This window comes from Sporolactobacillus kofuensis, assembly GCF_024125425.1.
GTDB lineage: Bacteria > Bacillota > Bacilli > Bacillales > Sporolactobacillaceae > Sporolactobacillus > Sporolactobacillus kofuensis.
Window position 1 is genome coordinate 1 of sequence record NZ_JAMXWN010000011.1, and the last position, 108,840, is coordinate 108,840.

Annotated in this window: 93 protein-coding genes, 1 tRNA gene, 1 other RNA gene and 1 riboswitch; of the genes, 75 read left to right on the forward strand and 20 right to left on the reverse strand. The window is 41.2% G+C overall.

Translation table 11 applies throughout. From position 1 onward, the window contains the following. Nucleotides 1–94 precede the first annotated feature (94 nt). Nucleotides 95–1,150 carry a ribosome small subunit-dependent GTPase A gene (rsgA, locus tag NIE32_RS09825; RefSeq protein ID WP_253076719.1) on the reverse strand — a complete coding sequence of 352 codons (1,056 nt, stop codon included), beginning with the start codon at nt 1,148–1,150 and terminating at the stop codon, nt 95–97. A gap of 580 nt (nt 1,151–1,730) precedes the next feature. On the opposite strand from rsgA, the gene NIE32_RS09830 reads away from it, so the two are divergent. The 4 genes from NIE32_RS09830 to NIE32_RS09845 all read left to right on the forward strand — a co-directional run bounded on the left by NIE32_RS09830 (nt 1,731) and on the right by NIE32_RS09845 (nt 6,876). After that, nucleotides 1,731–2,762: a YkvI family membrane protein gene (locus NIE32_RS09830; protein ID WP_253076720.1), complete on the forward strand. Its 1,032-nt coding sequence runs from the start codon at nt 1,731–1,733 to the stop codon at nt 2,760–2,762. Between the two features lie 223 nt (nt 2,763–2,985). After that, nucleotides 2,986–4,269: an Nramp family divalent metal transporter gene (locus NIE32_RS09835; protein WP_253076805.1), complete on the forward strand. Its 1,284-nt coding sequence runs from the start codon at nt 2,986–2,988 to the stop codon at nt 4,267–4,269. 210 nt (nt 4,270–4,479) lie between these two features. Beyond that, a complete protein-coding gene (locus NIE32_RS09840; RefSeq protein ID WP_253076721.1) occupies nt 4,480–5,487 on the forward strand; it encodes a tagatose 1,6-diphosphate aldolase in 1,008 nt (335 codons plus the stop codon). A 477-nt stretch (nt 5,488–5,964) separates the two neighbouring features. Continuing rightward, nucleotides 5,965–6,876, forward strand: a complete 912-nt coding sequence (locus NIE32_RS09845; RefSeq protein WP_253076722.1) for an LCP family glycopolymer transferase — start codon at nt 5,965–5,967, stop codon at nt 6,874–6,876. Nucleotides 6,877–7,005: 129 nt separating this feature from the next. On the opposite strand, the gene NIE32_RS09850 is transcribed toward NIE32_RS09845, so the two are convergent. Next, nucleotides 7,006–8,730, reverse strand: coding sequence for an HD-GYP domain-containing protein (locus NIE32_RS09850; RefSeq protein ID WP_253076723.1), 1,725 nt, complete (start codon nt 8,728–8,730; stop codon nt 7,006–7,008). Nucleotides 8,731–9,127: 397 nt separating this feature from the next. Between NIE32_RS09850 and NIE32_RS09855 the strand changes: the two genes are divergently transcribed. The 3 genes from NIE32_RS09855 to NIE32_RS09865 all read left to right on the forward strand — a co-directional run bounded on the left by NIE32_RS09855 (nt 9,128) and on the right by NIE32_RS09865 (nt 11,650). Next, a complete protein-coding gene (locus NIE32_RS09855) occupies nt 9,128–9,964 on the forward strand; it encodes a flagellar motor protein (protein WP_253076724.1) in 837 nt (278 codons plus the stop codon). Next, entirely contained in the window at nt 9,961–10,746 is a 786-nt protein-coding gene (locus NIE32_RS09860) for an OmpA/MotB family protein (RefSeq protein ID WP_253076725.1), read from the forward strand. Before NIE32_RS09855 ends, NIE32_RS09860 begins: the two co-directional genes overlap by 4 nt. A gap of 121 nt (nt 10,747–10,867) precedes the next feature. Then, entirely contained in the window at nt 10,868–11,650 is a 783-nt protein-coding gene (locus NIE32_RS09865; RefSeq protein WP_253076726.1) for a hypothetical protein, read from the forward strand. Between the two features lie 169 nt (nt 11,651–11,819). Here the strand turns inward: NIE32_RS09865 and NIE32_RS09870 are convergent, their stop codons facing one another. The 3 genes from NIE32_RS09870 to NIE32_RS09880 form a co-directional block, all read right to left on the reverse strand. Then, the gene (locus NIE32_RS09870; protein WP_253076727.1) at nt 11,820–12,971 is read right to left on the reverse strand and encodes a glycerate kinase; all 1,152 of its coding nucleotides are present in this window, start codon (nt 12,969–12,971) and stop codon (nt 11,820–11,822) included. Nucleotides 12,972–13,161: 190 nt separating this feature from the next. Then, nucleotides 13,162–14,424, reverse strand: a complete 1,263-nt coding sequence (locus NIE32_RS09875; protein WP_253076728.1) for an aminopeptidase P family protein — start codon at nt 14,422–14,424, stop codon at nt 13,162–13,164. A 120-nt stretch (nt 14,425–14,544) separates the two neighbouring features. Next, nucleotides 14,545–15,291 carry a WecB/TagA/CpsF family glycosyltransferase gene (locus NIE32_RS09880; protein ID WP_253076729.1) on the reverse strand — a complete coding sequence of 249 codons (747 nt, stop codon included), beginning with the start codon at nt 15,289–15,291 and terminating at the stop codon, nt 14,545–14,547. Between the two features lie 303 nt (nt 15,292–15,594). On the opposite strand from NIE32_RS09880, the gene NIE32_RS09885 reads away from it, so the two are divergent. Beyond that, nucleotides 15,595–16,650, forward strand: coding sequence for a glycosyltransferase family 4 protein (locus NIE32_RS09885; RefSeq protein WP_253076730.1), 1,056 nt, complete (start codon nt 15,595–15,597; stop codon nt 16,648–16,650). Between the two features lie 580 nt (nt 16,651–17,230). On the opposite strand, the gene NIE32_RS09890 is transcribed toward NIE32_RS09885, so the two are convergent. After that, a complete protein-coding gene (locus NIE32_RS09890; protein ID WP_253076731.1) occupies nt 17,231–18,364 on the reverse strand; it encodes an LCP family protein in 1,134 nt (377 codons plus the stop codon). A 253-nt stretch (nt 18,365–18,617) separates the two neighbouring features. Continuing rightward, nucleotides 18,618–19,274, reverse strand: a complete 657-nt coding sequence (locus NIE32_RS09895; RefSeq protein WP_253076732.1) for a YigZ family protein — start codon at nt 19,272–19,274, stop codon at nt 18,618–18,620. A gap of 531 nt (nt 19,275–19,805) precedes the next feature. On the opposite strand from NIE32_RS09895, the gene NIE32_RS09900 reads away from it, so the two are divergent. From NIE32_RS09900 to NIE32_RS09915, 4 genes are all read left to right on the forward strand, one after another. Next, nucleotides 19,806–20,981, forward strand: a complete 1,176-nt coding sequence (locus NIE32_RS09900; protein ID WP_253076733.1) for a sensor histidine kinase — start codon at nt 19,806–19,808, stop codon at nt 20,979–20,981. A gap of 174 nt (nt 20,982–21,155) precedes the next feature. Further along, nucleotides 21,156–21,860 carry a response regulator gene (locus tag NIE32_RS09905; protein WP_253076734.1) on the forward strand — a complete coding sequence of 235 codons (705 nt, stop codon included), beginning with the start codon at nt 21,156–21,158 and terminating at the stop codon, nt 21,858–21,860. Between the two features lie 444 nt (nt 21,861–22,304). Further along, a complete protein-coding gene (locus NIE32_RS09910; RefSeq protein ID WP_435594235.1) occupies nt 22,305–23,741 on the forward strand; it encodes an ATP-dependent helicase ComFA in 1,437 nt (478 codons plus the stop codon). Continuing rightward, entirely contained in the window at nt 23,738–24,508 is a 771-nt protein-coding gene (locus NIE32_RS09915) for a ComFC family protein (protein ID WP_253076736.1), read from the forward strand. Before NIE32_RS09910 ends, NIE32_RS09915 begins: the two co-directional genes overlap by 4 nt. A 78-nt stretch (nt 24,509–24,586) precedes the next feature. On the opposite strand, the gene NIE32_RS09920 is transcribed toward NIE32_RS09915, so the two are convergent. Further along, nucleotides 24,587–25,372 carry a C39 family peptidase gene (locus NIE32_RS09920; RefSeq protein WP_253076737.1) on the reverse strand — a complete coding sequence of 262 codons (786 nt, stop codon included), beginning with the start codon at nt 25,370–25,372 and terminating at the stop codon, nt 24,587–24,589. Between the two features lie 348 nt (nt 25,373–25,720). On the opposite strand from NIE32_RS09920, the gene NIE32_RS09925 reads away from it, so the two are divergent. From NIE32_RS09925 to NIE32_RS09975, 11 genes are all read left to right on the forward strand, one after another. Further along, nucleotides 25,721–26,113, forward strand: a complete 393-nt coding sequence (locus NIE32_RS09925; protein ID WP_253076738.1) for a TIGR03826 family flagellar region protein — start codon at nt 25,721–25,723, stop codon at nt 26,111–26,113. A 115-nt stretch (nt 26,114–26,228) separates the two neighbouring features. After that, entirely contained in the window at nt 26,229–26,495 is a 267-nt protein-coding gene (gene flgM / locus NIE32_RS09930; protein ID WP_253076739.1) for a flagellar biosynthesis anti-sigma factor FlgM, read from the forward strand. A gap of 28 nt (nt 26,496–26,523) precedes the next feature. Next, complete coding sequence (locus NIE32_RS09935; RefSeq protein WP_253076740.1) at nt 26,524–27,018, forward strand: flagellar protein FlgN; 495 nt, start codon at nt 26,524–26,526, stop codon at nt 27,016–27,018. 20 nt (nt 27,019–27,038) lie between these two features. Next, entirely contained in the window at nt 27,039–28,559 is a 1,521-nt protein-coding gene (gene flgK / locus NIE32_RS09940) for a flagellar hook-associated protein FlgK (RefSeq protein ID WP_253076741.1), read from the forward strand. A 6-nt stretch (nt 28,560–28,565) separates the two neighbouring features. Next, nucleotides 28,566–29,462, forward strand: coding sequence for a flagellar hook-associated protein FlgL (gene flgL, locus NIE32_RS09945; RefSeq protein ID WP_253076742.1), 897 nt, complete (start codon nt 28,566–28,568; stop codon nt 29,460–29,462). A gap of 52 nt (nt 29,463–29,514) precedes the next feature. Then, the gene (locus NIE32_RS09950) at nt 29,515–30,108 is read left to right on the forward strand and encodes a DUF6470 family protein (protein WP_253076743.1); all 594 of its coding nucleotides are present in this window, start codon (nt 29,515–29,517) and stop codon (nt 30,106–30,108) included. Between the two features lie 7 nt (nt 30,109–30,115). Continuing rightward, a complete protein-coding gene (gene fliW, locus NIE32_RS09955; RefSeq protein WP_253076744.1) occupies nt 30,116–30,553 on the forward strand; it encodes a flagellar assembly protein FliW in 438 nt (145 codons plus the stop codon). Between the two features lie 4 nt (nt 30,554–30,557). Then, on the forward strand, nt 30,558–30,797 hold the full coding sequence (gene csrA, locus NIE32_RS09960; protein ID WP_253076745.1) for a carbon storage regulator CsrA: 240 nt from the start codon (nt 30,558–30,560) through the stop codon (nt 30,795–30,797). A 374-nt stretch (nt 30,798–31,171) separates the two neighbouring features. Next, nucleotides 31,172–31,254, forward strand: a riboswitch (cyclic di-GMP riboswitch). A 210-nt stretch (nt 31,255–31,464) separates the two neighbouring features. Then, on the forward strand, nt 31,465–31,929 hold the full coding sequence (locus tag NIE32_RS09965) for a PilZ domain-containing protein (RefSeq protein WP_253076746.1): 465 nt from the start codon (nt 31,465–31,467) through the stop codon (nt 31,927–31,929). 282 nt (nt 31,930–32,211) lie between these two features. Continuing rightward, complete coding sequence (locus tag NIE32_RS09970) at nt 32,212–32,367, forward strand: hypothetical protein (RefSeq protein WP_253076747.1); 156 nt, start codon at nt 32,212–32,214, stop codon at nt 32,365–32,367. Between the two features lie 122 nt (nt 32,368–32,489). Further along, nucleotides 32,490–32,828 carry a hypothetical protein gene (locus tag NIE32_RS09975; RefSeq protein ID WP_253076748.1) on the forward strand — a complete coding sequence of 113 codons (339 nt, stop codon included), beginning with the start codon at nt 32,490–32,492 and terminating at the stop codon, nt 32,826–32,828. Nucleotides 32,829–32,886: 58 nt separating this feature from the next. Here the strand turns inward: NIE32_RS09975 and NIE32_RS09980 are convergent, their stop codons facing one another. After that, on the reverse strand, nt 32,887–33,753 hold the full coding sequence (locus NIE32_RS09980) for an aldose epimerase family protein (protein WP_253076749.1): 867 nt from the start codon (nt 33,751–33,753) through the stop codon (nt 32,887–32,889). A gap of 176 nt (nt 33,754–33,929) precedes the next feature. On the opposite strand from NIE32_RS09980, the gene NIE32_RS09985 reads away from it, so the two are divergent. Next, complete coding sequence (locus tag NIE32_RS09985) at nt 33,930–35,519, forward strand: hypothetical protein (RefSeq protein WP_253076750.1); 1,590 nt, start codon at nt 33,930–33,932, stop codon at nt 35,517–35,519. Between the two features lie 470 nt (nt 35,520–35,989). Here NIE32_RS09985 and NIE32_RS09990 read toward each other — a convergent pair whose 3' ends face one another. Then, a complete protein-coding gene (locus tag NIE32_RS09990; RefSeq protein WP_253076751.1) occupies nt 35,990–36,973 on the reverse strand; it encodes a hypothetical protein in 984 nt (327 codons plus the stop codon). 382 nt (nt 36,974–37,355) lie between these two features. On the opposite strand from NIE32_RS09990, the gene NIE32_RS09995 reads away from it, so the two are divergent. The 7 genes from NIE32_RS09995 (at nt 37,356) to fliT (ending at nt 45,526) form a co-directional block, all read left to right on the forward strand. Continuing rightward, the gene (locus NIE32_RS09995; protein WP_253076752.1) at nt 37,356–38,183 is read left to right on the forward strand and encodes a flagellin N-terminal helical domain-containing protein; all 828 of its coding nucleotides are present in this window, start codon (nt 37,356–37,358) and stop codon (nt 38,181–38,183) included. 96 nt (nt 38,184–38,279) lie between these two features. Beyond that, complete coding sequence (locus tag NIE32_RS10000) at nt 38,280–41,294, forward strand: CDP-glycerol glycerophosphotransferase family protein (RefSeq protein ID WP_253076753.1); 3,015 nt, start codon at nt 38,280–38,282, stop codon at nt 41,292–41,294. A 43-nt stretch (nt 41,295–41,337) separates the two neighbouring features. Continuing rightward, nucleotides 41,338–42,411, forward strand: coding sequence for a glycosyltransferase (locus NIE32_RS10005; protein ID WP_253076754.1), 1,074 nt, complete (start codon nt 41,338–41,340; stop codon nt 42,409–42,411). A 105-nt stretch (nt 42,412–42,516) separates the two neighbouring features. Further along, nucleotides 42,517–42,870 (forward strand): flagellar protein FlaG, encoded by a 354-nt coding sequence (locus NIE32_RS10010; RefSeq protein WP_253076755.1) that lies wholly within the window; start codon nt 42,517–42,519, stop codon nt 42,868–42,870. A 15-nt stretch (nt 42,871–42,885) separates the two neighbouring features. Further along, nucleotides 42,886–44,748 carry a flagellar filament capping protein FliD gene (fliD, locus tag NIE32_RS10015; RefSeq protein WP_253076756.1) on the forward strand — a complete coding sequence of 621 codons (1,863 nt, stop codon included), beginning with the start codon at nt 42,886–42,888 and terminating at the stop codon, nt 44,746–44,748. A 23-nt stretch (nt 44,749–44,771) separates the two neighbouring features. After that, entirely contained in the window at nt 44,772–45,179 is a 408-nt protein-coding gene (gene fliS / locus NIE32_RS10020) for a flagellar export chaperone FliS (RefSeq protein WP_253076757.1), read from the forward strand. After that, nucleotides 45,179–45,526: a flagellar protein FliT gene (fliT, locus tag NIE32_RS10025; RefSeq protein ID WP_253076758.1), complete on the forward strand. Its 348-nt coding sequence runs from the start codon at nt 45,179–45,181 to the stop codon at nt 45,524–45,526. The genes fliS and fliT overlap by 1 nt, the downstream gene beginning before the upstream one ends. Nucleotides 45,527–45,680: 154 nt before the next feature. On the opposite strand, the gene NIE32_RS10030 is transcribed toward fliT, so the two are convergent. After that, on the reverse strand, nt 45,681–45,818 hold the full coding sequence (locus NIE32_RS10030) for a hypothetical protein (protein WP_253076759.1): 138 nt from the start codon (nt 45,816–45,818) through the stop codon (nt 45,681–45,683). A 408-nt stretch (nt 45,819–46,226) separates the two neighbouring features. On the opposite strand from NIE32_RS10030, the gene hpf reads away from it, so the two are divergent. The 22 genes from hpf (at nt 46,227) to NIE32_RS10140 (ending at nt 73,774) form a co-directional block, all read left to right on the forward strand. After that, a complete protein-coding gene (gene hpf, locus NIE32_RS10035) occupies nt 46,227–46,769 on the forward strand; it encodes a ribosome hibernation-promoting factor, HPF/YfiA family (protein WP_253076760.1) in 543 nt (180 codons plus the stop codon). A gap of 513 nt (nt 46,770–47,282) precedes the next feature. Next, complete coding sequence (secA, locus tag NIE32_RS10040; RefSeq protein WP_253076761.1) at nt 47,283–49,802, forward strand: preprotein translocase subunit SecA; 2,520 nt, start codon at nt 47,283–47,285, stop codon at nt 49,800–49,802. 29 nt (nt 49,803–49,831) lie between these two features. Further along, nucleotides 49,832–50,930, forward strand: a protein-coding gene (prfB, locus tag NIE32_RS10045; RefSeq protein ID WP_253076762.1) for a peptide chain release factor 2 whose coding sequence is annotated in 2 segments (ribosomal slippage) — nt 49,832–49,894 and nt 49,896–50,930 — 1,098 coding nt in all. Because the reading frame shifts where the segments join, the coding sequence is not laid out codon by codon here. A 347-nt stretch (nt 50,931–51,277) separates the two neighbouring features. After that, nucleotides 51,278–52,174, forward strand: a complete 897-nt coding sequence (locus tag NIE32_RS10050; protein WP_253076763.1) for a YitT family protein — start codon at nt 51,278–51,280, stop codon at nt 52,172–52,174. A gap of 516 nt (nt 52,175–52,690) precedes the next feature. Further along, on the forward strand, nt 52,691–53,386 hold the full coding sequence (gene ftsE / locus NIE32_RS10055) for a cell division ATP-binding protein FtsE (protein WP_253076764.1): 696 nt from the start codon (nt 52,691–52,693) through the stop codon (nt 53,384–53,386). Then, nucleotides 53,376–54,269, forward strand: coding sequence for a permease-like cell division protein FtsX (gene ftsX / locus NIE32_RS10060; protein WP_253076765.1), 894 nt, complete (start codon nt 53,376–53,378; stop codon nt 54,267–54,269). The genes ftsE and ftsX overlap by 11 nt, the downstream gene beginning before the upstream one ends. A 513-nt stretch (nt 54,270–54,782) precedes the next feature. Then, nucleotides 54,783–56,240, forward strand: a complete 1,458-nt coding sequence (locus tag NIE32_RS10065) for a S41 family peptidase (RefSeq protein ID WP_253076806.1) — start codon at nt 54,783–54,785, stop codon at nt 56,238–56,240. Nucleotides 56,241–56,576: 336 nt separating this feature from the next. Continuing rightward, entirely contained in the window at nt 56,577–57,776 is a 1,200-nt protein-coding gene (locus tag NIE32_RS10070; protein WP_253076766.1) for a cell division protein, read from the forward strand. Nucleotides 57,777–58,141: 365 nt separating this feature from the next. Further along, nucleotides 58,142–58,432 (forward strand): AbrB/MazE/SpoVT family DNA-binding domain-containing protein, encoded by a 291-nt coding sequence (locus NIE32_RS10075; protein ID WP_253076767.1) that lies wholly within the window; start codon nt 58,142–58,144, stop codon nt 58,430–58,432. A gap of 636 nt (nt 58,433–59,068) precedes the next feature. Beyond that, the gene (gene uvrB / locus NIE32_RS10080) at nt 59,069–61,036 is read left to right on the forward strand and encodes an excinuclease ABC subunit UvrB (protein ID WP_253076768.1); all 1,968 of its coding nucleotides are present in this window, start codon (nt 59,069–59,071) and stop codon (nt 61,034–61,036) included. A 6-nt stretch (nt 61,037–61,042) separates the two neighbouring features. Then, nucleotides 61,043–63,922 carry an excinuclease ABC subunit UvrA gene (uvrA, locus tag NIE32_RS10085; RefSeq protein WP_253076769.1) on the forward strand — a complete coding sequence of 960 codons (2,880 nt, stop codon included), beginning with the start codon at nt 61,043–61,045 and terminating at the stop codon, nt 63,920–63,922. Between the two features lie 111 nt (nt 63,923–64,033). Beyond that, complete coding sequence (locus tag NIE32_RS10090) at nt 64,034–64,228, forward strand: PspC domain-containing protein (protein WP_253076770.1); 195 nt, start codon at nt 64,034–64,036, stop codon at nt 64,226–64,228. A 5-nt stretch (nt 64,229–64,233) separates the two neighbouring features. Continuing rightward, nucleotides 64,234–64,611, forward strand: a complete 378-nt coding sequence (locus NIE32_RS10095; protein ID WP_290443571.1) for a phage holin family protein — start codon at nt 64,234–64,236, stop codon at nt 64,609–64,611. Nucleotides 64,612–64,969: 358 nt separating this feature from the next. Further along, nucleotides 64,970–65,890, forward strand: a complete 921-nt coding sequence (gene hprK / locus NIE32_RS10100) for an HPr(Ser) kinase/phosphatase (protein ID WP_253076808.1) — start codon at nt 64,970–64,972, stop codon at nt 65,888–65,890. Nucleotides 65,891–65,925: 35 nt separating this feature from the next. After that, on the forward strand, nt 65,926–66,735 hold the full coding sequence (gene lgt / locus NIE32_RS10105) for a prolipoprotein diacylglyceryl transferase (RefSeq protein WP_253076771.1): 810 nt from the start codon (nt 65,926–65,928) through the stop codon (nt 66,733–66,735). Between the two features lie 98 nt (nt 66,736–66,833). Then, nucleotides 66,834–67,487: a pyrophosphatase PpaX gene (ppaX, locus tag NIE32_RS10110; RefSeq protein ID WP_253076809.1), complete on the forward strand. Its 654-nt coding sequence runs from the start codon at nt 66,834–66,836 to the stop codon at nt 67,485–67,487. Between the two features lie 241 nt (nt 67,488–67,728). Next, complete coding sequence (locus tag NIE32_RS10115) at nt 67,729–69,234, forward strand: tetratricopeptide repeat protein (protein ID WP_253076772.1); 1,506 nt, start codon at nt 67,729–67,731, stop codon at nt 69,232–69,234. 133 nt (nt 69,235–69,367) lie between these two features. After that, entirely contained in the window at nt 69,368–70,318 is a 951-nt protein-coding gene (gene trxB / locus NIE32_RS10120) for a thioredoxin-disulfide reductase (RefSeq protein WP_354327313.1), read from the forward strand. Between the two features lie 384 nt (nt 70,319–70,702). Continuing rightward, nucleotides 70,703–71,569, forward strand: coding sequence for an RNase adapter RapZ (gene rapZ / locus NIE32_RS10125; RefSeq protein WP_253076811.1), 867 nt, complete (start codon nt 70,703–70,705; stop codon nt 71,567–71,569). 4 nt (nt 71,570–71,573) lie between these two features. Further along, complete coding sequence (locus tag NIE32_RS10130) at nt 71,574–72,536, forward strand: gluconeogenesis factor YvcK family protein (RefSeq protein ID WP_253076773.1); 963 nt, start codon at nt 71,574–71,576, stop codon at nt 72,534–72,536. A gap of 17 nt (nt 72,537–72,553) precedes the next feature. Continuing rightward, on the forward strand, nt 72,554–73,486 hold the full coding sequence (gene whiA / locus NIE32_RS10135; protein ID WP_253076774.1) for a DNA-binding protein WhiA: 933 nt from the start codon (nt 72,554–72,556) through the stop codon (nt 73,484–73,486). Between the two features lie 30 nt (nt 73,487–73,516). Next, entirely contained in the window at nt 73,517–73,774 is a 258-nt protein-coding gene (locus tag NIE32_RS10140; protein WP_253076775.1) for an HPr family phosphocarrier protein, read from the forward strand. Between the two features lie 80 nt (nt 73,775–73,854). Here NIE32_RS10140 and clpP read toward each other — a convergent pair whose 3' ends face one another. Beyond that, nucleotides 73,855–74,439 carry an ATP-dependent Clp endopeptidase proteolytic subunit ClpP gene (clpP, locus tag NIE32_RS10145; RefSeq protein WP_253076776.1) on the reverse strand — a complete coding sequence of 195 codons (585 nt, stop codon included), beginning with the start codon at nt 74,437–74,439 and terminating at the stop codon, nt 73,855–73,857. A gap of 246 nt (nt 74,440–74,685) precedes the next feature. Beyond that, nucleotides 74,686–74,758 (reverse strand) — tRNA-Arg (locus NIE32_RS10150). A 304-nt stretch (nt 74,759–75,062) separates the two neighbouring features. Here NIE32_RS10150 and NIE32_RS10155 point away from each other — a divergent pair. The 19 genes from NIE32_RS10155 to ssrA all read left to right on the forward strand — a co-directional run bounded on the left by NIE32_RS10155 (nt 75,063) and on the right by ssrA (nt 96,796). Beyond that, nucleotides 75,063–75,659, forward strand: coding sequence for a CotD family spore coat protein (locus tag NIE32_RS10155; protein ID WP_253076777.1), 597 nt, complete (start codon nt 75,063–75,065; stop codon nt 75,657–75,659). Nucleotides 75,660–76,052: 393 nt separating this feature from the next. Next, nucleotides 76,053–76,994: a magnesium transporter CorA family protein gene (locus NIE32_RS10160; protein ID WP_253076778.1), complete on the forward strand. Its 942-nt coding sequence runs from the start codon at nt 76,053–76,055 to the stop codon at nt 76,992–76,994. Nucleotides 76,995–77,397: 403 nt separating this feature from the next. Further along, entirely contained in the window at nt 77,398–78,705 is a 1,308-nt protein-coding gene (rpoN, locus tag NIE32_RS10165; protein WP_253076779.1) for an RNA polymerase factor sigma-54, read from the forward strand. 383 nt (nt 78,706–79,088) lie between these two features. After that, entirely contained in the window at nt 79,089–80,123 is a 1,035-nt protein-coding gene (locus NIE32_RS10170) for a sugar-binding transcriptional regulator (RefSeq protein WP_253076780.1), read from the forward strand. A gap of 15 nt (nt 80,124–80,138) precedes the next feature. After that, complete coding sequence (gap, locus tag NIE32_RS10175; protein ID WP_253076781.1) at nt 80,139–81,146, forward strand: type I glyceraldehyde-3-phosphate dehydrogenase; 1,008 nt, start codon at nt 80,139–80,141, stop codon at nt 81,144–81,146. A 147-nt stretch (nt 81,147–81,293) separates the two neighbouring features. After that, nucleotides 81,294–82,481 carry a phosphoglycerate kinase gene (locus tag NIE32_RS10180; protein WP_253076782.1) on the forward strand — a complete coding sequence of 396 codons (1,188 nt, stop codon included), beginning with the start codon at nt 81,294–81,296 and terminating at the stop codon, nt 82,479–82,481. 51 nt (nt 82,482–82,532) lie between these two features. Further along, the gene (gene tpiA, locus NIE32_RS10185; RefSeq protein ID WP_253076783.1) at nt 82,533–83,294 is read left to right on the forward strand and encodes a triose-phosphate isomerase; all 762 of its coding nucleotides are present in this window, start codon (nt 82,533–82,535) and stop codon (nt 83,292–83,294) included. Nucleotides 83,295–83,413: 119 nt separating this feature from the next. Then, entirely contained in the window at nt 83,414–84,697 is a 1,284-nt protein-coding gene (eno, locus tag NIE32_RS10190; protein WP_253076784.1) for a phosphopyruvate hydratase, read from the forward strand. A gap of 261 nt (nt 84,698–84,958) precedes the next feature. After that, on the forward strand, nt 84,959–86,377 hold the full coding sequence (bcaP, locus tag NIE32_RS10195) for a branched-chain amino acid transporter BcaP (RefSeq protein ID WP_253076785.1): 1,419 nt from the start codon (nt 84,959–84,961) through the stop codon (nt 86,375–86,377). 143 nt (nt 86,378–86,520) lie between these two features. Beyond that, on the forward strand, nt 86,521–86,754 hold the full coding sequence (gene secG / locus NIE32_RS10200; protein WP_253076786.1) for a preprotein translocase subunit SecG: 234 nt from the start codon (nt 86,521–86,523) through the stop codon (nt 86,752–86,754). Nucleotides 86,755–87,036: 282 nt separating this feature from the next. Then, nucleotides 87,037–87,786, forward strand: a complete 750-nt coding sequence (locus tag NIE32_RS10205) for an alpha/beta hydrolase (RefSeq protein WP_253076787.1) — start codon at nt 87,037–87,039, stop codon at nt 87,784–87,786. A 19-nt stretch (nt 87,787–87,805) separates the two neighbouring features. Further along, complete coding sequence (gene rnr, locus NIE32_RS10210; RefSeq protein WP_253076788.1) at nt 87,806–90,133, forward strand: ribonuclease R; 2,328 nt, start codon at nt 87,806–87,808, stop codon at nt 90,131–90,133. A gap of 481 nt (nt 90,134–90,614) precedes the next feature. Beyond that, nucleotides 90,615–92,039, forward strand: coding sequence for a PTS system trehalose-specific EIIBC component (gene treP / locus NIE32_RS10215; protein WP_253076789.1), 1,425 nt, complete (start codon nt 90,615–90,617; stop codon nt 92,037–92,039). A gap of 53 nt (nt 92,040–92,092) precedes the next feature. Beyond that, nucleotides 92,093–93,802 (forward strand): alpha,alpha-phosphotrehalase, encoded by a 1,710-nt coding sequence (gene treC / locus NIE32_RS10220; RefSeq protein ID WP_253076790.1) that lies wholly within the window; start codon nt 92,093–92,095, stop codon nt 93,800–93,802. Nucleotides 93,803–93,999: 197 nt separating this feature from the next. Then, complete coding sequence (treR, locus tag NIE32_RS10225) at nt 94,000–94,719, forward strand: trehalose operon repressor (RefSeq protein ID WP_253076791.1); 720 nt, start codon at nt 94,000–94,002, stop codon at nt 94,717–94,719. Between the two features lie 16 nt (nt 94,720–94,735). Then, nucleotides 94,736–95,596, forward strand: coding sequence for a Cof-type HAD-IIB family hydrolase (locus tag NIE32_RS10230; protein WP_253076792.1), 861 nt, complete (start codon nt 94,736–94,738; stop codon nt 95,594–95,596). Next, complete coding sequence (locus tag NIE32_RS10235) at nt 95,580–95,783, forward strand: hypothetical protein (protein ID WP_253076793.1); 204 nt, start codon at nt 95,580–95,582, stop codon at nt 95,781–95,783. The genes NIE32_RS10230 and NIE32_RS10235 overlap by 17 nt, the downstream gene beginning before the upstream one ends. Nucleotides 95,784–95,873: 90 nt before the next feature. Further along, on the forward strand, nt 95,874–96,341 hold the full coding sequence (gene smpB, locus NIE32_RS10240) for an SsrA-binding protein SmpB (RefSeq protein WP_253076794.1): 468 nt from the start codon (nt 95,874–95,876) through the stop codon (nt 96,339–96,341). 97 nt (nt 96,342–96,438) lie between these two features. Continuing rightward, nucleotides 96,439–96,796, forward strand: a transfer-messenger RNA (tmRNA) gene (gene ssrA / locus NIE32_RS10245). Between the two features lie 134 nt (nt 96,797–96,930). Here ssrA and NIE32_RS10250 read toward each other — a convergent pair. The 6 genes from NIE32_RS10250 to NIE32_RS10275 all read right to left on the reverse strand — a co-directional run bounded on the left by NIE32_RS10250 (nt 96,931) and on the right by NIE32_RS10275 (nt 101,845). After that, nucleotides 96,931–98,097 carry a site-specific integrase gene (locus tag NIE32_RS10250; RefSeq protein WP_253076795.1) on the reverse strand — a complete coding sequence of 389 codons (1,167 nt, stop codon included), beginning with the start codon at nt 98,095–98,097 and terminating at the stop codon, nt 96,931–96,933. Nucleotides 98,098–98,202: 105 nt separating this feature from the next. Then, complete coding sequence (locus NIE32_RS10255) at nt 98,203–98,463, reverse strand: helix-turn-helix domain-containing protein (RefSeq protein WP_253076796.1); 261 nt, start codon at nt 98,461–98,463, stop codon at nt 98,203–98,205. 33 nt (nt 98,464–98,496) lie between these two features. Next, the gene (locus NIE32_RS10260) at nt 98,497–99,726 is read right to left on the reverse strand and encodes a Rep family protein (protein WP_253076797.1); all 1,230 of its coding nucleotides are present in this window, start codon (nt 99,724–99,726) and stop codon (nt 98,497–98,499) included. A gap of 168 nt (nt 99,727–99,894) precedes the next feature. Beyond that, on the reverse strand, nt 99,895–100,422 hold the full coding sequence (locus NIE32_RS10265; protein ID WP_253076798.1) for a hypothetical protein: 528 nt from the start codon (nt 100,420–100,422) through the stop codon (nt 99,895–99,897). A gap of 1 nt (nt 100,423) precedes the next feature. Further along, entirely contained in the window at nt 100,424–101,491 is a 1,068-nt protein-coding gene (locus tag NIE32_RS10270; RefSeq protein ID WP_253076799.1) for a P-loop NTPase family protein, read from the reverse strand. Nucleotides 101,492–101,527: 36 nt separating this feature from the next. Next, nucleotides 101,528–101,845, reverse strand: a complete 318-nt coding sequence (locus NIE32_RS10275) for a hypothetical protein (RefSeq protein WP_253076800.1) — start codon at nt 101,843–101,845, stop codon at nt 101,528–101,530. A 281-nt stretch (nt 101,846–102,126) separates the two neighbouring features. Between NIE32_RS10275 and NIE32_RS10280 the strand changes: the two genes are divergently transcribed. The 3 genes from NIE32_RS10280 to NIE32_RS10290 all read left to right on the forward strand — a co-directional run bounded on the left by NIE32_RS10280 (nt 102,127) and on the right by NIE32_RS10290 (nt 107,850). Then, nucleotides 102,127–102,879, forward strand: a complete 753-nt coding sequence (locus tag NIE32_RS10280) for a hypothetical protein (protein WP_253076801.1) — start codon at nt 102,127–102,129, stop codon at nt 102,877–102,879. 394 nt (nt 102,880–103,273) lie between these two features. Continuing rightward, entirely contained in the window at nt 103,274–105,262 is a 1,989-nt protein-coding gene (locus NIE32_RS10285) for a site-specific DNA-methyltransferase (RefSeq protein ID WP_253076802.1), read from the forward strand. Continuing rightward, nucleotides 105,244–107,850, forward strand: coding sequence for a DEAD/DEAH box helicase family protein (locus NIE32_RS10290; RefSeq protein ID WP_253076803.1), 2,607 nt, complete (start codon nt 105,244–105,246; stop codon nt 107,848–107,850). The genes NIE32_RS10285 and NIE32_RS10290 overlap by 19 nt, the downstream gene beginning before the upstream one ends. Before the next feature lie 260 nt (nt 107,851–108,110). Here the strand turns inward: NIE32_RS10290 and NIE32_RS10295 are convergent. After that, nucleotides 108,111–108,840: tyrosine-type recombinase/integrase (locus tag NIE32_RS10295; RefSeq protein ID WP_253076804.1), on the reverse strand; the 730-nt coding region annotated here is incomplete at its 5' end.

A 108,840-nucleotide genomic window follows, 5' to 3' on the forward strand; every position in this document is an offset into this window, starting at 1 on the left:
GAGAGTACAAGTAAAGTGAAGATGTTCCATGAAACAAAACCCTTTCGATACGATCAATCGAAAGGGTTTTGTTATGTTCACGTTAAAAAAGTATTCAGTGCTTGCGTCGCATTGCCGTATGGATTTTTTTCCAGCGTGCTTTTTCTTTGAGCCGTTCTTGGACATCTGTTTTTCGCCTAATGAACGCGAGCTCACGTTGCAGTTTGAGATAACTGTTATAGCGCTCCTGTGTCAAATGGCCATCAGTCAAGGCATGCTGTACAGCGCAACCCGGTTCATTTTGATGAGTGCAATCATGAAATCGACAGTGTGCTGCCAATTGCTCAATATCGGAAAAACTGTGGTCAAGCGACTGATCTGAAGCGGTCCAAAGTTGCAATTCCCTCATGCCAGGAGTGTCGATAATTACACCACCGTCAGGAACGACAATCAACTCGCGATTGGTGGTTGTGTGTCGGCCACGATCATCATCTTCACGAACTGTATTCACTTTTTGGACAACTTTGTCGCAAAGCCAGTTGGTTAATGTCGATTTTCCGGCACCTGAAGACCCGAGGAAGACAGCCGTTTGGCCGGTACCTAAATAAGTCTTTAGTTGCTCTTTTCCGAAATCTTTGACTGCGCTAACCGGAAGAATTGGGACGCCAAAAGCAACGTCCTCAACTTCAGCCATTTTCACGTGAAGATCAGAGCATAGATCAGCTTTGCTAAGTACGATGACTGGATTTGCACCACTTTCCCATGCCATCGTTAAATAGCGTTCCAGTCTGCGACTATTAAAATCATGGTTGAGTGCCATAACGAGAAATACGGTATCCATGTTGGCGGCAACGATTTGCTCAACGGTTGTTACGCCTGCTGATTTTCTTGAAAATTTGCTGAACCGAGGGAGGATGCGGTGGATCGTCGCTCGGTTCTCATCGGGACGCGCACTGATGACAACCCAGTCACCAACCGCAGGAAAATCCTGGCGATCGATTGCTTGATGACGCATCTTCCCCGATATTTCAGCTAAGTATTGATCATGATCAGTAACCAGTTTGTACTGCCCTTTGTATTCTGAGCTGATCCGACCAACGGTTTGGTTCGGATCGAGATGAAGCGGTTCATTTTCTTGATGCTGATTCCAGCCATATTTTGTTAAGTTCAAATGGTCTTCCTCCAAATGTAATGAGATTGAGAATAAAAAGGTCTGTCTCAAAAGGGTGTCGAACTTAACCCTTGCTCGGGTTGCTCGCATCAGCTAGGACAGCCGCGGGCGATCCGGGAGCCCTTCTCGTAGAACTTTTAAAGACAGCGGGGGTCTCCTCTGGCTCTTTCTCCCGCAGGAGTCTCGCACCAGCGCACTTAATTCTCCATAGTCAACAGACTTTTGAGCCACAAAAAAAGACCATGCACACGGCATGGTCTTTCGATCACGAGATGAAAAGACGCCTTGTGTCAGGCCTCCGGTCCCTTATCTTCATTTCATTGGATTCAGATGCTTCGATGAAGAGGGGACCGGTGGCAATAAGCAATGAGATTGGTTAAATCGTTCTGCATGTGATTAGCCATAATACAAGTCCCCTTCCTCTAAAAATCATATTTACGCATTCATTATATACGGTCGTCAGTGCATTGTAAAGCATACACAAGTCATGGGGGGGACGGGCTTCGCATAGAATAATTTAGAATAACCAAATGATCATCATGCCTACGTAAAGGTGACTGTTGAGGAAGGATCGATCCCGATGAGAAAAAAACTGATTGGTATCTTACAAGTAGCAGCAACATTTATTGGAACGGTCATCGGTGCCGGTTTCGCTTCAGGACGGGAAATCCTTCAGTTTTTTACACAATATCAAGCATTCGGTACCATTGGTTCACTGCTAAGCGGTGCGCTTATCGCTTGGATCGGTACCAAAATGATGCTCTATGCAAGGCGGATCGATGCTTATTCGTTTAATGACTTAACATCAGCATTATTTGGTGATCGGATTGGCGCTTTGATCCAGTCCTTACTGTTTTTTATTATATTTGGAATTACAGGTGTTATGCTTGCCGGAAGCGGTGCTGTCTTTCAAGAACAATTGGGTTGGGAGCGCCAGATCGGTATCCTCGTGGCTGTTTTGATTAGCTTTATGTTTTTACTAAAAGGCGTCCGTGGCCTATTGTTTGTTAATTCTCTTGTTGTCCCACTGATGATCGGCTTCGTGCTGATGACCTTCTGGGCAAATCGAGCAGGAGTACCCTATTTTACAAAAAGTGGGCCGGTTAGTTGGTTTATTCCTGCCATAAATTATGCTGCGTTTAATCTGTCAACCGCGCTCGTTGTGCTTGTTCCATTGGCTAAGGAATTCAAGGACGAACAAGTGCTGAAATATGGTGGCTGGCTCGGCGGCGCAGGTTTGGGGCTGCTCTTGTTCCTTTCACATCTTATGATGGTGGGCAAGTCGGATCTCTTTTTCTATGAATTACCAATGGCGGAATTGGTACGTCCGCTTGGTGAAACGATGCGTCTTGCTTTTATCGCAGTCATATTTGGGGAAATTCTTACCACCTTTGTCGGCAATATCTTCGGTCTGTCCAGACAACTGCACAGTGTTGTTCCAAAGATACTTACCGTTCGCAAGTCTATGATTCTGTTAACCATCGGTGCGTTCATGATCGCCCAAATTGGCTATGGTGCTTTAGTTGCCACGCTTTACCCACTCTATGGCGCACTTTGTGCATTTATTTTTATCTATATGTGCTGGGTGCGTCTACCTCAAAAAAACGCATAGAGATTCAAGATTTTTTCCTCCTTTATTCATTATTCATGAAATAAATGTCGAATCTGAAACGGATAGAAAGAAAAAACAGTTGCATTCTAATAGAGATTATCGTAGGTTTATGTTAGGTATCGATGTTTCACTAAAGAAACATATATTCGTTGAGTGAAAAAGGAGGAGAGACATGTCCGATCTAGATCCGCAGGCGACCGGACTGAATCTATCAGAGGAAAAGATGATGAATAAAAGCACATCTTCAGTACGGAATGGTTCTGAACCGCAAACTAAGTCTTTTGATGAGGCAATTGGACAAAAAAAAGGATGGCGTCAGATGTTGCCATTCATCGGACCAGCGTTTATCGCAGCAGTTGCCTATATTGATCCCGGAAATTACGCGACAAATATACAGGCAGGCTCTCAATATGGCTATTTGCTTCTATGGGTAGTAGTGATCTCTAACTTAATGGCAATAGTGATCCAAACGTTATCTGCGAAAATCGGTATTGCGACGGAGCATAATTTGCCGGAAATCATACGGAATCAGTGGCCAAAAGGTGTATCTGTTTTTTATTGGATTCAAGGCGAAATCATGATTATGGCAACTGATCTTGCTGAATTTATTGGTGCAGCCCTCGGATTTCATCTTGTCTTTGGCATGCCAATGATTCCGGCAGCCATTTTGACAGCAATTTGTGCGCTGCTGATTCTTACTTTTCAGGTGCGTGGTTATCGATCACTGGAAATGGTGATTGCGATGATGGTATTTATCGTTGTTCTTGCGTTCAGCTTTGAAATTTTCTTCTCTTTACCACAATTTAAACCATTCGTTCATGGATTTGTCCCGCAATTTCAAGGTACGGAGAGTGTGCTGCTTGCAGCAGGAATTCTTGGCGCAACTGTGATGCCTCATGCCATCTATATGCATTCAGGTCTCACTTGCCGCAGGGTGATCGGAAGGAATGCAAGCGAAAAAAAGAAAATTTTTCGCTTTGAGTTGGTTGATATCTTGATCGCAATGATCATCGCCGGTGTGATTAATGCTATTATGCTTGCCGTAGCTGGTTCCACTTTCTTTGGAAAAGAAGTCATCGATGATCTATCCGTAGCATTTCACGGGTTCAGTACCTATCTTGCCCCTGCCGCCGGCATTCTGTTCGGCATTGGTCTACTTTCTGCCGGCCTGTCTAGTTCTTCAGTGGGTACATTGGCAGGAGACATCATGATGCAAGGCTTTATTCATAAACGGATTCCGGTCTTTATTCGCCGAATCTGCTCCATGCTCCCACCGCTTATTTTGATCATTTCAGGGGCAAATGCAACAAAAGCATTGGTCATGAGTCAAGTTGTACTGTCATTCGGGATTGCATTAGCAATCATTCCGCTGATCATCTTTACAAGCAAAAAAACGATTATGGGCCCACTTGTCAATCGCAAAGGGACAACTTTAACCGCATGGGGCATCGCAATGATTGTTATCTGCTTGAATGTCTTCCTTCTTTATCAAACATTTTTTGTTTAATTTAATGTTCGACTGAAAATATGGGCACAATCAAAATATTGTTCACAGGATTATTGAATTTGTGAAATTGACTTTATGGCAGAAAATGACGTAAAATGAAGCTTGTGAGATAAAAACGATTGTCCGCTTAATTGATAGCGTGACGGGTATTTTTCGTTTACTTATAGTAAGGGACATTAATTGTCCAATAATATCCTGGAGGTATAGATAATGGTTAAAATGTCTAAAGGCAAGTTCGAATTTCTTGAACAACTGTCTGACAAGAATGGTGTTATCGCTGCATTGGCAATCGACCAACGTGGTTCTTTGAAGAGAATGATCGGTGCTGCTAAGGGCTCTGACGCATCTATTCAAGAACTTTCAGATTTCAAAACGCTCGTATCAAGAGAACTGACTCCATACGCAAGCGCCATTCTGCTTGACCCTGAATATGGTATTCCTGCCGGCAAAGCACGCGCAGCATCTTGCGGTTTGCTGACTTCTTATGAAAAAACAGGTTATGATGCTACAGAACCTGGCCGTATTCCTGACCTTCTTCCAAACTGGTCAGTAAAACGCATTAAAGAAAACGGCGGTACTGCTGTTAAACTGCTCGTTTACTTTGATCCGGATGAACCAGATGAAATCAATGATGTGAAGAAAGCATTCGTAGAACGTATCGGTTCTGAATGTAAAGCAGAAGATATTCCGCTGTTCTTCGAAATCGTTACTTACGATGAAAAAATTACGGACAAAGAAGAATATGCTAAAGTTAAACCTCAAAAGGTTCTTGATTCTATCAAGATCTTCACACAGGAACGCTATGGCATTGACGTCCTCAAACTTGAAGTTCCAGTTGACATGAGCCGTGTAGAAGGCGTTGGCGAAAACGCTCCTGTTTACACAGCTGAAGAAGCTAAGAACTACTTCCTCGAAGTTGACAAACTGACAACAATTCCTTACATCTGGCTGAGTGCAGGTGTTTCCACTGAATTGTTCCAGAAGACACTTGTGTTTGCACATGATGCAGGCGCTAAATATAATGGCGTTCTTTGTGGCCGTGCAACATGGCGTGACGGCGTTGAAGCTTACGGCAAGGGCGGAGAAAAAGGCGCTGTTGAATGGCTTCAATCACAAGGTAGAAAGAACGTTGAAGAACTTAACGCAATTCTTGCTGAAAATGCAACTCCTTGGTATGAAAAATTCGGCGGCAAAGATAAGATCGAAGTCGTTGACTAATTTGCTAAGAGCAAATGAACAAATGGAAGGCGCAACAGATTTATTCTGTTGCGCCTTTTTCATTTTGAGAAAAGAACGTATAAGTCTATGCTTTTAAAGCAAGAGGTTATGAACAAGATGCGTAGGTGCGATATTCCTGCGGGACCGTTGACGAGAGCCAAGTGAAACCCCACAGATTACTGGTTGTTAGAGGAGGGTTACGGATCACCCTCGGCTGTCCTAGTTGATACGAGCAAGCGGAGCGTCAACAAAATTGGGCATTGCATAAGGACCAAGCATACCCGGTTTTCTTAGAACCTTTGAAATTATTTTTAGACGAACCCCTTATATATGATTAATGAAGCGAAAATTATTTTTCAGAAGTTGACTAGTGTTTCCATTAATTGGAAACTATTCACAACTTATGATGGACATGATATGATCTCTTAAGTAATGTCCATAAATTAATGATGACTATATAGGAAAAGGGAAGAGACTATGAAAAAAAAGATTTTACTGACGATCGGAAGCATCATTGTCGTCCTTGTTGCGGCAGGTACTGGCTACTTTTGGTGGATGTACCATTCGGTCGCTTCAACTGCTGGTAATATGTACGAGACTTCCGGTGGCAAAGGAAACCACGATGCCGTTTCTCAGAAGAAGCCAATCAGTTTGCTGTTACTTGGTGTGGATGAAAGAAAAGGAGATCGCGGACGTTCGGATACCATCATCGCGACGACTTTGAACCCGAAGACGAAAACGATGCAAATGATTTCGATTCCTCGTGATACACGAACAGAGATTATCGGTCATGGAACCGTCGACAAAATCAATGCAGCCTATGCGTTTGGCGGTACTCAGATGGCAGAAAATACCGTGAAAAATTTTGTTGGTGACATTCCATTTGATTTTTACGTTAAAATCAACATGGAAGGCATGCGTGATCTTGTTGACGCAGTCGGCGGTGTAACTGTAAATAATAAACTCGACTGGTATGATGAAGGCTATTATAAGAAGGGCTATCACTATGCACGCGGAGAGATCAATTTGGATACCGGTGCAAAAGCAATGGGCTATGTACGGATGCGCCACTTGGATCCGCAAGGAGATTTTGGACGTAACCAAAGACAACGTGACGTCATTATGGCAATCATCAATAAAATGGCGAACATATCCTCAGTTTCCCGCTACACACAAATTCTTAATGCGCTCGGGAGCAATGTGAAGACGAACCTGACCTTTGATGATATGAAAAATTTGGCATTTAATTATCGAGATGCTCGCAAACACACGATCAACTATGAAGTTAAGGGACAAGGCCAGAATATCAATGGCCTGTACTATCTTGTGGTCGGTGCTGCTGAGAAGCAAAGAGTGCATGACATGATCGAGCAACAATTAAACAATTAAGTATAATATAAGTGGATCAATTAAAACGGGCACCTGATGGCAATCAGGTGCCCGTTTGTTACAATAATCAAATGTATGACTTGTAAAAACTAAAGAAATCTTTATCTGATTCTTTTAAATAGAATCGAATTATACACGTACTTCGCCGGCAAAGAACTGTTTCATATTTTTAATCAATTCACTTAGATTTGTGCTGACAAATAACTTTTTTATCACTGATTTCTTCACAAGATCGGCTTGACATCCGTGAACAAAAACAGTCAAATTAGGAAAATCGCGGGCTAAATTTGTCAGTAAGTTGGAAACTGCGGAAGCAGATGTACGTTTTGAAAATGAAACGGCTAAGTAATTGGCTTTTTTCCGCAATAGAAGTTCTCGAACGACACTCAGCTCACCGGTTTCAGCCAAGAAGTTGGTTTTCCACCCACTAATGGTGAATAAGTCGTCTACCAACTTTGTTCGTGTCAAACCGTTGAAAGAATCAAGATTGGCGATGACAACTTCACCAAGATCAAAATGAGAAAGCTGGTGGGATAGGCTTAACATCTTCCAACTCAAGAGTCTTAAAATGGTCATTGTCGCAATCAGGTAATCGGCAGTGATGAAGCGTTCCATCGTCAGACCTTCTTGAATCTCATCCAATGAGCGTTCAAATAATTTGATAAAGACATCTTCGATACGCATGCCGTCTGAGAGTGCATCAAGACAATCAACAGCCTTTACACTATTTCCGTCAATTAGATAATTGATGTAGTCTGTCCAGGTTTGCCTTGCTTGCTTCACCATATCGCTGCTGTCCCAGCTCGTAATCGTCTCTACGGTCAGTGAAAGGTCACTAGGTAGTTGAATGACGTTGCTATTTGTTAATTTTACTCGAGGCAGAATGTCAGATCCTGCAGGATTGGTAAGAATAACCCCTTCTTCTCCTGTCGTTAATCGCACATGCGTAGCTGGCGGAAAGATATGAATAAAGTTAATGAATGAATAGCAAGTTTGTAAATCAAACAAATAATTGCGAACGCTGTCATTTAGAATAATTTGCATCGCTTTAGTCGCATACATTGGTTTCCGATAAGAACGATTTAAAGTCAGTGCAGAGTAGACATCGACAATCATCATGAGTTTAAGATGTTGATCATCCTTTTCTACATAGAGATGATCAGGATAACCACTACCATTCATCCGTTCATGATGTGCACGAACCACTCTACATGTTTCATTTGGAAAATGCATGTTTTTGAGAAGTTGGTATCCGTCCACAGTATGACGTGTGATCTTGCAGTATTCCCGCTGGCTGAGTTTTCCTTTTTTTAATAAGATATCCGTTGGTGTGTATAACTTGCCAATATCATGAAGCAAACAGCCAAGTATAAAATCATCATTTGTTTTCCAGTGGTTATGCCGAAAAAATAGGCTAGTCAATACAAATACATCAAGTGAATGAATATAGCAGACTGGATCCCATTGCTTTAGACTATCAAGAAGCAAGCGAACGGTTGCGTTCGAATAATAACGGAGATAGAGCGATTGCAGCCATTTATAGGAAGATTCTGAGTGAAGAATGCGCCCATAACGAAGTTCATTGGCGATTTGTGCCATTTCAGTCTGGAATCGGGAGGTTAATTCTTTTCGCTCGTGGGCAGTCATTCGCGAAACAGGCGTATATGTATTTTGAAAAGGGGCGACCGGTGCATCATAAATGGTAACAGAAGTAACCCCTATGTTTTTCAATGTTGTGACTAATTCAGCTGTGATCAGCATGCCGGATCGATAGAGCACAGAAGAATTAATATAGATGTCTTTTGCAAGAATGGTTCCGTCCTTCAAGTTTTCAACTGTTATAACTTTTGGCATTAGAGCCATTCACTCCCGTTCGATAGTTTCCAAGTAGAAATGGAAAGCATTCGTGCTCAGCATTTAATAACAAGATGGGATACGAAATCCCAAAACAAATAGGAATAAATGATCAACAGTACGTACAATAATCTGACATATTATTACAAGTTTCATTGTATCAAGTGTTTTCCAAAAACAAAAGTGAAATTTATCATTTAAATGATAGATTTTCTAACATTAACATTAAGTTAATGAAACATTTTCGAGAATTAAGAAATTGTAAATAGGAGAATAGACCTTACTTTATGAGGCGAATTGTGGGACAATTGATGGATTCTCGATATTCGCTTTATTTTTTCGTAAAAAAGCCGATAAAAAGAATAGAAAAGTACTAGAGCTGAAAGGGTTGACGTACATGGATGTTGCAACAGTCATCGGCTTGTTAGTCGGATTACTTTCCTTAGTGGTCGGATTCTTGTTGGAAGGCGGCGAACTTGTCGCTCTATTAAAGATTACTGCTTTTTTAATTGTGTTCGGGGGAACAATTGGCGCTGTTATTGTCAGTTTTCCGGGAAAGACATTGGCAAAGATTCCTTTTATTTTAAAATATGCCTTTGTTAAGCCAAAAGAACGTCCGATCGATACGATTGTCCACCTAATCGATCTCGCCAATATTTCACGACGAGAAGGGCTGCTTGCTTTGGAAGGTGAGCAGCAGAATTTTAAAGAGGATTCATTTATGTCCAATGGAATTCAAATGATTGTCGACGGCGTCGATTCGGATGTTATTGATGATATATTGAATCGTGATATCGAACTCTATGAGCAGAAAATTCTTTCGATTGGCCGGATTTTTGAATCTGCCGGTGGCTATGCTCCGACGATGGGCATCATCGGGACTGTCATGGGGCTGGTTCACGTTCTTGGTAGCTTGGAGAATACCGCGGCTCTTGGTCCGGCAATTGCCGTTGCCTTTATCGCTACTTTATATGGTGTCGGAAGTGCCAACGTCATCTATCTGCCCATCTATACAAAGATACGGAATAATCTTGCTAGCGATGTAATGATTCGTCAGTTGAAAACCGAAGGCATTTTGTCGATTCAATACGGTGAAAGCACGATGATTCTAAAGAAGAAGCTCTATGCTTTTTTAACGAATGAAGAATCGCAAAGAGTAGAGGAACGGCTTGCGAATAATCACGGCGGTGAAACAAACGCTGGTAATGTATACCAAGAAGTTGGCCAATCATGAGTAGACCACGTAAGAAACGCTATTCAAGACCGGAGGAATCAAGTCATAATTCTGAGAGATGGCTTGTTACATATTCCGACTTAATCACGCTTTTACTTGTTTTTTTTATCGTCATGTATTCGATGAGTTCAATTGAAAATCAGAAATTTAATGCCTTAGTGTCTTCGTTAAAATCCTCGTTTCAAGGGGATTCGATCCTTCAGGGGATGGGGTATCCAAGTACCGATAAAGGACAGACAAAACCGACAATACCTGTTGTGAAAAAATCAGATCCGGTAAGTAATCAAGAAAAAAAGAAAGATGCCAAGAAATTGGATGCATTGTATGTCCAGTTGGATAAATACATAAAAGAAAACCATCTTAACCCGGACGTTTCGCTTGTTGAAACAACAAGAGGGGTTCAGTTGACCTTTCGTGAAAAAATCCTTTTTGACATCGGTAAAGCAAACCTAAAAGGGAATGCAAAATCTATTCTTGGAAGAATCGGAACTATTTTGAACAGCGTTCCAAATGATGTAAGCGTTGAGGGACATACAGATAACACTCCATATCTTGACAAACATTCAAAAATTCATTCGAACTGGGAACTGTCGGGACTCAGAGCACAGAATGTCATGGATTACTTGATAAAAAAAGATGGTCTGTCACCAAAGCGCATGCACTTTGTTGGTTATGGCGAGTATCATCCGATTGTTAAGAATGATTCACCTGAAAATAAGGCGAAGAACCGGCGCGTGAATATTGTTGTATTGAGAGAGAACAAAACAGCCGATTCTAATTGAATTGTGGTTGAATGAGTAGATTCTGCATTGACGATGATTGCATCAGGTTCCTCAAACAGATATATTAAGTGAAAGAGAAAGAAAAATATTTCATGATGATATAAAGTTAAGGGTGAGCGGAGTGAAAAAATTCTGGCTGATTATGGTCATACTGCTTTGTCTGTTGAGTGTGATCGGAGGTAAACTGTACTGGAATCACCGGTTGAATCAGGTGAGAGCATCTTCAGCAATTCAATCGCAAGATGAACTGTCCGGCTTGAACGCCGAAAGCAGTGATTCTTCCGATTCTTTGGTGATGAAGAAGATAAAGAAGCTGCCTAGCGGTTTGCAGAAAGCTGCGATCAATGCCTATAAGAAAAACGGACAGGTCCAAATTAGCTTAATTGGTAGTGAGAATACTCAAGGACTGGCAATGCTATTGCAGCAGCAATTTGATAAAGTTTATGGGGCATCCTTCTTTAAAGTAACGGTTCAGGATTTATCGAAGAGTAATTCTTTAGCATTGAATCAAGCAAAAATACAGGATTTGATGAAGAACGTCAATGGACAGCCGGACGCCATCATCTTTACACCACTACTTTATAACGATGACCGTAATGTAAGCACCGAGGATACCGAAACCGTCACCTCACTACTCGAGGAGAAGGCCAAGATTAAATATCCGAAAGCTGCATTCTTTGTATCGTTACCAAATTATTCGTCGAACCAATCGTATATGAATCGTCGCATTGATCAATTGAAAACCTACATACAAAAGCAAAAGATTGATGAAATCAATTATCTATCGAAATGGCCGAAAGGTGCCAAACGCGTAGATGTGGTTGGTTCGGATGGACATACGATGAACAAATCCGGCCAAAAAATTTGGATTGACTATGTCAGCGACAAATGGGGTCTCAAATAATTCATTAGCACAATAAGAAACCGGCTAGCGAGAAGCTAGCCGGTTTTTTAAAGGATCGCCCGCGGAAAGGGAGCAACTTCACTGAAGCACATGTTTGGTTAGTAAAGTCGCAAAAGAGTGACAGCCAAGAACCGTGCTTAGCCTCGTTTTTTAACATGGGCTGAACCATTTACTTTTGATGCATGCCTAGATTCCACACACGCGCAATATTGGCTGCCGTTCTTACGATGTTCGGTTTAGCATCTTTCAAAGCATCTTCGAGAGAAACAGCACCGGGTACAACTGAAAAAAGTGCATCAATGCCATGGGACAACACGGCGTTACACCCCTCAGAGAGCGATCCGGCAAGAGCAATAACAGGAATGCCTTGTTGCTTCGCACAACTCGCGACGCCAATCGGTGTCTTTCCATAGATTGTTTGACCATCAATTTTTCCTTCTCCGGTAATCACCAGTGAAGCGCCAATGACTTTTTGTGCGAGTTTTGATTCTTTAATGACTAAATCAATGCCAGGGCTGAGTTTGCCCTGTAGAAAGAAGAGGGTTCCCGCACCCAAACCACCTGCAGCACCTGCTCCTGGAATTTGTTCAATATTCACACCAAATTGATCATGAACAACAGTCGCAAAGTTGTGCAGTGCATGATCCAATTGGCTGACTTCTTCTTCCGAAGCACCTTTTTGTGGCCCGTAGATAGCGGATGCTCCTTTTTGCCCGGTGAGTGGATTGGTTACATCGGTAGCCGCTTCAACATGTAATTCATGAAGGCGCGGATCGATTGCAGACAGATCAATGGAGTCAAGTTGAGCAAGCGCTGCGCCTCCAAAAGGTAATTCTTGCCCTTGTTTGTTCAGCAAACGTGCACCCAGTGCTTGGGCCATACCACAACCGCCATCATTTGTGGCACTGCCGCCGAGTCCAAGAATGAGGTGTCTCGCCCCATGATCCATTGCAGAACGAATTAATTCGCCGACACCATAAGTGGTTGTAATTAAGGGATTCCGTTCTGTCGGAGTGAGATGTTCTATTCCGGATGCGGCTGCCATTTCAATGACTGCGGTTGAACCGTTGTTGATCAGCCCGAAGAAAGCAGAGATGGGTTTGCCGAGCGGACCGGTAACTTTTTGAGTAATTAGTTCACCTTCTCCGGCATCAACAAGCGAACGAACAGTGCCTTCACCGCCGTCTGCCATCGGTACAAGTACATAGTCAGCATCTGGCCAAACGTGCTGCATGCCTTCCTTTATGGCTTGGGCAGCTTCAAGAGCAGTCAGACATTCTTTAAAAGAATCAGGTGCAATAACAATTTTAAACGTATTCATGAATGAACTCATCCTTTGAATGACATTCTTGTTCTTATTTTAACAGAATTCAGTGTCACATTAAGTCATGTCGTGCTATTTCCCAGGAAATGATTCATGAAGACACAGATCGAAAGTCAAAATTGATAATTTTTCCTTCTATAATAAAAGGATCCTGTATCATTGTCAGGATCCTTTTAAGGGGACAAATTTATTTTAGATTGCTGTTGTTTTCTGCCATGTAGCTTTCAATTTCATCTGTCGTACGTGGCAAGCCGGTTGTGAGTACTTCAGCACCGGTTTCAGTTACGAGAAGATCATCCTCAATACGGATGCCAATACTTTCTTCAGGAATATAGAGGCCGGGTTCATTGGTAATCACTTCACCCGGGACAAGTTCCATTTCACGATAGGGACCAACATCATGTGTATCAAGGCCGAGCGAATGACTGACCCCATGAAAATAATAGTTTGTTAATTCTTCTGGGCGTTTAATCAAGCCAATGTTCATTAATTCTTCGGTATAGAAGTCAATAGTGAATTTATTGAGATCCTTGAATGCGATGCCTGGCTTGGTCATCTTGGTTACGGCTTGGTTGCAACGCAAGACTAAATCGTAAATTGTTTTTTGCCTAGACGTGAATGTGCCGTTAACTGGGAAGGTATAACTAATGTCGCCATTGTAGAGTTTGTGTTGTGCACCAAGATCGAGAAGAACAAGATCTCCATTTTCAGCAGTTCCCATGTTGGCGGAGTAATGGAGCACAGTTCCGTTAAATCCACTGGCAAGAATGGTTGGAAATGCGAATTCAGTACATCCTCGACTTTTCAATGTAAAATTAAAGTAGGCCTCTAATTCATATTCTTTCATGCCCGGCTTTGCATTTGCCAGCACATGCTTAATGCCATCCGCAGTAATTTTTCCCGCTTCGCGAATTAAGTCAATTTCTTCAGCTGATTTAACAACACGGAATTTGCAAATGACAGGATACACATTGTGTATAGTAAGATACGGATAAGTGACGGCTGCTTCTGCAGCAAATTTATTTGATGGCTTTGCAGAGAATTCCCATGATTTCGCCTCAAGATCAGCATATAAGTGTTTGTAGACGCGATTATCCAACTGAGAGTGAATGTAACTGTCAAATTTATCGATCAACTCGATATTCTGAACCCCGGAGGCATCCTGTGCTTCGTTCGGGGTAATCGTTTCCCCAACCCATCGTGCCATCCAAGGATCGGCGCGTTGAATGAATAACGTTTCCTCAACCTGTCCACCAAATTTGGCGGCAACAAAGATAACTTTTGCCTCCGTAATTCCGGTCATATAATAAAAGTTGCGGTTCGGGTAGAACGGATAGCTCTCATCTGCTGATTGATGCGCAGCTTCGCCGGCAAATAGGACTGTCAGCGATTGGTCTTCTAATGTCTCATAGAGTTTCTTACGGTTCCGAATAAAAAAAGTCTTGTCCATGCAAATCCTTCTTTCTGCTATAGATTCTTCCACTTTCATTCTATCACGGTCCTGCAATTCATTCGCATGATAAAACGAAACCCTTTTGCAGATGCGAGAAGGCTTTCGTGATCCGCTGCATCATTGTTTTCTAGAGACTTTTCTTTTTAACCAGATGATCTTTGTGAAAAACTGTGCGTGACCAACGACATTGCGCTTCCACATTCTGCGCGGTTCGAGTGCCATACGGAACAACCACTCGAGATTTAATAGTCGCATCAATTTCGGCGCACGTGGTTTCGTGCCCGAGGCAAAATCTATAAATCCGCCAACGGCTACGCGTGCCATGGGTTCCAATACGCTAGAATTTCGATCAATAAACTTTTCTTGAAGTGGCATACCCATCCCAACGAGTAAAACATCGGCATTGGAATAATTAATGGTTTCCACAACTTCCTGATCAGAAGTAAAATATCCGTTATGAGCACCGACGACTTTCAGATTAGGAAATTGGGTTTGAAGGTTACGTGCAGCAGTTTGAACAATTGTGTCTGATGAGCCGAGCAAATATACGGACCATTGATGTTCCACACATTTATGTAAAAGTAGAGGGATTAGATCCGTACCGTTTAAATTTTCGTCGAGTGTCACACCCCAAATTTTTGCCCCTAATTTAATCCCAATCCCATCATTGAGCAGGTAGTCGGCACGATTAAGAACAGCGTTGTAGTCAGGATCTTTTTGTGCAATGTTGTACCCATGATCATTCAGAAAATAGAGGTTCATGGTTTGATGCGACATCAGCTTGTTGGTAAACAGATCAACGAATGACTGCTTCGTGCGAAAATCGTTCATATATAAAGTGCCCACTTGTTTCTTTTCAACCATTCATGATCCCGTCCTTATGTTATGAATATACTCTCATCAGCATCTCTAAATTAAGGCCATTTTATCCGTTTATCATTGGTAATGATTGCTTGCAATCATCAAAAAAATACCGCATTTTAGTGCCCAAGACTCTTAATATTGTAAACTAATTTTAACGGATTGTGGATATCATTGAGAGATTGTAAAGAAAGCAGTGGCATTGTATTTACAATGTGTTATAATTCCGTATATGAGAAGTTTTCGAGAATGTTAACGTGAAAATGACTTCAATCCGAATTTATTGATAAGGGCGGGACTGACACGATGGTCTATGTGACGTTCATTATTTGTTTTCTTGCTGCGGTAGCTCTAACACCACTAGTCAGGAAATTGGCGATTCGCATCGGCGCGACTGATCTTCCAAACGCCCGCAAAGTGCACAAGACAATTATGCCGCGAATGGGCGGATTAGCGATTTATCTAGCATTTATCATTGGGATGCTGATTATGTGGCCGGACAGCAGTTTCACGTTGCCACTGATTATTGGAAGTTTCATTATTATTCTCACGGGTGTTCTCGATGATCTGTATTCATTGTCACCGAGAGTGAAAATTATTGCACACTTCTTTGCAGCGCTTGTTATTGTTCAGAGCGGAATCAGTGTTTCATTTATTAATTTACCTTTTAATGGCGTACTCCATCTGTACTGGCTGAGTATTCCTTTAACCTTGCTCTGGATCATGGGAATAACCAATGCAATTAATTTGATTGACGGACTGGACGGACTAGCTGTCGGTGTATCGAGTATTGTGTTACTGACGATAGCTGGTCTTTCCTTGACCGAAGGTAACTGGTTTGTATTCACTGTAAGTACATTGTTACTCGGAAGTACACTAGGATTCTTGCCTTATAACTTTCATCCGGCAAAGATCTTCATGGGGGATACAGGAAGCTATTTTCTTGGCTATATCATTTCCGTGCTTGCTTTGCTCGGATTCAAGAATGTGACGTTGTTCTCACTGGTTGTGCCGATCATCATATTGGCTGTGCCGATTTCCGACACATTGTTTGCGATCATTCGTCGATTCGTAAATCACAAACCACTAACAGCACCTGATAAATCGCACTTGCATCACTGTTTGCTGCGTTTCGGATTCACGCAAAGCCAGACTGTAGTGCTAATCTATGGTATGAGCGCGCTATTCGCATTGGCTGCGATCCTGTTCTCAACATCAACATTGCTCGGTTCAATGATTATTATCATCGGGGTTATGTTGATCATTGAGCTTGTGGTCGAAGGTGTGGGATTGATCAGCACCAACTATAAGCCACTCCTGAATACGTACAAACGATTGCTTCATTTAGCAAAGGTAAAATAAGAGCTATTTAGATAGACTATATAGAAAGAGCATTGAGTGGTCTCATGGCCGTCCAATGCTCTTTTTTTTAAGATATAAATTGAAAAGTATAAAGTTTTTAAACCAGCGAAGAGCGGGAAGCCTGTGGGGTCGTTCTTGTTGGTCTAAGCCAGGGGCGAACTTGCAGATTTTTGATTTATTCGAGGAGGCTTACGGATTATACGTAGTCATTCTAGCTGATGCCAGCAATCGACGCACATTTAAAGCAAGATAAATTCTAAACGGTTTTTGCTCATCTTTTTTTTGGAGGATATTCCAATGATTGATGTACGAGAAAAGCGGAGAGTGCAAAATGTTGGCGAGCGCGAGAGAACAGATTAAACGAGCAAAAGTCCGAACGATCGATGCATAAGAATCGATCATTCAATGCATGGTGCTTGAACCTGCTGGCTAATAGAATAACTTCAAGGAAATCATTTAAAGGAAATCATTTATATGAACAGGTACGCACACCAATTGTGATTCATCAATTCGAGTGCGAAAAGAAATAAGCCTATGCGTATGAACAATCTACGCACAGGCTTATTATATAGCGCAAGTATTATTGATTGCTGGCTGAACCGGATGAATCAGTAGCAAGTCCTGAATCGCTTGTGGTGCTCGAGGAAGATGATGATGTTCCGTTCATACTGCTGTTCTCCTGTGAACTGTCGCTCCCTGCGACCGTTTGATAATTGAGCTGCTCTCTAAGTTGGGTACGGACTTTATTGAGATAATTATCATCTAAGGCATAGTAGTAAATACCCGTGCTCATGTCGTCTGTACCTTTCAACTGTAAGGTTTTTATTCCTGATAGTGAGCCTGCGTATTGGCGCAGACTAAGCAGTTGTCCAAATGTTAGGTTTGTCTCGAAGTTCTGATCGAGAGAATCGATTACTTTACTGTATTTGGTCACAGAAGACAGCTTAGAACTTTTCTTCACAATTGCTTCAATCATTGCCATCTGTCTTCTGCCACGTCCAAAGTCGCCGCCTGCACCTGGGGATTTACGATTACGTACCAATGCAAGTGCCTGCTCACCGTTGAGTAGTTGCTTACCTGGTTTAAGAACGATGGCATTTTTGCCCTTCTTGTCCTTACTATTTTGAGTAACCAGTTTGACGGGCACATCCATCTCCACGCCACCAAGCGCATTGATAATCTTCATGAATGCATCAAAGTCTACTTGAACATAATAATCAACAGGAACCTTAAACAAATTCTCAACGGTTGCAATGGTATAGTCAGCACCCTGTCCATTATTGGCATCACCATAGGCATGGGCATGGGTAATTTTAGATATGCCATAATCACGCGTGTGGGTCGGATCAATAATTTGAACTTTTGAATCACGAGGAATGCTGACCATGTGTACTTTGTTTGTTGCGTGATTGAATGTTGCAAGAATCAGTGCATCCGAACGACTCGGTTCATTCTTGCGCTTGTCGATACCGATGAACAAAATGGAGAAGTCGTCCTTAACCGGATCAACTTTTTCAGCACGCAAATCTGATTTGTTTCCGCGGGCTAGTTTTTTTTGTGCATTTCCTGTTACGGTTTCGAGTTTCTTCGTTAAATAATAGCCGTAACTCACGCCGCTCCCTGCCAGAACAAGAAGTACAGCCAATACGATGATTAAAATTTTCTTACGCTTACCATGCTTTTTCTTTTGGTTTTCTATTCTGCTTAATGTCATTATCGACGGATTCTCCTTCAAGTTCTGATTCATTCACAGATCAGCGTAGGTCAATAAAAAAATTAAATACTCAATAGTTCATTAGTCACAGCTTATTAACAATAGCTTTATTTTACCTAAGTCGATCATTTCCATCAATGTAAAATTAGTGCTTTTTCAGCAAAATTCGTAAAATGAAAAAATAATGTCGATTAAGGAGTAGGCAGCTTCATTATCGAGACGGTCCATCTGCCCGCCACTAGACGCGGGGAAATTATTTAATTTCGCCAGGATTCGGCACTTTTTTCTGTAAATAGAGTTCGCATCGTTTTTCAATTTGTGCCTGACCGTTTGTCAAATCGGTGATCCAGTCAATAAATAGGTGTTCTTCCTCCTGGTCGGTATAGAGATCAAAAGTGACTTTGTCTAGATAACGGATTTCTTTTACCGCATAATGAGATTCACGGAGTTTGTTATCTAAAGTTCCGCTCAAATGATAGTCAACGGTCACAGCCCACTGGAAAGAAGGAATCTGTTCGATAACATCTGCTTCATTCAATCCGCTACTCGTTGAATGTGCATAAGCGCGAATTAAGCCACCTGCGCCGAGTTTGATCCCTCCGAAATATCGGGTAACAATTACCAGAGCATTACATACATGGCGACGTTTCAGGACATCGAGAATCGGGACTCCAGCGGTGCCACTTGGTTCACCATCGTCGCTTGCCTTTTGGATTTCTTGTTTCTTTCCTATGATATAGGCAAAACAATTATGATTTGCCTTCCAATGTTCCTTACGAACAGTCTGAATCAGTTGCTCAGCCTCGTTTTCAGTCTCTACCGGATAGACGGATGCGATAAAGCGTGAACGCTTAATTTCCGTTTCAACACTGCTCGACGATTGAATGGTTCTATACTTTTCTAAAGACATGAATAGCTCCTTTCATTAATCTCTAAAGTTAAAATTTTTTCTTGAATTTATTAAAGCACTATGTGCGTGTGAGCCGTAGATGAATTCTGAATGAATGTTTACAAAAATGAATTTCATCGATACGATAAAAAGAACAATAGTTCGTCGAACAAATAAGTATGGCATTCAAACTTATAATAAAATAGTTTTATTCATATTATCTTCGACGACAATCGATAATGTTTCGACCGTTGAAGGAAAAATAGTTTTAAAAAGTGATATGATGAATATAAATCATTTCATTGCTTGGTAGAATTTACCCTTGTCAATTGTTTATCTCTAAGAAACAATGGGTATAGACAGAGTTATGACAAATTTTTATTAAGAAAATTGTTTGTCTCAGAATACAAAAATAACGATACACGAACAAAGTGCCGAAGAACAGAGCAGTTGATCCGGCAATCAAATAGTTCTTAATACCTATACATAGATAGGCATAATGTGGCTAGCATGCATGCATGTGTTTCGCTACATTTGTTATGGAGGGAAATTATGTCAACCAGCAAACCAATAAATGCGGCACAAGATGTCAAGCATCTTGACAAAATTATCAACAATATGATTGATAATGTGAGCGACAGCAAGTCTCAGATCTTTGAGATTGGTGAACAATCACGTAAAGAGCATGACGCGCTGGTAAAAGAACTTCAACTTGTTCGACAAGAACTGGAAGGAATCATCGAACGAAGTGACACGCTCGAATTAGCAGCAAGACGGTCGAGAGGACGCTTGGCGGAGATCAGCAGAGCTTTTAATCAATACGGAGAAGCTGATGTACGTCATGCCTATGAAACCGCAAATACTATTCAGAACGATTTGTCGATTGTGCGCGAAATGGAAAGGCAGATGAAGAGACGCCGGAATGAATTGGAACGCCGACTTGTTCAGCTGCAAACGACCATTCAAAAAGCAGAGAATCTGATCGGACAAGTCACAGTCGTTCTGAATTACCTGACCGGTGATCTGAAACAGGTTGGCGAGGTCATTGCAAGCGCCAGGGAGCAGCGTGCGTTTGGCCTGAAAATTATTGAATCACTTGAGGAAGAGAGAAAGAGACTTTCGCGAGAGATCCATGATGGACCTGCACAGACATTGGCACAGGTATTACTCGGCCTTGACGTGGTTGAGCGTGTCGGGCAGAAAGAAGGAATGGAAGCGTCGCATAAAGAATTACAAAAATACAGGGTGATGGTACAGGGTGCACTTGGTGAAGTCAGGCGAATCATCTATGATCTCAGACCAATGAGCCTTGATGATTTAGGGTTAGTACCCACATTGAAGAAGTATTTTCACCGTGTGAACAGCGACTTTCCCTCCATTCGAATGAACTTTGAAAGTACTGGGCGTGAAAAACGGCTGCAATCGCGAATTGAGGCAGCGTTATTTCGACTAATTCAAGAGGCGATGCAAAACGCCTGCATTCATGCCAATCCAACGCAAATTAATGTTCGATTGGAATACAGAGAGGATAAAGTCCTAATACTAGTGATCGATGATGGAAAGGGATTCGACCAATCGGTAACAAAGGAAGGGAGTTACGGATTGATCGGTATGAAAGAACGAGCTGAACTCTTGGAAGGCGAATTGATCATTCGTTCAGAAGTAAATTCCGGAACGAAAATATTAATTAATATACCGATCCATCAGGAAGATGTACTTGAACAATAACTACATATCGAATGAGCGCCATCCCAAGCCTCATTGGTAATTTGATAGAATAAAAGCGAGGTGGATATCTGCTGCAATAGGGGAAGTATGTACGATCAATTTCACTGGAAAAAAGACAGTTCAAGGTGTTGAACCGGTGGTTGATGGTTTGAACAATTGACAGCAGAGATATTTGTGACAAATGTGCGACCAAAAGTGACAACGATTGCATTAATTGATGACCATCGTCTTTTTCGTGAAGGCGTTAAGAGAATATTAGATATGGAAAGTGATTTTGAAGTCGTGGCTGAAGGTGATGACGGCAGCACGGCTGAACAACTGATCGAAGACGCAGATCCGGATGTAGTGTTGATGGACATCAACATGCCGAAATTGAACGGGGTTGAGGCAACAAGACAGCTGATTAAAAATCACCCGGGTTTGAAAGTAATCATTCTATCGATTCATGATGATGAAAGCTATGTCACACATGTGCTGAAGTCCGGTGCACTTGGCTACTTGCTGAAAGAAATGGATGCGGATTCCATGATTCAAGCTGTGCGGATCGTCGCTCAAGGTGGTGCCTACATCCATCCGAAAGTGACCCACAATCTTGTGAATGAGTTTCGCCGTCTGGCCACACAGGGCTATTCAACTGAACTTTCCGGTTTCCGTGATCAAGAGTACCGCCCACCGCTTCATATTCTTACACATCGAGAATGCGAAGTTCTGCAGCTTATGGCAGATGGTAAGAGCAACCGGGCCATTGGGGAACATCTGTACATTAGTGAGAAAACCGTCAAAAACCACGTCAGCAACATCTTGCAGAAAATGAACGTAGAAGACCGTACACAAGCTGTTGTTGAAGCGATCAAAAACGGTTGGGTAAAAATTAATTAAATTCCTATAAAAGATAGCTTTAAAAAGCTTGATGTAGTTAGAGAGACCCTCTCATCGTCTAATCGACTGATGAGAGGTCTCTTTTTGATTTTCTTATGCTCGGCTGATTTGGGCATTGAGCTACTGATGGGGTGGACTCGGATAATTTTTAATAGGGATGGACAAAAACTGATCCAAACGTGACAATTCGCTACTAGAATGGGACAAACTGACTCATTTGTATTGGACAAACACCGTATAGAGACGGAAGACGATTTATGTAACGGCTCTTTTTAATAATTTGCGAAATAATTGAAGGAATAACGCGAATGGCGTCGAATACTTTTATTAACAGATTCTCTCCTCTATGAAATGGTCCACTTATTCTTCCTCATAATTCAGATGATCGACAACCCTCATTTTTACACCTCATTTTCTCCTCGAAAGAAGGTTCGTTTACCTATGATGTTACTTACACGAAAGAGCGACTTATCTCCCAATTTCAGTTCGGATGTTCAGCGTTTCTTGTATGGTAAAGAGTATCGCGCGGAGGAGCTTCCTTTTTCAGATCAAGTGATCAAAGAGCATCTGAACAAAGGTTATGTCACCATGCGCCCGGCAATAACTGCTTACAATGCGCATTTTTTGGATTTATTTAGTTATCGAAAAAAATGGCAGTGCAATCGATGTGGAAATCGTGATCAAGAATCATTTGCGAGCTGTTCATGCGCGCGATGCCGGAAGGAGTGTGTATATTGTCGTCATTGCCTCACTATGGGCATTGTGCGCGCATGCAGTCGTTTGGTCAGATGGGTTGGACCGGCGCCTGCAGCATCGGCACCGAAAAGTGATGGCTCAGAGCTCTGTACGTGGACAGGCACCTTGTCTGAAGAACAAAATGCGGCGGCATTTGCTCTGGATCACGCGCTTGCTCATGGGGATTCATTCCTCGTCTGGGCAGTTACCGGCTCCGGAAAGACGGAGATAATTTACAAAGCGATCGATCGAGCGTTAAGAGAAGGCCATCATGTGGCGTTGGCGACGCCGCGTACGGATGTGGTACGTGAATTACTCCCAAGATTGCGCTCGGTATTCCCAACAGTGTCGATCAGCGGCCTCTATGCCGGAAGTGAGGAAGCGTATCCGGAAGCGCAACTTGTGATCTCAACGGCACATCAACTCATTCATTATGCCAATTGTTTTGATTGTATCTTTATCGATGAAGTGGATGCGTTTCCGTTTCATTATGATCCAATGCTCGCTTTTGCCGTTCAGAAGGCAGCGAAACCAGGTGCACCGATTGGCTATCTGACGGCTACACCGCCAGAAGCGCTGAAGAGTGCTTATTTGAAGGGAAAATTAAAGGGAGTAAAAATTACGAGACGCTATCACGGACACCCGCTTCCGGTACCGAGGTTTCATTGGGTTGGTAATTGGACTCGCTCCATCCAAAAAGGACAGCTGCCCAAGCCGCTCCTTGATTGGTTACTCACGAAGAAACAGCAGGCACGCCAATTGTTTCTGTTTGTGCCGACTGTGACGATGGTCCGTGAACTGACCGAAACCATCCAAAAAGAAGGGTTCGTTCGAACAGCTGGGGTACATGCAGAAGATCCAGATCGTCATACTAAGGTGAACGACTTTCGCAACGGAAAAATAAGAATTTTGGTGACAACCACCATACTTGAACGGGGGGTCACTGTTCCTGGAGTAGAGGTTGCGGTACTCGGCGCGGATGATCGGGTATTTGATACTTGTGCGCTTGTTCAGATTTCCGGCCGTGTTGGACGCTCATCTGCATCTCCTTCCGGTGATATTCTCTTTTTTCATAATGGAAAGACATTAGCGATGGTACGCGCACGTCGGCAGATTGAACAAATGAATAAGGAGGGTGGGTTTTGAATCATGATCGTTGTCTCATTTGTCGCGTAGAAAGACAAGAACCACTCACCTTTCGCACGTTCCTCTCTTCAGAACATCAACTTGGATTTTGCGCGTCATGCAGAGAGAAATTAGAGCGCATTGATTGGCGGCACAGTTGTCGACAATGCGGACGGGATTTACAAGATTTGGCACCGGTGTTTGTGCACGATCATCGTTGCCACGACTGTCTGCAATGGGCGAACAGCGAGAGAAATGGTTTGTATGGACGAAACTATGCAGTCTATAACTATAACCCCTTCATGAAAGAAGTCATGACTGCGTTCAAATTCCGTGGGGATGCAGTGATTGCGTCAGGATTTGAAAAGGAAGTGAAGCAGGTGATGAAATGGATTAACAGGCCCAATTTACATCCAAGATTTTGGAAAAAGAGTCCTACCTGCACTTATGATTTTCTTGTACCCGTTCCGCTTAGTGTCGAGCGGTTGAATGAGCGTGGATTTAATCAAGCGGAAGTGCTTGCCGAGCAATTAGGACAGCCAATTGTGTCTGCACTCGTGCGGAAGAAAAATGAGCAAAAGCAAAGTAAGAAAGATCGGAATGAGCGGATACGCTCCCGAAACACTCCTTTTTCCATCAAGAATGACATGCTTCATCAGATAAGCGGAAAAAAGATCCTTCTCGTTGATGATATCTATACGACCGGAGCAACGATCCGCTTAGCTGCAGAGGCACTAAGTCCGGCACATCCGGCACGTATTGACTCATTCACACTCATCCATGGATAACCAAGATGAACACTTGTTTTAAAAATAGTAAACGAAAAAAAGATTGAGAGTGAGCAATGCTCCGTCGAAGGAAGCCTCTTATTCGAAAAAGGAATGGCGATAGCTAATCGCCTGACTGCCCATTTGCTGCCATGCTTTAATGAATGCGGTTCTATCAACCACTGTGTTCTTTTTTCCAAGTGGATCGTTAAATACAATATGATCTTTGTCATATCCGGTCACCAATACGGAATGTTCCTGATTGGTGACTTTCACTTTGCCTTCTTTTGTCTGCCAGACTTGAAAAGCATTCTGTGGCAGCGGCTCAAATGTGGCATTGGTGATGACGACAACCGGAATGCCGTTCTGGAGCTGCCTCAAGACAGCATCAAAAGATTTGCCGCTGAGATCGATAATTTTTCCAGGTAGAAAATCCTGGCCAAGATTTGCCAAAGGTTTGTGATACACACCATACCCTTGCTCGCTGAACGAATACATAGTGCCGACAAACCCAACATTTGGATCGCCGTAATAGCCATTTTGATAATAGGGGACCTTGTGAATTTTACTCGCTAATTCCATTTTGCTGACCTGGACGCCGGCGTTCTGAAGCAACATTGCAAGAGCAGTCACTTCGCAGCCTCGAGGTAACTCGGGTTTCTGAAGAATCTGGGGTGCATCAATCTGTACGGAACTTTTCTCCGCCGTATCTCCTGTTATCTGCAGGGCGTCATTCTTTACTTTTTCAGCATCATTGATGATCTTGGTCACAAAATTATTCTTTAAAAGATGCTGCCCTGCAGGATAGAGATTAAAAAGGAATAGGGCAAGTACTATATCGAAGGCAAGGAACCAACCAAGCCAATGTTTTCTAAAAAGGTGCATGAAGTTATTTCCCTTCGCTCGGTGTTATCATTTCTTGTTGTATCATTTAATAAGTCGACATGACTATTCATAGGCTTTGACTTAATTCTAGCCATCTCAGTGAAGCTTAGTATTTTTGCCGAATAACTGCTCTGTACGCATTTAAAAAATAAGTAAAAGCAAGTTACACGTGTTGCTATTTTACCATGGGCGCCAGCAGTGAAGGGGCGTAGATGTGACAAATCACTAAATTTTAACACATCTAGTCCGATAATTAATGAGAAAAGCGAAATCTGTGAGTGCTAACATGCGGGCGATCAATTGATCCTACCCTCCAGTATTTGGCTTTTGATTAAGGGAGGAATTTCATTGGCAGATCTCGAAAACTGTAAGGGCTGCGGAAGACTCTTTGTCAGAGTGTCTTCTCCATACTGCCCCGACTGTCTAAAAAAACAAGATCAAATGTATGAGACCGTCTATCGTTTTATTCGTAAACAGGAAAACAGGAGATCAACGGTTACTGAGGTTCATGAAGCAACCGGTGTCGATGTTAACTGGATTTACCAGTGGATTCGAGAAGGAAAAATTCAGACCTCTGTATTCCCTAACCTTGGCTACCCGTGCAAGTCTTGTGGAACGTTGATCCAAACCGGGGCGCTCTGTGATAACTGCCGGCATCGACTGGAGCATGACATTGATCAGCAGCAAAAAAGAGATGAAGCGGCAAGCCGTTCACAACGGGGAAAGACGTATCATACCTAAGGATCACCCAAGAGAACTAAAGAAATAAGCTACAATGCCGATATAATATAGGGAAAGCAAAATAAAGTTCGAGATTATAACCAGTATTAAATTCCTCTGAGATGAGGTGAATTCATTGAAAATTAACGGATACCAGCCTGTTCAGTCGTATTCAACGAACTATCAGGCAGCAAAACTTGGTGAACAATCAATAGCACCAGCTAAGACAAATGATAAGGTTGAAATTTCTAACGCGGCAAAACGCATGCAAGGCGCGAAGAAACTTGAAGAAGCCAGACAGCAAAAAATTGATCAGATCAAAACGCAGATTGATGCTGGCACGTATTATGTTTCCTCGAAAACTATTGCAGAGAAAATGTATAACTTCTGGAACAATCGATAAAGGTTCAGCATTAAGGGAGTGAACAACTATGTCTCTAAAGCAAATGAAGCAAACGATGACCGCGATGATTGACTGTCATGACGCTCTGTACACCCTAGCCATTGAAAAAAGAGATGCGGTCAAAGTGGGAGATGCTCAAACGGTCGGTGAGATCAGTTCGAAAGAAACACCGCTGGTTGAACGTTTGCAGAAATTGGAGACAGCGCGGACATCGATCATTCAGATCGATCTTGGTACAGATGCTGGTGAATCGATCACTTTTTCAGATTGGGAAAAAGTGATGGTGCCAGAGCAAGAGCGTGAAGCATGGCAAAAGATTTATCTTGAACTCGCGAACAGTGTGTATCGATTGAAACAGGCGAATAAGCTGAATCAAGAACTTCTTCGCGATTCATTACTTTGGGTCAAGCTGAACATGAATCTCTTGAAACCACAGAATCAGAATTTGCATAATTACCGAAACCCAAGAGACGGACAGGCACCGTCATCCGTTTACAGCGGACGTATAGATTCTCGGACTTAATATAGACGGAGGTGCAACCAGTGATTCCGATTTTTTCTAGTTTAGATATGATGCAGCGGGCACTGCAAGTCACGCAGACAGCGATTCAGACGACCGGACATAATATTTCAAATGCCAATACAGACGGCTACTCTCGTCAACGTGTCAATTTGACTACATGGACCCCTTATCCGGGCATTGGCATCAACGCTGCACGCGGTGCCGGTCAGATTGGTACAGGTGTGAACGATGATGCAATTGTCCGAATCCGCGACCAATTTGTTGATCAACAAGTTCGTGACAATTCAAACGAGAATGGCTATTGGAGTGCATTAAGTGATGCCTACGGCCAAATGGAAGATATTATTAATGAACCGACGGATACCGGAATCTCATCTGAACTGGATGGTTTCTGGCAATCGCTTCAGGATCTTGCGGGCAATGCGGGAACCAGCGGAACAGGTACGGTTGTGCTACAAAATGGAGCGGCGGTCGCCGATACGTTTAATTACATTGGCACGTCTTTAGGAAAAGTTCAAGATAATCTCAACCAGCAAATTACGGAAAATACGAAGCTGATCAATAATTACGCAGATCAAATCAACGCACTTAATTCACAAATCAACAAGCAAGAAGCGAACGGGTTACTCGCCAATGATCTCTACGACCAACGCGATGCGCTCACGGAAAAATTGGCGCAGCTTGTCAACATCAAAGTGACGAAAGTGCCAAGCGGCGGCAACCCATCACCACTTGCAGAAGGAAAATATACCATTGAGATGGTTGATGGAACCGGTGCGTCTTATAGCCCAGCAGCAACTCTGGTCGATGGTGCCGCTTTAACAAATAATCATTTGAAGGCAACAATCGACACGACCAACAGTTCAGCGCCAACGGTTACGATGGCGATGGTTCAATCCGATGACACAACGGCTGTTTCAACGGGATTGGGCAAAGATTTTTCAGGGAAACTTCAAGGACTCATTGATGCCTATACAAACGATTATCCAAGTGTCTTAAAGAGCTTGGATAATATGGCAAGCACATTAGCAACGGAAATGAATACTGCTTATCAGAAGACGGCGGGCTATGATAGCACAAAAGGTGACTTCTTCCTCGGAGATAGTTCAGGAATCGTAACTGCGCTCACTATTCATGTGAACAGCAATCTAACAGGTAGCGATGTGAAGGCAAACGGGCTGAATGCAGATGGCACCGCGAAACCGAGCGGCGACAACAGCGGGGCGACGGCAATGGCCAACGTGATCGCAACGAATGCTTATGCTATTGATGGCACAGGCAGCGATACGATGACCTTGAAGAGTTATTTGCAGAGCCTGATTGGACAGATCGGTGTTAATTCACAGTCTGCACAACAATTTACAAGCAACTCAGCAACGACATTGGCAGCGGCGCAAAACCGGCGTTCCTCAATCAGCGGGGTATCCCTTGACGAAGAATTAACAAATTTGATCCAGTTCCAACACTCTTACGGTGCGGCGGCTAAAGTTGTTACAACACTTGATACTTTGTTGGATACTTTAATTAATAAGATGGGGTGATAAATAATGCGGATTACACAAGGCATGATGACCAATAATGTTCTGCAGAATATTTCCGGTGGCTATAGCAAAATAGCGGATTATCAGGATCAATTGGCATCAGGAAAGAAAATCACCCGTCCTTCCCAGGATCCGGTTGTCGCAACAATGGGAATTGCTTACCGTACGGATGTTAGTCATGTTGAGCAATATCAAAAGAACGTGACCAACGCTTATAAATGGCTTGATAGCTCAGATGATTCACTCTCGCAAGTGGATGATGTACTTCAACGTATCCGTGAGCTGACAACAGAAGGAAGCACAGATACATACACAGCCGATCAGCGAAAAGCTATAGGTGTAGAAGTGGATCAATTGACGCAGCAACTGGTCACATTAGGGAACACGCAAGTGGGCGGACAGTATATTTTTAGCGGCAGTGATTCCGCAAACCCGCTTCTGACTCAAGCTTCAGATGGAACAGTGACCATTAATCAAACCGCGCTTGATAATCCAAACTTTTCCGTTGCGGTTAATGATGGCATCTCAATGGCAATTAATGTGAATCCGAATCAAGTGTTCACGTCCTCACTGTTCAGTGATTTAAATGATTTGAAGAATGCTTTGAATGGCGGTACGGCAACAGGACAAGACATCAGTGACTACCTTGGAAAACTTGATACCCATTTAGATGAAGTAAGCAGTGCTCAAGCTGATCTTGGTGCAAAGACCAATCGTATTGATATGGTCAAGAACCGGTTGGATGAGCAAAAGACAGTGGCTACACAAGTCATGTCCAGCAATGAAGACGCTGACTACGCGGAAACAATCGTAAAATTGAATGAGCAGCAGAATGTCTATAATGCCTCACTCTCGGTCGGAGCGAAAATCATTCAGACTTCTCTTGTTGACTTTTTGAAATAATCCTCATGAACTTTAGTATTATGGCATTTTTTAGAAATATGTGGTGATGATCATGGCGAGTACAATCCCTCATCTTGAGATGCATCAAACATTTGGCAAAATTGCGATCAGTACACAAAATGCTGTCCAAACCATAAGCCAACCGAAAGCGGATCAATCGATTGAGCAGCCAAAAGCAACAATGTCGATTGAACGCACACCTGCTCAAGTGAAGATCGATCAATCGGCAGGTTGGCATAACATGGATTTGAAATCGGTATTTGTTCGTATTCGCGACGCAGCACAAGCGGGAAAGCAAGCAGTTTTGGATGGCATTGTTCGTCATGCCCAAGAAGGGGACGAACTTTTACATATTGAGAAGAATAAGGGGCGAAATCTCTTCGCGAAACAAGCTGCGGAGAGCGTTGAAAGAGCGGTAATCGGTACACATTATGATACCGGCAGTACGCCCGCATCTCAAGCGGTGAGTTACGACGTGACGCCAGCACAATTGCAGGTCGACTGGCAAACGCATGCACCGGTGATCCAAGCAAAAGTGAATGCACCCCAATTGACGTATCAACCGGGGCAAGTCACAATATCTATGCAGCAATACCCTTCTTTGGCTATTCAAGCTGTCGGCATGTTTGTTGATGAGAAAGGATAAGAGAATCATGAAGATAAAAACAAAGTATTACGGCGAACAAGAGATCAATGAAAATGAAATTATTTCTTTTTCATCCGGAATTCCCGGTTTTGCTCATGACAAGCGCTTTATCCTCCAACCTTTTGGCGAAGCTTTCTCGATCCTGCAATCTCTTGATGATGCGGATGTTGCTTTTATCGTGACTTCTCCTTTTCTCTATTTCGAAGAGTACAGCATCGATCTTCCTGACCATTTGGTTCAACAATTGGCGATTCAATCTGAGCAGGACGTTGCTATTTGGGTTATTGTCAGCGTGCGAAAGCCATTTTCCCAATCGACAGCAAATCTCAAGGCGCCGATTATCATCAATGGGCGTGAGCAACTCGGTAAGCAATATATTCCGGATCATTCCCGATACTCGCTTCGAGAGCGCCTAGTTGCGACCTCGTCAGAAGAGAGGGCGTGACCAGATGCTGATCTTGACACGAAAACTTGGTGAAGCGATTCGCATCGGCGATGATATTGAAGTGAAAATTGTTGGCATTGCCGGTGATCAGATTAAATTGGGTATTTCGGCACCACGTGACATTGACGTGAACCGAGCGGAAATCTATGAGGCCATTCAGAAGGAAAATAGTCAGGCAACGCAAGCCGATCTCTCAGAAGAGTTAATTTCAGAACTGAAAGCCATGAAAAGGGAAAAGAAATGATAGCGACACGGGAAACCGTGTTTTTTTTGATGACATAAATTCTTTGCTTAAGAATGTAGCGAAGACGCGAGACGCCTGCGGGATCAGGTGCTGGCGAGACCCCGCAGATTTTTGATTGTTTGAGGAGGCTCGCAGTGCGCCTGCGGCAAGCGAGCGATCGAAGCAGAATTGATGTAAAAATAAGGACTGAGTGTTTTTTGCCCAGTATTTTTGATTTCCCTTCATCATAGCGCTAAAAGGGGATATTCAATGAAAGATGTAAGTTTTACCACTGGAATGTCAACTTTTGATTGAATAATGTTATCAACTGGTAAAAATAGGTCAAATGGCATTGATTAATTGTATGAGTTGTGACAAAATAACCAATACAAAACCAATCGAAATGGCACACCTATTGAAAAATAGGGCCGCAAAACTACGGGCCTAAGGCAAATGCTATGGCCGCCGAGTTGCCGAAATGGATGAAGCAACTTGAAATCTTCCATGTTTTTGGTGCGCCGTTTTGATCAAATAAAGAGGCGAAAAAAATGTGGTTATTTCATTTTCTTAGAAATGAAAATTTTTTTCATCATTTTCAACCGATCATAAATGTAGAGACACAGATGTTCGAAGGTTATGAGGCACTCTTTCGTACAACGTCATTTTACAATCTGTGAGGTGATCACTAATGTCTCGTTATACAATCTTAGCTCTTGGTGCAGGTATTGAAATGTTGTTTGTGCTGATTGTGCTTTCCTTATTCATTCTTCATTATCGGAGGATCATGTATAAAGACCGCATAACCATCATGAGGCTCAAGAAAAAGCTATCGAGCAATCAAAAATTAATTGCCGATAAAGAACCGATAGAAAGGCGTAAACATCATCGGATTAAGCTATCCGGTGAAAAGTGTACGATTCGTGTGATTGACTTTGGCGAGCATACGTTACAAAAATTGAATAATAAGTCGTTTGATGTGGAAATGCTCGATCTCAGTGTTGGCGGCATGAAAATTAAATGCACGATCGACTTTCCGGTGAAGAAAGAAGTTTATTTTGCGCTTTCTTTTGCCAAAGAAGATGGCACGATGATCCATGTTAAGGGTATGGTCACTCGTAAAGAAGTGAAGCACGGGAGACGTACAATTAATTAATCCAATTTGTTCAACTGACTGCGAAAGATGAAACAGAAATCCAGTCCTATATGAATCAGAAAGAGTTATCAAGAAAAGCAATCTCATCAAAAACCGCGATAAAGTGAAGTTTTCCGGATGTAAGTGAATAGATAAAGGGTTGACACGTATTCGAAAGTCTCGTCGATACGTGTTTTCTTTTTTACCGGCACCATTAAAACGATTTTGTAACTAGGAAAGGAATAAATAAGGGAGAAACAACGCTTCGATGCTCGGTGACGCATCCAGCTTGAGGGGAAGAGCATGATCAGGAAATTCAGAGATTTCCAGATAAATATTTTGACAGATCATAAGCTTCAAGATAAAATAAGAAAAATTAGCAAGCAGGCAATTGGTCAGGTGGATGAGGCAATGCGCATCGATGCTTATGTAGAAGTGCTTGGCAGAACTTTCTTTTGAATGATAAGAAAGTGTAACAATTTTTTCATTTTTTAATAAAATGGACAAAACACATTTTTAAGTGAGCTGAGTAAACCTGTAGTTTGGACAGTGAGTATTGATAGATAAAGGGAGGGCTACACATGATGAATCATCCAAAAGAAGCAAAAATCGATGACTATCTGGACCTGTACCTCTTCGCTGAGAAATTGCAAGATGACGAATGGCAAAATGAAATCAAAAACAATTTGGCGGCTTTTCTCAAGGAGTCGGCGGAACGCGACCGACAAAGAGAAAGTGATCTCCGTATACAGATGTCGTACGTTAATCGACGAATCTTAGACTTGTACAAACAACTGCGCCAGCGCAATGTTCAACTGACAGAATCGATTACGAATGAACTCTATGCGTTAAAGCAACGGAGACTGGAACTCGAAGCAGAGCTCGGTAAACTTCGTGAGCAAAATCGCCGCATCAGCTAAATTTTAGAGAAGAAGGGGAGTCCTCGAAATCGTGAGGGCACCCCTTTTTGAGTGGTGATTAACGCTTTTCTAACTGAATGGACATCTTCAAATTCAAAGGCTCGCCAGGTTTAACAAGCAGCAACTGCTCCTTATTTTCATTCAAAGCATTCGTCATTGCTGTCCAAGGCTCCACGCAGACAAACGGCTGATCGCCTTCAACCCAGAGCACCGTGTAGCGAAAAAGCGGATCTTGATTGATCACTACTTTTTTATCTTCATTAAAATCAAATGCCAATTGTGTTTCTTCAGCATCGAAGAGCACAACCGATTCTTTCAGTCCGGTCATGTCAATGGATCCGGTAAACGGCTTGATTTTCTGATCATTGTAATCCAAGTATTGGGTTGCCTTACTTGTCAGATGAAGCGTCTTTTCTTTCTTATTAAAATAGGGATGGTAGCCTGGATCGACCGGCATGGACTGATCGGATCGATTATTGACAACCTGGTCAATGCTCAGGATGCCTTCATGAAGGGTATATGTGAGTTCAACTTCAAAAGTAAATGGGTAGGATGCTCGAGTTACTTCCGAACTATGGAAAGCAATTTTCAACGATGCATGTACGGAGTCATGCACATTACTGATTACGCGCCATGGGCGGGTCCGGACGAGTCCATGATTGGCCATCGGGTAAGTGATGCCATTCCACGAATAAGATTTGTCCGTCAGTTGACCCGCAATCGGAAACAGTACAGGAATTCCGCCGCGCACATTTTTATTGGTGTCAAAAAGTGTTTCTTCATTCATAAAAAGAACGTCTTCGCCCTCAACATGAAAAGCAGTGACCATTCCACCACGCGTCGGACAGACGTCCACAAATGAAGTTTCATCCATTAAACGATAAAAGTGCAATCCTTGCTGATCAAATTCTTTCACTTGATACATTGCGATCCCCTCGCGATCATAGTCTCTAGTCACCCTAACAGTATAACGTAGTGATGAACACAAATCATGAACTTTTACGATGAACAAATTTAAAACGAAAAAATGAGGAGAGATGGCTGATCCTGAATGACTTGGGCAGAATTAAGATATGACATGTAGTGAGGAGCACTGCCCGCATGAACCGTTATACAAAGTACAACCCATACTGGCCGGAAACAGTCATATTCTGGGGCGCAGGGGCAACAAAACCTCTGAACATGAAAACGACGAAAGAATTGGGACAACTGTTTCAGACACTGGCCGCAGTAGTGGATTCTGATGTGCACAGTTTAATGAGTGCCGTCGAGCAGGCATTTCCAGATGCCAAGGAACAGGTGCGAACTGAGTTGGGGGCACTGCTCAAGCTGATTGATACAACGTTTTTCGATCAGGAAGAAGAAGCAATGAACGTCCTCAAAATTCCGAAAACGCGTGCACAACACTTGCAAATGCTCTATGATTGGCAAGCTGTGAAATTGGTGATCAAGCGTTGTCCGCGACACCCATTCAGTCTTGAGGATTTGTATAATTTACTTGATCTGCATATTCAAGTACAGAAAGGGATTGATGTAGAAGGTCAGTTCATCACGCTTGATCGATTGATTGCGGCACGACGCACGTTGGATATGCTGACGCAATTAATACACGCGATCGGCTATGCACAACTTCTGCAAGATCCGAAAACAAAATCGTTGTACCAGCACTATCATCAATTTGCCATGACTCTTGCACGTCGGATGATGGAAGAAGGCGTGCAAAGAGCAGATCGAACGGTTCCCTTTGATGATCGCCGTTTTTATCTGTTCAGTTATGCGGTGATTTCGATGAACTGGGATCCGATCTTTCTATGGCTCATCTTCAATGCCCACAATGTAGTGAATCACAGATCTCCGAATATCGGGTCGCCGTCACAACCCATGAAACTGTTCAATGATCTTGCCCATTTTATCGCGGTACGAAAAGTCGAGGATCAGACACCATCTGCGTGGTTTCCGATGAATGAAACGGCGGTTCAACAGCTGAATGATGATACATATATGTCCGGAAGACGGGTCAGAATTGGAAAATTCTATTTTCCCCATGGCTGTCATGGGTTCAGGCAATGCCCGAAATGTGGAAAACTCACGTTCTATTTAGGAAATGAATGGCGGATTGATTCATCCAGTCTGTTTCCACCACAGATCCTACCATCGCTGTCACCAAAAATACCGCGTTCATGCGAAGAAAAAGTGGCAATGGAATCAGGCATTTACGACGCTGTTCAATGCACGCATTGCGGAACGATTACGGAAAGTCATCACACCGCATTCACGACACAAACCAATTTCAAGCTCATTCAGCCTTCATTTATTCAAGAAATTCAAAACGACATGAAAGTGGCGCTCGAGAACGCCAAACATCTAATCTTTGCCGGCTATTCCCTGCCTAATGATGATTTTATTGACCGAATCATGCTCTCCGCGCGTCGGAAAATGGATGGGGATAAAGTCAGATGCTCCATAATTGGTTTTAACAAAGAGGCGGAAGACCAATGGATGTATGGGGAAGATTTGAAAAAATTTTGCAGGATCCATAACCACTCCGGACTCGCTGCCACACGCGATCGTGTCGCAGGTATTTTTGGTGAGGAAAATGTAAGAGGCTACGCAGCAGGATTTCCGCATGTTTTTATGGAAAACGGGCGTGTGAGTGAGGGTAAGGTAGAAGAAATGATGCGGGTGTGGTGAAACTTGTGGATGGTGGTTGGACTGCTCATGCTGGTTGTTTGGCGACATGAGAAACCGCTTTCTGCGCCGAGCATCACATGTGTTGTTCATTTTTGTAAAAAGGAGAATATACGTTCTGATATTCTGCTGAATTATCCAGATTTCATGGTAAAATAAATAGGACAACAAAAGCTCATGGGTGGCGCCGCATCTCCCTTTCTGAAGGGGGCGAGGCAAATGACGACATACGAGGCATGTTCACTAATGATCCAATTTGCAGTGCTTGTGCTAATTATCGTGTCGTCAAAAGACAAAAAATAATCCGCCCATGACTTTACCCGAGCCAAGCGGATTATTTCGTGTACTTCAATAATGGTGCGGTAGCTGCCTTTGAAGCAGTTTGTTGTTACCTTACCGTCGATGTGCAACCATCGGCGGTTTTATTATGTGCACCTTTTATTCTAATTATATTATAAACGATTTGGAATAATTCAACCATAGAATGTGTTACCAAGAAAACTTCGAACGATCCGGACAATCGCACGCATGTCTACCTCATTGTAGCGCTGATCAATCGGCAGTGGGATCAAATGTTTAGCAAGACGATATTCGAAACTTGACTCGGAAACACGCGATGTCACTTCTTCCCAAAAGTCATCAGTATAGATGCGGTGCTTCAGTAAAAGATCTTTTAATTGTTCACCGCGGTCGATGAGGAATGGATAGCACATCGGACCGTTTACATTGCTGAAGTCCGCGATCAGTTGATTGTACTGCCCAATTTGTCTATGAAGATAAAGGAAATTCTCATTTCGGATCGCGCGCACATGCTCATAATCAATGCTCATTAGCAACCGTTGAGTTGTACGAGACATCGCATGCATTCCGCATGTGTCGAGATATGCTTCATTCTGTTCGAATAGTGGCTCTGCCGGTACACTACCAAGATCAATCTGCTTCAACAGCGCATCGAATCGATAATAGGATGGATCTCGCTCCAAACCAATTCGATCCTCAGCATCGGTATACAAATAACCCCCGTCCGGCACACCGAAAAATTTGCGCGCCGAATACAAAGTATCCACATGCGCCAGTGGCCGAGCAAAAAACGCCTGCGTATTGTCAACAATAACATGCTTCATTTTTTGGCAAAATTCACGGATATTGCTTGAGTTCAATCCGAAGTAGTTTACATAATAGAAGCATGCATCGTTTTCAAGAGTTTGATCCAAAACAGGCGCAAAATGATCATTTATAGAATAAAACTCATAATCAATGTTGAGCCGCTTGATCGGCTGAAGTACGCTGTCACAAATATAGGTAGGTAAATATATTTTTTTATAGTTTCGCGCACGAAGTACATACTCGAGACAATAACGCGCACTGTTCAGGCGCAGCGCTTGTTCGTGGTATTCGGTGTGCTTTGGTAGCTCAAGTGAAAAAAAGCCACCGATGATTTTTTGCTTTTCGGTCATGTGATCACCCTGTTACAAAAGATACTAACGTTATGGTGAGGGATTTTAGCAGAAGCGTCAAGCGAGGAAGATGGATAAAATAAAAAAACAGAGGTTCTCCGGATTTTCAACAGTTTGTAAATGATTCCCTTCTACCTTGCTGTCAAAACTTTAAATGGTTGTGTTTAGTAGAAAATAAAGATCGATTTGCTGATGCTAGAAAAGTAAAAAGAGGTGCTTCGAACTTTTAAATAAAAGATAAAAGAAAAAGTCTTAATCTACTAAACATCCTCTTTCTTCTGTCGATAAATAAAATGTAAGGCAATTAGGAAGGCGCCTTCTTAATTGCCGAAATACAATTCCACATGGACGTGGATTTCATAATTCAAGGAGGAAATTAGTTATGATTATCAACCACAACATTGCTGCACTGAATACATTAAATCAGTTAAGCAAAAACGAATCTGCAACACAAAAATCTCTGGCTAAACTCTCTTCAGGTCTGCGTATTAATACTGCTGCTGATGATGCTGCAGGACTTGCAATTTCTGAAAAAATGAAAGCTCAAATTAATGGTCTTGATCAAGCAAAACGTAATGCTCAAGACGGTACTTCATTGATTCAAACTGCTGAAGGTGCCTTAAGTGAAACAACTTCTATCTTGCAACGTATGCGTGAACTTGCTGTTCAAGCTGGTAACACGACGAATACTGCGGATGATATAAGCCAAATTAATACAGAATTAAGTAATCTTTACAGCGAAGTGGATCGAATCAGTAAGGTAACGGCATTCAACACACAGAACCTTTTAGGTGGTTCTTTTACCGGTACTCTCCAAATTGGTGCCAACAGCGGTGAAATTTTAAGCTTTGGTATTAGTAATATGAGTGCGGGTTCTCTCTTCTCAGGCTTTACATCTGGACAGATTGTATCGCTGACAGCAGACAACACAAGTGCAAGTGTTGCAATCAGCGCTATTGATGTTGCAATCAAAACGGTTTCAAAGCAACGTGATAATTTGGGTGGCTTGCAGAACCGTCTTGAACACACAATCAATAACTTGAGTACATCCTCTCAGAACCTTACAGATGCTGAATCACGTATTACTGATGTGGATATGGCTTCTGAAATGGCTAACTTTACGAAGAATAATATTCTGAACCAAGCAGCTCAGGCTATGCTTGCTCAGGCAAATCAGCTTCCTCAGGGTGTTCTTCAACTTCTTAGATAAATTGTTTGAAATAAAGTTGATTTTTCGGGGGGTGGGGTTCTATTATAGTAGAATCCCATCCCCCTTTTCATTTAAACTTTTTTGGAGGTATATATAATGTCAGGGCTTATATCCCTATGCATGATTGTAAAAAACGAAGAGAATGTGCTGCAACGTTGCCTTGAGTCAGTCAAAGATGGTGTTGACGAAATAGTCATTATTGACTCAGGTTCAACAGATCGTACAAAAGAAATTGCTCACAGATACACTGATAAAGTCTTTGACTACAAATGGAATAATAGTTTCTCAGAGGCACGGAATTATGCGCAATCTAAAGCAACGAGTGAATGGATATTGGCACTAGATGCTGATGAATTTGTCGATTATCAGAATTTGTTGGAACTTCGCAATGAGCTAACAGAAAATCAGGATCATTTTAATATGTGTGTAGTCAAAATCTATAATTTTGCTGGTAAGGATGCCCAAGCTATTTTTAATAATTATCATGTAAGAATTTACAAAAATGATCCGGCAATCAAATATTATCGGACGATACATGAACAACTGAAGAGAACAGATGGCGAGGAGCTTCGCTCACATGTTTCAAAACTTGTCGTCTATCATTCAGGGTATCTTTCCAATACAGTCACAGTCAAAAATAAAGGTTCAAGAAATCGAGCATTAATTAATAAAGAGATAAATGCCGAGGGACAAACTGGATTTGATTATTTTAATCTTGGAAATGAGCTCGTATCTCAAGGGAAAACAGAAAAAGCTCTCGACTGTTATGTGAAAGCCTATCAGAAAGCACCGGATATTAAATATTCTTGGGTTGGCACCTGTCTCATACAAATGTGTCAATGTCTTGTAACTTTGAAGCGTTATAATGATGCATTAAACGTGATACGGGATAGTGAATCAATCTTTGATTCTTATGCTGACTTCAAAGCAATAAAAGGTAAGATTTATTTGCTTCAAGGGAGGGTGGATGATGCACTATATGAATTAAATGATATTGTTAATGATCAGGATAAATATCAGGAAGCTTTGCTTAGTACAGATAGCATTTCATATCTTCCAAACAAATGGATGGGGCAGATTTATGAAGAAAAAAATGATCTGAAGAAAGCAGTACTGTATTATACCAGAGCATTTCAGGAAAATAGGAATGACGAGGAACTATTAAATAGATATTTTGGTTTATTATTTAAAAACAGTCCATACGAAGAAATTAATCACTTTTTCAAAGATGAAAAATTACTAACAGGAAATGAAGTTAGTGCATTATTTCTATTAAAAGTTATTTTTAATTTCCCTGAGTCTAGCAAATATACTGAGAAATTGATCGCTCAGACGAGGTATATTAATAACGTCGATGTTAAAGCCAAGTGCTTGTTAATTAGTAATAAATCTTCTGAAGCTCTTGAATTAATTAATCAGCTCCCGATGAAACAAAGGACAATAATCTTTAACACAGGGGTTTTCGATTTTTCGGATTACATAATTTCTAGTCTATTGTCAAAGCGTCAGGATGAACTTATTTCTTATGGGAAAAAATATAAGAATGCCGAAAGCATTATTAATCTAATTACCGGAAATGGGAAAGGCGATCAAGATTTACCTCTTTACTTATCTATTTTAAACCGTACTATTTGCTTACAGCAGTTCGGATTATTTGAAGAACTTCTGAATTTCAGAAATGCCTTTGATAAATCTGTCAATATTCAAATCGGACATATGCTGTATCACTACCATTTTAATGATCTGGCGGTCCAATTTTACCAAGAATCAGGTAATGCGTTATTCGATGAACAAACATACCTTAATTTGATTAATGAGAGTAAGAAAAATAATTTATTAGAGGCGGCTTATAATTTTTCTAATCAAGCGATACAAAAGGGTTTTTATAATTTTAAAATATTGGAGGATTTGGCAAAACTTGTACATCGGATGAACGCAGAAAAATTAGAATTATCCATTCAACAATTAGCTTTAGAATGTTATCCGGATAGTCGCTATCTTTCTAATCAAACAACTTGGGGAGAAACGCGAAAAAAAGTAGCCCTTATTTACACACCACTGTCTGGATCTAATGTAACTGCTTTGATGAGACACATTCCTGATGATATAAGATTAAAGTATAAAGTCAATCTTATAGAACAAAAAAATGACCTTCAGTATTTTAATCAATTACTTGAAAATGACGTGGTTGTTACAACTGAGGGAAACTATCCTTTTGAAAAAAGAAACATCACGAAAAAGCAAAAAATAATTGAATTATGGCATGGTTTTCCTTTAAAATCTATGGGCTTAATGGATGAAAGCGAAGTTGGTAAGGAAAAAATTAAAGACCAATGGAAGAACGTAGATGCTGTAGTTTCCTATTCAAATTTGTATAATCAATCAATGAAAAAATGTTTCGGTATAGATGAGGAAAAATTCAAAATTCTAGGAGTACCGAGAAATGATTTACTATTACAATCAGAAGGTAGGAAAAATATAAAAAAATTATTTAATGTTTGTAATGAAAACGATCAATATATTTTTTATATGCCAACATGGCGACATACTTCACGCCTGAATAGGAATGATGGTAGTAGAAGTTGGGAAAATTTGTTTGATATGTCTGATTTTAAATTAAATCAGTTTGAAGCATATCTGAAAGATCATCATTTCAAGCTGATTGTAAAGCTGCATCCAGCTGATGAAAGAATGTTCATTAGTCATATAAAACAAAGCGAAAATATACTTGCTTTAACATCTGACCTGCTAACCAAATATCAACTGGACGTTTATGAATTATTAAGTGGTGCAGATTTGTTAATCACCGATTATTCTTCAACATACTTTGATTTCTTATTATTAAATCGACCTATTATTTTTACACCTGTCGATCTTGAATCTTACCGAAAATCTAGGGGATTCATTTTAAATCCATATGAACAATGGACGCCAGGACCAAAAGTTACATCACAAACTGAACTAGAAAATCAGATAGTTAAATCTTTGACAGACATAAATTACTTCAGCAAAGAAAGAGACAGATTAAAGCATATTGTTCATCAATATCAAGATGATCATTCAACAGAAAGAGTATGGAATTTTATTAGAACCTCACTAGAAGAAAAGTAATTATGATTTTTCATTTTAATCCCAGTTTGAGGAGAGAACATATATGATTATTGATATTGTACTGGGTTATGCAGTCGGTAAAGGAGGCTTGGAAAACGTTATTAAACTGGTTACCAATGAGTTAGAGAAAAGAGGTCATTTAGTACGAGTTTTCCAAATCGCTCCTCCTAAATATTTTGATTGGGCTGAACAATTTTCAAACATATATTATTTCGGCGATGAGGCAGGTGTTTACTCACCACTTGATCAAAGCACAGGAGATCTCTTTTCATCAAATTATGAAAGACTCACTCAAATGTTTGGACGGCCCGATGTCATTCTGGCAACGCATACGCCTGTAATAAGCTGGCTTTGCAGAATGGCTGTTAATAAAATGAATCCTGTGAAAAAACCAACTATTCTTTCTTGGTTGCACGGACCACCTAATGTATTTGGTGGAGAAAGTTATTTGAACCTTTGTGATGGACATCTAGCTATATCAAAAAGTATTGCACAGCAGATTGGGAAACATGTTGACTCGAAACACGTCTACTATATTGGAAATACAATTGATTTTGAAAAAAGTTATCTAGTTAATAGACCATCTGAAAAGCTAAAAATGATATACGTTGGTCGAATTGCCAACAATCAAAAGAGAGTAGATGTTTTATTAAAAGCGTTAGAACATCTTAATGGAGATTGGAGGCTCGATATTATTGGGGATGGACCTGATCAGTCTAAATTGCAAGACTTATCTAAATCATTAAACCTGAATTCAAATGTTGAATGGCATGGGTGGAAAAGTGAACCGTGGGAAACAGTGTCGGATGCTTCGGTATTAATACTTTCTTCTGATTTTGAAGGCTTTGCTTTGATTTTAATTGAGGCATTAGCTAGAGGCATTCCGGTAATCTCCAGCCTTTGGGATGGAGCAGATGAAATTGTAAACGATGATGTAAACGGATGGTTGTTTCCCTGTGGTGATGATAAAAAGTTACATGACATTATTCAAAATATTCTAGATGAAGAGAAAATTTTACCAGAACCAGAACTGTGTCAAAAATCAGTTAGTGATTATAAAACGGATAAAATAGTTGATCGAATGGAAAATGCAATAAACAAAGTTATGAATGGATAAACATGTACTAATATATTCAAAAGTAAAGTGTTGAATTAAATTTTTCCTTATCTCAACCGATAGAATAAATAGATATATCTATTTGATGGCTGTGGAGGGGAGCAAATGAATGAAAGTATTAGCTCGATAAATATTGATCCGTCCATTCAAAATGATTACTCAACTGAACAGATTACGGAGCGATCCAAAGAGATAAATAAGGTACAAGCAAATCAAAGTCAGGAACAGGACTTAACTAAAAATCAAGCAAAGAAACTGGTAGATGAAGCAAATAAACTCCTTCAGCCAGAAGTTACTGAATTAAAATATGTTTATTTTGATAAACTCCAAACTTATTATGTTCAACTTCAAGATGTAAATACTCATCAAGTGATTCGCGAAATTCCTCCAAAGAAGTTTTTAGAGATGTACGCGTCAATTGCAGAAAAGCTTGGCTTAATTATAAACGATAGAGCTTAAAAGGAGGCGTTAAGTTTGGCTACGATTAGTAGTACTTCTTCGTCAGCGTCATCAAATTATTATCTATTGAATACGGGCAGCAATAGTGCCTTGCAAGTATCAGGACTTGCAAGCGGAATTGATGTTGATAGTATTGTCAATAAACTTATGGCAGCTGAATCAGTTCCTCTTGATACGATGAATCAAAAGCTGCAGCTGCTTGAGTGGAAACGCGATGATTATCGTACAATGAGCACTCAACTCTCCACATTGCTGGATTCAGTGAATACTATGACCTTGCAATCAAGTTATACAAAAGCGGCTACTGTTAGTGATTCGACTAAGGTTACAGTTACACCTGCATCAGGGGCAAACAATGCCAACTATACGATTACTAATGCAACATTAGCGACTGTTGCAACGAATTATAGTCAAGCGTCTAATGGCATTGCTACGAGTATTGCTACTTCATCCTTTGACTCGAGTAAAGCATTAATCGATCAAGCTGCTTATCTAACTAATGGTAGTAGTATCTCTTGGGATAGTCATACTATTACAGATGAGACACACTCAGTAATTGCTGATGGAACAGCCTTTAATTTGAATAATGGTGCGGCTACAGCAAGTTCTATCACTGTTGATGATGGCACGGCGACAACGAATTACTCAATTTTCACATCACAAGTGGATTATAATAACTCGTCGGATCCAAATAAAGTTCTTGTTGATACAAGCGGTAAATTGAGCTTTAACAATAAGATTGTAAAGGGCTCGACAATTACTGCCTCGTATGACTATAAAACTGTTAATGTTGATTTAACCACTTATAATTCAAGTGGTCAGGCGGTACCCATTCAATTTGATGCTAATGGAAGCATGTCACTTGATAGCATTCTCCAAAAAATAAATTCATACGGAACAGTTAATAGTTTTTATGATTCGGCCTCTCAACAAGTTGCTATTTCGACAACAAATACTGGAAACAATAATTCAAGTGGTCAGGAAATGCAGTTCAATAGTTCATTTTTTACTAACACATTGAAATTAAATAGTGCATATGAACAAGGTGGAAATGATGCGACATTTACACTCAATGGAATGAGTACGACGCGTCATTCCAATACATTTACGATTAATAACACAACCTTTACACTAAATGGTGCCATTCCTTCATCACAAACAGTGACTGTCGGTATAGCCACCGATACAGATGGTATGTACGATAAAATCAAAAGTTTCGTTGATACGTATAATGACACGATTTCTAAAATTAACGATATGATTAGTACACCATCTGACCGCGACTATCAGCCACTCACTTCAGCACAGAAAGCACAAATGTCTGATACAGATATAACAAACTGGAATGAGAAAGCACGTCAAGGAACACTTTATAATGATAATATTTTGACGGACGCTTTGAGTACAATGAGACAAAATATTTATAATGTTGTTAGCGGTATTACCGGTGGAAGCTATAGTCAATTAGCTCAAATAGGGATCACGACAAGCAGTGATTATACGGAACATGGCAAACTAGAAATTGATGAAAGTAAATTAAGAGCTGCAATTTCTGCTGATCCAAATGGAGTAATGAAACTATTTACGAGTGGTAGTACCTCTGATTCAAGTACGTCGACACAAGGCATTGCTAAGAGAATGTATACAACCATTAATAATACAATCTCTCAGATAAAGACACAGGCAGGAACAGTGTCACTTGCAAACAATCAATTTTTCATTGGACAAAGTATAAATGAACTTAGTGATCAAATAAGCACTTTTCAAGATCATTTAAAAACAATTCAAACACGATATTACAGTCAATTTACAGCGATGGAAGAAGCCATTCAACAAGCGAACTCGCAGGCTAGCTATCTTCAAAGTACGTTTAGTTAATTTTAAAAACAGGAGGAAGAGGTATGCCAAATAATCCATATCAGACTTACAAAAGAAATTCCGTATTTACGGCATCTCCTGGTGAATTAACACTAATGCTTTATGAGGGGTGTGTAAAGTTTATTAGACAGGCTCGGCTTGCGTGTGAGAACGGGGATTATGCAGAAAAGAATAAAAAATTACAACGAGCACAGGCAATTATCACTGAATTAATGGTTACTTTAGATGAAAAGCAATCTATTTCAAGAGATATGATGCGCATGTATGACTACATTCATCGGCGCATGATTACTGCGAATATAAAAAATGATCTTCAAATACTTGATGAAATTGAACGTCTTGTCATTGATTTTCGCGATACATGGAAAGAAGTTTTGGAGATTAATCGAAAGAGTCAAAATACGAGTGGTAATGTAAGGACACATGTCTGATGAGTGTCCAACAAATTTATGAAGTGACCTTAAAGCTTAAACAGTGTGCTGAACAACAACTGTCCAATCCTTCAATTGAGATAGTTAAAAATTTAAAAACGCAACTAGATTTACGTCAGCGATTAATTGAAGGACTGACTGATAATTACTCTCCTGAAGAAAAAGTGCTTGGAAAGAAAATTGTTGAACTAAACAAGGAAATTAATGAGATAATGACAAGAGGAAAGCAAAATCTCATTGAAGAAATGAACAATTTTCGGCACCAAAAGAAATCACTGACTCAATATCGAGGTTATAATAACGCATTATTAAATCAATCAGGTTCGTTCTTTGATCGCCATGAATAATTGTCACCAATTATATAGCTACACATACACTAAGACCATTGATAGGCTTTCGCCTAAGGTCTTTATTTTTTAGCTTTGTTCAATCAATTTTACGTTAAATAAATCGCCCACCCGCTAAGCGTTAACGGATGGGCGTTCGATAGGTCTATTCAGGTTATTCAGCTGCGAGTGCTTCGTCTTCGTTATGTGTATTCAGACTTGCGAGGAATTGCAAGTAATTGTAAGTGGATTCTTTCTCGTCTTCATTGAGCCGTTCGAACAATTCAATGATTTCTTCCTTCTTGACTGACATGGTCAAAACTCCTTTTAAGAGATATGGTCACCGTCTCGCTTATTACCTTTGTGTTATGAATATATTCAAAAGACTGTGTTAGATATGCTTACACTAAAGTCATGAATGTATTTAGGAAAATATTGGACAAGATCGGGATTTTTGTGGCGATCTTTCCTGTTTGCGTAATTATTATATGTGCTATTCCAAGCAGGGTCAATACAATTTCACCCTTTAATCGGCTATGCTTTGATTGGAATATTGCATGCGAATCATACCTATTTTGCATGAATGGAAAAATTGGTTGAGATATGCACTTTTTGTCGAAAATAGAAAAAAGAAAGCGTTTGTTGTAAAAATATTTTGATGTTTGAGAAGGAATTCGGACGGGAATGGCGAATGTATATAGTATTGAAGGGAGGCTTTCTCATGGATATTATTATTCGCGGGGAAAATATCACAGTGACACCATCTTTGCAGGATTATGCAGAGAAGAGAATCAGCAAATTGGAAAAGTACTTCAACGAACCGATTGATACGAGTGCACGGGTGAACTTGCGTGTGCATAATACGGAACAGGTGGTCGAAGTTACGATTCCACTTCAAGGCCTTCTCCTGAGAGCTGAAGTTGGCGAGGAAGATCTCTATACAGCCATTGACTTGGCGGTTTCCAAGCTTGAACGTCAGGTAAAGAAATACAAGACAAAACTTAATCGAAAGAGTCGCCAGGGGGCAAAGCAAGCCCTACAGAATACCGGAAATACAGCGACGAAAACTGTTGAGGAAGAGGAAGCGCTTGACGTTGTCCGGACAAAGCACTTTGTGTTTAAGCCGATGACTGTGGATGAAGCCATTCTTCAAATGGATATGCTTGGCCACTCCTTTTTCGTCTTCAATAACGCAGAAGACAATTCAACGGCGGTCGTTTATCGTCGTAAAGACGGACGGTTTGGCTTGATTGACCAGGAATAACATTAAATCATTATCAATATACAGCTGAGGGGAGGTTCGCAGATGCGAATCTCCTCTTTTAAGTGATGAACACTCGGATCATAAAACAGACCGATAAAACTGCTGAAACGATCGATAAAATTACCAAACAGACCGATAAGCTACCCTAGCACTAGGGGAATAGGAAAAATCAAATTCAGATCCCTTATTAGGGTTTTGTCCACGGAGCTGTCTATTTCCAACTTCTATATTTTACCTTATAATGTAAATTGTTCGACTTATTCACATTTCGCTAACCCGTAAAAGGTCAACTGATTGCGAACGTATTGTGAGTGATTGATTGTTATTGCGTCAATATCATGAACGAATCGCGCTGCAATTGTCACAGTCGGCGAATATTGATAAAATAGAGAACATATTGATGAAGAACTTTTTTCGGACAGGTTTATACGTGAAAGCAAGATAGAGTGATTGACTGTGAAGGTGCGGGCAAATGGCACCAAATCAGAAATCTTAAATGAGGTGTATGCAGGCATGATAGGAATGCTCAAAAGGGTTTTAGGGGATACAAGCCTCCGCAAGCTCAGCAAGATGGAAAAAGTCGCGCATGAGATTGAGAAATTAGCCGATGAAATGAAGGCGCTGAGCGATGACGATCTTCAAGCAAAGACGCCGGAGTTCAGGCAGCGTTTGGAAAATGGTGAAACGCTGGATGATTTGCTGCCGGAAGCATTTGCGGTTGTACGTGAAGCATCGACACGTATTTTGGGCATGACCCCTTACTATGTTCAGTTAATCGGTGCGATTGCACTGCATCAAGGAAACATCGCTGAAATGAAAACCGGTGAAGGTAAAACGCTGGTCGCAACCATGCCGCTTTATTTGAACGCATTGGCAGGCAAGGGTGCTCACTTGGTTACGGTCAATGATTATCTAGCCTCCCGTGATGCTGAGCAAATGGGACTGCTCTACAATTTCCTCGGGTTGTCCGTTGGTTTGAACACGAACGGGTTATCTCCTGAGGAAAAGAAAGAAGCCTATGGTGCCGACATAACATACGGTACGAACAGTGAATTTGGCTTCGATTACTTGCGTGACAACATGGTGCTGTATAAGGAAGAAATGGTACAGCGTCCATTAAACTTTGCGATTGTCGATGAAGTGGACTCCATTCTCATTGACGAAGCGCGTACGCCATTGATCATTTCCGGTAATGCCGAGAAGTCGACCGACCTTTACGTACGTGCGAACCAATTCGCCCGCCTTCTGACTGAAAAACAGGATTACACCGTTGACCTGAAGACAAAATCGGTACAGTTGACTGAAGAAGGGATGACCAAGGCAGAAAACTTCTTCGGCATTAAGAACTTGTATGACTATTCCAATGTAACGATTAATCACCATGTGAGCGAAGCATTGAAGGCACATGCGATCATGCATCGTGATACAGATTATGTTGTGCAGGATGGTCAGATCATCATTGTCGATCCGTTTACCGGCCGTTTGATGCAAGGTCGTCGCTACAGCGAAGGGCTTCACCAAGCAATTGAAGCTAAGGAAGGGCTTGAGGTTCAGAGCGAAAGCAAGACCTTAGCAACAATTACTTTGCAGAACTTCTTCCGTATGTATAAAAAGCTCTCCGGTATGACTGGTACGGCGAAGACCGAAGAAGAAGAATTCCAAAGTATCTACAATATGGATGTTATTGAAATCCCAACGAATAAACCAATGATCCGTGTTGATAATCCGGATTTAATTTATAAAACACAAAAAGGTAAGTTCAATGCAGTTGTCGATGAAATCGCAACACTTTATCATCGCGGTCAACCGGTATTGGTGGGTACTGTAGCTGTTGAAACTTCTGAATTGATTTCGAAACTACTTAAAAGGCGCGGTATACCGCACAACGTATTGAACGCGAAGAACCATGCGCGCGAAGCAGAAATCATTGAAAACGCCGGTCAAGCAGGGTCGGTAACAATCGCCACGAACATGGCTGGTCGTGGTACCGATATTAAACTTGGTGAAGGTGTCGCTGACCTTGGTGGGCTATTCATTCTCGGTACGGAGCGTCATGAGTCTCGCCGTATTGATAACCAGTTGCGTGGACGTTCTGGACGTCAAGGCGATCCTGGTGAATCCCGTTTCTATTTGTCGCTTGAAGATGACTTGATGAAACGGTTCGGTTCCGATAAAATGAAGAGCTGGATGGAACGCATCGGTATGGATGATTCGTCACCGATTGAAAGCAAGCTCGTCAGCAAATCAGTGGAAGCTGCACAGAAGCGTGTTGAAGGAAATAACTTTGATGCCCGTAAGCAATTGCTTAAGTTTGACGACGTTATGCGCCAACAACGTGAAATCATCTATAAACAGCGTATGGAAGTACTCGAATCGAAGAATCTCCGTCCTGATATTGAAGGCATGATCAAGCTTGTTATTGAGAGCCAAGTTCAGGCACACACACCGGAACGCGAAGTGCCGGAAGAATGGGATCTTCAAGGTGTTATTGACTACTTGAATGCTAAAGTGTTCGATGAAGGCAGCCTATCGCTCAAGGATTTGGATGGTAAAGATCCTGAAGAGATGATCGATGAACTTTATGCAAAAGCGATCGATCGCTACGATGAAAAAGAAGAACTCTTCACTACGGAACGGATGCGCGAATTTGAGCGTGTGATTACTCTGCGTACGGTTGATACAAAGTGGATGGATCACATCGATGCGATGGAACAGCTCCGTGAAGGTATTTACCTGCGTGCTTACGGTCAAGTAGATCCATACCGTGAATACAATATTGAAGGCTTCAAGATGTTTGAAGAAATGGTTGCCAGCATTGACGAAGAAATCGTAAACTTCCTCATGAAAGCAGAAATTCGTGAAGAGGAGCCGATTCAACGTGAACGTGTGACTCATGGTCTGCGCGTTATCTCTGGTGGTCAGGACGACGAACCGGCAAAGAAGCAACCAGTGAAGCGCAAAGTACATGTTGGCCGTAATGATCCGTGCCCATGCGGCAGCGGTAAAAAATATAAAAACTGCCACGGAAAATAATTCTGTGCGAAATGGAAAGTAGGATGAACATGGATTTACCTGAAATGAAACACGAAATTGATGAGATGGAAACTCGTCTCAAAGAGTTTAGGGGGTCTCTTTGACTTAGATAACAAGAAGGCAAAGATCGCTGAATTGGATGAAAAAATGTCAATGCCAGGCTTCTGGGATAATAATGAAAAAGCTCAGAAGGTCATTGATGAATCCAATGAGTTAAAGGGGAAGGTTGATAGTCTCACCGACCTGGAAACCAAATTCGAAGATCTTCAAGTTGCCTATGAATTGGTCAAAGAAGAGGAAGACGAAGACCTCAAAGCGGAGCTGGAAGAATCACTTGGGGAAGCGCGTGAGGCATTTAATCATTACGAAACACGCTTACTACTGAGTGGACCGCATGACCGCAATAATGCAATTCTTGAATTGCACCCGGGTGCCGGTGGTACTGAAGCTCAGGACTGGGCATCGATGCTGCTGCGTATGTACACACGCTGGGCGGAAAATAAAGGATTTGCTGTAGAAACATTGGACTATCTGCCGGGTGATGAAGCCGGTGTGAAAAGTGTGACCCTGCTGATCAAAGGGCCGGATGCATTTGGTTACCTGAAGGCAGAAAAAGGCATTCATCGACTGGTACGTATTTCGCCATTTGATGCTGCCGGACGGAGACACACCTCTTTCGTTTCATGTGAAGTTGTTCCGGAACTTGATGATGATATTGAGATCGAAGTGCGTCCGGAAGACTTGCGTGTCGATGTGTTTCGCTCGAGTGGTGCCGGTGGTCAGCACATCAATAAGACCTCTTCCGCTGTGCGCATGACGCACCTCCCGACCGGTATTGTTGTGAGTTGCCAGTCGGAACGGTCGCAATTTCAGAACCGTGATCAGGCAATGAAGATGTTGAAATCACGCTTATACCAATTGGAAGAAGAGAAAAAGGAAGCAGAAATGGCTGCACTCCACGGCGAGCAGAAAGAAATCGGCTGGGGAAGCCAGATTCGTTCCTATGTCTTCCACCCCTATTCCATGGTGAAGGATCATCGCACCAATGTTGAAATTGGTGACGTGAACCGCGTCATGGACGGAGATATTGATCCGTTTATTGATGCATACCTGCGCCTACATCTGTGAAACGCAAGGTTAGAGAGGGTGTCTCAAAAGTCTAATGACTGTGAGACACCTTTTTTGCGCGTATTTTAATGAGATACGCGCATCACCATCGATTTTTCGTGCGGCTTCGAAGCAGACTCGCGCGCAATACAGGTTTTTGGCACGCGTACGGATCCGGATCCGTTTGGCGCGACTTACTTTTTTCTCAGGATTTATTTTATTGATGAGCGATTTAACGTCAATCATGTAGAAGTCGATTGACCATTATGAAACGCATGCATTAAAATAAGAGCATTCTTCTATTTTTTTGGATTTTGGAGAACAGTATTTAGTGAAACCGACTGTTCTTCCGGTAAAGGAGCATTTTTATGTATTTCTTCAAGAAAAGGGACAAGCATACGGTTGTTCCGCGTGGAAAATTTGCCATTTTAATGGACTATATTCTCGTCATTATCGGTTCGTTTATCGTCGGAATTACGTTTAACACCTTTATGCTTCCGACCCATATTGCCTCCGGCGGCGTGGCTGGGATCAGTATTGTGTTGCACTGGACGCTCGGCTGGGCACCTTCTTACACCCAGTGGGGATTGAATCTACCGATTTTCATTTTAGGTTTAGTAATTCTTGGCAAAGAATTTGGTTATTTAGATTACATGATGAAGATCTTGCTTGGCACGGTGACGTTGCCGTTCTTCGTTTTCTTGACAGCCGAGGTCCCTGCTGCAACGCAGAGCCCATTACTTGGTGCTTTGTTTGGCGGCGTCGGTACCGGGGTTGGTTTAGGACTTGTTTTTCGTGGGCGCGGCTCTACTGGAGGCACAGCACTCGCCGGACAAATTGTACATAAGTATACCGGCATTTCCTTAGGGGTTTGTGTCTCACTTTTTGACGGGGTGATTGTACTCACTTCAGCTTTCTTCATGTCGCTTGGGGCGGCACTCTACGCATTAATCAGTATTTATGTAACGGCTAAAATGATTGATGTTGTGCAGCTCGGCTTTAATACAGAAAAGATGGCACTGATCATTTCTGAAAGAGAAGATGAAATGCGTCAAGCAATCCTGGATGAAATTGATCGTGGTGTGACGCGAATTACGAGCCAAGGGGGTTATACCGGCGATAATCGGCCGATGCTGATGACTGTCGTTTCACAGGGTGAATTGACACACCTAAAGCAGTTAGTTCGCTCGATTGATCCGGATTCCTTTTTCATTTTGACCAATGCAACTGAGGTATTTGGTAAAGGTTTCTATAAACGCAGTTAAGGGACTTGCTTTAAGACTTAAGCGGAGGGAATTTCACCTCCGTTTTTTTGTTGCCTAGAAAATAATCGACTTCTGATTAATGTTTAGCCAATGCATAAAAATAGGGAATCAATGCGCGAAAAGCGGAAGCCCACGCGCGAAAACCACAATCGGACAATTACATCAAGAAAAAGGGGACTCATATTAGTTCCGGGTAGAGAAGAATCTAACCGTTTCACCGGCGTTATTCGCCATTTTTCATCAAAAAATTTCATTACAATACTTCATTTGAAATTGAAATGTAATAATTTTCGTAGGGATTATGTCGGATTCTGATGGTATAATTACTATTGATTAGTGGAGTGTTTTGTTTTTCTACATAGTTTGTGCGCAAAAATGGTGTCCTTGCTTAACTTCATGGCAACCCACCCATTTTAATGATTCGTGCGAATGGTTTTACATAGAAATGAGTGAATCAGACAGATTTCTAGAAATAAAGACAAAATGTGCAAAAAAGATTTTGGGGGAAGGAACTTTATGGAAGACGTAATTTTGATGCAAAATGTCTGGAAAGCCTACCCAAATGGGGTCATGGCATTGAACGGCATTGATCTGTCTGTCAAACAAGGCGAATTTGTCTATATTGTTGGCCCAAGTGGGGCAGGTAAATCAACGTTTATTAAAATGATTTTTAGAGAATTGAAGCCTACAAGAGGCAAGATATTCATTAATAATAAAAATATCGCGAATTTGCGTGAGCGTCAGGTCCCATATTTTCGACGTAAAATTGGTGTTGTCTTTCAGGACTTCCGATTATTGCCGAAACTGACGGTCTATGAAAATGTGGCGTTCGCACTTGAAGTTATTGAAGAACATCCGCGGACGATCAAGAAGCGTGTCATGGAAGTACTTGATCTGGTCGGCTTGAAACATAAAATGCGCTCATTTCCGGATCAACTTTCCGGTGGCGAGCAGCAGCGGGTATCCATTGCGCGCTCAATATGCAACCGTCCTCCTGTATTGATTGCCGACGAACCTACAGGTAACCTTGACCCGGAAACTTCATGGCAGATTATGGACGTGTTCAAAAGGATCAATGAACAGGGAACAACAATTGTCATGGCAACCCACAACCGAGATATTGTTAATAAGATCAGGCACAGAGTTATTGCTCTTGAAGGCGGTATGATAGTGCGTGACCAGCAGGAAGGGGACTATGGCTATGAAGATTAGAACTCTGAGAAGACATGTCAATGAAAGCTTTAAGAGCCTCGGACGGAACGGTTGGATGACGTTCGCTTCAGTGAGTGCTGTAACCGTGTCACTCGTTCTGGTTGGTCTGTTCCTGATGGTAATGTTTAACCTAAACAAGATCGCCGGCGATATTGAAAGTGATGTTGAGGTTCGTGTCTATTTGGATCAATCCATCACACAAGCACAGCAGGATGCGCTTGAACAAGACCTCAAGGAAGTTAAAAATGTGCAGTCTGTACAGTTCCAGTCTAAGAAACAAGGCTTGAACAGCCTGATGAAGAGTCTTGGCAATGATAAGAAGAGCTTTGCTGATCTTCAGAAGGAAAATCCGCTGCCCAACGCATTTATTCTAAAAACGAAGAAACCGGAACAAACGATTCATGTCGCTAACCAGGTGAGAGATTTACCGAATGTCACCGATGTGCGTTATGGAAAAGGTACGGTTGAAAAGTTGTTCCATTTCATAAGAATTGCTCGAAATGTCGGCATCGTATTGATTATCGGTTTGCTGTTTACCTCGGTATTCTTGATTGCGAATACCATTAAGCTAACGATTGTTGCGCGTCGCCGAGAAATTGAAATCATGAAACTGGTTGGTGCGACGAATGCCTTTGTCCGGTGGCCATATTTCATTGAAGGTTTGGTCATGGGAATTCTTGGATCGGTGATTCCGGTCGTATTGGTCATGGTTGTGTACCGATTCGCCTATTACGGCCTTGGAGGCAATCTGCAGCAGATGTTCATCCGGTTGATCCCTTATCACACCATGACGACGAATTTGAGCCTGTTGCTGGTCGGTATCGGTGCAATAATCGGCGTCTGGGGCAGCATGAGTTCTGTACGTAAGTTCTTGAAAGTTTGAATTTCGAAGCCACCCGTATTCTTCAGGTGGTTTTTTTTAAAATAAGAGAGTAACAATTTTAACTTAAAAATTCGGCGAAGATGCGAGACGCCTGCAGGAAAGTGAGCTCGGGTGACTCGGCAGATTTATGAATGGCCGAGGAGGCTCCTGGATCACCCGTGGCAAGCGAGAAAACGAAGCAGAATTGATGTAAAGAAAGGACTGGACGGTTTTTGTCCAGTTCTTCTAACACCTATCAACGGAATAGCTTTCATGGTTCAAAATGATGTTTTCGAGACAGGACTGTTCAATTGCTGTAAGATAAGGATTATATTCTTCGGAAAAAATGAATAAAAGAGTACAAATAAGCGAAAAAGATGATATGTGGTCGGAGAACGGGACAGCTCTTTCGGAACATTGGAGATTAACCGCCGAGTCATTAGAATCTCTACGCTTACTGGATCAAGTCTATTAATTTTTTGGATGCCGGCATTTTTCGATGAGCACCGGCGTATTTTGAGGAGGCAATACATGATGAAGAAGTTCAGTGGCAAAGTGGTCGCTTTGCTTATGGCGATCGCACTGGTCGTTGGCGCAGGTGGCTCCTACGCAGTGTTCGGCGTTGTTCAGAGTCGCCAGGCACCTGTTGCAACAGCGACAGCCGGTTCGACTATATCAGATAAGGATACAGCAAAAATTAAGGCAATACATGATTTAATTGAAAAGGAATATTTTCAAAAAGTCAGCGGATCGAAACTGTATGATGGTGCCATTAAGGGCATGATTGAAGCGTTGAATGATCCTTTTTCGAGCTACATGAATGCGAAGACAGCATCTGATTTTACACAATCGTTATCCTCATCCTTCCAAGGGATTGGTGCGGAGGTCCAAATGGTTGGCAAACAAGTCACCATTATTTCACCAATTAAAGGATCACCGGCAGAAAAAGCGGGATTAAAGCCAAAAGATGCGATTGTTACGATTAATGGAAAATCAACGGATGGCCTTGATATTAATGAAGCGGTGAATAAGATCCGCGGCAAGAAGGGAACAGTCGTCCGAATCGGGATTAAACGGCCTGGAGTTGCCAATGCGCTAACCTTTGCGATTAAGCGTGATGATATTCCAATTCGGACTGTTGATAGTAAGATGATCAAGCGAGACGGTCAACCGATCGGTTATATCGCCATCACACAATTCAACGAGAATACGGATAAAGAATTTTCCACTGCACTCAGCAAACTTGAAGGAAACGGTATGAAAGGTTTGATTATTGATGTGCGTGGCAATCCGGGTGGTTATCTCCAAGCTGTTGAGAAAATAGGTAACTTGCTTGTACCAGACAACAAACCGATTGTTCAAATTGAAGATCGCGCCGGTAAAAAGCAGCCGTTCTATTCAACGTTGAAAAAGAAAAAGAACTATCCAATTACCGCATTGATTGACGGCGGAAGTGCCTCTGCATCGGAGATTCTCGCCGGTGCGCTTCATCAAGCAGGTGGCTATCCATTGGTCGGTGTGAAGTCCTTCGGTAAAGGGACTGTTCAGCAAGGTATTGAACTCTCCGATAAGAGTGAGCTAAAATTAACAACCGACAAATGGCTGACGCCGAACGGTGACTGGATTCACAAGAAAGGCATAAAACCAACCATTAATGTGAAGCAGCCGGATTACTACTATGTTGCGCCGATCATCTTGAAAAAGGGTAAGACGCTTAAGGCGGATCAGAATAACGACACGATCGCTGATGCACAGAAAATGTTGAAAGCAGCAGGTCAGAATCCTGGACGCACCGATGGTTATTTCAGTGCACAGACCGTTCAGGCTGTAAAAGCATTCCAGAAAGCAAAGAAACTTCCTGCTTCAGGTATCATTAATCAGAAAACTGCTGATGCATTGCAGCAGGCAACGCTATCGGCAATCAGCAATCAGAAAAATGATCGTCAGCTGAATGCCGCGGTTAATGAGATTGTGAACGCCATTCAAAAATGAGAGAATTAGGGGCTGAAATCAAAAGTTCCTCATGAAATTGAATAGAGTAACGGAGATGACTCAAGAGTTTAATTTGAGTCATCTTTTTTCTATAGAAAACTGATTCAGATTGACCCTGGTGGAATTGAAATGGAAATCTCCAGGACACAATCACCAATTTTTATGTAACTAAATTCACAAAATTTAGCTTGAAGGTTGTCACGTCATGTATAATTATAGAGAGTTACTATTTATGCAGGAAAACATGAATAATTTGGCGAAAAATCAAGTTGTTATAGATAAAATGAACAAATAAATGCATGAGTGAATGACTGATTGATCCTGGGGGAATGACCGATGGTTGACAGCTTAAAAGTGATACTTTATGGTATAGCTTCATTTTTCTTAAATCCAATATTATATCTGTTATTCATCGCGTTGTTCGTGTATAGTGCACAGCGCGTGAGACGTGAACGGCGCTCGTTTCGAGTCAAGGCTTATGGAATGTTCAACTCTATTTTTGCAAGTATTGGACCAAGCCTTTTGATTGGGATGATGGTTTCCGTTGTTCTCGTTCTTGCAGGTGTGAGTCTCAAACCGGGTGTTCTCGTGCTCTTTTCGGCTGGATACTTGGTGACCTTACTCATCTGTCAGCAGCGTTTTCTATCGCCGGCTCTCGCAAGTGGCATCACCCTTGCTGCTGCTTATTTCATGCCCGTCATACATACGGACTATCCGCTTGTGAACAGCTGGATCATCGACATCCATAGGATGGATTATCTGTCGTTCGGCATTTTTATGACGATCTGTCTACTGGCTGAGACAGCGCTCGTTTTCTTCTGGGGTGCTTCTCAGACTTCGCCACGATTAATAAGCAGTCATCGAGGGGGACTAGTTGGTGCCCATGAAGCCTGTCAGTTATGGATTGCCCCTATTCTCTTTCTTGTTCCGATGCCGGATGCTGTTGGAGCAATCGGGCATTGGCCGTTTGTATCAAGTGGGGCTTCATTCGGATTCGCCTTATTTCCACTCGGTATAGGCTTTGCACAGTTGATTACGCACGAACTGCCTGCATTTGCTACGCGTCAGACATCACGTTGGATGCTGCTTACTGCGTGTGCGACAGCTATTTTTTCTGGTGTGTTTTATTTCATCCATTTACCTCTATTGATTGTGATCGGTGGTCTTATTGCACTTGTCAGCCGTTTGACATTAGTTTGGTACCATCATCATTTGCGTGAGACACGTCCATTTTGTTTCTTAATGCCCAATAATGGCCTACGCGTCATCGGAACCATTCCTCACTCGCTAGGCGCACGAATGGGTATCGAACCGGGTGAAGAAATTTGCCGCGTCAATGATCAGGAGATCAGTAGTGTCTATGAATTTTATGAAGCATTGCAGAAACACGCCGCGTATTGCAAGCTTGAGGTGATTGACCGATTTGGTCAACAACGGTTTGCAAAAGGTCCGATTCACGAAGATGATGATCATAAAATTGGACTACTTTTTCTTGAAAGTGACCATTGGAAGTTCAACCAAAAGACAAATTTGTAAGTAAACCTGCGAATACTTTGACTGGAACAAAAATCCGGAAATGGAAACAGCAGTGACGCACATTCCAGGTTTCTCTGAAAATGAGATGGAAGTCTAGCTTTGCGTGACGCGCTGCCCGCAGAACAAAGAGCGAGCGTCAGATGCTGCAAATACCGGTCTGTTGTTCCAATCACTTTTCGAATGAACGAAGTGAACGTAAGCCTAGTGGATGCCGACAGCGCAATGTCAAAAGAAAAAAGTGCAAAAAATGTCGCGTTCAGTAGATAATTCGAACATTGTTTCACTTCTAGGTGCTATAATTTATGTAATTTAGAGCGAAGAGCAAGTTGGTGAGCGTAGATAAGTTGGAGAGGAGGAGTACACTCATGAAATCGACAGGTATTGTACGTAAAGTTGATGAGCTTGGACGTGTCGTCATTCCTATTGAATTACGACGAACGATGAACATTAAAGAAGGCGATCCACTCGAAATCTTCACAGAAGATGATCATATTATTTTTAAAAAATATGTACCGAGTATGGCTTGTCAAATTACTAATGAAGTTTCCCCGGATAATCTTGTTTTGGCGAATGGCAAACTGATTCTGAGTCGCAAAGCAGCAAAGGGTATCGTTGAAGAAATTGAAAAATACATGGGTGAAGATACTCATTCATAAATAAATATGAATGGAAAAAAACTTCTGTGGCATCATGCCATGGAAGTTTTTTAGTTCAAGTAAAGAAAGTAATATGCTCATAAAGCAAGAGGTTGTGAACGAATGATGCAGATACGAGACTCTTGCGAGACAGGTATCAGCGCGAATCCGCAGACTTTTGTCTGTTCGAGGAGGGTCACGGTGTGCCTGTGTAAGCGAGCAATCAAATCGTAATTGATTTAAGATCTAGGACAGGCGGTTTTTCTTAACCTACATAGGTAATTCCTGATTTGCGCATTGGATCAATTAAGTCGCGCATGGATCTCGAATTTTTGCGCATTGGATCCACATAAATAATTAAATGGGAGACGGATCAGTACAACTTACGCTTTGCTTATTCTCTATCCTGACCAAAGCACGTTTTCTCGTTTTTATAGGGCGCGCATTGCTTGGGTATCCTGTTGACTAAATTAGAAGATTCTATGTGGCTCATCTTTATTTGCATGGATAACAAAATTGGGAATATCCGTTCGCATTTTGCTGTTATTTTACAGTCAAGGTATGCTATACTTTAATAAAGATTTTTATACTTTTTGGACAAATAATGCGTAAAACAAATACATTTCTGTACAAAATCAAGGATTGGAGGACGGCACGATGGATTTCCAGCTTGCGTCCCATTTTAAACCGCAAGGCGACCAACCGGAAGCAATTCGGGAACTGGTTCATGGTATTGAAAACGGAGCGAAACATCAGACGTTGCTCGGCGCAACCGGTACCGGCAAAACCTTTACGATGTCGAATGTAATCGCTCAAGTGAAGAAGCCAACATTAGTTATTGCCCACAATAAAACGTTGGCGGGACAATTGTACAATGAGTTTAAGGAATTTTTTCCAAATAATGCAGTTGAGTATTTTGTTAGCTATTACGATTATTATCAACCGGAAGCGTATATTCCGCAGACGGATACCTATATTGAGAAGGATTCAAGTATCAATGATGAAATTGATAAGCTTCGTCACTCAGCGACGAGTTCGCTTTTTGAACGTCGTGATGTGATCATCGTTGCCAGTGTCTCCTGTATTTATGGTTTGGGTTCACCGGAAGAATACAAGTCTCTCGTTCTTTCGCTCCGTCCAGGAATGGAGAAAGATCGAGACGCAATGCTGCGTCAGCTTGTCGACATTCAGTATTCACGAAATGATATTAACTTTACCCGCGGCACATTCCGTGTACGCGGTGATGTGGTTGAAATTTTCCCCGCCTCTCGCGACGATCACTGTATTCGAGTGGAATTCTTCGGTGATGAAATTGAACGGCTGACAGAAATGGATCCGATGACCGGTGAGATTGTCGGAGAGCGGGATCATGTCGCGATCTACCCGGCATCGCACTTCGTCACCGGGCAAGAGAAAATGAAACGAGCGATTGTGAACATCCAGAAAGAGTTAGAGGAGCGTTTGAAGGTCCTTAATGATAATGGAAAATTACTAGAAGCACAAAGACTGGAACAACGGACGCGCTATGATTTGGAAATGATGGAGGAAGTCGGCTTCTGCTCAGGAATCGAGAACTATTCTCGGCACTTGACCTTCCGTCAACCGGGTGAATCTCCTTATACTCTGATGGATTATTTTCCGAAGGATTTTCTGATCATGGTCGATGAGTCACATGCTACACTTCCGCAGATTCGAGCAATGTATAATGGTGACCAGGCGCGTAAGAATGTGCTTGTTGATCATGGGTTCCGCTTGCCATCGGCCAAAGATAACCGGCCATTGAAGTTTGAAGAATTCGAAGAACGAATCAATCAGATTGTCTATGTTTCTGCGACACCTGCGGATTATGAACTTGAGCATTCTGGAAAGCCTGTGGAACAGATTATTCGTCCGACGGGATTGCTTGATCCTCAAATAGAAGTTCGGCCAATTAAAGGTCAGATTGATGATCTCTATGATGAGATTAACATCCGTATTAAGAAGCATGAACGCGTGCTCGTGACCACACTGACGAAAAAGATGGCGGAAAATCTCACCGACTATTTGAAAGGTATGGGAATTAAGGTCAACTACCTACATTCGGAAGTCAAAACGCTAGATCGGATTGAAATCATTCGTGATCTAAGGCGTGGTGAATTTGACGTCCTTGTCGGGATTAACTTGCTTCGTGAAGGTCTTGATATTCCGGAAGTTTCACTGGTTGCAATCTTAGATGCTGATAAGGAAGGATTTCTTCGTTCCGAACGTTCGCTGATTCAGACGATTGGGCGTGCAGCAAGAAATGCTGAAGGACGTGTGATTCTTTATGCCGATCGCGTTACCGATTCGATGCGTCTTGCGATGGATGAAACGGCACGTCGCCGTAAAATCCAAACCGCATTTAATGAAGAACATCACATAACACCACAGACGATAAAGAAAGCGATCCCGGAATTAATCAAAGCGACGTATGAAGTGGAGAAACAGAGTAGTTCGGGTAAGAAGAAGCAAAAATTGACAAAGAGCCAACGGAATAAAGCAATCCTCAGTATTGAAAAAGAAATGAAGCAGGCCGCTAAATCGCTAGACTTTGAGCGCGCAGCAGAGTTGAGGGATGCACTCTTTGAATTGAAGGCGGAGGGGTAAGCATAGATGGTACTAGAAAATATTGTGGTTAAAGGCGCGCGTGAACATAACTTGAAGAACGTCAATGTAACAATTCCCAGAGATAAAATGGTTGTTGTGACCGGTTTGTCCGGATCCGGGAAATCATCGCTGGCATTCGATACGATTTATGCTGAAGGGCAACGCCGCTATGTTGAATCCCTGTCCGCTTATGCCCGCCAATTTCTCGGTCAAACCAACAAGCCTGATGTTGATGCGATTGAGGGACTATCACCAGCCATATCTATTGATCAAAAGACGACGAGCCATAACCCGCGCTCAACCGTAGGGACAGTTACTGAGATTTATGATTATATGCGTCTGCTTTTTGCACGCATCGGTCATCCTTATTGCCCAACGCACGGGATTGAAATTACATCCCAAACGATTGAACAAATGGTCGACCGAATTATGGTTTTTCCAGAACGCACGAAGTTACAGATTCTTGCCCCAATCATCACCGGAAGAAAGGGCACACATGCAAAAGTGCTCGAGGAGATGAAGAAAAAAGGCTATGTTCGTGTACGCGTGGATGGTGAAATGCATGAGGTTGCCGAAGAGATAAAACTCGAAAAAAATAAAAAGCATACTATTGATGTGGTCATCGACCGTATTATCGTGAAACAGGGGATTGAAGGCAGGTTAGCCGATTCTCTTGAGGCGGCGACCAAATTAACCGATGGACGCGTCGTTGTCGACGTGATTGATGGGGAGGAGCTTCTCTTTTCGGAACAACATTCTTGTCCCTATTGTGGATTCTCTATTGGCGAATTAGAACCTCGACTCTTCTCGTTCAATAGTCCGTTTGGTGCTTGTCCGGATTGCGACGGGTTAGGATCCCGTATGGAGGTAGATCCTGACCTGGTTATTCCTGATCAATCCAAGTCTTTGGAAGAAGGGGCGATTATCGCTTGGGAACCGACTAGTTCCCAATATTATCCCCAGTTATTGAAGGCAGCATGTGCACACTTTGGTGTTGATATGAACGTGCCGGTTTCCAAATTACCTAAGGACCAATTGAACCTTATACTCTACGGTTCGGGTACGGAGCGTGTTCATTTTCACTATGAAAATGAGTTTGGTGATGTCCGTGATAAGGATATGTATTATGAAGGGGTTATCCCGAATATTGGCCGCAGATATCGTGAGACTAGTTCGGACTATATTCGGGAACAGATGTCGGAATACATGATGCAGAAGCCATGCCCAACATGCCATGGACATCGTTTGCGTCCAGAGGCATTGGCGGTGAAAATCGGCGGCAAACAAATTAGTGAAGTGACAGAGTTGCCGATCCGGGAAATGCTTCACTATTTTAATGATCTGGACCTCAGTGAGAAAGAGCAGACCATTGCCCGATTGATTTTACGTGAGATTCGGCAACGGACTCAGTTCTTAATTGATGTGGGCCTGGATTACTTAACGCTCGGTCGTGCAGCTGGAACACTCTCAGGCGGTGAGGCGCAGCGTATTCGGTTGGCAACGCAAATCGGTTCACAATTAATGGGTGTGCTTTACATATTGGACGAGCCGTCAATCGGTCTACACCAACGAGATAACGATCGCCTGATTCATTCTTTGCTCGGCATGAGGGATCTGGGAAACACGTTGATTGTCGTCGAACATGATGAAGATACGATGCTCGCGTCGGATTACATCATTGATGTTGGTCCGGGTGCCGGTGAACATGGTGGCCAAATAACGGCACAAGGTACCCCTGAAGAAATTATGCACGATGAGCAGTCATTAACTGGCCAGTATTTGTCGGGTCGCAAGTTTATCCCTGTTCCATCCAAACGTAGAAAGGTAACGAAACGAGAGATTAAAATTGTCGGTGCAAAGGAAAATAACTTAAAAAATGTAACAGTCGGCTTCCCACTCGGCGTTATGACGGTGGTCACCGGCGTATCAGGTTCCGGGAAAAGTACACTCGTGAATGAAGTGCTTTTCAAAGCACTCGCCCAGAAAATGCATGGGCGTCGCGATATTCCTGGTCAATACAAGCAAATTAAAGGCATTAAAGAATTGGATCGTGTCATTCAAATTGATCAAGCACCGATTGGCCGTACACCGCGTTCCAACCCGGCCACCTACACAGGTGTCTTTGACATGATTCGTGAAGTGTTTGCTGAGACGAATGAAGCGAAAGTGCGGGGGTATAAAAAGGGCCGTTTTAGCTTTAACGTCAAAGGCGGTCGCTGTGAAGCCTGCAGCGGTGACGGTATCATCAAAATTGAAATGCATTTTCTTCCTGATGTTTACGTGCCGTGTGAAGTCTGCCATGGCAAACGCTATAATCGTGAGACACTAGATGTTACGTATAAGGGCAAGACGATTGCCGATGTTCTGGATATGACGGTGGAAGAAGGTCTGGAATTCTTCAAAAATGTACCGCGCATCAAGCGCAGATTGGAACCTTTGTTTGATGTTGGTCTTGGCTATATCCGTCTTGGTCAGCCAGCGACCACGCTTTCTGGTGGTGAAGCACAGCGAGTTAAATTGGCATCACAACTCTATCGGAGAACAAAAGGTCGTGCGCTTTATATTCTCGATGAACCGACAACAGGATTGCATATGGATGATATTTCACGACTTCTCGTTGTCCTGCAAGCGCTCGTTGACAGTGGTGACAGTGTGCTCATTATTGAGCATAATCTGGATGTCATTAAATGTGCCGATTACTTGATTGATCTTGGTCCGGAAGGCGGAAATGGTGGAGGGACAATTGTCGTCACCGGTACACCGGAAAAAGTTGCGGAAACGAAAGGATCTTACACAGGCAAGTATCTCAAACCGGTTCTGGAGAGGGACCGTGAGCGGATGATCAAGCACCTTCAAGAACAGCAGCAAGTTGCGGAAAAGGCTTAATAATGATGTTTTATTCAGCATCTGGATCTCCGTGAAATCGAAAATATGCTTGTGAATAGGCATGATGAAAAGGTATAGTTGAATAAGATAAGAAAGGCAGGAGGGATCACGTTGCAGAAAAGACTGTATCGATCTGAAAAGAACAGATTTCTTGGTGGAGTGCTTGGCGGGATCGGAGAATATTTTTCGATTGATCCGACATTGGTGAGACTTGGCTTTCTCGTGGTTGCTTTATTTACTGCCGTCTTTCCGTGTATTCTAGGTTATCTCATTGCTTACTTCATTATTCCTGAACAGAGAGTGTGACGCGTTTGTTTAAAAACTGGTTTGCTAAGACTTTGCTTAGCATTATCATTAATATGATCATTTTAATGACACTGGCCGGATATTTGCACACAATGGTACAGATTTCCGGAATTGGCGCTGCCTTTGCGGCGAGTCTGATCTTGTCGTTGCTTAATCTTTTTATTCGACCGGTGCTTATTTTGTTATCTTTGCCAGCAACGGTAATAACGCTTGGCTTTTTTATCTTCGTGATTAATGCACTCATGTTGCTCCTGACTGCTGCGATCATGGGACCGGCGTTCCAACTCGACGGATTTGGAAGTGCACTCATTGTGGCGATTATAATGGCGATTTGCCAAATGATCATTCAAAACTTTATCATCAAGCCATTACGACACGGGTAAACGTGTCGTTTTTTTTATGAGAAAAGAAGTGCTTCATAACGATGTAAAAATGTCGTACGATCTGAATTTGTGCAGAAAAGTTTTCTCTTACCTTAAAGATGATTGGAAAGAATATATGGTAAAATGAAGAAAATGTGATTTTTGATCAGGTGAATCGTCCTGATTTTATCGATAAAACTTGAGGGAGCGGCAGACTGACAAGTTGCTGCAATGATAGATAGAAATGGAGGCTGATTTTCTCCCTCAGGTATGTACGCCTTGCCGGGCGGATTTTATGCTTTTGGAACGCGGGTCAGCCTTGTTCTTAAGGTGCGTGATGAAGAAAGAAGTCGGACAGGTTCCGGTGGCACACCTTCCTATGAATAGAGTACGTGTGAGCGAATTAATCGAGCATTTTGATTTGAAACTGGTTAGTGGCAAAGAAGGACTGGATCGAGAAATTATTGTTAGTGATATTTCACGGCCAGGATTGGAAATTGCAGGGTATTTTACCTATTACCCACGAAGACGGCTTCAATTATTAGGTCGTACCGAACTTTCCTTCTTTAATGAACTGAGTATGGATGAACGGTATAAGCGCACCTCTCAACTTTGTACTGAACAAACACCATGTATTGTGATTTCGCGTGGTATTGAGGTGCCGGAGGAATTTATTATTTCATCGAACAAACGGCATGTACCTGTCCTTCAATCGAAGATGCAAACCACCCGTTTGAGCAGTATGATTACGAATTATTTAGAGTCCCGTTTGGCGCCGATGACAGCAGTGCATGGGGTACTGGTTGATGTCTATGGAGTTGGCGTTCTGATTACCGGTGACAGTGGTGTTGGTAAGAGTGAAACAGCGCTTGAACTGGTCAAACGCGGGCATCGTCTCGTCGCTGATGATTCTGTCGAAATTCGCCAGGAAGGTGAATCCGAACTCGTGGGCAGCGCTCCTGAATTGATTCAACATTTGCTGGAAATTCGCGGGCTTGGTATCATTAATGTTATGACGCTGTTTGGTGCAGGTGCTGTTCGGAATTATAAAACAGTCTCTTTGGTCATTCATCTTGAATTATGGGATCAGAGTAAAGTCTATGACCGGTTAGGTCTCGATGAAGAGAAGACCAAGCTGATTGATACAGAAGTGCCGCGCCTTGTCTTGCCGGTTCGTCCGGGCCGAAACTTGGCTGTGATCATTGAGGTGGCAGCGATGAACTATCGTCTGAAAAATATGGGTTATCATGCAGCACAGCAGTTTGCCGATCGACTAAACGATTCGCTGCATGATCGCTAAACAGAACAAGTCATTGAATTAGGGGTGAGTATTTGATGGTTCAAAACTTCGAACCGATTGATCGGGTCGCCTTTCAAGTCGGTCCGCTTCATATTTATTGGTATGGAATTATTATTGCGTCTGGAGCGCTTCTTGGTTTATTACTTGCCATGCGCGAGGGTAAGCGTCTAAAACTTCCTGCCGATACGTTTACAGATCTCATTTTGTATGCTGCGCCAATTGCTGTCATCTGTGCGCGCATTTATTATGTTGCATTCGAATGGAGCTACTACTCAAAACATCCGGATCAAATTATTGCGATCTGGAATGGTGGCATCGCCATTTATGGCGCATTGATCGGTGCTGTTCTGACAACGGTTATTTATTGTCGCATCCGACATCTCTCTTTTTGGAAAGTCGCCGATGTGGCCGCGCCGAGTGTTATTCTGGGGCAAGCGATTGGACGTTGGGGCAATTTTATTAACCAAGAAGCACATGGTGGACCAACCACACGTGCAGCGCTGGAACAGATGCACCTGCCGACGTTTATCGTGAATCAAATGTATATCAACGGTACGTACTATATTCCGACTTTTCTTTATGAGTCTGTTTGGAATAGTGTCGGGTTCATCTTGCTTTTACTGGCAAGGAGATTCGTAAAGTTACAGAGGGGCGAACTGTTTCTTTCCTACATGGTGTGGTATGCCATTGGGCGTTGCTACATTGAAGGTTTGCGTACAGACAGTCTGATGCTCGGACCGCTTCGTGTTTCCCAGTGGCTTTCTGTACTTTTGATCATACTTGGTATCGGATTATTTGTGTATTGGCGCTTTGTTCAAAAGAAACGGCCGTATTACGGCGAATAACATGTTGCTCACATTGAAATCACCGCAGTTTGTCCACTCTTTGCGGTGATTTTCCATTCATGTAGTAACTCGTGATCAGAATTGAAAAGGAGGATCTTATTTTGATTCATACGGTATTATTTGATTTAGATGGCACGCTAATTGATACGAATAACCTGATTTTAACGTCTTTTCAGTACACGTTGGACCGTTATTTTCCAGGAAAATATACGAGAGATGATCTCATCCCTTTTATTGGCGAGTCGCTTGAAAAGAGCTTTGACAGTGTCAGTCCCGCATTGAGAGATGAAATGGTTGATGTATACCGGGAGCACAACAGTCGCCATCATGATCAACTGGTCCGGGAATTTCCTCGGGTTCGGGAAACCCTAGAACAGCTGAAGGCAGAGGGATGCAAGCTTGGTGTTGTGTCCACAAAACGCAGAGATATGGTGGAAAGAGGACTCCATGTGACTCAAATGGGGAACTTCTTTGAAACAGTGGTCACCAGTGATGATGTGCATCAATTGAAGCCGAATCCGGAACCGGTGGAAAAGGCGATGCATGCCCTTTCCGCGATGACCGATTCAACACTTATGGTTGGTGATAGTCCCGCAGATATTTTAGCTGGTGAGCGGGCCCATGTACGTACTGCTGCTGTTGGCTGGTCGTTAAAAGGCAGAGCCATGCTTGAACAGTTAAATCCTGATTATCTGCTTAATAACATGCATGACCTGTTGGGTATTGTCCGCACTGCTGATGTTGCCTTATAATAGTAATCCCCATCACATCATTGATTAAAACGACCGTTCATGGGTTCATGGGCGGTCGTTTGTGTGCTGAATCGATGGGTACGGAAATTAAACACAACCGATCGTTGAGCATGAAGCATGTCATATGGGGAGAAGTGCAAATGGACTGCATGGAACATGCTGGTTATGGCGATTGAGCACGACAATTATGATATACTAATTCAAGGATAATTAAAAAGTTGTACGGGGGATTAAGGATTTTATGGAGGAGAGTAATCGGACAAAAAAAGCGCATATCATCGATTTTCATTGTGACGGCGACTTTTTTTATCAGAAGGGGATGCACTATTTTCAGTCGGGGGATCTTGAGCGTGCAAGCAAATATATAGATCGAGCGATCAAGTTCAAACCGAATGAAGTTGACTATCTCTGCCAACAGGCGGAAATTTTATCTGAGCTAGAAGAATACGAATCTTCTATTCGTTTGCTCAAGAAAGTCGTTTATGAATTAGACTCGAAATTAACGGATTGTTATTTCTTTATGGCGAATAATTATGCATATCTTGGTGAATTTGAAGAAGCAATTAATGAAATTCAGACATACCTCACACTTGAACCAAATGGAGTGTATAAGCGTGAAGCTCAGGAATTATTTCAAATGCTCCATTCGGAAATGAAGGAATTTGAAGAAGAGGATTCGGAATACATTACTGTGCATGAGCGTGGACGATTGGCCCTGGAGCACGGTCATTTCGAGGAGGCTGTTCATTTTTTTAAACAGGTCATTGAAGACGAGCCTGATTTCTTAGCCGCGCAGAATAATCTGTCTATTGCTTACTTCTCTATGGAGGAGACGGATCGAGCTCTGAACATAGCAAATCGGGTGCTTGAAAAAGATCCGGGCAATATTCACACACTGTGCAATTTAGCCACATTCTATGATCAGTTGAATGATCGTGAACAGCTGCAATCTGTTGTTGAACGACTGGATCTGATCTATCCGTTCTATGCGGAACATTGCGGGAAACTCGGGTCAACATACCTCTTTATCGGGGATTACCAGAAGGCTTATCACTGGTTGCGTATTGCCCAGAGGCGCGGCGCTCATCAGGATCAGGTCTTTCAATTTTGGATGGCGCTATCCGCGTATCATTGCGGTGATGTGAAGATGGCAAAACAGTGCTGGAAACAGGTAAACTATTTCAGTGATAAGCCTTTCCACCCATTTAAATACAGTAAGATTCAGGATATGTTGTATGAACCTGGTGCAGCGGATAATTTTATGGTGAAAGAATTAATTAATAAAGAAATGTGGGAAGATATGAAAGCATATCAAATCTTTTCACTTTTCTATGCTTCACAACACCATTATCGAACACTATTACAGGATATAACAAAGAGTGGCACCAATACGGAAATGATTCGTATTGCGCTTCGAATGCTTCAAGAATGGGCAACAGATAAATCTGATCAGGGTCTTCAGATTATGCGGGAGGTCGAATCATTAGCAGGTGGTCCAAAGGAAGCGATGAAACATCCGGAACTCTACAGTTTCTGGTCAATTGTTGACACGATTACGCAGTCTGGGGAGACGGATGTCAGGGGTTGGGCAGCTGCTTTGATCTATTTATGGAAAAAGGAATTTGGCGAACCGGTTGCACAAAAGGCGATCGCTTCTCAAGCGGGCACCACACTCTATCGATTACGCAAGCATATTCAAGAATTGTCCGCAGTCCTTGAGAAACAATGGGAAGACTACTCCGAGTGAGCGGGTTTTGAGACATGAGCAATTTTCTGGACTTTATATGCCGCATTCTTTAGCATAGAGATACAGATGACTAGATAATAATAATTCTAATAAAAAAGATTTGTAAAATCGCTAAGGAAGGAATGGATTCCAGGTGGCAGAACAAGAAAAAATTTATGATGTGATTATTGCAGGGGCGGGCCCATCAGGTATGACTGCAGCTGTCTATGCAGCGAGAGCGAATATGTCTGTGCTGATGATTGAACGGGGTATTCCCGGTGGACAAATGGCAAACACAGAAGCAGTTGAGAATTATCCGGGCTTTGAATCAATTCTTGGACCAGATTTATCAAATAAGATGTTTGAACATGCGAAGAAATTTGGTGCGGAATATGCCTATGGAGACATTAAGCAAATTGTGGATGGTCCGGACTATAAGACCATTGATTGCGGCAGCAAACAGTATAAAGCAACGACAGTGATTGTGACTACCGGTGCGGAGTATCGTAAGCTTGGTGTACCAGGCGAGAAGGAATTTGCTGGTCGTGGTGTTTCCTATTGTGCGGTTTGTGATGGTGCCTTTTTCAAAGAAAAGAAGTTGGCCGTCATCGGCGGCGGTGACTCTGCAGTCGAAGAAGGTACGTATTTGACACGCTTTGCATCAAAGGTCACGATTATTCATCGACGCGATCAATTGCGCGCACAAAAGATTCTGCAGAATCGTGCATTTAATAACGAAAAAGTGGATTTCATATGGGATACAACCTGTACAAAGATTAATGGCAAGGATGGCAAAGTCTCCAGCCTAACGCTTGTAAATAAGAACACCGGCGAAGAATCTGACTTCCCTGTGGATGGTGTATTTATTTATGTCGGCATGAATCCACTCACCGCTGCAGTCAAAGATCTTGGCATTGTTGATGACCAAGGATATATCGTTACGAATGAAAAAATGGAAACAAGTATCCCAGGCATATTTGCTGCCGGAGATGTACGGGAGAAAGAACTGCGTCAGATCGTAACTGCTACCGGTGACGGCAGCATCGCAGCAGAAAATGCACAAAAATATGTGGAAAAAATGAAAGATGCTTCAACGGTAAAATAATTAGTGATGTGATTAAATTCGACATGTGACATAAGTAACGAGCCTTTTTTCGCAATGTACTCTGTTTTTTCACATGTGTTTAATCTTCATGTAATCTGGGTGCAATGAAAAAGAGATAAGATAATAATGAATTTGACCCCCCTTTTTATATAGGACATCTTTGACAGCACAGGCAGAAGCTGTGCTGTCTTTTTTTTGTACATAGATGACCAACTGAGGGAACGCATCATTAGCGACAATTATGATGCACGGTCTCCTTATCCCTGTTGTTTTGCACTTCCTGATTGTTTTTATTTCGAGTATACTATTCATGAAGTGATCTAGAATTTGACGAATCAGTTGTCAAATTCAATGAAAAAATGACCGGTGAGGGACGGATGCATGATGAAGGATATTCAAGTAGTGATCATAACTGGAATGTCGGGAGCTGGAAAAACAGTTGCAACCCGAATATTTGAGGACTTGGGTTACTTCTGCATCGATAACTTGCCGCCTACATTGCTTCCTAAATTTATTGACCTGATCGAAGATTCGGATTCGGAAAAATTGAATAAACTTGCATTGGTCATGGATCTTCGTGGTGGAACCTTCTTTGATTCGCTCTTTACATCATTGGATGCATTCAGCAAATCTGAAAGAATTCGACCGAAAATTTTGTTTCTTGATGCGAAGGATGAAACATTGGTGCACCGCTATAAGGAAACACGGCGATCGCACCCTTTGTCGCCTCAAAGCAGGCCGATTGAAGGTATCCGGGAAGAACGTCAGAAACTTGAAGCAGTGAAAGGACTCGCAGGTTTTTACATTGATACAACGGATATGACGCCAAGACAGTTGCGTGACCAAATCGTCAAAAAATTTGCGAGTGAGCGTGAGACGTTCCGTGTCAACCTGCTCTCTTTCGGGTTTAAGCGTGGTCTGCCAATCGATGCTGATCTCGTTTTTGATGTCCGTTTTCTGCCGAATCCATATTATATAAAGCACATGCGTGAGCGCACCGGACTAGATAAAGATGTAGCGGATTATGTGTTACAATGGCCTGAAACGCAGCAATTTCTTAAAAAATTGATGGATCTGCTCCAATTTATGATTCCTCAATATAAACGCGAAGGTAAGGGGCAACTGGTCATTGCTATTGGATGCACAGGTGGGCAGCACAGGTCGGTCGCATTGGCAGAATGGATTGCCAACAAACTTTCTGCAGACTTTCCGACGAATGTAGCGCACAGAGACATTAAGAAAGGAAATTAAACGAATGACAGATCAGAAAAAAGTCGTTGCGATCGGTGGTGGCACCGGACTGCCTGCAGTTTTGAGGGGATTGAAGAAATATCCGGTTGATATCACGGCAATCGTCACTGTTGCTGATGACGGTGGCAGTAGCGGCATGCTCAGAAATGAATTACGTATGCCGCCTCCTGGTGACATCCGTAATGTTCTTGTTTCGCTTTCGGACATCGAACCAATGTTTGAACAGTTGCTCCAACACCGTTTTAAAACCGATAGTGGCTTGAACGGGCACTCGATGGGGAATTTACTGATTGCAGCGTTGACCTCGATAACCGGTGACTTCGTCAAAGGCGTGCGAGAATTAAGCAGAATTTTAAATGTTCACGGACAGGTGCTTCCTGCAGCTGATCAAATGATTATGCTCGGCGCTGTCATGAGTGATGGGAGCATTGTTGAGGGTGAGTCTCATATTCCCGAAGTGAACAAACACATAGAACGTGTCTTCTTGAAACCAGCTGATATTCAACCTTTGCCTGAAAGTGTTCGCGCAATAAGGGACGCTGATCTGATTACTTTTGGTCCCGGCAGTCTCTATACGAGTGTCATTCCAAACCTTTTGGTTCCTGAGCTGGCAGAGGAAATCTATCGTTCTAAAGCTCGAAAAGTCTACGTGTGCAACGTGATGACCCAGAAAGGGGAGACGGATCACTTTACTGCATCACAGCATATTGAAGCGATTCATCGTCATGTTGCACATCCTTTTATTGATACAATTATCGTGAACAGTCGGCCAATTAAAGTGGATCTCCTGAAACGCTATGCCGCAGAGGAAGCAGAACCGGTTCGAATTGACTGGGAAGCGTTAAATGATCTGGGGATTGACGTTATTCATGCACCTTTAATTAAAACAAATGACGGCGTTGTTCGTCATGATGAAGCGGTTGTTGGTCAACTCTTGATGTCACTATTTGCTGAGAAAAAAGTGTAAAGTTGGAGGAATTGCGCATGTCATTTGCCGCAGAAACAAAAAGAGAACTAACATTACTTGAGGTGGATGACTGCTGCGCACGTGCAGAACTTGCAGCACTGACGCGCATGAACGGATTTATCTCGATTCGAAATAAACGGATTGAACTGGACATTGCCACGGAAAATGCAGCAATTTCACGGCGGATCTTCCGACTAATTAAGCAAGCTTACCACTATCAAGTCGAAATTCTTGTTCGTAAAAAAATGCGGCTCAAAAAGAATAATGTCTATATTGTTCGGCTAAAAGAAACCGCGAGACCATTTCTTGAAAACTTAAAAATAATTGATGATAATGGGCAATTTACTCGAGAAATTGCGCAAGATTTGATCCGGAAGGACTGCTGCAAGCGCGCGTATCTTCGTGGTTCTTTTCTTGCCGGCGGTTCCTTAAACCACCCGGAATCCTCCTACCACCTAGAAATTTTCTCTAATTATGAAGAACATACGTATTCTTTGGCTAAACTAATGAATACGTTCAACCTCAATGTGAAGATACTTCCGAGAAAGAACGGGTATATTCTCTATATGAAGGAAGGCGAGAAGATCACTGATTTTCTCAGCATCATTGGCGCAAATAAGGCGCTGTTCTACTTTGAGGATATTCGTATTGTCAAAGATATGCGCAATTCTGTTAATCGTCTCGTGAATTGCGAGACCGCCAATTTGAACAAGACGGTCAGTGCTGCCATGAGACAAATGGAGAATATCCGTTTGATTGAGAAGAGCATCGGCCTTGAAGAATTGCCTGAGAAACTGAGAGAAATTGCGGAGATCCGTCTAAAAAATCCGGATATTACCTTGAAAGAACTCGGTGAAATGGTGAGTGGGGAACCGATTAGTAAATCAGGGATTAACCACCGTTTCCGCAAAATCGATGCGATTGCGAATCGGATTCGTCAAGGGCAATAACAAGAAATCAGAAAGGAGGGCGCATCTTATTTGTTAGCGAAAAAGGTGACTGTCGGACTGAAAAATGGTCTGCAAGCACGTCCTGCTGCACTTTTTGTTGAGAACGCTAATGCCTTTCACGCTCAGCTGATTCTGGAAAAAGATGGCCATAAGGCTAACGGGAAGAGTATTATGGGCGTCATGTGTCTTGCCCCCCGCTATGGAGAACATCTTTTGCTCACAGCGGAAGGTCAGGATGAGCGTGAGGCGCTCGATCAACTTGCTGCGTTTGTGGAGAACAGTTTGTAAAACAGCAAAAAAATGATAACGCTTACTATTAATTTAAAAAAGGAAGAACGGAGATAAACCCCGATCTTCCTTTTTAATTATTATTTTGAAGTGGTCAAAATTTCATCGATCAAGCCGTATTTTTTTGCTTCTTCAGCAGACATGAAGTTGTCTCGATCTGTATCACGAGCAATAACTTCATAAGGCTGACCCGTTCGATCTGCATAAATATGGTTCAACTTCTCGCGAATGCTGATAATGCGTCGCGCATGAATTTCCATATCCGATGCTTGACCTTGCATACCACCCAATGGTTGGTGAATCATGATTTCACTGTTTGGCAATGCATAACGTTTGCCAATTTCACCAGCTGTAAGTAGGAAACTCCCCATCGATGCAGCCATGCCGATACAAATGGTTGAAACTTTTGGTTTGATGTACTGCATTGTATCAAAAATGGCCATTCCGGCTGTAATTGACCCACCTGGGCTATTGATATAAAGCGAAATATCTTTTTCTGAATCCTCAGCTGCCAAGAAGAGCAGCTGTGCTACGACTGCATTGGCCACATTATCATCAATCTGTGTACCGAGCATAATGATGCGGTCTTTCAATAAGCGTGAATAGATGTCATACGCGCGTTCACCGCGGTTTGTCTGCTCAATGACTGTAGGTATTAAAGGCATTGAACGAACCCCCTTTTCCATTGAAAAAGTTATTTTTCCCATTACCAACATCAATAATACATTAATGGTCAATATAGGTCAAATTTAAAGCAAAAATTATAAAAAGTGATCATCGTACAGGTCGTGTGGGTTTGAAATAGCCGCATAAAGGTGACAGCCAAGGCCCAGGTTTAGTCTGGTCTTTCTTATATAATTGTAAAAAACCAAAATTAAAAAGGCCAGCCCTTGGCTGACCTTTTATTGTGATGCGCTCGAAGGGAGTCGAACCCCCGACACATGGTACCGGAAACCATTGCTCTATCCACTGAGCTACGAGCGCATAAAAAAACTTTCTACTGACATTGGTCTATTTTAAGCGATTCGTAACATTTTTGCAAGAACTTTTCGTTGTGAAGTTACTTTTTACAAATAATAAGGATTAAAAATCTGTTACGTAATGTACGTACAACAAATGAACAGTTTAGGATTGGCTGAACCTTTTTTTAATGAAAAGGTTTTATGCATGTTGCCCAAATTTAGGCTGAATGACCAAAAATAGGTATTCTCATTAGGGCAAGGCATCACTTGGACTCATAGGTTATTAGTGTACTTTATTTGAAGAGGAAACGAGGAGGAATAAAACGATGGAGGTTTCACCTTATTCAAGCAGCATGAATCCAGTGCAGTCGGGAGCAAGTGGAAACGTCGGCAATGTTGGGAGTGCCGGTACTATGGGGAACATGGGAAGCATGGGAAACATGGGAAACATGGGAAGCATGGGAAGCATGGGGAACATGGGAAGCATGGAAAGCATGGGAAACATGGGAAACGTTGGTTCTATGAGTACAATGGCCCCAAAACCAGAATCCAAACCGATGAAGAAATGGCCGAGCACGAGCCCGGCTATGGCTGGAAAAGGTAAAGGAATGATGCCGACTGCTCATCAGTCAAAGTCAGGAAAAAGTATGGCTCCAGAAGCGATGGCGGGAAAGACCACCGAGAATACGCTTCACTGTCCACCGACACAAGGCGGAACCATTTATGATCCACAAAGCGTTAACGTTCAACATATTTATAAACCGGTCATTGTGAAGCATATTCATCAAATGCACACGATAAGAAAAACCCATTACATTTATGAGCACCAACATTTCTATCCGCACACCATGTCAGAAACATGCGACGAACGTCACTATGATGTTCAATGCGAGAAACCGTTCTTTCCAAAACCACACTGTTAAGCATTTCTGCAAGTCATTCATGCTTTTCTTAGAGTCTATCGTTTTCAAGCGAGGGCTCTTTTTCTATAAGCAACTTTCAACTCCGAAAATGCGTGGTTTGCAGGTAATCCCTTTCATTGGTTATTGGCGATGATTCATTTGTGTTATCCCTGCGCACCATGTATTATAGAACGTGGCGGCAATCGACACGTACATGTGAGTGTCTCGTGCCAAATTAATCACCCGCTGAAGGAAGTGATCGTTCAATGAGTTCTGACAGTTCGAGTCAAAACCCTGGTCCCAGTCATTGGTATGGGGAAGTTTATATGGCATCAGACCTCCTGAACAAGTCACGGAGTTTTCAGCAGGCAGATTTCTGTGTAGGCTTCCTCTGAATTTAAGAGGAGGTGCACTATGATTGATATTTATTTAACAGATGAACAAGACAGATTAGTAAAAAAAGATGAACTAGCTAAGGGCTGTTGGATTAATTTGACCCGCCCTTCGGAATTCGAAGTGCAGAAAGTGGTTGAAGGAACAGGCATCCCATCGGATTTCATCCGTGATTCTTTGGATGATGATGAACGTTCACGTATTGAAAAAGAAGACGATTCTGTACTAATTATCGTTGATTTTCCAGTACTCGTTCAGGATGAGTCCGACTCTGCACCTTATGATACAATCCCGCTTGGTATTATTGTTACGCCGTTCTATTTTGTCACGGTTTGTCTGCAAAGTAATCCAATTATTGATGATTTTATTAACAATCGCATCCGGAACTTTTTTACTTATAAAAAAACACGGTTTACTTTGCAGATTCTCTATGTGATTGCCCGTTATTATTTAAAATACTTGAAAACGATTGACCGCAGAACTTCGCTAATTGAACGGGAATTGCATGAATCAATGCGAAATAAAGAGTTGTTCAACCTGCTTAGTTTGGAAAAAACACTTGTATACTTCACGACATCACTTAAATCAAATAATATTGTGATGGAGAAAATGACGAAACAACGTTTTCTTCGGATGTATGAAGATGATCAAGATCTGCTCGAGGATGTGATTATCGAGATTAAGCAGGCAATTGAAATGTCGGAAGTGCACAGCAATATCTTAAGCGGTATGATGGATGCGTATGCTTCCGTAATTTCAAACAATGTGAATGTGGTCATGAAATTTTTAACGACCGTAACGATTGTACTCTCGATCCCAACGATGGTCGCAAGTTTCTGGGGCATGAATGTTGATGCAATTCCGTGGGAATACGCGCCGCATGCATTTTGGATACCGATTAGTATCGCATTAGGGCTCGCCGGAATCACTGCATTGTTCTTCTGGAAGAAGAAATATTTTTAACCTAAATAAATAAGCAAGAGAAGAGGGTGTCTCTAAGTCTGTTGACTGTGAGGCACCTTTTCATATGGTCTGTACTAGGACTATGCGCGCAGGTGCGAGACTGTAGCGGGATGTGCTCTGAACTAGCGAGCCAGTGGAGGCCGCTCAGGTTCATGAACCGGATCGCCCGCGGAACGTGAGAAAGCAGTGCGCAGCATCGGTTGGCTCCTCCAATTGGGACAGCTACTTTTTCTACATGATCCCTTTTGAGGCTTAGAAAAAAATGGATGCACGCCCCTTAAATAGAATAACGAACATCTTTTAATCTTGTTCAAGTTACATAATTCACCATAAATCGATAATGAAAGCGTAGTCATTTTATCCATTCATTGTTATACTATTAATTGTAAGGAGGTGTAGCGAAATGGGCCTGTCTCTTGTACAAAGACAATCATTGAAATTGAAAATGGCACCTGCATTATATCAATCTGTGGCTGTTCTTCAATGTAACAACGAAGAATTATCAACATATCTTCATGAAAAAGCGTTGGAGAACCCCTTATTGCATGTTGAAAGCGGTAAGGATTCAAATGCTTATTACACGTCGGTGGGTAATGAAACGAAGAGTACATCGGATGTGATTGAAGAAACAGCTACAGCCTCAGTTGATTTTCGTGAATTACTTCATCATGATTTACATCAGTTAAATCTTGATCGAGATATAATTAAGGCGGCTGATTTGCTGATTGATTCATTAAATGAGCGTGGATTTCTCGATGAGGAACCAAGTGACATTTTTGAACACTTCGGTTATGAAAAAGTAGCTCCTCTTGAAGCACTAAAAGTGGTTCAATCCCTAGAACCTGCCGGGGTTGGTGCCCGCTCGCTCACCGAATGTCTTTGCCTGCAATTGCAGAGAGCTGAGCCACGGTGCATGCTTGCAGAAACTATATTAAATGATTATCGCGATTGCTTGATGAGCGGAGATTTTGGAGAACTTGCATCGATTCTTGGTATTGAAGAAGATGTAGTTCGGGACGCTATTGAATGCATTCGAAAATTGAATCCCTATCCTATTGCTGATATACAGGACGAACCTGTTCACTATATTATTCCGGATGTGATGATTACAAAGAAGGAAAACCACCTTGTCTGCCAACTTGAAGATCAATATCTTCCCACCATTTCGGTAAATAGTGAAGACTACAACACTTATATGTTGACTGCGGATGCTGAAACGAAACGTTATCTGCGTGAGAAATACGAGGAAGCGGAGTGGTTGGTATCCGGTGTTTCAAGACGAAAACAGACGTTGATGAAATTGGCCGAATTATTAATGCATGAACAAGAAGCATATTTTCGATCAGGGAGTCGTGAAACATTACGTCCGTTCACAATGAAGCAAGCTGCGAAGCTTCTCTCTGTTCATGAGTCAACGATTAGTCGAACGGCTGCGGGAAAGTACATTCAAACCAGTTATGGATTATCTCAAATGAAAGACTTTTTTGTGCGACCGGTTCAGCCGAGACAGAACGCTCTGTCGGCATTCCAAATTCAATTTGAAATTAAACGGCTTGTTGCAAAAGAAGACCGAAAGAAACCACTGTCCGATCAATCACTTTCCAAACTATTGGAACAGTCAGGAATTCGGTGTTCAAGACGTGCAGTGACGAAATATCGTCAGGCATGTGGGATTGGTTCAACAATTGATCGAAGAATAGCACAAATTTAATCCGTAAGGGACGCAATAGGTCCCAAACAAAGGAAGCTTGGTAAAGTTTACAACGCTTTCTTTTGTTTTGTTTTGTCGAATATGGGTATACTTCTCTTGAACAAAAAAATACAGGAGGAGTATTGGAAATGTGGCAAGCGATGCATGGAAAAGTAACAGTTTTCTAAATTTGCAGATAGTTTACACTCGATAAAACCGCATTGTATCAACATCTATTAAGAATGTGACAATTTTGCGTCAGTAATAGATCCTTAACAAACATTTACATGTTTATGCTTGTAAACGCTGATGAAAGTTGCTATCATAATACATGGAGCAGATGGGACATAAAATGACTGTGTGGGACATTTTGAGACCTATTTAGGTCGATCGAGGGGGACGCTGTGGAACATTTGCTTGATCTTCAGAAAAAGCTGATCCCGGATGTCTTAGACATAATGTCCAGTCGCTACCGTATTCTTCAATCCTTACATTTTCTGCAACCGATTGGCAGACGAAGCCTGTCATCCCATCTGGGCATGACTGAGCGTGTTTTGCGCGGCGAAGTTACATTTCTCAGCCAGCAAGGGCTTATCCAAATGGCGTCAAGCGGCATGTATCTGACGGAAAACGGAGAAGCTATTGTTGTGGCTCTGGGTACTGTGATGAAGAATATTTCCGGATTGAAGAACATGGAAAAGCAATTGGAAGAAGTTCTCGGCGTTTCCAAAGTTGTCATTGTCTCTGGTGACAGTGATCAGTACGCAACGGTCAAGAATGAGATGGGGCTGGCCTGCGTCAAGGAAATCGAACGTGCACTGGGCGCTGATAATATCATTGCGGTAACCGGAGGATCGACTCTTGCGGCTGCTGCAGAGATGATGCATCCGCTCAGGAGGACACATCAGGATCTCCTGTTTGTGTCGGCGAGAGGCGGACTTGGCGAAAAGGTCGAAAATCAAGCGAACACGATCTGCGCTAAAATGGCGGAAAAAGCTGAAGGACGATATCATCTGCTCCACGTTCCCGATCAGCTCAGTGATGATTCCTATCATAGCTTGATGGAAGAGCCCAGTATTCATCGGGTCATGCAGCATGTTCACCATGCCACAATTATTGTGCACGGTATTGGAGATGCGAAAACAATGGCGATTCGTCGCCATTCCGGTGAAGACTTTCTCAAAAGAGTTGACACGGAGCATGCTGTGGCCGAAGCTTTTGGCTATTTCTTTGATCAGACAGGTCGTGTGATCCATAAGGTTCAAACAATTGGCTTACAATGGGAGGATCTTTTTGGCGCACGGTCAGTGATTGCCGTAGCTGGGGGCAAGTCTAAGGCTGAGGCAATTCAGGCTTATTTTAAGAAAGGTCCGGATTCCGTACTAATTACGGATGAAGGTGCAGCACAACAGATTTTAAAAAATTTCCAAACCATTTAGGAGGTCATTATTGTTATGACAGTTAAAGTTGGTATTAACGGTTTCGGACGTATCGGTCGTCTTGCTTTCAGAAGAATTCAGGATGTTCCAGAATTGGAAGTTGTAGCGGTTAACGACCTTACAGATCCTGCAATGCTTGCAAACCTGCTTAAATATGATACAACTCAAGGACGTTTCAACGGCGAAGTTAAAGTTGAAGAAGGCTACTTCGTAGTTAACGGCAAAAAAGTTAAGGTTCTCTCACAACGTGACCCAGCTGAATTGCCATGGGGCGAACTCGGCGTTGACATCGTTCTCGAATGCACAGGCTTCTTTACTTCTAAAGACAAGGCTGAAGCACACCTCAAAGGCGGCGCAAAGAAAGTTGTTATTTCCGCTCCTGCAAAGGGTGATATGAAGACAATCGTGTTCAACACGAACAACGATACACTTGATGGTACTGAAACAGTTATCTCCGGTGCTTCATGTACAACAAACTCTTTGGCTCCTATGGCTAAAGTACTTAACGATAAATTCGGTATTGAAAAAGGCTTGATGACTACGGTTCACGCTTACACAGGCGACCAGATGACTCTTGACGGCCCACACAGAGGCGGCGATCTTCGTCGTGCCCGTGCAGCTGCTGAAAACATCACTCCTGCATCAACTGGTGCTGCTAAAGCAATCGCTCTTGTTATTCCTGACCTGAAAGGAAAACTCGACGGTTCTGCACAACGTGTTCCAGTTAAATCTGGTTCAACAACACTCTTGTACACAACGCTTAGCAAGAACGTTACGGTTGAAGAAGTTAACGAAGCAATGAAAGCAGCTTCTAACGAATCTTTCGGTTACAACGAAGATCCGATCGTTTCTTCTGATATCATCGGCATTACTTACGGCTCTCTGTTTGACGCAACTCAGACGAAGATCATCGAAGTTGGCGGCAAACAATTAGTTGAGACTGTTGCTTGGTACGACAACGAAATGTCTTATACTTCACAGCTTGTTCGTACTCTTGAATACTTCGCAAAACTTGCAAAATAAGGATTGCCTAACTTTTTGAATAGAATTTGAATAGCGGAAACCTTAGTTGTTTCCGCTTTTTTAACGAATACTGTTCTTGTCAGCATGGCTAGGGACTGCAGCCTGACGCTTGTTGCTGATGAGATATCGTGGAAAGAGGGTCTAGGCATGGCAAAGAAAACCATTAAGGATATTGATGTTAAAGGCAAAAAAGTATTTTGCCGCGTTGACTTCAATGTTCCGCTTAGTGGAACAACGGTAACGGACGATACACGTATTCGTGCAGCGCTCCCAACCATCAATTACCTAATTGAAAACGGTGCTAAGATTATTCTTGCTTCTCACCTTGGCCGCCCGACGGCTGAAGACAAGGACTCATTCAAAATGGATCCTGTTGCAAAGCGCCTGAGTGAACTGCTCGGCAAGCCTGTTGCAAAAACAGACGAAGTTGTCGGACCTGAAGTTGAAGCAGCCGTTGCAAAGCTGAATGCAGGTGACGTTCTCCTTCTTGAAAACGTACGTTTTGAAAAAGGCGAAAAGAAAAATGATCCTGAACTCGCTAAAGCATTTGCATCACTTGCTGATGTTTATGTTAACGACGCGTTTGGTTCCGCTCACCGTGCTCACGCTTCAACAGAAGGTATTGCCAATTATCTGCCGGCTGTTGCAGGCTTCTTGATGGAAAAAGAATTGACGGTTATGGCAGAATCTCTGGATAACCCGAAACATCCGTTTACGGCAATTATTGGCGGTGCAAAAGTAACCGATAAAATTGGCGTAATCGAAAACCTGCTGGACAAGGTTGATAACCTGATTGTCGGCGGTGGTCTTTCCTACACATTTATTAAGGCTCAAGGCTACGGTATCGGTAAATCTCTGCTTGACGCAGATAAGCTGGACCTTGCAAAAGAATTTATGGAGAAAGCAAAGGAAAAAGGCGTTAACTTCCTGACTCCTGTTGATGCAGTTATTGCAGACGATTTCTCTGAAACAGCAAACAAGAAAGTTGTTGATGTTGACAGCATTCCTGACGGTTGGATGGGTCTTGATATCGGTCCGAAAACTGCAGAACTGTTTGCTGATGCAATCAAGAAATCTAAATTGGTTGTATGGAACGGTCCTATGGGCGTTTTTGAAATGGATGCATTTGCTAAAGGTACAGGTGCTGTAGCAGAAGCTCTTGCTGAAGCAACCGATGCAACGACAATCATCGGCGGTGGTGATTCAGCAGCGGCTGTTGAGAAATTCCACCTGGCAGAAAAAATGAGTCACATTTCAACAGGCGGTGGCGCGTCCCTCGAACTCATGGAAGGCAAAGTTCTTCCAGGCGTTGCTGCGCTTGATGACGCTGAATAATCTAAGCAAGATGATAAGGAATTAACCGCAAGAAAGGGTAGGTGTCCATTTATGTCACGTAAACCGATTATTGCCGGAAACTGGAAAATGAACAAAACAGTTAAGGAAGCACACGAATTCGTTGAAGCTGTTAAGGACAAAGTTCCTTCCGCAGACCTCGTTGATTCGGTTGTTGCCGCTCCTTTTCTCGCCCTTGATCGTATCGTTGCAGATAGCAAGGGTTCAGATCTGAAGATCAGCGCTGAAAACGTTCATTTTGAAAACTCCGGTGCATTTACGGGAGAAGTCAGCCCGGTTATGCTTGAAGATCTTGGCGTTCACTATGTAATCATTGGCCATTCTGAAAGAAGAGCAATGTTTGCAGAAACGGATGAAACAGTGAACAAAAAGGTGCTTGCTTCATTTGCACATCACCTGATTCCGATTGTCTGCGTTGGCGAAACGCTTGACGAACGTGAAGGTGGAAAGTGGCAAACTGTTGTCAAGAATCAAGTAACAAAAGCATTTGCAGGTGTTCCAAGTGATCAAGCTGTTGATGTTGTCGTTGCTTATGAACCAATCTGGGCCATTGGCACAGGTAAATCTGCTTCTTCTGAAGATGCAAATGAAGTGTGCGCGTACATTCGTGAAACAATCTCAGGTCTTTATGATGAAGCAACAGCTGCAAAAGTACGTATTCAATACGGCGGCAGCGTAAAACCAGCAACGATTGGCGACTTGCTCGCTCAATCTGACATCGACGGTGCACTTGTCGGCGGTGCCAGCCTGGATCCAGAATCATTCCTTGCACTGCTCGAAGCGGTTAAAGGTTGATTTTGCAACGCACATTAAAGATGAACTTTATGCAAGGAATCCGTCCTTTATCGTCCGGACATAATGGGCAGATTCCATTGTACTTAATAATTCTATATGATCATAAGGAGAGATAACGTATGTCTCAAATCGTTGAAGTTTACGGACGCGAAGTGCTCGACTCTCGCGGTAACCCAACTGTTGAAGTTGAAGTATACACAGAAGACGGCGGCAAAGGCCGCGCACTTGTTCCAAGTGGTGCTTCTACTGGTGAACACGAAGCTGTTGAATTACGTGACGGTGACAAGAGCCGTTACGGTGGCAAAGGTGTTCTGAAAGCTGTAAAGAATGTTAATGAACTTATCGCTCCTGAAGTAATCGGCATGGAAGTTCAAGACCAAGTAGCTCTTGACCAAGCAATGATCGATCTTGACGGAACAGAAAACAAAGGTAAATTGGGTGCCAATGCAATTCTTGGTGTATCCCTTGCTGCTGCTAATGCTGCTGCAGACGAACTTGGTGTTCCGCTGTACCGTTACCTCGGTGGTGTGAACGCAAAAGTTCTCCCTACACCAATGATGAACATCCTTAATGGTGGGAAACACGCAGACAACAGTGTTGACTTCCAGGAATTCATGATCATGCCTGTAGGCGCTGATTCAATCAGCGAAGCAGTACGTATTGGTGCAGAAGTATACCACGCACTGAAATCCGTTCTTTCTGCTAAAGGTCACCTGACAGCTGTCGGCGACGAAGGCGGTTTTGCACCTAACCTGAAGAACAACGAAGAAGTGCTTGATACGATTCTTGAAGCAATTGAAAAAGCAGGTTACAAACCAGGTGAAGACGTTAAACTGGCTATTGACCCTGCTTCCTCTGAATTGTTTGAAGACGGCAAGTACAATTTCAAAGGTGAAGGCGTCGTAAGAACTACAGACGAAATGATTGAATACTACACGAAACTCGTTGAAAAGTACCCGATCATTTCGATCGAAGACGGCCTTGATGAAAATGATTGGGAAGGCTGGCAAAAACTTACTAAGGCAATCGGTGACAAAGTTCAATTGGTTGGTGACGACCTGTTTGTAACGAACACAGATTACCTGAAGAAAGGTATTGACCTTGGCGTTGCCAACTCAATTCTTATCAAAGTTAACCAAATCGGTACTTTGACAGAAACATTGAACGCGATCCAAATGGCACAAAAAGCAGGTTACACTGCAGTTGTTTCTCACCGCTCAGGTGAAACAGAAGATACATCAATCGCTGACATCGTTGTTGCAACGAATGCCGGTGAAATCAAGACTGGTTCTCTTGCAAGAACTGACCGTATTGCGAAGTACAACCAGTTGATCAGAATCGAAGACGATCTCGCTAATTCAGCTGAATACCTTGGCGACGCTTCGTTCTACAACATTAAATAATTTGTTTTTGACTAAAATCTCCAGCTGATTAGCTGGAGATTTTTTTTGCTTTAAACTATTCGGATTCGTTGTGAATTTTGAAAAATGTTCATAACCAACGAAATCAGTACCTTTACATAGGACTTGGTACCATGAAGAATTTTTTTTACAACTTAAAGGAAAAATAGATAAAAAAGTCACTCAAACAATCGTTTGAATACAAACAATAATAAGAAGAGTCCTTAAGTTGTAAATGATGGCAAACAGAAGGAGTTTTTTGTAATGAGGTTTTCGAGCGTTTGGTTAAGGAAAAAACCGATGGATTATACGCTCCATCAGGCAAGTGGTAAGAGCGGGTTGCAGAAAGCGATGACTGCGTTCGATCTCACGATGCTTGGTATCGGTGCGGTCATAGGAACCGGGATCTTTGTTATGACCGGTATCGTTGCTGCTAATGATGCTGGGCCAGCCATTATTTTGTCTTTTGTATTGTCGGGGATTGCGTGTGCATTTGCGGCATTGTGCTATGCGGAATTTGCATCGATGATTCCGGCTTCCGGTAGTGCCTACACATACAGTTATACAGTCTTCGGAGAATTGTTCGCATGGATTCTTGGTTGGGATCTCATCCTTGAATACGGACTTGCCTGTTCGGTTGTAGCAAGCGGATGGTCTGCTTATCTTCAGGAATTGATGAAAGGATTTGGCATGCAATTACCTGTAGCAATTAGTGCCGCATTCAATCCTGGAAAAGGGACCTATGTTGATGTGATGGCAACGGTGATTGTCCTTTTGCTTTCGGCAGTTCTGTTAAGCGGTGTAAAAGAATCCAGCCGAATTAACGATATTATGGTTCTCATTAAAATTGGTGTTGTTTTGTTGTTTGTTGTTGTCGGCGCCTTTTACGTGAAACCTTCAAACTGGACGCCATTTATGCCTTATGGGTTTGGCGGGGTCATAAAAGGGGCAGCGACTGCTTTCCTCGCCTACATTGGTTTCGATGCAGTATCCTCCGCGTCGGAAGAGGTGCGGAGACCCCAGCGTGATATGCCAATAGGGATTTTGTCTTCACTCGCTGTTTGTATGATTTTGTATATTGCGGTTTCGGTTGTATTAACCGGTATGGTCCCTTACCCTCAGTTGAACGTCGGTGATCCGGTTGCCTTTGCCCTTCGATTTGTCCATCAGGATTGGGTAGCAGGTTTTGTATCACTTGGTGCGATCCTTGGTATTACTACAGTCTTGTTTGTGATGATGTACGGTCAGACTCGACTATTTTTTGCAATTAGTCGGGATGGACTTCTTCCTAAGTCGATTGCAAAACTAACAAAGAAATCAAAAACACCCGTCATCAGCATTCTGCTTACTTGGATCATGGCGACCTTATTTTCAGCTTTTGTTCCACTTAATGAACTCGCACAACTTGTGAATATCGGTACGCTGTTTGCCTTCATTGTCGTATCGATCGGCGTTGTTGTTCTTCGCGTGAAACGCCCAGATATTAAACGGAATTTCAAAGTGCCTTTTATCTACGTCATTCCATTTCTCGCTGTGCTCTCATGTGGATTTCTCATGGTTAATCTGTCCGGGCAGACTTGGATTCGTTTCTTAATCTGGTTCGACATTGGTTTAATCATTTACTTTGTATTCGGTTATAGGCACAGTGAACTTGGCAAAATGATTCGGCAAACGGAAAAGTGATCTTTGCGATTTGAGAAAGAGAAGTGAGAATGCTTCTTTTTCTCTTTTTTTGGTGGGAACTGATGTTGCTCTTAGATCGCCTGTATGGTACATTTAGACTAATGACGATATGAACGTTGATTCGAAGATAGGGGTACATTGAGATGCATACATTTTTGTTAACCGTTATGATTATTTCAGCTGTAATTGTTATTGCACTTGTTTTAATTCAAAGAAGCCAAGGCGATGGTCTATCAGAGGCAATCACCGGGGGTGCGGAACAGTTGTTCAGCAAACAGAAGGCAAGGGGTATTGAAGTCGGCATCAAACGATTGACGATCTTCTTCTCAATTATTTTCTTTGCCTGTGCATTCTTAATTGGCTATTACTTTAAATAAGTGGTAAGTTTAGTGAACCGGAGCTAACCCTCCGGTTTTTGGTCTATTTTGGTGAAAAATAATTACCCTGAACGACGAATAGGAGCTGCCTAGTTATAAGAAACTATTAATTGGAACGCCCACTGTTGTGAGAAAATTGAAGCACGTGCATCCCGTACCATTTTGTTTCCTTTAGACCAATCCGCAGATATAGCGTATAATGTATTTGGAAGAAGATGCCTTTTCATAACATGCTCAGAAAATGCATCAATCGGAATTCTTGGGTAGGGGGATATGGTTAGGATGCGAATTAGAGCACCAAGGCCCTTTTTCCTTGAATCCGGCAAACGTGCCGTACTGCTTCTTCATGGATTCACCGGAAATTCAGCCGATGTTTGGCAGATTGGCCGCTATCTGCATCAATTTGGGTATACCTGTTACGGACCCATTTATTCCGGACATGGTGGACCTCCAGAGGAATTGCTTCCAACTGGTCCGAATGATTGGTGGCGTGATGTCCGGCAAGCCTTTGAATTTTTGCAAGAGCATGGCTACGCCGAAATTGCGGTTTGCGGCCTTTCATTAGGCGGGGTTTTTTCTCTTAAATGTGGTTACACTTTTTCAGTGAAGGGTATTGTGCCGATGTGTGCCCCGGCGTTCTCCGGAATGCAGGATCAATTGCTGGCCGGCACCTTGGCCAATGCGCGAAAGTATAAGCAGTATCAAGGAAAAAGCGAAACAACCATTGATGCAGAGTTGGTGGCATTTAAAAGAAAGATTCCGGAGGTACTGAACCATCTAGGTGGATTGATCGATGAAGTGCGGGAACAGAGTGCTCAAATTACTGTGCCGACATTAATCGTTCAAGCACGTAAGGATGAAATGATCCCTCCGAATAGTGCGCAGTACTTCTATCAGCATATTAAATCTGCGGACAAGCAATTAAAGTGGTATGAAAATTCAACACATGTGATTACGTTAGGAACAGAAAAAGTGCAGCTTCATCAGGATATCTATGCGTTTCTTGAAAGCCTGGATTGGTCTGTTTCCTAAGAACAGGGAGGTTTACGACATGGCGGAAGAGCGCATTCAGAAAATCCTGAATTATATGCGAGAAGAAACTTACCGGCCGATGACATTAAAAGAACTTGAGGTTGCTTTTGAATTAAGCCAGCCCGAAGAGTTCACCGACTTAGTGAAAATGATGAACGAATTAGAAGAACAAGGTCAAGTGATTCGAACACGTGCGGATCGTTACGGATTGCCTGAAAAAATGAATTTAATGAAGGGGAGAGTACAGGCGCACGCTAAGGGCTTCGCTTTTATTATCCCTGAGGATGAAAAACTTGATGATGTGTTCGTCGGTCCAAATGATCTTGCAGGAGCGATGAACGGTGATACAGTGGTTATTCGTGTATCACATAAATCAACAGGTGAACGACCAGAGGGTACAGTGATCCGCATTCTCGAACGGGCGGTTACGAAAGTGGTTGGTACATTCAATGCCGGCCGTCACTTTGGCTTTGTGATTCCTGATGATAAAAAAATAAATGGTGACATTTTTATTCCTGAAAATGCAGAGCATGGTGCAATGGAGGGCCATAAAGTTGTTGCTGAAATTACCAAATACCCGGAAGGCAGAAAGAACGCAGAAGGTATGGTCACCCAAATTCTCGGGCATAAGAACGACCCGGGCGTTGATATTCTATCGGTTATTTACAAGCATGATTTGCCGCTGGAATACCCTCCTGAAGTGCTCTCTGAGGCTGAGGCTGTTCCGGATGAATTGACTGAAAAAGATTATGAAGGACGGCGCGACTTGCGTGGTGAGACTATTGTCACCATTGATGGCGAAGATTCCAAGGACTTGGATGACGCTGTAACGGTTTCGCGTCTTGACAACGGTAACTACAAGCTCGGCGTACATATTGCTGATGTTAGTTATTATGTGACCGAGGGATCGGCGCTTAATGCTGAAGCTTATGAACGTGGAACGAGTGTCTATTTGGTCGATCGCGTTATTCCGATGATTCCACATCGTTTATCCAATGGAATCTGCAGTTTGAATCCGCATGTTGACCGACTGACAATCAGCTGTGAAATGGAGATTAATCCAAAAGGCGAAGTTGTCGGTCATGATATTTTTCCAAGTGTTATTCGATCAACGGAACGAATGACATACAACAATGTGCGTAAGATCTTAAAACGTGAAGATGATGAAGTTCTGGAACGCTATCATGATCTGATTCCATTCTTTGATCAAATGGCCGAACTTGCAAGTATTCTTGAGAAACATCGTCAAGATCGTGGTGCGATTGACTTTGATTTTACGGAAGCAAAGATCATTGTTGATGAACAAGGAAAACCGGTAGACGTCGTCGTGCGTGAACGTACGGTTGCCGAACGCTTGATCGAATCCTTTATGCTGGCTGCGAATGAGACAGTCGCTGAACATGTTGATAAATTGCATCTGCCGTTCATTTATCGTGTTCACGAAGAACCGAATGCGGAAAAATTGGAGAAATTCTTTGATTTCGTTGTCAATTTTGGTTATGTTCTGCATGGTTCTCCGGATAATGTCCATCCGCGTACCTTACAGTCACTACTTGAAAAGGCAAAAGGGCAACCTGAGGAAGCGGTTATTAGTACCGTCATGCTACGTTCAATGGCTAAGGCGAAATATGACGACACTTGCTTAGGTCACTTTGGCTTATCTACCGAATATTACACACACTTTACTTCTCCGATCCGCCGTTATCCGGATTTAACGGTCCATCGTCTTCTCCGTAAATATTTGTTTGAGAAGAAGACCGATCCGAAGACAATAGCCTATTGGAAAGCGGAAATGCCGGAAATCGCAAAGCATACATCCGAATGTGAGCAACGTGCGGTGGAAGCGGAACGTGATACAGACGACTTGAAGAAAGCAGAATACATGCAGGATAAGGTTGGAGAAACCTTCTCCGGCGTTGTGAGCGGTGTGACAAACTTCGGCTTATTCGTGGAATTGCCAAATACGATCGAAGGTTTGGTTCATATCAGCTATCTGACTGATGATTACTATCACTACAGTGAAGAAAATATGGCGTTGGTTGGTGAACGTACCGGCCATCTGTATCGGATTGGCGACGAAATCGAAGTGCGCGTTCTGGATGTCAATATGGAAGAACATGCGGTTGACTTCGAAGTTGTTGGCATGAAGCCGCAGAAGCCTCGCCAAAAAAAATCAAGACCAACGATTATTCAAGGAAAGACCGGCCCAAGCAATGGTGGCAATAAGAAGAGTTTTGGAGACAGAAACGGGAGACGTTCTGACTCGCGAAATGGTAACCGTGGAGGTCGCAATGGCGGCAGCCGTGGAGGAAATGGTAATTTCTATTCAAAAGGTAGAAGCAAATAAGATAAGTCAATAATGAAAAGCACCGCACGATTGGAAGATTCCAATCGCGCGGTGCTTTTTTGCAAGTAAAGAAAGTAGATGTGATTGAACGCGCAGATGCGAGACGCCTGCGGGATTAGGTGCCAGCGAGCAATCGGAGCGGACCCAGGCCAAATGCAACGCGAAAGCTACAGTATCCTGCATAAGTAAGGACTGGGCTTAGCGTAGTTTTGCTAATATTCGTCTTTGGGATATGGACAAGTATTTATATATACAAATATTAAAAAATGTATTATTTGACTATACAAATATAAATGAAAGCGCTATAATTAAAAAGTCAAAGAAGCTAATCTTTTTTAAATAGGATTGACAATTGGTGTAACGGCCGTACATCAATGCTCATCCATGAAGTTGGTATTATCTATCTTTTTTTGTAACCGTTTGCGTTTAAAAACGATTTCTTGCATTAATTCACGAAAAAATGATTATGGGAGTGAATCAGATGGCTGTTGTAACCGAAGAATCCGTAAAACAGATCATTGAAACTGTAGGCGGAAATGAAAATATTAATGCTGCGACGCATTGTGTGACGCGGCTTCGCCTGATTCTTAAAGATGAAAATAAAGTCGATAAAGAAAAATTGGATAAACTTGATTTAGTCAAAGGTTTCTTTTCAGCGAATGGTCAGTTTCAAATTGTGATTGGAAATGGAACCGTTGACAAAGTGTATGATCTATTTGTACGGCTCACAGGTATCGGCGAATCAACCAAGCAAGAAGTGAAAGATGCCGCTGCCGAGAAGATGAATCCCCTGCAGAAGGGCATTAAAACGCTGGCTGATATTTTTATTCCTATTCTTCCTGCAATCGTTACCGCCGGTTTATTGATGGGGATTAACAACGTTCTCGCGAATCCTGGTATCTTCTTTCAAAAATCTGTAGTCGAAGCTTATCCTCAATGGAAGGACTTTGCAGATATTATCTTAGTTATTGCCAATACGTCTTTCGTCTTTTTACCAGCGTTAATCGGATGGTCAGCAGTTAAAAAGTTCGGTGGCAATCCGCTTCTTGGTATTGTTCTTGGGCTCGTTCTCGTTCATCCTTCCTTGCTCAATGCATACGGTTTGGCTGAAGCACAAACCAAAGGTACGGTTCCGATTTGGAATTTGTTTGGTCTGCACATCGACAAAGTGGGTTATCAGGGGCAAGTGCTTCCAGTTCTTGTTGCTTCTTATGTTTTAGCTAGGCTTGAACTTTTTCTGAAAAAGCATGTTGCGGATTCGATTCAATTGCTGGTGGTAGCGCCGGTAGCATTACTTGTAACCGGATTGCTCGCATTCACAATTATTGGGCCGATCACTTTGACTCTTGCAAACTGGATCACCGCCGGTATCGTTGGCTTGTTCCACTATGTTCCATTACTCGGCGGTTTGGTATACGGCTTCTTCTATGGTGTATTAGTTATCACCGGTATGCATCAGATTTTCCTTGCTGTGGACTTACAGCTGATTGGAAGCACTGGTTCAACGTTCTTATGGCCAATGCTCGCACTTTCGAATATCGCACAAGGTGCGGCGGCTTTTGCTGTCTTCTTAATGGCGCGCGATGCTAAATTGAAAGGCTTGGCAATGACATCGTCAGTATCTGCTTGGCTTGGCATCACAGAACCGGCGATGTTCGGAGTCAATCTAAGATTCCGTTATCCATTCCTTGCTGCGATTATCAGTTCTGGGATTGCCGGCGCATTTATCACATTATGCGGTGTTAAAGCTACTTCAGTAGGAATTGGCGGGCTTCCAGGATTCTTGTCCATCATTCCTAAATATTGGGGTCCATTCTTCATTGGTATGTTGATCGTGCTCGTCTTGCCGTTTGTATTAACCTATATATTCTCCAAATTCAGCAAGAAGCGGATTAACGAAGAGTAAAGAAAAGAACATAGAGATAAGGTGCAAAGTCTAATTGATTGGGTGTGAAATGCATGCAAGAAAATTGGTGGAAAAAAGCAACCGTCTACCAGATCTATCCGAAGAGTTTCTGTGATACGAATGGTGACGGAATCGGTGATATTAATGGGATAATTGAAAAATTGGATTATCTAAAGAAGTTAGGTGTTGACGTGCTTTGGCTGACGCCGATGTACCGATCACCGCAAAAAGATAACGGATATGACATTAGTGATTACTATAGCCTTCAGTCAGAGTACGGCACCATGCAAGATTTGGAGCATCTCTTTTCTGAAGCACACAAACGTGATTTGAAGATCGTGATGGATATTGTTGTGAATCACACCTCAACAGAGCATCACTGGTTCAAAGAAGCATTGAGCAATGTTGATAGCCCATATCGTGATTATTATATTTGGCGCAATCCAGGCAAAGATGGCGGAGCTCCAAATAACTGGCAATCGAAATTTGGCGGTCCCGCTTGGCAGCTCGATGAAAAAAGCGGACAGTACTATTTGCATCTGTATGATGTCACACAGGCAGACCTTAACTGGGAAAATGAGGCAGTTCGCGCGGACGTCTATAAGATGATGAATTATTGGCTGGATAAAGGGGTGGATGGTTTTCGTCTTGATGTCATCAATGTGATTTCAAAGGATCAGCATTTTCCGGATGATCACGATCCGAACTCACCTGGAGACGGTCGACCCTTTTATACGGACGGACCACGCATTCACGAATTCTTGCATGAAATGAACCAGCGTGTATTCAGCAAACGATCAGGGACAATTACTGTCGGAGAAATGTCGTCGACTACGATTGAGAATTGTATCCAATACACCAATCCTAAATCAGAAGAATTAAGCATGGCCTTTAATTTCCATCACCTGAAAGTCGATTACCCGAATGGGCAGAAATGGGCACTGGGCAAACTCGACCTTCCTGAATTAAAAAGAGTCCTGTCTGAATGGCAAAAAGGCATGCATGATGGTGGTGGCTGGAACGCGCTATTCTGGTGCAATCATGACCAACCACGCATTGTTTCTCGGTTTGGCGATGAAGGTAACTATCGCGTTGAATCAGCCAAAATGCTTGCAACGACATTGCACATGCTGCAAGGCACGCCTTACGTATACCAGGGCGAAGAAATCGGGATGACGAACCCGAACTTTGACCGTATTGAAGACTATCGAGATGTTGAATCTTTAAATGCATATCAGATCATGAAACACGAGGGCAAGCCGGAATCTGAAATTTTAGCCATCTTAAGGCAAAAATCAAGGGATAACGGTCGAACACCGGTGCAGTGGAGTGCGGCTCATCAGGGCGGATTTACATCGGGAACACCGTGGATTTCCGTTGCGGAGCCTTATCGAACAATTAATGTGGCGTCAGCATTACAGGATCCGAATTCGGTTTTCTACCACTATCAACAACTCATTGCCTTGCGAAAAAAATACGATGTCATTGTTTACGGCGATTTTACACTCATCCTTCCTGATGATCCGCAAATCTTTGCTTATCTGCGTACTTGGAAGAATGAACAAATACTCGTGATCAGCAACTTTTGCAATCAGAATCATTCATTTTCAGGCCTTAAAGGCTGGGATTTGAGCCAATACACGAGTGAGCTTCTGATTAGCAATTACAAGGATTCACAGCGACTTTCAGAATCAATGGTGTTGCGTCCATTCGAGTCGATTGCTTACCATCTGACCAGGAAATCAGTTCGTTCACCAATTTGATCGTTTTGTTAAGGCTTTCATGACAAACATTTGGTATACTAATAGTGAACATGCAGAATAAAAGGGCAAATGATTTGCCCTTTTATTTACTTTTTCATTAGAAAAAAGCAATGGATAGTCGCATCACTTTTTTCTATGCACGATGCCAAATAACCCCATGGCAGAAGGCAATGACTGCGAGAAGGGGAGGCGTGACGATGGGAAAGAGCAAATTCAACGCCATCTATAATGATCTTAGTGAAAAAATACACGATCAATTGATTAAAGCAGGGGCACTGCTGCCCACTGAGAATGAGCTGAGTGAACAGTATCATGCATCGCGGGAGACCATTCGGAAGGCATTGGCGATGTTGTCGCGTAATGGCTACATCCAGAAGGTTCAAGGGAAGGGATCCATTGTTCTCGATGTTACCCGGCAGAACTTCCCTATTTCGGGATTGACCAGTTTCCGTGAACTTGCCAACCATTCAAAGGATAAATGGAAGACCAAAGTTCATCAACTTGTTCTCTTAAAGTCAGATGAGCACTTAAGAATGCTGATGAATTTGACAGCGGATCAAGCCGTTTGGAAAGTGATCCGCTCACGCTCAGTGAACAATGAAGCAGTAATTCTAGATAAGGATTATTTGATTCAAAGTATTGTGCCAATGCTGACAGCGGACAATTGTGAGCGTTCCTTGTATGATTATATTGAGCATGAACTGGGGCTACGTATCGGTTTTGCAAAGAAGGAAATTACTGTTGAACATGCGACTGCCGAAGATCAACGCTATTTAACTTTGAATCGTGATACGCAAGTAGTTGTTGTGCGCAGTTTGGTTTATCTGGAGAATGCGGAACTTTTCCAATATACCGAATCGAGACATCGTGCGGATAAGTTTCGATTTGTTGACTTTGCACGTCGTGAACATCAATGATGATTAGGAGGATTCGATGATAAAATTACTGGCAATGGATATGGATGGAACATTATTGAATAAACACCGTGAAATCAGTTGGGAAAATTTAAAAGCGTTGCGCTATGCGCGCTCCAAGGGTGTCATTTTAGCGATTGCATCAGGACGCGCTTTTTTTGATATTAAAAGCAAGATGAGAGAAGTCGATATAGAAACACATTTGATTGGTACAAATGGTGCAACCATTCATACATCAGAAGGAAAACTGCTCGGCGCTGATTTTCTCAATCGTAGCGAGGCACTCCAAATCGTTAAAGAACTCGTTGAGCAAAACTACTATATTGGCGTTTATTCAGAGCACCATATCTATGTCCCTGAGAAAGGTACGGAGTGGCTTCGCGATGAACTGCATCGACTAGGAATAAATGAAGATCGTTCGGTTGGGTTTCAAGGCGCGACTCGTGATGATTTTTACCGATTTGTTGACGACTGGAGCATGTTTGAGAATAGAGATACAGAATTCTCGAAGATTATTATTTTCTCTTATGATGACGAGAAATTGAATAAGGCACGTGCGATCTATGAGGCGAAACATCGTTATAATATCGTTTCGAGCGGTACGGGAAACTTTGAGATTATGCCTCCGAATGTATCCAAAGGTAATGCGCTGGACCACTTAGCACATTATCTTGGCATTCCGACCAGTCAGGTGATGGCCATCGGTGACAATTACAACGATCTGTCGATGTTTGAGGTCGCAGGGATCGCTGTTGCGATGGGCAATGCGGATGACGAGATCAAAGCCGTCTGTGACCGAGTGACAACCAATTATGATGTTGATGGAGTGGCGCGAGCGATTTACGAAGAACTTGGCTATCCTGATGGAGAAAAAGCGTGAACTGATGAAGAAGACGCTGCATTATACAGGTTTGTTTCTGCTTTGTTTTGTAATTCAATGGTTTTGGTTCACTCAAATCATGACGAAGTCGCAGAAAACGCCGCCGGAGATGCTGCTCACCTCAGTTGTTTTTATCGTGATTGTCGTTTTATTGGACCTTGTCCCCAAAAAACGGATCAATAAGTAAAATGAGTTAGCTGCTCTTTAAAGCGCTTGCCCATTTCTATTCGAATGACCTATAATGAAACAATGAATGAACGTTTGGCAGGTGTTGAGTATGGGAAAAGGTGAGAGCCGTGTTCTCGCGCAAAATCGAAAAGCAAGCCACGAATATTTTATTGAAGAGACCGTGGAGGCAGGGCTTGTGCTCCAAGGTACGGAAATCAAGTCGATTCGTCGAGGAAAGGTCAATATTCAGGATGCGTTTGCTCGTGTGGAAAATGGTGAAGCATTTGTTTATAACATGCACATTAGTCAGTATGAGCAAGGAAACCGATACAATCATGATCCGCTCCGAACACGCAAGTTGCTGATGCATCAGAAGGAAATCAACAAACTAGGTCCTGCTGCAGATAAAGCTGGCTATGCCTTAATTCCACTCAAGATCTATATCAAGAATGGATTTGCGAAAGTTCTTGTGGGCCTTGGTCGAGGCAAGAAAATGTACGACAAACGTGAGTCATTGAAGAAACAGACGGCGCAACGCGAAATGCAGCGTGCATTCCGTGATCACCAGAAAATGTAAGTTGAAAAGGTTGCCCAGCTTTGCTATAATGACCTTACTGTGTTATTGACAGTTACAGTTATGGATGATTCACCGCAAGTCCCGTTGTTTATATAACGGGGACGTTACGGATTCGACAGGGGTAGGTCGGGTTTAAGCGGCGAGCCGAGGGGGTCGGCCTCGTAAAAACGCCAAAGCCATAACTGGCAAAACGAATAACAACCTCGCTTTAGCTGCCTAATCAGTTTTAGCGGTCCCTCCCTCCATTGCCCATGTGGTAGGATCAGGGACTCACTCTAGTGGGATACGCTGGACGCCCGCATCCTGAGGGCTAAGGAAGAGAACAATCGGGATAGCTTCGCGAAAGCCTGTCGGTGGGCCGACGCCGAAGCGAAATGCTAATATGCCGACTACGCTCGTAGAAACTTAAATCACGATGCTTCTGGACGTGGGTTCGACTCCCACCGTCTCCATAAAATGGAAATCAAACGATTTCACAGAGTGTCAAAACCCTTGATAATACAAGGTTTTGACACTTTTTTAATTTCAATGGGTTTCAGTGAATGTCATTTAAAAATAGTCAATTTATAGTCGAAAAATAGTCAGTGACTTAACCTTCTAAATAGCTCACGAACTTTTGAATAGCGCCTTCTTTTGCCTTCTTCGTCACATGCGTATAAATGTCTAATGTAGTTTTTACATCAGAGTGGCCTAAACGATCTTGAACTTCTTTAATGCTTGCTCCAGCTTCGAATAAAAGAGAGCAATGTGTATGGCGTAGGCCATGTGGCGACACACGCTTTAAAGAATATTTATTTTGCACGCTATACATCCACTTTTGAACTTGTCCTGGCTGGATATATTCATTTTTTGTATTACTGAACATCAACTGATTTCTTTTCAACGTGTTAATACCTAGTTGAATATATTGCTGCTTCTGATGTTTATTCCATTCTTTCAAGATCAATAAAGTTGTTTCATCTAGTTTTATTGTGCGTGGCTTGCCGGTTTTGGTTGTTTTTAAATAAAGTTGTGTTTGTTTACCACGACCAATTGCTTTATTGATTGTGAGTTCACTTTCTACAAAGTTAACATCATTCCAAGTTATTGCTAGTGCCTCGCTTTTTCGCATCCCTGTATAGGCAATTAAACGTAATAGAGCATATGCCTTAAAGTTAAGATGCTCTTTTGCCTTTTCTAAAAATGTAATTAGCTCATCTTTAATATAAAAGTTTTCGCTTCCTTCTTCTACCCTTTCAGTAAATGCTTTCTTTATTTTTGTCTCAACATGGGTGAATGGATTTGTTTGAATAAAACTATGAACAATAGCATAGTCTAAAACTTTTTTTGCATAAGACTTAATTGTACGTGCTTTTTGTACTTTCGCAGCCCATTCGTTGTAGTGTTTTTGACAAATAGCGATCGTAATCTTTTCGATACGATAATTGCCCATAGCAGGTAAGATATGATTTTTGAAGTAGCCTGCTGTTTTAACAAACGTACTTTCTTCTACAGTTTTTTCATATTGAGTAATCCATAAATCATAAAGTTCTTGATATGTTTCAACTCTGGTTTGTTTATAAGTTCCATCTGCGACCTTCACTTTTATACGATTAAGTTCTAATTCAGCTTCCTTTTTTGTTCTAAAGCCGCGACGGGTGGTATTCTTTGCTTTACCTGTTAATTCATCTACTCCTAAATACACACGGAACATATACATGGTTTTTCCGGATTTATCTTGATAGCTTTTAATGGGTGATGTTTTTTTGTTTGTCATAAAATTTTCCTCCTAATATCATTGCGGGGGCAAGATATAAAAGGAGAGGAGTTACCCTCTATCGACATTATAATCGATTTAAAGGATAATTCCTCTCATTAAATACTAGAAAATATGTTGTTCAAGGAAACGGTCAATTTCTTTTTTAGAAACTCGTTTAACCCCATCAATTTCAGATATTTTTAAACCCATCACACGAAATTTCTTTAGTGTATTAGGAGAAACGTTTAAGTAAGTTGCAGCTTCTTTTAGTGACATCCATTCACTATCTATGAATGAGTCTTTTAAAGATGAGATTGTTTTGGTTACAACTGTTGATATGAGTTTTTCGATATTTGTTTTGTTAATCGTTTCATAATCATGCATAGTAATCCCCCTCCTTTATTGTCCAAGTCTTTTTTAATTATCTAGATTGTCTAATACATCATCAAGAGTGATAGTGTTTGTTATGGTATTTCGCAAATATACATTTTTTCGGGAATTTTTTTGGATATAACTGCCGTATTTTTCGTCGTAATCCAATTCAATCAAATGATCTTTGGTGATTTCCAGAATCAATGACAAGCGACGATTTAATTGTCCGAAGGAATCCACTAACTTATCTATCTTTTTATTAGTTTTGGAATATCCGTTATAAAACTCTTTTGGGGAATAGGGTGAGGTAATGATAATCAGCTCAGCTTGGAGTTTGGCATTTTTATAGCGTGCAACTGTCGTACTGTCATAGTTGAATGGATCAGTTATTTTTAGTAAATCGCTATAATTGATATTTTCCGGTCGAAGTTCATCTATAATGATTGTATGTTCACCATCATAACCTTGAAACATATCATTTGATCCACCTGTTTTAAAATATGCTGTTTTTTTATTATCAGCTATAATACTAGCTATTAATGATTTACCAACACCACTGTTGCCGAATAACCAAAAGACTTTTTTCGATATATTATCTTCAATCATTTTTGTTTGCCATCGTTGAAATTCTTCCTCTTGTCGCAATTCCTCAATCTTCATAATTTTTGGTTCAAATTTAGCAAAAGCAATTGCACCAGCTTGGGTAGCAATGACTTGTTTTGCTTTTAAAGCGGTAATTTTACCCTCACGCAGTGTATTTAAAAGGCTGCTTATTGAAATCCCAGATTCTAAACTTTCAATATAAGACTTGAAATCAAAGTTAGCTCGAACTTCTTCGATATCATATTGAAATTTGTCTTTTGCATTGTTTGTAAAATGAATTAAATAGGCAAAGCCGTTCTGAATATCTGATTTGGTTCCTTTCCGGCTGTATGTTTCAAGATAATTAGGCTTATCATTTAAACGACTTGCTACCGTAGATAGTCGAATGCTTTGTTCAAATTCAAGCATTAAGTGAACATGGGGCTCTTTGGGCATTCCATTATCATCTAAATCTTTGTCATGAATTATTAATGCATACCTAATCGCTTTTGCCTGTTCAGCAAATCTTTCTAGTGTTTCTAACTGGTTTTCTTTTGATTGGTTCATTAGATCAGTAATCGGTAAATGTTTTATTTGTTGAACATACATCATTGCCTTTGCCTTTTTATCTTTTAAAGTAGAGCCATTTTCTTCATTTGGAATATTATCCTTGTTCGTTGGCATATCTGCCATTAGCTCACTCCTTAAATTTAATTGTCCTTATTGTCCCAACTTTTTTTGCGTGGTAAACAAGCCCTAACCACGCATTGCATCAATATTTTATTATTGTTTTGTCTTTGCAAAATTGGCTTGAGACTCTTTTCGTTTTCGCTTAATGCGAACGAAAGAGTCTCAGCATAGTTATTTATTCAGGTTACCTTTTAAAATTAAATATCTTCCTTGTCGGTCAAAGCCTGAAAAGCTCGCATTAACCATCGAGCTGAGTTCTTCACGAATACTATCTTGCTTTCCTTTAATGATTCTTTGCGCTTCATCATTCCTAGGCAATTTGATACGGAAGATGATGGTATCTCTATAAAGATTTACATATGATTGTGCTATGGCTTTATTTACTTGATTTTGAGAAATTGCGACTAAATTTTCATTGTCAAAAATCCACATAAAATGATGAATTTGTCTAGTAAAAATACAAGATAGAATAGTGTGCATTATATTATCTTTTAGTATGAAACGAATTAGCATGTCGATGAATGTGAACGCAATAATGGAGCCGACTATAAAATAGAAATACTTTTTTACGATCCATTCAAAAGAATCTGCTAAACCCAGTTTAGTAAGCTTTAATGCAATAAGAAAAACAATACAAAGCAGCAAAATATAAATTGCGTTGAGATATACTTTTAATAGTAGATTTAAAATGCGATACATATTATAGCCACTCCTTTACAGTAGGCATTAAGATCGGCATGATATTGTTACTATGGACGCCATCTATTAATTGGATGATACCGGTTGCGACGCCTTTTGGAATAACAATATCCTCGCTATTATCCAGATCGGGAAAAAGAAATTGTGTGGTCTTTTTGTTTATATTGCCTAATTGTAAGACCAAGTTGCACTGCTCCCGAATGCTAATAGGTAGGGCATTAACATCAAAGCGTTGACTGACTAAGATCAAATGGATTCTGGTCGAGCGACCAAGTAAGGCAATTTGACTTAAAAGCGAGAAAAAATCTGCTTGTATCTGTTTGGATACACCCGTTGTTAAAGCTAGTAATTCATCTATGACTATCGTTTGATGTCGGAAAATTACGGAGGGATTATCAAATAACTCCTGTTGTCTTTGTTGAATAAGAGAGACATATTCGCTCAGCATATCACTAATTTGGTTTACAAAGTCATTTTGACTACGATTATTTTCGGGTTTAATCAATCTGATGCCATTTTGGTGTGCAAATTTACTAGGGCTGTCAAATTTGGGATCAACAATTACTAAATCTGAAAAAGATTTGATGGCGGACATAAGATAAATCAGACTTTGGCTTTTCCCACTGCCGCTGTTACCAGCGATAGCTAGATGGTAAACTTTACTGTAATCGAAATCTAAATTTTCCATTAATGGAATGGATTTTTCTTTGACTTTGCTAACTAGAAAAAAGGAAAGATCATCAATGATAATTCTTTCTGGAACTCCTTGATACCAAGGGAAAAATAATCCTCTAGCAGTATGCATATCATTATCAGATGTTTTAACAAAGTAGGTTCCACTTTGCTTTAGTAGTGTGAATTTTGGATACAGGACGCCACTCGCTAATTGAAAGATACGATTATACAAATGGTTATTTAATATGAAAGTTGAAGGGACGGCGGGTTTGAAAATAAAGCCGTCCCTCAGAATTTCAACATCAAATGAATTTGTATAAGTAGATTCGCCTTCAATACCGAGCGCCATATTTAGACATTGGATCAGATATTTTTTTAATTCATTTGAATTCATATTTTCTCCTTCTAGGTTTGTTTCAAGATGGTCATATTATTTTATTTTTTCAATTGAAGATGCTTTGAAATATATGTTATTACGAACTTCGATCGCTTCTAAGTCGACCAGCCTTACCTGATCAAGCTGGTTAGCAGAGACAGTTACTTGTGCTGGCAGTTTCACAGAAAACGGGTTAACACCAGTTTGTAGTACCCAAATTTTTGATCCAATAGGGACACGTTTGTTATTCTCAAATGTATACATTTCCTCAGCTTCACTAGATAACAGAATAAAGGAAGAGGTTGGATTTACATATTTCTCCGCTATTTCCTTGCTGTAACTATTTCGTTTAAAGTTATTTTTCATTTTCATGCTTTACACCTCAGTAGATTATATTTTGATTGGTACTTGGCACTTTAAGTACTATTCATGCCGGTCATAAAATAACGTTAATAAGTTTACTTATCTTTTCATCATAAGAATCTCTTCTTTCTGTGTTTGTCACTAGCAAACAAACACTATTAAGTATTTCAAGGGATTGCGAGTCTTTCTTGATACCTGTATTGTGTCATATATTTTAATTAGTGCTTATATCTGATTTTTTGTGATACACTTATCAAAAATACACCACCTTTTTGGAAAGGGGTCTAAATATGAAAAATATTTTTCCGATAAGTAACAAATTTATATATGATTTAGCAGCAAAAAGAATTTATTTAAGAAAGATGGATTTGAAGTTAACTTATTACAATATAGCAGGATATGAAAACAAAATAGATTATGAAACTGCGGAAAAAAGAACGGGCTATGACTATAAACTGATTAATAAAATAGCGACTGGGAATTTTAAGGGTAGAAATAATCGATATTTGCTTACAGAAACATATACTGACTTACTCGTTGATAAATTAAAATTTTCCAAACATGAAATGCTGTGGGGGAATGATGATGAAATACGGATGTATTCAGTAGAGTTATTCGAATGTTTAATTCGTGACTGTATTAATGAAGATGTGAATTTCACAGATAATATCTTTTCATTACTATCAAATTTTGGAAAAGAATCCTCAGAAGTTACTCCAGAAAAAATAGATAGACTTTTGAAAATGCACTATGATAATCAATATACTGTTAGAGATCAGTTTATAAGATTATTTGCAGATTTCACGCATAACAAATATTATTCTGAAAATTATGTGGAGAATGGAGGTGTATTAGAAAGTATTAAAGAGATAAAGCCGGTAACTATATTTAATGACAATGCTTATTTGACATTTAAGAAGCTCCCGGAGAGCATTGATAGATTTGTTCAGACTGAATTTTCTTCGTTATTAATGAATATTTTTTTAAAGCAAAATAGAAATGACCAAGTATGTAAAATGAAAAATTTAAAATTAAAACTATAGGAGAAACCTAGTGAGGGGGTGCAACCCTTGATCTTCTATATATAAAATAATCGAACGTTGCACTTGGACTTCTACAAGATGTTTAGTAGCAACCCATTTATTTACCTCCTTTGCACGAATTAAGATACATAATAATGTTTCATTCATCGTTTTCACCGCCTTTCAATATTGGCGCTCTTCTCACTACACCTCTTCTTCGCTGTAACGCAAAAAAGCCGCTACATATCCAAATGGATACATAACGACTTATGTGAATAGGGGTGGGGCATGCAACACAGAGCCCCATTTGTTATATACATGACTAGGTGCTGAGGAGAAAAATATATTTTTTTTATATTGTAAATGAAGTATAAATTATATAATAATAAGTGAATATAAGTTGGGAGCGAAGATTATGTATAAAAATTTAGAAGAGATACTTAGTGTATTAAAGACCGATGAAAGATTATTATCTCAAAATGGAGATCTTTTATTAAATAAATCAAATGAATTAGCTTTGAAGAATGATCCAAAATTTATAAAAACCCTTTTTAATAATAAGACAACAAGAGATTACTTTTTTATAGATATTGAGGATATGGTTGTTTTTAACCCATTAAAGTTTAGTTGGTTTTTAGAGAATGAAGCTACATTACCAGATTCATATACTTCTTTTTCACAAGAAATTGGACTAATTGATAAAAAGAAAAATAAGATTTTAAGTTATAACGATGTTGTATTATCATTTCCATTTAAAGATTGCATTTTAGAATTCGATAGTACGGATCCTGATAAAAAGAGGGAAGAAATATATTTTAATGAAGTTCTTGCAAAAGAGGAAATTGATAGATTATTAGATTTAAAGGCACTGGGAAATGCTTATAAATATGGACGGAATTCTAAAGTTAAAATCAATCAAATTACAGAAGCTACAGATAATTTATTAATAAAAGGAAATAATTTGATTGCAATGTATTCATTATTACCAAGATATAAAGGTCAAGTGAAATTAATATATTGGGATATTTTGTATAATACTGATAATGATTTAGTGAATTATAACGATTCATTTAAACATTCTTCATGGTTGGTAATGATGAAAAATAGAATTCAAGTCGCGAAAGGACTCTTAAAAGATGATGGCTTAATTTTCATTCATTGCGATAAAAATGAAGATGCTTATCTTAAAGTATTAATGGATGAGGTATTTGGTAGAGAAAACTATGTTAATAACATTGCAGTAAAATCCAATTCGATTTCTGGAAATAAAACTCGATTTAAAGAGAAAACAATTTTAAAAAACAAAGATACTATTTTAGTATATAAAGGCAATGGGGATATTAAAATAAATCCTCAATATACTGAGAAATTGAAATGGGATACACATTATAATGCTTATCTTGATGTAGTAGATGAAAAAAATAATATATATAATCCAAGAAAGTTAAAAGATGTATTAATTGAAGAAGGAATCATTGATTCTAAAACTACAGTTAAAGAAGATATTATTAATAATAATCCGGAATTTTTACAGTTTTGTTTGGAAAATAAAGATAAAATTTATCGTTTAGTAAATTCTATTCCAGCTGATAAGAAAAAGGAAAGCTTAGAAAAAAAATATCAGGTTATATCTTATACAGACTCAAATGGTGAAACTAGATATGCTTTAAATGGTAGCCGTATTTCATTTTTATCTAGTGCTGTTAAAAATATAAATGGTGAAGAAAAATTAGCTCAATTATTAGGAGATTTATGGACAGATATTGATTTTCAAAATACTCAAAATGAAGGTGGAAAGGAGAATTCACTGCCAGCTGGTAAAAAACCTGAAAAATTATTGAAAAGAATTATTGAAATGGCAACAGATGAAGATGATTTAGTTTTAGATGCATATTCAGGTTCAGGAACAACAGCTGCGGTAGCATTAAAATTAAATAGAAAGTTTATTGCCATTGAACAATTAGATAAACATTATGAAATTTCACTTAATAGACTTAATTTAGTAGTTAATGGAGACGAAAGTGGAATTGCTAATAATATGAGAGAAGATAGTTATTTTATAAGTTGTGAAATATTATCTAATTCTCAAAATTTTGTCGAGAAAATAATTGCAACTGATAATCATGAGATATTAAACAGTTTATATGAAGAACTTTACAATAGTGAATTTGTTTCATATCGTATAGATTTTAATAACTTGAAAAATGGTAGAAACGATTTTGAAGAATTTTCAATAGAAGATAAAAAAGCTTTATTATTGAGTGTTATTGACAAAAATACGTTATATATTAATGCATCAGAAATTGAGGATAGTAGTTTCAATTTAAGAGAAGATGACAAATTATTTACTAAAAGCTTTTATAAAGGATTAGGAGGTGAAAATCTGTGGTCAACAATATATTAAACAATCAAATAGATAATTTAATACTATCTAGAGATTTAGATTTCCCTTTGATTCCTAAAGAAATTATTTCTAATTTAAATCCAAATTTTAAAATTAGGGATTATCAAAAAAATGCTTTTGAGAAATTCATGTTATATTATGAAACTGCAGCTTTAAATAGAGGAAATCAAATCCATAACCTATTCCATATGGCAACTGGTAGTGGTAAAACATTTATTATGGCAGGAATAATATTATACTTATATACAAAAGGATATAATAAATTTATATTCTTTGTTAATTCTAAAAATATTATTAATAAAACAAAGATGAATTTTCTAGATAAAACTTCAATGAAATATTTATTTAATAATAAAATTATAATTGATGGGAAAGAAATAGTAATTGAAGAAACGGAAACATTCTCTAATTTAATTGAAGAAAGCAAAATTTATATAAAGTTTTGTACAATTCAAAAGTTACATCTTGATATTGCATTTCCTGGAGAAAATAAAGTTTCTAAAAAAGAGTTTAAAAATAACAATATAGTATTTTTATCCGATGAAGCACACCATTTAAATTCTTTCACTAAAAGTACTAAAAAGTCTAAAAATGAAGCAGAAGCAAATAAAAAAAATTGGGAACAAACAGTTAATGGGTTATTTAAGTCTAACGAAAAAAATATTCTACTTGAGTTTACCGCAACTGTTAGTGAGAACGTTGACATTAGAAATAAATATAATCCAGTAACAGTATATAAATATGATTTAATAAAATTTAGAGAAAGTGGTTATACTAAAGAATTTTACAATTTGCAATCTGATTATGATTTATATGAAAGAACTATTCAAGCGATGCTAATTAGTCAGTACAGGCTTAAATTATTTCAAACTTTAAAAATTAAATCGAAACCAGTTATTTTATTTAAGCATAAAGATACACAAGCACTAGAAGATTTTTATAACGACTTTTATGATTACTTCGAAAGAAGTTTTACTGCAAAAGATATTGAAAAGTTCAGGAATAATGACAATAAAGTAATTAAAGATATGTTTGAGTTTTATGATAATAATGGTCTTACTTCATTTATTCTATTAGAGGAATTAAAATTATCATTCTCAAAGGAAAAATCTTTAATTTTACATTCCAAAATGTCAGATAAAGAATTAGAAAGTAAATTAATTTCAGTAAATAATCTAGAGGATTCTAATAATCCTTATAGAGCGATTTTTGTTTGCGATATGCTTCATGAAGGATGGGATGTATTAAATCTTTATGATATAGTTCGCCTTTACGATACAAGGCAAGGTGGGAGAAAGATTTCTGAGACTACAATCCAAGAAGCGCAGTTGATTGGTCGAGGAGTTCGTTATAATCCTTTTATCATTGATAATGATTTTACAAATGAGTATAAAAGAAAATTTGATTCAGATCCTGAGAATCAGTTTAAATATCTTGAAACATTATACTATCATAGTAAAAACGACTCTCGATATATTGAAGAATTAAGGAAAGCTCTACGTGAAATAGGATTAGAAGATGATAATTTTACAGAATATGAATATATTGTTAAACAGAATTTTAAAGAAGAAGAAATTTTTAAATCTGGTGCAATTTATTTAAATGAAAAAATTAAAATAGATAACTCACTGATAAATTCTATTCCTCAAAAATTTAAAAAAGATTATTCTTATATCGATAGTTCAAATAAAATTAAAGTATTAAGTCTAGCTTCTGAAAATGATGTAATGGAAGAGGATAATTCAGTTGTAAATACCTATAGAGTTACATTAGGAAATATTGATAAAAGAATAGTAAAAAAAGCTTTAAGCATATATCCAATATATAATTTTAATAAATTAAAAGAGATATTTAATTCACTAAATTCAATAAACGAATTTATAGAAAGTGAATCATATTTAGGGGATATTGATATTATTATTCAGTCAATAAATGAATTAAATAATGAATTGTTATATAAAGCATGTATTAAAGTATTGGGTGATTTAGTAACAAATATTGAATCCTTAAAGGATCAATTTTATGGTAGTCCAACTTTTAAACCTGTTCCACTAAGTTCAATAGTTAGAGATACTCCGAGAAAAAAATATTTAGGTAACGATTATGGAGAAGGTATTTCCCAAAATGATGATACAATTCCTCAAGATTATAAGCTTTTGTTAGCAGATAAAGATTGGTACGTTTATAATGACAACTATGGTACATCAGAAGAGAAGAGGTTCGTGTATTTTTTTAATAGCAAAGTTAACGAATTAAGAAAAATATATAAAAAGGTATTTTTAATAAGAAATGAACGAAATGCAGCAATTTTCTCATTTGATGGTGGCTATCGTTTCGAACCGGATTACTTATTAATCTTAATTAATGAGGATAATCAACAAGCTATTCAACAAGTATTTATTGAACCTAAAGGAAAACATTTAAGAAAAAAAGACAAATGGAAAAATGATTTCTTAAAAAGTATAGAAGCTAATTATGACATTATTGATTATAGTAATGAACAGTATAAGATATTAGGGTTACCATTCTATACACACGATGAAGATATAAAAGAATTTAAAGATGCTTTTGATGAATTACTCAAATAATTATTTTAAATTATTTATTAAATTCCTAACTCTTAGTAAAACGTAGTCAAAAACATAGTCAAAAAAATCAATTACCCCCGCAACTATTGATATAACAGCATTTCGAGACGGTTAGTTCGACTCCCACCGTCTCCATTATGGTGTTGGTACACTATACCCGAGATATTCGAAAAATCCCTTTGCAAAGGGATTTTTTAATACCCTTAACTCGTACACTGAAGTACACTTTTGAGATATTTGAGGGCAAAATGAGGGCAAGCCTACCTGAGGCTGACCACTTTCTTTTCATCCGGAACCTTGAATATCTTGCTCATGGTTTCGTTGGATTCCTCATTTTCTCTGGTGAACAATTCGTCAATGATATGGACATAAGTTTTATATGTCGTCATGATATTTTTATGCCCCAATCGCTTAGATACCCAGCTGATCGATCGGCCGTTGTACAATTGAATGCTGGCGTGCGTGTGTCGCAGGGCATGAAAGGTAACGCTCTTTATGTCTAATGTGTCCGCTAAGCTCCGCAGCGTCTTATTGACGGCGGTGTTCGTCACCAGTTGATAGTTCTTACCGACAAAGACAAGATTGTGCGGGTTCGGGTCGTCTTTAAGCTTAGCCTTTTGCGTTGACTGTTCTGCCTTGAGATGCGTTATCCATTTAATCGTTTCGTCATCAATAGTAATGACGCGGCGGGACGAATCTGTTTTTGTCGGACCGAAGTCATGCGCATTATGGTAATCCCATTTCTTATTTACGCGAACGGTCTTATCCTCTAAATCAATGCAGTCCCACGTCATGCCGCAGACTTCACTGTATCGGCAGCCGGTTGCAAGCGCGAATAAAATCATGTGCCGGCTAATGTAACGCCACTTGAGTTCTTTGAGGATGTAGTGGGAAAGCTTCTCGGTATCTGTCTGACTGAGAAACTTGAGTTCTTCAGCCTTCTCTTTAACCTTTCCCTTAGTCTTGATTTTATAGGTCGGGTCTTTAATG

What these genes read in the sequence shown, in the direction of transcription:
- NIE32_RS10155 (WP_253076777.1), top strand. Translation starts at nt 75,063, where the DNA reads ATGGAGGTTTCACCTTATTCAAGCAGCATGAATCCAGTGCAGTCGGGA.
- rnr (WP_253076788.1), top strand. Translation starts at nt 87,806, where the DNA reads ATGGCGGAAGAGCGCATTCAGAAAATCCTGAATTATATGCGAGAAGAA.
- NIE32_RS09830 (WP_253076720.1), top strand. Translation starts at nt 1,731, where the DNA reads ATGAGAAAAAAACTGATTGGTATCTTACAAGTAGCAGCAACATTTATT.
- NIE32_RS09985 (WP_253076750.1), top strand. Translation starts at nt 33,930, where the DNA reads ATGAACCGTTATACAAAGTACAACCCATACTGGCCGGAAACAGTCATA.
- rapZ (WP_253076811.1), top strand. Translation starts at nt 70,703, where the DNA reads ATGAAGGATATTCAAGTAGTGATCATAACTGGAATGTCGGGAGCTGGA.
- clpP (WP_253076776.1), bottom strand. Translation starts at nt 74,439, where the DNA reads ATGCCTTTAATACCTACAGTCATTGAGCAGACAAACCGCGGTGAACGC.
- NIE32_RS10260 (WP_253076797.1), bottom strand. Translation starts at nt 99,726, where the DNA reads ATGGCAGATATGCCAACGAACAAGGATAATATTCCAAATGAAGAAAAT.
- NIE32_RS10280 (WP_253076801.1), top strand. Translation starts at nt 102,127, where the DNA reads ATGAAAAATATTTTTCCGATAAGTAACAAATTTATATATGATTTAGCA.
- NIE32_RS09855 (WP_253076724.1), top strand. Translation starts at nt 9,128, where the DNA reads ATGGATGTTGCAACAGTCATCGGCTTGTTAGTCGGATTACTTTCCTTA.
- hpf (WP_253076760.1), top strand. Translation starts at nt 46,227, where the DNA reads ATGGATATTATTATTCGCGGGGAAAATATCACAGTGACACCATCTTTG.
- NIE32_RS10275 (WP_253076800.1), bottom strand. Translation starts at nt 101,845, where the DNA reads ATGAAAATGAAAAATAACTTTAAACGAAATAGTTACAGCAAGGAAATA.
- treR (WP_253076791.1), top strand. Translation starts at nt 94,000, where the DNA reads ATGGGAAAGAGCAAATTCAACGCCATCTATAATGATCTTAGTGAAAAA.
- NIE32_RS10160 (WP_253076778.1), top strand. Translation starts at nt 76,053, where the DNA reads ATGATTGATATTTATTTAACAGATGAACAAGACAGATTAGTAAAAAAA.
- secA (WP_253076761.1), top strand. Translation starts at nt 47,283, where the DNA reads ATGATAGGAATGCTCAAAAGGGTTTTAGGGGATACAAGCCTCCGCAAG.
- gap (WP_253076781.1), top strand. Translation starts at nt 80,139, where the DNA reads ATGACAGTTAAAGTTGGTATTAACGGTTTCGGACGTATCGGTCGTCTT.
- NIE32_RS10000 (WP_253076753.1), top strand. Translation starts at nt 38,280, where the DNA reads ATGTCAGGGCTTATATCCCTATGCATGATTGTAAAAAACGAAGAGAAT.
- bcaP (WP_253076785.1), top strand. Translation starts at nt 84,959, where the DNA reads ATGAGGTTTTCGAGCGTTTGGTTAAGGAAAAAACCGATGGATTATACG.
- whiA (WP_253076774.1), top strand. Translation starts at nt 72,554, where the DNA reads ATGTCATTTGCCGCAGAAACAAAAAGAGAACTAACATTACTTGAGGTG.
- NIE32_RS09840 (WP_253076721.1), top strand. Translation starts at nt 4,480, where the DNA reads ATGGTTAAAATGTCTAAAGGCAAGTTCGAATTTCTTGAACAACTGTCT.
- NIE32_RS10010 (WP_253076755.1), top strand. Translation starts at nt 42,517, where the DNA reads ATGAATGAAAGTATTAGCTCGATAAATATTGATCCGTCCATTCAAAAT.
- treP (WP_253076789.1), top strand. Translation starts at nt 90,615, where the DNA reads ATGGCTGTTGTAACCGAAGAATCCGTAAAACAGATCATTGAAACTGTA.
- NIE32_RS09880 (WP_253076729.1), bottom strand. Translation starts at nt 15,291, where the DNA reads ATGGTTGAAAAGAAACAAGTGGGCACTTTATATATGAACGATTTTCGC.
- ftsE (WP_253076764.1), top strand. Translation starts at nt 52,691, where the DNA reads ATGGAAGACGTAATTTTGATGCAAAATGTCTGGAAAGCCTACCCAAAT.
- NIE32_RS10205 (WP_253076787.1), top strand. Translation starts at nt 87,037, where the DNA reads ATGCGAATTAGAGCACCAAGGCCCTTTTTCCTTGAATCCGGCAAACGT.
- NIE32_RS09950 (WP_253076743.1), top strand. Translation starts at nt 29,515, where the DNA reads ATGGCGAGTACAATCCCTCATCTTGAGATGCATCAAACATTTGGCAAA.
- NIE32_RS10265 (WP_253076798.1), bottom strand. Translation starts at nt 100,422, where the DNA reads ATGTATCGCATTTTAAATCTACTATTAAAAGTATATCTCAACGCAATT.
- NIE32_RS10130 (WP_253076773.1), top strand. Translation starts at nt 71,574, where the DNA reads ATGACAGATCAGAAAAAAGTCGTTGCGATCGGTGGTGGCACCGGACTG.
- NIE32_RS09975 (WP_253076748.1), top strand. Translation starts at nt 32,490, where the DNA reads ATGATGAATCATCCAAAAGAAGCAAAAATCGATGACTATCTGGACCTG.
- NIE32_RS09980 (WP_253076749.1), bottom strand. Translation starts at nt 33,753, where the DNA reads ATGTATCAAGTGAAAGAATTTGATCAGCAAGGATTGCACTTTTATCGT.
- uvrA (WP_253076769.1), top strand. Translation starts at nt 61,043, where the DNA reads ATGGTACTAGAAAATATTGTGGTTAAAGGCGCGCGTGAACATAACTTG.
- ftsX (WP_253076765.1), top strand. Translation starts at nt 53,376, where the DNA reads ATGAAGATTAGAACTCTGAGAAGACATGTCAATGAAAGCTTTAAGAGC.
- NIE32_RS09910 (WP_435594235.1), top strand. Translation starts at nt 22,305, where the DNA reads ATGTTACTTACACGAAAGAGCGACTTATCTCCCAATTTCAGTTCGGAT.
- NIE32_RS09965 (WP_253076746.1), top strand. Translation starts at nt 31,465, where the DNA reads ATGTCTCGTTATACAATCTTAGCTCTTGGTGCAGGTATTGAAATGTTG.
- NIE32_RS10075 (WP_253076767.1), top strand. Translation starts at nt 58,142, where the DNA reads ATGAAATCGACAGGTATTGTACGTAAAGTTGATGAGCTTGGACGTGTC.
- NIE32_RS09860 (WP_253076725.1), top strand. Translation starts at nt 9,961, where the DNA reads ATGAGTAGACCACGTAAGAAACGCTATTCAAGACCGGAGGAATCAAGT.
- NIE32_RS10050 (WP_253076763.1), top strand. Translation starts at nt 51,278, where the DNA reads ATGTATTTCTTCAAGAAAAGGGACAAGCATACGGTTGTTCCGCGTGGA.
- fliT (WP_253076758.1), top strand. Translation starts at nt 45,179, where the DNA reads ATGAGTGTCCAACAAATTTATGAAGTGACCTTAAAGCTTAAACAGTGT.
- NIE32_RS09845 (WP_253076722.1), top strand. Translation starts at nt 5,965, where the DNA reads ATGAAAAAAAAGATTTTACTGACGATCGGAAGCATCATTGTCGTCCTT.
- NIE32_RS10115 (WP_253076772.1), top strand. Translation starts at nt 67,729, where the DNA reads ATGGAGGAGAGTAATCGGACAAAAAAAGCGCATATCATCGATTTTCAT.
- secG (WP_253076786.1), top strand. Translation starts at nt 86,521, where the DNA reads ATGCATACATTTTTGTTAACCGTTATGATTATTTCAGCTGTAATTGTT.
- NIE32_RS09895 (WP_253076732.1), bottom strand. Translation starts at nt 19,274, where the DNA reads ATGTCTTTAGAAAAGTATAGAACCATTCAATCGTCGAGCAGTGTTGAA.
- NIE32_RS10005 (WP_253076754.1), top strand. Translation starts at nt 41,338, where the DNA reads ATGATTATTGATATTGTACTGGGTTATGCAGTCGGTAAAGGAGGCTTG.
- hprK (WP_253076808.1), top strand. Translation starts at nt 64,970, where the DNA reads ATGAATAGAGTACGTGTGAGCGAATTAATCGAGCATTTTGATTTGAAA.
- NIE32_RS10270 (WP_253076799.1), bottom strand. Translation starts at nt 101,491, where the DNA reads ATGAATTCAAATGAATTAAAAAAATATCTGATCCAATGTCTAAATATG.
- NIE32_RS09995 (WP_253076752.1), top strand. Translation starts at nt 37,356, where the DNA reads ATGATTATCAACCACAACATTGCTGCACTGAATACATTAAATCAGTTA.
- fliW (WP_253076744.1), top strand. Translation starts at nt 30,116, where the DNA reads ATGAAGATAAAAACAAAGTATTACGGCGAACAAGAGATCAATGAAAAT.
- csrA (WP_253076745.1), top strand. Translation starts at nt 30,558, where the DNA reads ATGCTGATCTTGACACGAAAACTTGGTGAAGCGATTCGCATCGGCGAT.
- NIE32_RS09875 (WP_253076728.1), bottom strand. Translation starts at nt 14,424, where the DNA reads ATGGACAAGACTTTTTTTATTCGGAACCGTAAGAAACTCTATGAGACA.
- NIE32_RS10250 (WP_253076795.1), bottom strand. Translation starts at nt 98,097, where the DNA reads ATGACAAACAAAAAAACATCACCCATTAAAAGCTATCAAGATAAATCC.
- NIE32_RS10255 (WP_253076796.1), bottom strand. Translation starts at nt 98,463, where the DNA reads ATGCATGATTATGAAACGATTAACAAAACAAATATCGAAAAACTCATA.
- NIE32_RS09970 (WP_253076747.1), top strand. Translation starts at nt 32,212, where the DNA reads ATGATCAGGAAATTCAGAGATTTCCAGATAAATATTTTGACAGATCAT.
- NIE32_RS09935 (WP_253076740.1), top strand. Translation starts at nt 26,524, where the DNA reads ATGTCTCTAAAGCAAATGAAGCAAACGATGACCGCGATGATTGACTGT.
- NIE32_RS10180 (WP_253076782.1), top strand. Translation starts at nt 81,294, where the DNA reads ATGGCAAAGAAAACCATTAAGGATATTGATGTTAAAGGCAAAAAAGTA.
- NIE32_RS09835 (WP_253076805.1), top strand. Translation starts at nt 2,986, where the DNA reads ATGATGAATAAAAGCACATCTTCAGTACGGAATGGTTCTGAACCGCAA.
- NIE32_RS10285 (WP_253076802.1), top strand. Translation starts at nt 103,274, where the DNA reads ATGTATAAAAATTTAGAAGAGATACTTAGTGTATTAAAGACCGATGAA.
- NIE32_RS09920 (WP_253076737.1), bottom strand. Translation starts at nt 25,372, where the DNA reads ATGCACCTTTTTAGAAAACATTGGCTTGGTTGGTTCCTTGCCTTCGAT.
- NIE32_RS10070 (WP_253076766.1), top strand. Translation starts at nt 56,577, where the DNA reads ATGGTTGACAGCTTAAAAGTGATACTTTATGGTATAGCTTCATTTTTC.
- NIE32_RS10030 (WP_253076759.1), bottom strand. Translation starts at nt 45,818, where the DNA reads ATGTCAGTCAAGAAGGAAGAAATCATTGAATTGTTCGAACGGCTCAAT.
- uvrB (WP_253076768.1), top strand. Translation starts at nt 59,069, where the DNA reads ATGGATTTCCAGCTTGCGTCCCATTTTAAACCGCAAGGCGACCAACCG.
- NIE32_RS09890 (WP_253076731.1), bottom strand. Translation starts at nt 18,364, where the DNA reads ATGACATTAAGCAGAATAGAAAACCAAAAGAAAAAGCATGGTAAGCGT.
- lgt (WP_253076771.1), top strand. Translation starts at nt 65,926, where the DNA reads ATGGTTCAAAACTTCGAACCGATTGATCGGGTCGCCTTTCAAGTCGGT.
- treC (WP_253076790.1), top strand. Translation starts at nt 92,093, where the DNA reads ATGCAAGAAAATTGGTGGAAAAAAGCAACCGTCTACCAGATCTATCCG.
- eno (WP_253076784.1), top strand. Translation starts at nt 83,414, where the DNA reads ATGTCTCAAATCGTTGAAGTTTACGGACGCGAAGTGCTCGACTCTCGC.
- NIE32_RS10230 (WP_253076792.1), top strand. Translation starts at nt 94,736, where the DNA reads ATGATAAAATTACTGGCAATGGATATGGATGGAACATTATTGAATAAA.
- NIE32_RS10065 (WP_253076806.1), top strand. Translation starts at nt 54,783, where the DNA reads ATGAAGAAGTTCAGTGGCAAAGTGGTCGCTTTGCTTATGGCGATCGCA.
- rpoN (WP_253076779.1), top strand. Translation starts at nt 77,398, where the DNA reads ATGGGCCTGTCTCTTGTACAAAGACAATCATTGAAATTGAAAATGGCA.
- NIE32_RS09850 (WP_253076723.1), bottom strand. Translation starts at nt 8,730, where the DNA reads ATGCCAAAAGTTATAACAGTTGAAAACTTGAAGGACGGAACCATTCTT.
- NIE32_RS09990 (WP_253076751.1), bottom strand. Translation starts at nt 36,973, where the DNA reads ATGACCGAAAAGCAAAAAATCATCGGTGGCTTTTTTTCACTTGAGCTA.
- flgL (WP_253076742.1), top strand. Translation starts at nt 28,566, where the DNA reads ATGCGGATTACACAAGGCATGATGACCAATAATGTTCTGCAGAATATT.
- NIE32_RS09900 (WP_253076733.1), top strand. Translation starts at nt 19,806, where the DNA reads ATGTCAACCAGCAAACCAATAAATGCGGCACAAGATGTCAAGCATCTT.
- fliS (WP_253076757.1), top strand. Translation starts at nt 44,772, where the DNA reads ATGCCAAATAATCCATATCAGACTTACAAAAGAAATTCCGTATTTACG.
- NIE32_RS09885 (WP_253076730.1), top strand. Translation starts at nt 15,595, where the DNA reads ATGGTCTATGTGACGTTCATTATTTGTTTTCTTGCTGCGGTAGCTCTA.
- NIE32_RS09870 (WP_253076727.1), bottom strand. Translation starts at nt 12,971, where the DNA reads ATGAATACGTTTAAAATTGTTATTGCACCTGATTCTTTTAAAGAATGT.
- smpB (WP_253076794.1), top strand. Translation starts at nt 95,874, where the DNA reads ATGGGAAAAGGTGAGAGCCGTGTTCTCGCGCAAAATCGAAAAGCAAGC.
- NIE32_RS10235 (WP_253076793.1), top strand. Translation starts at nt 95,580, where the DNA reads ATGGAGAAAAAGCGTGAACTGATGAAGAAGACGCTGCATTATACAGGT.
- tpiA (WP_253076783.1), top strand. Translation starts at nt 82,533, where the DNA reads ATGTCACGTAAACCGATTATTGCCGGAAACTGGAAAATGAACAAAACA.